The 115,343-nt window shown below is 35.1% G+C and carries 96 protein-coding genes, 1 other RNA gene and 1 pseudogene (1 of these 98 running past the window's edge); 38 read left to right on the top strand and 60 right to left on the bottom strand.

Translation table 11 applies throughout. The annotated features are described in order from the left end of the window. Nucleotides 1-111: 111 nt before the first annotated feature. Nucleotides 112-441: a thioredoxin family protein gene (locus ACFFIT_RS00495; protein ID WP_385875393.1), complete on the bottom strand. Its 330-nt coding sequence runs from the start codon at nucleotides 439-441 to the stop codon at nucleotides 112-114. A gap of 355 nt (nucleotides 442-796) precedes the next feature. Here ACFFIT_RS00495 and ACFFIT_RS13300 point away from each other — a divergent pair. Further along, nucleotides 797-1,827: pseudogene (locus ACFFIT_RS13300) on the top strand (SulP family inorganic anion transporter); the annotation flags it as partial. A gap of 101 nt (nucleotides 1,828-1,928) precedes the next feature. Next, nucleotides 1,929-2,078, top strand: coding sequence for an STAS domain-containing protein (locus ACFFIT_RS00510; RefSeq protein ID WP_385875397.1), 150 nt, complete (start codon nucleotides 1,929-1,931; stop codon nucleotides 2,076-2,078). A gap of 75 nt (nucleotides 2,079-2,153) precedes the next feature. On the opposite strand, the gene phnP is transcribed toward ACFFIT_RS00510, so the two are convergent. The 13 genes from phnP to phnC all read right to left on the bottom strand — a co-directional run bounded on the left by phnP (nucleotide 2,154) and on the right by phnC (nucleotide 13,568). Then, on the bottom strand, nucleotides 2,154-2,909 hold the full coding sequence (gene phnP, locus ACFFIT_RS00515) for a phosphonate metabolism protein PhnP (RefSeq protein WP_385875399.1): 756 nt from the start codon (nucleotides 2,907-2,909) through the stop codon (nucleotides 2,154-2,156). Nucleotides 2,910-2,933: 24 nt separating this feature from the next. Next, entirely contained in the window at nucleotides 2,934-3,545 is a 612-nt protein-coding gene (phnN, locus tag ACFFIT_RS00520; RefSeq protein ID WP_385875400.1) for a ribose 1,5-bisphosphokinase, read from the bottom strand. Then, nucleotides 3,545-4,699: an alpha-D-ribose 1-methylphosphonate 5-triphosphate diphosphatase gene (gene phnM, locus ACFFIT_RS00525; RefSeq protein WP_385875401.1), complete on the bottom strand. Its 1,155-nt coding sequence runs from the start codon at nucleotides 4,697-4,699 to the stop codon at nucleotides 3,545-3,547. Before phnM ends, phnN begins: the two co-directional genes overlap by 1 nt. A 27-nt stretch (nucleotides 4,700-4,726) precedes the next feature. Beyond that, the gene (gene phnL, locus ACFFIT_RS00530) at nucleotides 4,727-5,407 is read right to left on the bottom strand and encodes a phosphonate C-P lyase system protein PhnL (RefSeq protein ID WP_385875403.1); all 681 of its coding nucleotides are present in this window, start codon (nucleotides 5,405-5,407) and stop codon (nucleotides 4,727-4,729) included. Between the two features lie 20 nt (nucleotides 5,408-5,427). Next, nucleotides 5,428-6,198 (bottom strand): phosphonate C-P lyase system protein PhnK, encoded by a 771-nt coding sequence (gene phnK / locus ACFFIT_RS00535; protein ID WP_385875660.1) that lies wholly within the window; start codon nucleotides 6,196-6,198, stop codon nucleotides 5,428-5,430. Between the two features lie 117 nt (nucleotides 6,199-6,315). Then, nucleotides 6,316-7,152, bottom strand: a complete 837-nt coding sequence (locus tag ACFFIT_RS00540; protein WP_385875404.1) for an alpha-D-ribose 1-methylphosphonate 5-phosphate C-P-lyase PhnJ — start codon at nucleotides 7,150-7,152, stop codon at nucleotides 6,316-6,318. Beyond that, entirely contained in the window at nucleotides 7,145-8,368 is a 1,224-nt protein-coding gene (locus tag ACFFIT_RS00545; protein ID WP_385875406.1) for a carbon-phosphorus lyase complex subunit, read from the bottom strand. Before ACFFIT_RS00545 ends, ACFFIT_RS00540 begins: the two co-directional genes overlap by 8 nt. Then, nucleotides 8,359-8,985: a phosphonate C-P lyase system protein PhnH gene (gene phnH / locus ACFFIT_RS00550; RefSeq protein ID WP_385875408.1), complete on the bottom strand. Its 627-nt coding sequence runs from the start codon at nucleotides 8,983-8,985 to the stop codon at nucleotides 8,359-8,361. Before phnH ends, ACFFIT_RS00545 begins: the two co-directional genes overlap by 10 nt. Continuing rightward, nucleotides 8,982-9,431, bottom strand: coding sequence for a phosphonate C-P lyase system protein PhnG (gene phnG / locus ACFFIT_RS00555; protein WP_385875410.1), 450 nt, complete (start codon nucleotides 9,429-9,431; stop codon nucleotides 8,982-8,984). The genes phnH and phnG overlap by 4 nt, the downstream gene beginning before the upstream one ends. A 445-nt stretch (nucleotides 9,432-9,876) precedes the next feature. Beyond that, a complete protein-coding gene (phnE, locus tag ACFFIT_RS00560; RefSeq protein ID WP_385875412.1) occupies nucleotides 9,877-10,779 on the bottom strand; it encodes a phosphonate ABC transporter, permease protein PhnE in 903 nt (300 codons plus the stop codon). 28 nt (nucleotides 10,780-10,807) lie between these two features. Then, on the bottom strand, nucleotides 10,808-11,704 hold the full coding sequence (gene phnE / locus ACFFIT_RS00565; RefSeq protein WP_385875414.1) for a phosphonate ABC transporter, permease protein PhnE: 897 nt from the start codon (nucleotides 11,702-11,704) through the stop codon (nucleotides 10,808-10,810). Between the two features lie 73 nt (nucleotides 11,705-11,777). Then, a complete protein-coding gene (gene phnD, locus ACFFIT_RS00570) occupies nucleotides 11,778-12,719 on the bottom strand; it encodes a phosphonate ABC transporter substrate-binding protein (RefSeq protein WP_385875416.1) in 942 nt (313 codons plus the stop codon). Between the two features lie 36 nt (nucleotides 12,720-12,755). Next, on the bottom strand, nucleotides 12,756-13,568 hold the full coding sequence (gene phnC / locus ACFFIT_RS00575) for a phosphonate ABC transporter ATP-binding protein (RefSeq protein ID WP_385875662.1): 813 nt from the start codon (nucleotides 13,566-13,568) through the stop codon (nucleotides 12,756-12,758). 350 nt (nucleotides 13,569-13,918) lie between these two features. Here phnC and ACFFIT_RS00580 point away from each other — a divergent pair, with 350 nt between their 5' ends. Next, entirely contained in the window at nucleotides 13,919-14,236 is a 318-nt protein-coding gene (locus ACFFIT_RS00580; RefSeq protein WP_385875418.1) for a TFIIB-type zinc ribbon-containing protein, read from the top strand. 76 nt (nucleotides 14,237-14,312) lie between these two features. On the opposite strand, the gene ACFFIT_RS00585 is transcribed toward ACFFIT_RS00580, so the two are convergent. Both ACFFIT_RS00585 and ACFFIT_RS00590 read right to left on the bottom strand, forming a co-directional pair. Next, on the bottom strand, nucleotides 14,313-14,744 hold the full coding sequence (locus ACFFIT_RS00585; RefSeq protein WP_385875419.1) for an arsenate reductase family protein: 432 nt from the start codon (nucleotides 14,742-14,744) through the stop codon (nucleotides 14,313-14,315). Nucleotides 14,745-14,861: 117 nt separating this feature from the next. Beyond that, complete coding sequence (locus ACFFIT_RS00590; protein ID WP_385875421.1) at nucleotides 14,862-15,386, bottom strand: arsenic resistance protein; 525 nt, start codon at nucleotides 15,384-15,386, stop codon at nucleotides 14,862-14,864. A gap of 60 nt (nucleotides 15,387-15,446) precedes the next feature. On the opposite strand from ACFFIT_RS00590, the gene ACFFIT_RS00595 reads away from it, so the two are divergent. The 5 genes from ACFFIT_RS00595 to ACFFIT_RS00615 all read left to right on the top strand — a co-directional run bounded on the left by ACFFIT_RS00595 (nucleotide 15,447) and on the right by ACFFIT_RS00615 (nucleotide 20,822). Further along, a complete protein-coding gene (locus ACFFIT_RS00595; protein ID WP_385875423.1) occupies nucleotides 15,447-15,938 on the top strand; it encodes an ISAs1 family transposase in 492 nt (163 codons plus the stop codon). Between the two features lie 1,358 nt (nucleotides 15,939-17,296). Next, on the top strand, nucleotides 17,297-17,551 hold the full coding sequence (locus ACFFIT_RS00600; RefSeq protein ID WP_385875424.1) for a YdgH/BhsA/McbA family protein: 255 nt from the start codon (nucleotides 17,297-17,299) through the stop codon (nucleotides 17,549-17,551). A 278-nt stretch (nucleotides 17,552-17,829) separates the two neighbouring features. Next, complete coding sequence (locus ACFFIT_RS00605) at nucleotides 17,830-18,258, top strand: DoxX family protein (protein ID WP_385875426.1); 429 nt, start codon at nucleotides 17,830-17,832, stop codon at nucleotides 18,256-18,258. 68 nt (nucleotides 18,259-18,326) lie between these two features. Continuing rightward, nucleotides 18,327-19,469 carry a porin gene (locus tag ACFFIT_RS00610; RefSeq protein ID WP_385875428.1) on the top strand — a complete coding sequence of 381 codons (1,143 nt, stop codon included), beginning with the start codon at nucleotides 18,327-18,329 and terminating at the stop codon, nucleotides 19,467-19,469. Between the two features lie 675 nt (nucleotides 19,470-20,144). Beyond that, nucleotides 20,145-20,822: an HAD family hydrolase gene (locus tag ACFFIT_RS00615; RefSeq protein ID WP_385875430.1), complete on the top strand. Its 678-nt coding sequence runs from the start codon at nucleotides 20,145-20,147 to the stop codon at nucleotides 20,820-20,822. 628 nt (nucleotides 20,823-21,450) lie between these two features. On the opposite strand, the gene ACFFIT_RS00620 is transcribed toward ACFFIT_RS00615, so the two are convergent. Next, nucleotides 21,451-22,362, bottom strand: coding sequence for a LysR family transcriptional regulator (locus tag ACFFIT_RS00620; protein ID WP_385875663.1), 912 nt, complete (start codon nucleotides 22,360-22,362; stop codon nucleotides 21,451-21,453). 1,143 nt (nucleotides 22,363-23,505) lie between these two features. Continuing rightward, nucleotides 23,506-25,962, bottom strand: coding sequence for a penicillin-binding protein 1C (gene pbpC, locus ACFFIT_RS00625; RefSeq protein ID WP_385875432.1), 2,457 nt, complete (start codon nucleotides 25,960-25,962; stop codon nucleotides 23,506-23,508). A 377-nt stretch (nucleotides 25,963-26,339) separates the two neighbouring features. Between pbpC and ACFFIT_RS00630 the strand changes: the two genes are divergently transcribed. Next, the gene (locus ACFFIT_RS00630; RefSeq protein ID WP_385875434.1) at nucleotides 26,340-32,522 is read left to right on the top strand and encodes an alpha-2-macroglobulin family protein; all 6,183 of its coding nucleotides are present in this window, start codon (nucleotides 26,340-26,342) and stop codon (nucleotides 32,520-32,522) included. Between the two features lie 251 nt (nucleotides 32,523-32,773). Here the strand turns inward: ACFFIT_RS00630 and ACFFIT_RS00635 are convergent, their stop codons facing one another. The 5 genes from ACFFIT_RS00635 to ACFFIT_RS00655 form a co-directional block, all read right to left on the bottom strand. Continuing rightward, a complete protein-coding gene (locus ACFFIT_RS00635; protein WP_385875435.1) occupies nucleotides 32,774-33,973 on the bottom strand; it encodes an FAD-dependent oxidoreductase in 1,200 nt (399 codons plus the stop codon). 20 nt (nucleotides 33,974-33,993) lie between these two features. Further along, a complete protein-coding gene (locus ACFFIT_RS00640; RefSeq protein WP_385875437.1) occupies nucleotides 33,994-35,685 on the bottom strand; it encodes a hypothetical protein in 1,692 nt (563 codons plus the stop codon). Nucleotides 35,686-35,849: 164 nt separating this feature from the next. Further along, nucleotides 35,850-37,055 carry a 2-octaprenyl-6-methoxyphenyl hydroxylase gene (gene ubiH, locus ACFFIT_RS00645; protein ID WP_385875439.1) on the bottom strand — a complete coding sequence of 402 codons (1,206 nt, stop codon included), beginning with the start codon at nucleotides 37,053-37,055 and terminating at the stop codon, nucleotides 35,850-35,852. 11 nt (nucleotides 37,056-37,066) lie between these two features. Then, the gene (gene pepP, locus ACFFIT_RS00650) at nucleotides 37,067-38,407 is read right to left on the bottom strand and encodes a Xaa-Pro aminopeptidase (RefSeq protein ID WP_385875665.1); all 1,341 of its coding nucleotides are present in this window, start codon (nucleotides 38,405-38,407) and stop codon (nucleotides 37,067-37,069) included. Between the two features lie 289 nt (nucleotides 38,408-38,696). Then, nucleotides 38,697-39,323 (bottom strand): UPF0149 family protein, encoded by a 627-nt coding sequence (locus ACFFIT_RS00655; protein ID WP_385875441.1) that lies wholly within the window; start codon nucleotides 39,321-39,323, stop codon nucleotides 38,697-38,699. 248 nt (nucleotides 39,324-39,571) lie between these two features. On the opposite strand from ACFFIT_RS00655, the gene zapA reads away from it, so the two are divergent. The 3 genes from zapA to ACFFIT_RS00670 all read left to right on the top strand — a co-directional run bounded on the left by zapA (nucleotide 39,572) and on the right by ACFFIT_RS00670 (nucleotide 41,047). Continuing rightward, nucleotides 39,572-39,955 carry a cell division protein ZapA gene (zapA, locus tag ACFFIT_RS00660; protein WP_385875443.1) on the top strand — a complete coding sequence of 128 codons (384 nt, stop codon included), beginning with the start codon at nucleotides 39,572-39,574 and terminating at the stop codon, nucleotides 39,953-39,955. A gap of 166 nt (nucleotides 39,956-40,121) precedes the next feature. Then, nucleotides 40,122-40,300: non-coding RNA, 6S RNA (ssrS, locus tag ACFFIT_RS00665), on the top strand. A 177-nt stretch (nucleotides 40,301-40,477) separates the two neighbouring features. Next, nucleotides 40,478-41,047, top strand: coding sequence for a 5-formyltetrahydrofolate cyclo-ligase (locus tag ACFFIT_RS00670; RefSeq protein WP_385875445.1), 570 nt, complete (start codon nucleotides 40,478-40,480; stop codon nucleotides 41,045-41,047). Between the two features lie 93 nt (nucleotides 41,048-41,140). On the opposite strand, the gene ACFFIT_RS00675 is transcribed toward ACFFIT_RS00670, so the two are convergent. The 3 genes from ACFFIT_RS00675 to pepB are packed head-to-tail and all read right to left on the bottom strand — an operon-like array spanning nucleotide 41,141 to nucleotide 44,884. Further along, on the bottom strand, nucleotides 41,141-42,679 hold the full coding sequence (locus ACFFIT_RS00675; protein WP_385875447.1) for an alanine/glycine:cation symporter family protein: 1,539 nt from the start codon (nucleotides 42,677-42,679) through the stop codon (nucleotides 41,141-41,143). Nucleotides 42,680-42,727: 48 nt separating this feature from the next. Continuing rightward, on the bottom strand, nucleotides 42,728-43,546 hold the full coding sequence (locus ACFFIT_RS00680) for an enhanced serine sensitivity protein SseB C-terminal domain-containing protein (protein ID WP_385875449.1): 819 nt from the start codon (nucleotides 43,544-43,546) through the stop codon (nucleotides 42,728-42,730). A 12-nt stretch (nucleotides 43,547-43,558) separates the two neighbouring features. Beyond that, a complete protein-coding gene (pepB, locus tag ACFFIT_RS00685; RefSeq protein WP_385875451.1) occupies nucleotides 43,559-44,884 on the bottom strand; it encodes an aminopeptidase PepB in 1,326 nt (441 codons plus the stop codon). Between the two features lie 327 nt (nucleotides 44,885-45,211). Between pepB and gyrB the strand changes: the two genes are divergently transcribed. The 9 genes from gyrB to ACFFIT_RS00730 all read left to right on the top strand — a co-directional run bounded on the left by gyrB (nucleotide 45,212) and on the right by ACFFIT_RS00730 (nucleotide 54,689). Then, nucleotides 45,212-47,626, top strand: a complete 2,415-nt coding sequence (gene gyrB / locus ACFFIT_RS00690; RefSeq protein ID WP_385875453.1) for a DNA topoisomerase (ATP-hydrolyzing) subunit B — start codon at nucleotides 45,212-45,214, stop codon at nucleotides 47,624-47,626. Between the two features lie 488 nt (nucleotides 47,627-48,114). After that, nucleotides 48,115-49,113, top strand: a complete 999-nt coding sequence (locus tag ACFFIT_RS00695) for a Bug family tripartite tricarboxylate transporter substrate binding protein (RefSeq protein ID WP_385875455.1) — start codon at nucleotides 48,115-48,117, stop codon at nucleotides 49,111-49,113. A 25-nt stretch (nucleotides 49,114-49,138) separates the two neighbouring features. Then, nucleotides 49,139-49,591 (top strand): tripartite tricarboxylate transporter TctB family protein, encoded by a 453-nt coding sequence (locus ACFFIT_RS00700; protein ID WP_385875457.1) that lies wholly within the window; start codon nucleotides 49,139-49,141, stop codon nucleotides 49,589-49,591. Nucleotides 49,592-49,608: 17 nt separating this feature from the next. Further along, complete coding sequence (locus tag ACFFIT_RS00705; RefSeq protein ID WP_385875459.1) at nucleotides 49,609-51,093, top strand: tripartite tricarboxylate transporter permease; 1,485 nt, start codon at nucleotides 49,609-49,611, stop codon at nucleotides 51,091-51,093. A 136-nt stretch (nucleotides 51,094-51,229) separates the two neighbouring features. Next, nucleotides 51,230-52,009, top strand: a complete 780-nt coding sequence (gene deoR / locus ACFFIT_RS00710; protein WP_385875461.1) for a DNA-binding transcriptional repressor DeoR — start codon at nucleotides 51,230-51,232, stop codon at nucleotides 52,007-52,009. Nucleotides 52,010-52,264: 255 nt separating this feature from the next. Further along, the gene (locus ACFFIT_RS00715; RefSeq protein WP_385875463.1) at nucleotides 52,265-53,488 is read left to right on the top strand and encodes a phosphopentomutase; all 1,224 of its coding nucleotides are present in this window, start codon (nucleotides 52,265-52,267) and stop codon (nucleotides 53,486-53,488) included. Nucleotides 53,489-53,565: 77 nt separating this feature from the next. Beyond that, nucleotides 53,566-54,063, top strand: coding sequence for a PACE efflux transporter (locus tag ACFFIT_RS00720; protein WP_385875465.1), 498 nt, complete (start codon nucleotides 53,566-53,568; stop codon nucleotides 54,061-54,063). Nucleotides 54,064-54,355: 292 nt separating this feature from the next. Further along, the gene (locus tag ACFFIT_RS00725; protein ID WP_385875467.1) at nucleotides 54,356-54,541 is read left to right on the top strand and encodes a DUF4277 domain-containing protein; all 186 of its coding nucleotides are present in this window, start codon (nucleotides 54,356-54,358) and stop codon (nucleotides 54,539-54,541) included. A gap of 7 nt (nucleotides 54,542-54,548) precedes the next feature. Further along, entirely contained in the window at nucleotides 54,549-54,689 is a 141-nt protein-coding gene (locus ACFFIT_RS00730; RefSeq protein WP_385875666.1) for a DUF4277 domain-containing protein, read from the top strand. Between the two features lie 54 nt (nucleotides 54,690-54,743). Here ACFFIT_RS00730 and ACFFIT_RS00735 read toward each other — a convergent pair whose 3' ends face one another. After that, entirely contained in the window at nucleotides 54,744-55,826 is a 1,083-nt protein-coding gene (locus tag ACFFIT_RS00735; RefSeq protein WP_385875468.1) for a hypothetical protein, read from the bottom strand. A 10-nt stretch (nucleotides 55,827-55,836) separates the two neighbouring features. Then, nucleotides 55,837-56,892, bottom strand: a complete 1,056-nt coding sequence (locus ACFFIT_RS00740) for a hypothetical protein (protein ID WP_385875470.1) — start codon at nucleotides 56,890-56,892, stop codon at nucleotides 55,837-55,839. 449 nt (nucleotides 56,893-57,341) lie between these two features. Between ACFFIT_RS00740 and dusB the strand changes: the two genes are divergently transcribed. Both dusB and fis read left to right on the top strand, forming a co-directional pair. Further along, the gene (gene dusB / locus ACFFIT_RS00745) at nucleotides 57,342-58,301 is read left to right on the top strand and encodes a tRNA dihydrouridine synthase DusB (protein WP_385875471.1); all 960 of its coding nucleotides are present in this window, start codon (nucleotides 57,342-57,344) and stop codon (nucleotides 58,299-58,301) included. Nucleotides 58,302-58,323: 22 nt separating this feature from the next. After that, nucleotides 58,324-58,620, top strand: a complete 297-nt coding sequence (fis, locus tag ACFFIT_RS00750) for a DNA-binding transcriptional regulator Fis (RefSeq protein WP_385875473.1) — start codon at nucleotides 58,324-58,326, stop codon at nucleotides 58,618-58,620. A 275-nt stretch (nucleotides 58,621-58,895) separates the two neighbouring features. On the opposite strand, the gene rpoH is transcribed toward fis, so the two are convergent. From rpoH to ftsY, 4 genes are all read right to left on the bottom strand, one after another. Continuing rightward, nucleotides 58,896-59,753, bottom strand: coding sequence for an RNA polymerase sigma factor RpoH (gene rpoH, locus ACFFIT_RS00755; RefSeq protein WP_385875475.1), 858 nt, complete (start codon nucleotides 59,751-59,753; stop codon nucleotides 58,896-58,898). 97 nt (nucleotides 59,754-59,850) lie between these two features. Next, nucleotides 59,851-60,834, bottom strand: a complete 984-nt coding sequence (gene ftsX, locus ACFFIT_RS00760) for a permease-like cell division protein FtsX (protein WP_385875477.1) — start codon at nucleotides 60,832-60,834, stop codon at nucleotides 59,851-59,853. Between the two features lie 38 nt (nucleotides 60,835-60,872). Further along, nucleotides 60,873-61,526 carry a cell division ATP-binding protein FtsE gene (ftsE, locus tag ACFFIT_RS00765; protein WP_385875479.1) on the bottom strand — a complete coding sequence of 218 codons (654 nt, stop codon included), beginning with the start codon at nucleotides 61,524-61,526 and terminating at the stop codon, nucleotides 60,873-60,875. A gap of 57 nt (nucleotides 61,527-61,583) precedes the next feature. Then, nucleotides 61,584-63,212, bottom strand: a complete 1,629-nt coding sequence (ftsY, locus tag ACFFIT_RS00770; protein ID WP_385875481.1) for a signal recognition particle-docking protein FtsY — start codon at nucleotides 63,210-63,212, stop codon at nucleotides 61,584-61,586. A 269-nt stretch (nucleotides 63,213-63,481) separates the two neighbouring features. Between ftsY and rsmD the strand changes: the two genes are divergently transcribed. After that, complete coding sequence (gene rsmD / locus ACFFIT_RS00775; protein ID WP_385875482.1) at nucleotides 63,482-64,078, top strand: 16S rRNA (guanine(966)-N(2))-methyltransferase RsmD; 597 nt, start codon at nucleotides 63,482-63,484, stop codon at nucleotides 64,076-64,078. A gap of 24 nt (nucleotides 64,079-64,102) precedes the next feature. Further along, entirely contained in the window at nucleotides 64,103-64,954 is an 852-nt protein-coding gene (gene rfbD, locus ACFFIT_RS00780) for a dTDP-4-dehydrorhamnose reductase (protein ID WP_385875484.1), read from the top strand. A gap of 97 nt (nucleotides 64,955-65,051) precedes the next feature. Here rfbD and ACFFIT_RS00785 read toward each other — a convergent pair whose 3' ends face one another. Further along, entirely contained in the window at nucleotides 65,052-66,845 is a 1,794-nt protein-coding gene (locus tag ACFFIT_RS00785) for a hypothetical protein (RefSeq protein ID WP_385875485.1), read from the bottom strand. 85 nt (nucleotides 66,846-66,930) lie between these two features. Between ACFFIT_RS00785 and ACFFIT_RS00790 the strand changes: the two genes are divergently transcribed. Next, entirely contained in the window at nucleotides 66,931-67,476 is a 546-nt protein-coding gene (locus ACFFIT_RS00790) for a gamma carbonic anhydrase family protein (RefSeq protein ID WP_385875487.1), read from the top strand. 20 nt (nucleotides 67,477-67,496) lie between these two features. On the opposite strand, the gene aroE is transcribed toward ACFFIT_RS00790, so the two are convergent. Next, on the bottom strand, nucleotides 67,497-68,348 hold the full coding sequence (gene aroE / locus ACFFIT_RS00795; RefSeq protein ID WP_385875489.1) for a shikimate dehydrogenase: 852 nt from the start codon (nucleotides 68,346-68,348) through the stop codon (nucleotides 67,497-67,499). 273 nt (nucleotides 68,349-68,621) lie between these two features. Between aroE and lpxL the strand changes: the two genes are divergently transcribed. Next, entirely contained in the window at nucleotides 68,622-69,611 is a 990-nt protein-coding gene (lpxL, locus tag ACFFIT_RS00800) for an LpxL/LpxP family Kdo(2)-lipid IV(A) lauroyl/palmitoleoyl acyltransferase (protein ID WP_385875490.1), read from the top strand. A 372-nt stretch (nucleotides 69,612-69,983) separates the two neighbouring features. Here the strand turns inward: lpxL and lysS are convergent, their stop codons facing one another. From lysS to ACFFIT_RS00825, 5 genes are all read right to left on the bottom strand, one after another. Beyond that, nucleotides 69,984-71,507 carry a lysine--tRNA ligase gene (gene lysS / locus ACFFIT_RS00805; RefSeq protein ID WP_385875668.1) on the bottom strand — a complete coding sequence of 508 codons (1,524 nt, stop codon included), beginning with the start codon at nucleotides 71,505-71,507 and terminating at the stop codon, nucleotides 69,984-69,986. A gap of 38 nt (nucleotides 71,508-71,545) precedes the next feature. Further along, nucleotides 71,546-72,644, bottom strand: a protein-coding gene (prfB, locus tag ACFFIT_RS00810) for a peptide chain release factor 2 (protein ID WP_385875491.1) whose coding sequence is annotated in 2 segments (ribosomal slippage) — nucleotides 71,546-72,568 and nucleotides 72,570-72,644 — 1,098 coding nt in all. Because the reading frame shifts where the segments join, the coding sequence is not laid out codon by codon here. 242 nt (nucleotides 72,645-72,886) lie between these two features. Further along, the gene (locus ACFFIT_RS00815; protein WP_385875493.1) at nucleotides 72,887-74,557 is read right to left on the bottom strand and encodes a coiled-coil domain-containing protein; all 1,671 of its coding nucleotides are present in this window, start codon (nucleotides 74,555-74,557) and stop codon (nucleotides 72,887-72,889) included. A gap of 73 nt (nucleotides 74,558-74,630) precedes the next feature. Then, nucleotides 74,631-75,113, bottom strand: a complete 483-nt coding sequence (locus ACFFIT_RS00820; protein WP_385875495.1) for a YuaE family lipoprotein — start codon at nucleotides 75,111-75,113, stop codon at nucleotides 74,631-74,633. A 214-nt stretch (nucleotides 75,114-75,327) separates the two neighbouring features. Next, nucleotides 75,328-75,645 (bottom strand): DUF496 family protein, encoded by a 318-nt coding sequence (locus tag ACFFIT_RS00825; protein ID WP_385875496.1) that lies wholly within the window; start codon nucleotides 75,643-75,645, stop codon nucleotides 75,328-75,330. 460 nt (nucleotides 75,646-76,105) lie between these two features. Here ACFFIT_RS00825 and sbcB point away from each other — a divergent pair, with 460 nt between their 5' ends. Then, a complete protein-coding gene (gene sbcB / locus ACFFIT_RS00830) occupies nucleotides 76,106-77,542 on the top strand; it encodes an exodeoxyribonuclease I (protein WP_385875498.1) in 1,437 nt (478 codons plus the stop codon). Between the two features lie 169 nt (nucleotides 77,543-77,711). Here sbcB and ACFFIT_RS00835 read toward each other — a convergent pair whose 3' ends face one another. The 10 genes from ACFFIT_RS00835 to ACFFIT_RS00880 all read right to left on the bottom strand — a co-directional run bounded on the left by ACFFIT_RS00835 (nucleotide 77,712) and on the right by ACFFIT_RS00880 (nucleotide 87,328). Next, nucleotides 77,712-79,991: an NADP-dependent malic enzyme gene (locus tag ACFFIT_RS00835; RefSeq protein WP_385875500.1), complete on the bottom strand. Its 2,280-nt coding sequence runs from the start codon at nucleotides 79,989-79,991 to the stop codon at nucleotides 77,712-77,714. Nucleotides 79,992-80,412: 421 nt separating this feature from the next. Then, the gene (gene serB, locus ACFFIT_RS00840; protein ID WP_385875502.1) at nucleotides 80,413-81,516 is read right to left on the bottom strand and encodes a phosphoserine phosphatase SerB; all 1,104 of its coding nucleotides are present in this window, start codon (nucleotides 81,514-81,516) and stop codon (nucleotides 80,413-80,415) included. A gap of 66 nt (nucleotides 81,517-81,582) precedes the next feature. Beyond that, nucleotides 81,583-82,836: a UDP-N-acetylglucosamine 1-carboxyvinyltransferase gene (gene murA, locus ACFFIT_RS00845; RefSeq protein ID WP_385875504.1), complete on the bottom strand. Its 1,254-nt coding sequence runs from the start codon at nucleotides 82,834-82,836 to the stop codon at nucleotides 81,583-81,585. Between the two features lie 132 nt (nucleotides 82,837-82,968). Then, the gene (locus ACFFIT_RS00850; protein ID WP_385875670.1) at nucleotides 82,969-83,226 is read right to left on the bottom strand and encodes a BolA family protein; all 258 of its coding nucleotides are present in this window, start codon (nucleotides 83,224-83,226) and stop codon (nucleotides 82,969-82,971) included. Nucleotides 83,227-83,254: 28 nt separating this feature from the next. Then, entirely contained in the window at nucleotides 83,255-83,536 is a 282-nt protein-coding gene (locus ACFFIT_RS00855; RefSeq protein ID WP_385875506.1) for an anti-sigma B factor antagonist, read from the bottom strand. A gap of 76 nt (nucleotides 83,537-83,612) precedes the next feature. Next, nucleotides 83,613-84,266, bottom strand: a complete 654-nt coding sequence (mlaC, locus tag ACFFIT_RS00860) for a phospholipid-binding protein MlaC (protein ID WP_385875508.1) — start codon at nucleotides 84,264-84,266, stop codon at nucleotides 83,613-83,615. Nucleotides 84,267-84,341: 75 nt separating this feature from the next. After that, nucleotides 84,342-84,887 carry an outer membrane lipid asymmetry maintenance protein MlaD gene (gene mlaD / locus ACFFIT_RS00865; protein WP_385875510.1) on the bottom strand — a complete coding sequence of 182 codons (546 nt, stop codon included), beginning with the start codon at nucleotides 84,885-84,887 and terminating at the stop codon, nucleotides 84,342-84,344. A gap of 81 nt (nucleotides 84,888-84,968) precedes the next feature. Further along, the gene (gene mlaE, locus ACFFIT_RS00870; RefSeq protein ID WP_385875511.1) at nucleotides 84,969-85,754 is read right to left on the bottom strand and encodes a lipid asymmetry maintenance ABC transporter permease subunit MlaE; all 786 of its coding nucleotides are present in this window, start codon (nucleotides 85,752-85,754) and stop codon (nucleotides 84,969-84,971) included. A 3-nt stretch (nucleotides 85,755-85,757) separates the two neighbouring features. Beyond that, entirely contained in the window at nucleotides 85,758-86,570 is an 813-nt protein-coding gene (gene mlaF / locus ACFFIT_RS00875) for a phospholipid ABC transporter ATP-binding protein MlaF (protein ID WP_385875512.1), read from the bottom strand. A 41-nt stretch (nucleotides 86,571-86,611) separates the two neighbouring features. Next, the gene (locus ACFFIT_RS00880; protein ID WP_385875514.1) at nucleotides 86,612-87,328 is read right to left on the bottom strand and encodes a 6-phosphogluconolactonase; all 717 of its coding nucleotides are present in this window, start codon (nucleotides 87,326-87,328) and stop codon (nucleotides 86,612-86,614) included. 319 nt (nucleotides 87,329-87,647) lie between these two features. Between ACFFIT_RS00880 and ACFFIT_RS00885 the strand changes: the two genes are divergently transcribed. The 9 genes from ACFFIT_RS00885 (at nucleotide 87,648) to ACFFIT_RS00925 (ending at nucleotide 96,128) form a co-directional block, all read left to right on the top strand. Further along, the gene (locus ACFFIT_RS00885) at nucleotides 87,648-88,622 is read left to right on the top strand and encodes a KpsF/GutQ family sugar-phosphate isomerase (RefSeq protein WP_385875515.1); all 975 of its coding nucleotides are present in this window, start codon (nucleotides 87,648-87,650) and stop codon (nucleotides 88,620-88,622) included. A gap of 242 nt (nucleotides 88,623-88,864) precedes the next feature. Beyond that, complete coding sequence (gene kdsC / locus ACFFIT_RS00890; protein WP_385875517.1) at nucleotides 88,865-89,416, top strand: 3-deoxy-manno-octulosonate-8-phosphatase KdsC; 552 nt, start codon at nucleotides 88,865-88,867, stop codon at nucleotides 89,414-89,416. 7 nt (nucleotides 89,417-89,423) lie between these two features. After that, nucleotides 89,424-90,038 (top strand): LPS export ABC transporter periplasmic protein LptC, encoded by a 615-nt coding sequence (lptC, locus tag ACFFIT_RS00895; protein ID WP_385875519.1) that lies wholly within the window; start codon nucleotides 89,424-89,426, stop codon nucleotides 90,036-90,038. 108 nt (nucleotides 90,039-90,146) lie between these two features. Beyond that, entirely contained in the window at nucleotides 90,147-90,680 is a 534-nt protein-coding gene (gene lptA, locus ACFFIT_RS00900; protein ID WP_385875521.1) for a lipopolysaccharide transport periplasmic protein LptA, read from the top strand. Between the two features lie 61 nt (nucleotides 90,681-90,741). Next, the gene (lptB, locus tag ACFFIT_RS00905; RefSeq protein ID WP_385875522.1) at nucleotides 90,742-91,470 is read left to right on the top strand and encodes an LPS export ABC transporter ATP-binding protein; all 729 of its coding nucleotides are present in this window, start codon (nucleotides 90,742-90,744) and stop codon (nucleotides 91,468-91,470) included. Nucleotides 91,471-91,491: 21 nt separating this feature from the next. Further along, on the top strand, nucleotides 91,492-93,066 hold the full coding sequence (rpoN, locus tag ACFFIT_RS00910; protein ID WP_385875523.1) for an RNA polymerase factor sigma-54: 1,575 nt from the start codon (nucleotides 91,492-91,494) through the stop codon (nucleotides 93,064-93,066). A 115-nt stretch (nucleotides 93,067-93,181) separates the two neighbouring features. Then, on the top strand, nucleotides 93,182-93,469 hold the full coding sequence (gene hpf, locus ACFFIT_RS00915) for a ribosome hibernation promoting factor (protein WP_385875525.1): 288 nt from the start codon (nucleotides 93,182-93,184) through the stop codon (nucleotides 93,467-93,469). Between the two features lie 160 nt (nucleotides 93,470-93,629). Further along, entirely contained in the window at nucleotides 93,630-94,481 is an 852-nt protein-coding gene (gene rapZ / locus ACFFIT_RS00920; RefSeq protein ID WP_385875527.1) for an RNase adapter RapZ, read from the top strand. A 99-nt stretch (nucleotides 94,482-94,580) separates the two neighbouring features. After that, nucleotides 94,581-96,128, top strand: a complete 1,548-nt coding sequence (locus tag ACFFIT_RS00925) for a methyl-accepting chemotaxis protein (RefSeq protein ID WP_385875529.1) — start codon at nucleotides 94,581-94,583, stop codon at nucleotides 96,126-96,128. 222 nt (nucleotides 96,129-96,350) lie between these two features. On the opposite strand, the gene xseA is transcribed toward ACFFIT_RS00925, so the two are convergent. The 9 genes from xseA to ACFFIT_RS00970 form a co-directional block, all read right to left on the bottom strand. Further along, nucleotides 96,351-97,970 (bottom strand): exodeoxyribonuclease VII large subunit, encoded by a 1,620-nt coding sequence (gene xseA, locus ACFFIT_RS00930; protein WP_446697441.1) that lies wholly within the window; start codon nucleotides 97,968-97,970, stop codon nucleotides 96,351-96,353. Nucleotides 97,971-97,999: 29 nt separating this feature from the next. Beyond that, nucleotides 98,000-99,178 carry an N-methyl-L-tryptophan oxidase gene (gene solA / locus ACFFIT_RS00935; RefSeq protein WP_385875533.1) on the bottom strand — a complete coding sequence of 393 codons (1,179 nt, stop codon included), beginning with the start codon at nucleotides 99,176-99,178 and terminating at the stop codon, nucleotides 98,000-98,002. After that, a complete protein-coding gene (gene pyrC / locus ACFFIT_RS00940; RefSeq protein ID WP_385875535.1) occupies nucleotides 99,163-100,212 on the bottom strand; it encodes a dihydroorotase in 1,050 nt (349 codons plus the stop codon). Before pyrC ends, solA begins: the two co-directional genes overlap by 16 nt. Nucleotides 100,213-101,471: 1,259 nt before the next feature. Beyond that, nucleotides 101,472-104,402, bottom strand: a complete 2,931-nt coding sequence (gene rne, locus ACFFIT_RS00945; protein WP_385875537.1) for a ribonuclease E — start codon at nucleotides 104,400-104,402, stop codon at nucleotides 101,472-101,474. 500 nt (nucleotides 104,403-104,902) lie between these two features. After that, nucleotides 104,903-105,703, bottom strand: coding sequence for a 16S rRNA (adenine(1518)-N(6)/adenine(1519)-N(6))-dimethyltransferase RsmA (rsmA, locus tag ACFFIT_RS00950; RefSeq protein WP_385875539.1), 801 nt, complete (start codon nucleotides 105,701-105,703; stop codon nucleotides 104,903-104,905). A 53-nt stretch (nucleotides 105,704-105,756) separates the two neighbouring features. Next, nucleotides 105,757-106,767: a 4-hydroxythreonine-4-phosphate dehydrogenase PdxA gene (gene pdxA / locus ACFFIT_RS00955; RefSeq protein WP_385875541.1), complete on the bottom strand. Its 1,011-nt coding sequence runs from the start codon at nucleotides 106,765-106,767 to the stop codon at nucleotides 105,757-105,759. Continuing rightward, nucleotides 106,754-108,064, bottom strand: coding sequence for a peptidylprolyl isomerase SurA (gene surA, locus ACFFIT_RS00960; protein ID WP_385875543.1), 1,311 nt, complete (start codon nucleotides 108,062-108,064; stop codon nucleotides 106,754-106,756). Before surA ends, pdxA begins: the two co-directional genes overlap by 14 nt. Nucleotides 108,065-108,117: 53 nt before the next feature. Further along, entirely contained in the window at nucleotides 108,118-110,418 is a 2,301-nt protein-coding gene (gene lptD / locus ACFFIT_RS00965) for an LPS assembly protein LptD (RefSeq protein ID WP_385875545.1), read from the bottom strand. Nucleotides 110,419-110,632: 214 nt separating this feature from the next. Then, the gene (locus ACFFIT_RS00970; RefSeq protein ID WP_385875547.1) at nucleotides 110,633-112,054 is read right to left on the bottom strand and encodes an APC family permease; all 1,422 of its coding nucleotides are present in this window, start codon (nucleotides 112,052-112,054) and stop codon (nucleotides 110,633-110,635) included. Nucleotides 112,055-112,902: 848 nt separating this feature from the next. Between ACFFIT_RS00970 and ppnN the strand changes: the two genes are divergently transcribed. Further along, a complete protein-coding gene (gene ppnN, locus ACFFIT_RS00975; protein ID WP_385875548.1) occupies nucleotides 112,903-114,273 on the top strand; it encodes a nucleotide 5'-monophosphate nucleosidase PpnN in 1,371 nt (456 codons plus the stop codon). 41 nt (nucleotides 114,274-114,314) lie between these two features. On the opposite strand, the gene ACFFIT_RS00980 is transcribed toward ppnN, so the two are convergent. Together ACFFIT_RS00980 and ACFFIT_RS00985 are read right to left on the bottom strand one after the other, a co-directional pair. Next, nucleotides 114,315-115,037, bottom strand: coding sequence for a Cache 3/Cache 2 fusion domain-containing protein (locus tag ACFFIT_RS00980; protein ID WP_385875549.1), 723 nt, complete (start codon nucleotides 115,035-115,037; stop codon nucleotides 114,315-114,317). Between the two features lie 204 nt (nucleotides 115,038-115,241). Continuing rightward, nucleotides 115,242-115,343, bottom strand: the 3' portion of a protein-coding gene (locus tag ACFFIT_RS00985) for a RidA family protein (RefSeq protein WP_385875550.1). The gene runs 282 nt beyond the window's last position; the window shows 102 of its 384 coding nt (coding positions 283-384); the start codon falls outside the window, past its right edge — the gene reads right to left on this strand; it ends in the stop codon at nucleotides 115,242-115,244.

Consider the following 115,343-nt stretch of genomic DNA (forward strand, 5'->3'; position numbering starts at 1 on the left):
TACGAACAAGGCTGACTGATAATTTTCAGGTGCTAAAACCTGCATCTTGATTTCCATTGAGTATATTATACATTGACCTTAAAAGGGATGTATCTAAATTTTTAATTTTACTTATATATTTTTATCTAAAAAAGTACGTAGTTGTCCTAAATTAATCGGGCCCACATGGGTATCAATAACTTGCCCTTTCTTTAGAATTAATAAGGTGGGGATAGTACGGATATTGAATTTCGTTGGAATCACAGGGTTTTCATCAATATTTACTTTAGCAATAACTATTTTGGATGAATAGTCCTGTGCAATTTCATCTAATAACTTAGCGGTCGTTAAGCAAGGAGAACACCATTGTGCCCAAAAATCTAATAAAATAGTTCTGCTGGTGCCATCTATAAAATTTTCCCCGTCTGCATCTTCTAAATCAAGTATCACATTTTCACTCATAATTTATCCTCCACAATTTCAAGATAATCATTCCAATTTCGTTAACATTACCCTAAAAAAAAACAAATTACTAATTTTAAAGTGTAAAATAAAACAACATAATATTAACCACGCTATATTGTTACTTTTGGTAAACCAATATTTCATATGTTTGCATATATCTTACTTTAACTTGTAGCCAATTGATTTTTTGATCCCTTCCACTTTTCCTTCTAGTTAAAACATCTGATTCAATTCACATTTTATGCTATACTAATTGGTATAAATGTAGTAATTCCACTCTATTCCTTACAAAGAATTACCACAATCAAATAAATATGATGCTTTTAAATATAAAAACTCCTGGCTTTGTAATATTCATGCAGATTTACTTTCTGGATTTGTGGTCGCATTGGCTTTAATCCCTGAATCTATTGCTTTTTCAATCATTGAAGACGTTGATCCTAAGGCTGGGCTATATTCCTCTTTTATCATTCCTATCATCATCGCATTTGCAGGTGGCAGGCCTGCGATGATTTCTGCCGCAACTGGCGCTATGTCACTTGTGATGGTGACTTTAGTTAAAGATCATGGCTTGCAATATCTACTAGCTGCTTCAGTGCTAACGGGTATCATACAAATTCTGATTGGTCTTTTTAAGTTAGGATACTTGATGAGATTTATCTCTCGCTCTGTAGTCACTGGATTTATTAATTCACTTGCTATTTTAATGTTTATTGCCCAGTTAAGTGAATTCAAAGGTGCAGATATAGAGATGTACATTTTGACCGCTTTGGGTTTAGGTATTATTTATTTCCATATTTACCTTTACTTGGAAAATCTATTGTGTCTTCATTCATTTGGATTATTGTTGTTACATTATTAACTCTGCCTTTCAATTGGGATGTTAATACCTAGGAGATAAAGGTAAATTGCCCGATACTTTAGCTGTTTTTCTCATTCCTGATGTACTTTTTAACTTAACTAGAATACAAATAATACTACCCTATTCTCATGCTTTGGCTATAGTAGGATTATTAGAATCATTAATGAGAGCTACCATTTTAGATGACTTGACCAAGGCGAATAGTAATAAAAATAGAGAGAGCATAGGCCAAGGTATGGCTAATGTGGGTACCTCATTCCTAGGAGGCATGGCTGGTTGTGCAATGATAGGTCAATCTATTTTTGAACCAATGGTTAGTGCGTATACCCATGACTGCATTGATTGCTGTCATGATTATGGTCTGTATTTCAGCTTTTTCATGGAAATCCTTATTTGAACTCAAAAAACACCCAATAAATTCCAATATTGTTATGCTAACAACTATGTTAATCGTTGTTTTTACTCATTACTTAGCTCCTGGCGTTTTATGTGGCATTCTTATTTCAGTTTTTTTCGCCCATAAAGTCTCTTCGTTAATTCGCGTGACTCTAACCTATAATGTATCTGAATCTGTATATGAGGCAACTATTTTTGGACTAATTTTTTTACTTCTTCTGAAAAATTGATTCACTTTTTTGATTATTCTTTAAAAAATCAGACACTAGTTTTCTCTCTGCCCCATGCTCATTTTTGGGATATAACTGCTATTTCCGCTTTAGAGAAAGTGATTGAAAAATATAATAATATAAGAACACAAGTGATACTTAAGTGAATGAATAGAATATCTTTAGCACTATGGAACCAAATAAAGGCTCAAGAAAATTAATTTGCATTTAATTTTAATATTCTAAATATTGATGACAAGCCCGTCGTAAGCGGCCATGACGCCTTCTGGAAGATTATGGCTATTGATCCACAAATCTAATTCATGTGATATATGCGTTAAATAGGTCTGCGGCGATTGAATTTCCTTATTAATAGCCAATACTTGCGTCAGTGTATTATGATTTCTTCCTTCAATATCGCTGGGTGGATAGGCGCAATCGATGACTAACGTATGTGGGCGATTATGTTTAAGAAATTCTGAGGTTTTAGGGGGTAAGCCTGACGTATCTGTCAGATAAGCTAACCGCCTTCCTGTTTGAGATGATGTCAATAAATAACCTAGCGTAGGCTTTGAATGATTTAAAGGCAAGGGAGTAATTTGCATGCCTAAGATGTCACTTGTTTCAAAGGCTTTTAATGGTTCTTGAAATGAAAGTAATCCAGGGTGTTTAAATAGATCATCACAGCCGTCTTTATCGTCTGGACCAAACACAGGGATTTTTTCCCCAACCCCCCACCTTATGGAAAACAAGCCTTGTACATGATCCATATGATAATGCGTTAATAAAAAAGCGTCTATCTTATCTTTGCGATAACGTTGGTGTAAATCAGACAACCCTGCATCAATAAAAAGATTCTTTAAATTTTGTGAGACTATAATGCTTGCAGACTTGCGTCTTAATGTATTGATAGCCGAAGCTTTTACACATACATCGCAATGACAGCCGAACACTGGAATTTGAGCTGCCCCTCCTGTTCCCAAAAAAGTAATCTGCATATAAACCTCTGAGTAAAATTATCTTCACATCCCTTCAAAAACGACCCGTTCTCCTTTTGAAGATTGACTAACTAATCTTATTAATGCCATCAATTTATTTACAGAAGATTCAATATTTCCTTCATTATCTATAAAATGAGTATAACTCGGCAATGTTTCAGCATACTGTGCGGCACGGGCTAAACGCTGTGTGATTTGTTCAGCATTTTCTCTTCCTCGTTGTATTAAACGCTCTTTTAACAAGTCTTCAGAAACAGTTAAACACACGGCCATTAATTGTTCTCCTAGTTGCTCTTTTGCAGCTTGCAAATGTGCTCTTGAACCATTAATGATAACGTCATAGCCTTTTGATACCCATTCCTTAACCTCTATCCCTAAACCATAGAAGTGTCCATTAGCATACCAATCTAGCATAAATAGCCCCGCCTCTTTTCGAAATAGAAACTCCTCTTCGCTTAAAGAAATATGGTTCTCACTTTGATGAGATGCATCTCGCGTTATATATCTATGAGCGACTAAGATTGTGTTTTTATAGCCATTCGGTGTTTTTTTATTTATTTTTTGGGTTTTTAACGCATTCAATAAGGTATCCTTCCCAGAACCCGAAGCGCCCATCAGATAAATTATCTTAGCCATTAAAAAACCTTTATTCCATGAGTAAATACTTCTTTAATGAATGCGTGCTTTGAATGATCAATATTATGTGAATGAACATCAAAAATCACCAGATCGGCTCTTTTTCCTACAGCAATTTGTCCTCTATCATATAAATTTAATGCCTTGGCTGGATTAGCTGTAACTAAATTGATGGCTGAGGGCAAGTCATAAGAATTGGCGTTATCCAAATAGACTTCAAAAGCAGCTTGTAGTAAGCTTTGAGGGTAATAATCGGAAGATAAAATATCTAAAGCCCCTTTAGAAGCAAGATGACTTGCGCTTAGATTACCTGAGTGGGAACCACCTCTTATTACGTTTGGAGCCCCCATCAAGGCACTTAAGCCTAATTCTTTTGAATGAAGAGCGGCTTCGAATGTGGTAGGAAATTCTGCAATAGTACACCCAACATCTCTAGACTCATCGACATGGGCGATTGTCGCATCATCATGACTGGCTAAAACAATTCCTAAGTCCTTACATGATTGTGATATTTTGAGTCTATTGATGGCCGAATACTGATCTGCTTTTTCTTTTGAACGCATTTCGTACAGTGCCATTTCTTCATTTGTCATATGATATTTGCCTTGGAAGTACTCTCTATATTTCGCCAAAGAGGTATATTGCCTTTGACCTGGTGAGTGATCCATCAGTGAAACCAAAGAGATATCCTCTTTTTCACTTAAAAATTCAAATAGCGGTAGCGTATGTTCACTAGGTAACTCACAGCGTAAATGAATAAGATGCATTGCTCTTGTAAGATTATGTTCATTCGCATAATTGATTGCATCCAACATTTTAGTTAAATTAGTTAATCTATGCCCGCCATCCCTTTCATCCCCTATAGAGATTGCATCAAACACGGTCGTTATGCCTGAGGCTATCATCAAGGCATCATGACTTTGCATCGCACTGAAACCGGGCCAATCCACGCCTGGTCTTGGCATAAAAAATTTATCCAAATTATCGGTATGTAACTCTATTAAACCCGGAATAATATAAGCATTCCCCACTGATTGAGCGCTCGGAGTATAACTTTTACCTTGCTCTATTGATTTTATGATCCCATTTTCAAACTCTATCGTGCCAAAAATCACTTCATTTTCAAGCACTATATTTGCATCTGTTATTAGCATTATTCAATTCCTATTTATTATTTGAAGTTATTCCATAGAGAATAATCTTGAAGCAACTTTATCTCGAGTCGTCACATCATGGAAGATGCCCACAATCGCTGAGCCTCTTTTTTTAGCTTCTTCGATTAGATCAATCACCACATTGGCATTTTGATTATCGAGTGAAGCGGTAGGTTCATCAAGAAGCAAAATGGGATAGTCTACAGCAAACCCTCTAGCTATATTGACTCTTTGTTGCTCTCCACCCGAAAAGGTAGAGGGGGCTAAGGACCAAAGTCTTTTCGGTACATTGAGTTTATTTAGCAAATAGGCAGCTTTATCTTTGGCAATGTAAGAATCAATTCCTAAATCTAGCAATGGTTGCATAACGATATCTAGTGCACTGACTCTAGGGATGACTCTTAAAAATTGACTGACCCAGCCTATAGTCGTTTTTCTAAGTTCAATGATTTCTCTTGCAGATGCTGTCAGAAGATCTATCTTTCTATCACTTAAATAAATTATAATTTGACCATCATCTGGTTTATAATTTGCATACAAAGAACGGAGTAAAGTTGACTTACCACTTCCTGAATGACCATTTAAAACGACACATTCACCAAAATTAATTGACATAGAGATCCCGGATAATACGGGTATTTTTACACTATTTTGATTGTGCAGCATAAATGTTTTTTCTAGGTTTTTTACCTCAATCGCTAAATTCATAACGTATTCCTGTCTAGTCTTTAATTTTGTAATATCGATGAAACCAATAATTGAGTATAAGGGTGCTTAGGATCATCAAGCACATTATCTGTAAGTCCACTTTCAACAACTCGACCTTGCTGCATAACCATTAACCTATCCGCTAGTAATCTTGCAACGCCTAAATCATGGGTTACAATCACAACTGCGATTTGATGCTGTTTGACCAATTTACGTAATAAGTCAAGCAATTTAGCTTGTACCGAAACGTCTAATCCACCTGTGGGTTCATCCATAAATAAAATTGAGGGCTCCATGACAAGATTTCTTGCAATCTGTAAACGTTGTTGCATTCCGCCAGAAAATGTTATGGGTAAATCATCAATTCTATCGCTTGCGATTTCTACATCAATTAACCAACGTTTAGCTGTTTCTCTGATATTATTGTAATGGCGTTGTCCAATCGCCATCAATCTTTCTCCAATATTTCCGCCCGCTGAAATATAAGGTCTTAAGCCGTCTAGAGGGTGCTGATGCACTATTCCCCAATCAGTTCTGAGTAATCTTCTACGTTCACTTTCTTCTAAATCGTATAAAGATTGTTCTCCAAAGCCATCAGCAAATTTTACCTGGCCATCTGAAGGTTTCAGTCTGCCCGAAAGAGATTTTAATAGTGTCGTTTTTCCAGATCCTGATTCGCCTACAATGCCTAATATTTCGCCACGGTAAAGTTCACAATTAATTTCCATAAATCCTTTATTTTGAGCAAAAAGATGCGTTAGATTTTCAGCCCAAAGTAAGCGATTGGACAAATCTTCTTGCGAGAAATTCTTTATATATGACTCATTTTTTTGAATACTTGATGCTGAAGAGATTACATCATTCATCGCTTTTACCCTTTAATCATTAAAAAATACTATTTATCGAATTTATTCCTGAGTGTGAGTTTGGCAAAAATGTGTATCAGAACATACAAACATTTTGGTTCCCTCATCATCAATCACAACTTCATCTAAGTAGGTGCCTTTTTGACCACAGATAGCACAACATTCGTCCCAGGTCTGAGGTTCAAAAGGATAATCATCAAAATCTAAGCTTTCTACACTGGTATAAGGAGGAACTGCATAGATACGTTTTTCGCGGCCTGCACCAAAAAGTTGTAATGCCGGAGATTGATGCATTTTAGGATTATCAAATTTAGGGATAGGCGATGGTGACATAATATATCTGCCATTTACTTTAACAGGATAATCATATGTTGTTGCGATATAACCAAATTTAGCAATATCTTCATAAAGCTTAACTTGCATAACACCATATTCTTCTAAAGCATGCATTTTCCTAGTTTCAGTTTCCCTTGGCTCTATAAATCTAAGTGGCTCAGGAATGGGTACTTGATAAATTATTGTTTGTCCCGCTTGCAAAGGATGTTCAGGAATTCTATGTCTAGTTTGAATTAAAGTGGCTCTCTTCGTGTCAGTGGTCGTTTCTACATCGGTGACCTTTTCAAAAAAGTGTCTAATAGATACCGCATTCGTCGTATCGTCTGCACCTTGATCTATGACTTTGAGTACATCATCCTGCCCAATAATACTTGCTGTAATCTGAATTCCACCTGTACCCCATCCATAGGGCATTGGCATTTCTCGCCCAGCAAAAGGAACTTGATAACCAGGAATAGTCACTGCTTTTAAAATAGTTCTCCTAATCATTCTTTTCGTTTGCTCATCTAAATAAGCAAAGTTATAACCTTTTATATTAGTCATGTTGAGTTCCTTCTGATGCTTTTTCCTTCTTATTTTTCACTGAATTATTTTTTTCTAACTTATAGTTTTCCTGCAATTGCCTTATCAATGCTAATTCAGCTTGAAAATCTACATAATGAGGGAGTTTAAGATGAGATAAAAATCCAGCTGCATCAACATTATCTGCATGTGCCAGCACAAACTCTTCATCCTGGGCAGGACCTAAAATCTGTTCATCTAATTCACGTGCTTGTAATGCCCTATCAACTACAGACATAGACATAGCTTTTCTTTCGCTATCTCCAAACACTAATCCATACCCTCTAGTGAAATGTGGCAACTCTTCTTTAGGAGTTTTAAAACCTGTTATCATGTCACATTCACTTAACGTCATTTCACCTATACAAATCTCAAAACCTAATTCATCTGGTTCAATATAAATTTCAACTTCTCCGATTTTAATTTCTCCTGCAAAGGGGTGATTTCTCCCATAACCACGCTGGGTAGAATAAGCTAAAGCCAGAAGAAAGCCTTCATCTGCACGAACTAATTGCTGTAACCTAGAAGCTCTATTGCAAGGAAACATAACAGGTTCTCTAGTAATGTCAGTCGGATGTGTTCCATCATCTTTCTCTATTTTGACTAAATCTTCTTTCGCCAGAATTTGGCTAACTCCCATAAAGGAAAAATTTGATGAGTTAAAGTGATCTTCAACAATATCTGTGACTGATATGCTGCTTTTTTTTACTTCCTCAGTTAAACGTAAGGCTGCCTCCTTGAGCGCTTCATCTAGTGGGGTATTTTTCACTTCAGACAGTTCAACTCCCTCTTCAGCGAGTAACGAAAAATCCAGCAAACGATGAGTATAATCATAGGTTGAGCCTAATAATTGACCACCTGGAATATCTTTAAAAATTGCAGAGATCCGTCTTCTAACCTGCATTTTTTCAGTATTAAATGGTTTAGCTACAATCCACCTAGCTAGCGTAGTACGATAGGCCCTTAGAAGAAAAATAGCTTCAACTAAATCACCACTAGATTGTTTGATGGCAAGCGCAGCGAGAGTTTTGTCATAGAGGCTTGCTTCATTCATCACTCTGGAAACAGCTAAGCTCAATTGTTCTTCAATTTGCGTTACGCTGAGCGCTCTGACAGCAAGAGAACCTCTCCTATTTTTTGCTAATAATTGATGAGCGGAAGCAATGGCTCGTTCTCCACCTTTAACGGCTACATACATGGTTTTACCTCCACTTTCGTTGTCCTTGAAAGACCTATAAATGTGTTAGATGTAGTAAAAATAAAATCTAAACCCATTGGGAATTTTGGTCTTCCTTTTATAAGATATTGAACAATACCTGAAGCGAGGGTTAAATTGTCAATAGCGAAGGTTCTTTGATCGGGGATACCAGGGCCCGATAAATTTAGTTCCAATTTGGGAGGACTTTCTGTTCTATTCTCTATTTTTTTACCACTACATTGAATGACAACAGTACAATTATTTTCCGGAGATAAAGCACTGCCCTTCGCTAAGAGAGTCAAAATATCTAATGAGACAGTTTCATCAAACAATACAAAATTGGCTTCACTCACATTATTTACAAAAGGAGATTGGGTATGAAATGCTAAGCTTTTTCTTATTTCTTCATTTAATAAAGCACTGTCTCCACCGATTGGAGTATCGACATCGCAAAGGGATAAAAATAATCCTGTCGTCGTAGGATGTAAGTTTGGCCAATAAAGTCCTTCATAATCATATTCAATGCATAGACCGGGTTCACTTAATGCCTGAAGTACTTTTTTAAATACAACCTGGGCATCTGTTGATAATTGTTTAAAGCCTTTTTGGATTATCATTCATCTTCCCCTCTAACTAACGTGAAAAAGTCTACTCTTGTAGCTTCAGTGGCTTTATTTTTTTCATTCTTTTGGGTTTCTAATAACTTCAATAAAGGAAGAAGAAGCTTTTCTTCTATAGTGATTTGATACTCATTAATTTGCATTAAACCGTCAATTAATGCGCATAATTGTGCTTTTTTCTTATCGCGCCCCATAATATAACTATACCCATAATACTTATTTTCAATCAAAACAACGGCTCGTGTGATTGTCGCATCGCCCACATAAAAGCGATTTCCCGTCCCCCCCATTTTACCTTGCAATTGAACAAGACCAATTTCTGGGGCTCGAAAAAGTTCATAATTGGGTGTTAAATTAAGTGTAGTCCACAAATTATCAATTACTTCAAATGGAGATTTTGCTAAAAGGCCCATTAAAATTTGCCTGTTTTCTTTTTTGGACATATTGACTCCTTAAGTCCATTATCAAATACTCAGTCAGCGATCAATTACTAATTTACATACGTTAGTTTAAAAGCATTAAACATTCTTGTTTTTCTGAACTGAATGTAGATGTATAAAACCAAATAAAGTACGCAGAAATAATACGCACATTCAATGTTTTACTTTGTATAGATTAAAAGAGAAATGTTGCGAGAAAGTGAAAATTAAATGACAATTTATTGGATTTTTTATGACACTTTAGTGACACTTAATACATGTTAAAGCCAAAGTGTATAAAAACTAAGTGGAATTGACTATCTTTCGTTAACCTCATGATAAATAAGTAGAAGTAAAGCTAACTTATACATAAAAGAAGGGTAAAAATGCAAGCACGTCTCTTTCCATCAGGCGATAAAAAGAGACTAAAAACTTAACTACCGATGCACGCTATAATTAATCAAAGAAGTTATACACTTGGCGCTGTAAAAATAGGCACTTCTTCACCTATGATATATTTTCGCCTTAGTATTGATGAAAGCTTGTCTATCAACATCACAACAATCACGAGTATTAATGTAATAAACATCACAATATCCCAATTCCAAAGCCTCATATTTTCAGCATAGACGAGCCCAATACCACCAGCACCAACAAAGCCTAATACAGATGCTGACCGAGTGTTAGATTCTAATTGATACAAAGTCAGTGCAAGAAATGCTGGGAAAGATTGAGTGAAAATTCCAAATCGATGAGTTTGAAGGCTATTTGCTCCTAAAGAAATAAGCCCTTTTGTAGGTCTCTTTTCTACTGCTTCATGCCCTTCAGCATACAATTTTCCGAAAACGCCGATATCTTGGACGATTATCGCAAGACTACCCGCAAGTGGGCCTAATCCAACAGCCCTAACAAAAATGAGCCCCCAAATAGCCATATCTACACCTCGACAAACATCGAAAAAACGTCTAACCAACATCGCTATTAATTTGAAAGCACCTTTATTCATTATATTTCTTGCCGCCATAAATGAAAGAGGTAATGCGATAAACGATGCAGTGAACGTTCCGATGAAAACAATCCCAAAAGTTATAGCTATTTGTTCGAAGATATAGATAACTGGCCAATTTTGCACATCTTTCCAAATAAACATATTAGCAAAGTAACCGAATACTGAGTAACTGCCTTTGATAAACATTTCAAACTCTACGCCGTAAGTAAATAAGAAATATAAATAATACAAAAGCATCAGCAAAACAGATACCATAAAAAAGAAAAGATATTTTTTAGGCCTTTGAAAAATTTTTAGGTGCTCTTTTTCAATCCTATCAATTTCAATGGCTGTTATTTCTTTTGAGAAAAAAAATGCCGTCATAATTTAACCTTTTCGACAATAAATACAATTAAGTTTGCTTAAGTGGTTCGGCTTTGTACTCCAACTGATTTCCTTCAACGACAAGTTGGCGCAATTTACCTGATAGTGAATCGATTAAGGTGACCACTAAAATAATAATCAATAAAGTTATACTCACTTGATCATAACGATCCAACTTTATTGAAAGCATAAGCTCTTGACCTATTCCTCCTGCACCAACTATGCCTAATATAGTAGATTGCCTAAAATTCACTTCAAAACGCATAAATGTATAAGCAATAACTAAAGGTTTGATTTGAGTCCATACACCATATCTTAGTTGGGCTATTCCATTGGCTCCTGTTGCTTGAAGACCCTTAACTGGTTTATCTGAAGTTGTTTCTATCGCTTCATAAAAAAGTTTTGTCAAACTCCCTATCGCATGAATTGTTAATGCTAAAAACCCCGCAAAAGGACCGATACCAAACGCCATAACAAACATAAATGCAAAAGCAACCTCTGGCATTGTCCTCATAAACGCAACCAAAAATCGAATAGGCATTTTTATCCATAGCGGAGTAGGTGTATTTTCAGCAGCTAAAAAAGCAAAAAAAATAGCGATTATGGCAGAAATTAATGTTGCTGCTAAAGCGATATTCAATGTTTCCCAAACCAGAGGGAGTTGAATAGGTAAACGGTATCCCCAATAAGCTAAAGAACCTTCAGTTTTTGTATCAGAAAACAGACTATTCCATGAAAGTTTAGGGATAATATCGATAATGTAATCAAAAAACTTAGGAAGTCCTTCATAAATTTTAACGAGGCTAAATTCAGCAAGATAGCCAGACGTAAAATATAATATTAAAAAAAGAAGAGACCAAATATAAGCCTCTCTTTTTTGTTTAGTCCTGATTTTATGATAGTACTGATTAAATGGCATATTCAAATCCTTAAATAGAGCAGAGTCACTGCCCTACTTTTTTTCATACTCAATATCTATAAGTTAATCAGGATTCAGATTAACCTCTTCCTGAAGCTGCCTGTTTTAATTCAATAATCGGTTTATACTCGTCTATACTGGTCGAATCAATATGCATTTTTCCAGCAACAGCTTTGATAAAGCAAGGATGATCTTCTTTATCTAAGCTTTTAATTGCTTCTACAACTTGTGCTTTAAATTCAGGATCTAATTTATTAGAAACCAGTATAGGTCCATTAGGTATTAGAGGCGATTGCCAAATAATACGGATATCTTTCATCAAATTCGGATAGCCATTTCTAATCATTCTATCAAATGCCCCGGTGTTATAGCCTTTATCGTAATCACCCACCATAGATGACCAGGTTACTGCAGCATCAAATTGCCCATTCAGTACACCGACAATATCTTGTTCATGCCCCCCTGAAAAAGAGACTGCATTAAAATAATTGTTATATTTATCATCAAAATCTCCCCCAAATTGCTTTTTAAATTCATTATCAGGGATCAAAAATCCCGATGTTGAATCTGCTTCAGCAAAACCAATATGTTTACCTTTTAAGTCTGCAAGCGTTTGGTATGGACTCTCAGCTTTTACAATCATAACTGAGTGATATCCACGGGATAAATCTTCGTCATCTACGGTTATTCCTACTATATCTACGGCGTTTGGATCTTTAAGATAGACTGTTGCATAAGATGAGGGAGACATAGATAAAACAACATCAACTGTACCACCCAATAGCCCTTGTATAACACCTGCATAATCAGAAGCATTCCTTAATTTGGTCTCTACATTCAATTTTTTGTCAAAAAAATCTTTCACACACTGATTGTCACCAATTTGCTGCGTCGAATTTTGTCCACCAAGAATACCGAGATTAAGTTCCCTCTTCTCCTCTGCGTGAGCATAGGTACTTAACATGCTACCTATAAGAAAAGAGCCAACTAATTTTATTTTTAAAAGACGATGTTTTTTCATGTTTTATCCTTATGCTAGATTTAAATGTTTTGTTTGCTATTTTATTTCTGTTATTTCATCACCATACAATTGGTGTAAAATGTCTTCAGTTAAGTTATTTGGATGACCATCAAATATCAATTCTCCTTTAGCCAAACCAATCACACGAGTACAATATTGCTTAACGAGTTCAATTGAGTGGAGATTGATAAGTACAGGTATTCCCCCTTGAGCCACTTTACCTAAGGCATCCATTATTCGATGCGTATTTTTAGGATCTAAAGAAGCAACTGGTTCATCTGCAAGTAATAGTGAAGGATTTTGCATAAGAGCTCTACAGATAGCGACTCGCTGCATCTGCCCACCTGAAAGATTTTCTGCCCGCTGTAATGCATGGGGCAGCATATTTAACCATTCAAGTAACCGAATGGCTTTTACTCTATCTTCTTTGGAGAACTGTTTGAAAAAAGATTTAATCGTAGGAGTGTCACTTAAGCGTCCTAACAACACATTGGTTATCACATCTAATCTAGGTACTAGACAGAAATCTTGGAATATAGTTGCGCAAGTAGAACGCCATTGGCGCATTTCTTTTGAATTAAATTCTATGATATTTTTAGTTTTTTCTGCATAATAGATTTCTCCACTTGTGGCATCTATACTGCCATTTAATACATGCAGAAGCGTAGATTTACCCGCACCTGAGCGTCCAATCATCGCAACATACTCACCTGAGTGCAGAGTAAAAGAAATATTCTTTAAGACTGGTTGTTCGCCATTTTTATGGTATGACTTAGTTAACTGCTTAACTTCCAGTATTTTTTTTGCGTTTGCAGCTAATTGATGTGAAGATATTTTTCCCATTAACATAGGGTTTTGATGGGAGTACATTCCATAATTGTCTTGACTGCCATCATTAAATTGTAATGCGTGTTGCATTCTTTACTCCTTAAAACGGTGGGGTGATTAAAATATTAATTAGGACCGCTTGTTTATTTGTTACAATCACATTAAACGCAATTAAAGTGACAAATAAATGAGAATTTTATGAATTTTCTATGACAAACTTCATATCTAAAAACAGTTAAAACTGAAAAACTCCCTTTTTACCTTTTACACTATTTACTTATTTGTATATTTTTAATATCCCGTCTATACTTAATCACCTAAACCCTAAATACATTATTTATATTTTTTATTGATACCTAAAGGAGCTTTATATGCCATTACTTACCTCACCTATTGACGGTTCTCCAATGAAACAAATCAATCGTTTTGGTATTGAATTAGATATTTGCCCTACTAGTGGTGGTGTTTGGTTAGATAAAGGGGAATTGGAAAAATTGATTCAATTCATTCAAGAATCAGCAGAAGAGGATGCTAGACATTTTGCTAGTGCAAAACAAGGTAAAGCAGATTATGACGATAATTATTATCGCCGTGAACCTCAAAGAAAATATAGTGACGATGATTACCGTCGTGGCCATTACAAAAAGAAAAGTGGAATGAGTAGAATTATGGACTTATTTGATTTTTAATCATTAAAGCCCACAAGTTTTTACAATAAGCTCTTTGTGGGATATACTCAAAATAAGAGCTTATTTATTTTGATATTTATTTTTTATTACCATCCTTGTCTATCATTAACTCCCCATCTTCTTTAAAATAAGGTCCCGCGGGCCAAACTTCTAAGATTGAAAGCACTTCTTCACTAGGTCGGCACATTTTAACGCCAAGATTCGTTTTCACAATCGGACGATTAACTAAAATAGGATTCTCTAACATAGCAATTAAAATATCTTCTTCAGTTACTCCTTCTTCTGTTAGCCCTAATTCAACAGCAGGCGTTTTATTTATTCGTAAGGCCATTTTAGCTGTTAAACCTGCTTCTTGGAGTAAAGATTTAAGCTCATCTAAGTTCCATCCCTTAGAGAGATAATCGATAATAGTAACGTCATAACTAGCGTCTTGAAGGACTTTAAGTACATTTCTAGAAGTACCACATTTCGGATTATGATAAATCGTTGCTGTATAGGTTTTGTTCATATCTTCTCCAGTTGATAGTATGATATATAATTTACGCTTACATAAATTTCGCCACTGCTTTAAAAAAATAATAATGAAACATGAATGCGTTAATGGTACTAAAATAATTTGTATAAGTTACGTTTTTTCTTTGGGAAGCCAATGCCAGGTTTTATTGGCAAAAGCAACTAAGGATAACATCCCGGGTACTTTAACTAACACACCAACTACTATCGCTAATGGTGCGCCTGATTTCAGTCCAAACAGTGATATCGCAAGAGCAACAGCTAACTTAAAAAAATTCGACGTACCAATCATGCAGGCTGGGGCAGCAAGCTTATGAGAAAGTTTTATCCTTTTAGCAAAAAAATACGAAATTAAAAAAATACCACAGGTTTGTATTAAAAAAGGTATAACAATTAATACAATCGCAAGTGGATTAATTATTATAGTTCGCGTTTGAAAATCAGAAATCAAAATTACAGTAGCTAGAAGCCTTAATATAGCGAATGGTTTTGTTCTGCGATTAAATTCATGCCATGGCCTCGTATCGTTGAATTTATCTAAATAGTGTCTAGCTAAGATACCAAATACGAGGAGCAATAATACATTAAGAATAACCGAAATCAATAGTGTTTTCCATGGTACCGTAATTTCTGTCATCCCTAATAAAAAACCAAGCAAAGGCGATTACACGATGTGCATAAAGAACAATCATAAAAATTGAAAGAGGAAATCGCGGCTTATTTCCATAAAATCCGTAGAAAAAATCCTAGTATGATAGCCCCAACTCAAACCATAGAAAAAGGACATGGCCGAATAGAAACGAGAACTTGTCATCAATTAAGAGTGAGTGAATGGATAAGCGAATCTCCTAAATGGGCGGGGATCCAGAGTGTGATAGAGATTACCAGGGAACATTTGAATATGAAATCAGAAAAATCAGAAACCGAAACGTTCTATTGCATCAGCTCACGGCATGTTGATATCAAAGAAACGGCTGAATCAATAAGAAATCATTGGGGAGTGGAAAACAAAGCCCATTGGATTCTTGATGTATGTTTTAAGGAAGATGATAGCCGTATCAGAAGTGAAGATGGAGTAGAAAATGTTGCTCTAATTAAACGCTTTTGCCTTAATTTATGCAAGCTCCTTCCTAGAAATGACAGTATGGTTGGTAAAATAAAACAATGTGGCTGGAGCGAAAGATTCTGAACCGAAGTGATTTTTGGTTAATTAGGAAAAAGTATGCGTTTGCCCTGTTTTGTTAATGGGTTCAAACCAAAATAAGCTTAAAAAATAGCTAACCCAATAGCACCATAGAAAATGGTTTTATTAACCAATTAATGAACTATGTCAAAATTAACCCACCAGTTTTTCTGCCCACATATTTTACGACGGAAAAATTTATTTCACCATCACAGGAAAAATCATAAGTCAAATCAAAACAGCCACAATAAGATTGACATGAGCCTACTCTATTGATGCTAAGATTTAAAAGAGGTTCGGATTAAACTGGGCTAAAATAACACTTAGTAGAATCGCTAATGCGACCCATAGCGATAAGAATCTTTCAAAAACACCCATTTTTTACATATGTTAGATAAATCGAATTTACGAACATTACCTACCATGCATTCCACTTCCGAAAAGCACCAAATGCGATTTTTTTCATAAGACGAGAGGCCTAGATTTAAAACTAAAAGTAAAGTTAAAGGAAAAGGAAAACTGAGTCGACATTACCAATAAATCTTAACATTATGATTATACTTGCTTAATTCTTTTATTAAAGTTCAAGAGGAATAACCACAAATTAACCCGGTCAATGCTAAAAATGTGATTTATCGAGCAGAGCAAAGGATCCTAAATCTGATATAGATTCTTTTATAAATTCTGTTCAAACGTTTTAAAACTGATATTATCAATACCAGCGATACCAACATTCTCCTTAACAAGTTGTCAAGCTGTTAATACATCGTTCCAAATAATTTTAAAAGTTTTTGTTCTATTCAATTATTTCTTCCTCTAAGATGAACTATTGACAAAACACTCAATAATTCAATAAGAATTCATTAAATTCAATCCGCTTGATCAAATTTTGATTGTCCCCCAATCCTACGAGTTGATATATAAAGGTTAAAAAATAATTATAAAATTAAAATATAGCAGGAAAAGATGTATTTATAGGCAGAAAAACTTAGATTAAATAGGATAAGGTTCTAAAACAGATCGTTTATCAAACAAATTATTAATAAGAATACTAACTTGATTTTATTTGTGTACAAATAACCATATCCTTAATTGATGGCTTAAAATATAGTCTAGGAAATGTAATTATCACACTATTCCGATTGCGCAGTCAAAATTTTTGATGTTATTAATCAAAAAAGAAGAGTAACACATTTTTAAAAATTAAGTTAATATATTTTCACTTTCGGTAGTTGCTCAAATTTAAAAGCAGGCCTAGAAAGTTTAGGTGTTAAAAAAATAAGATTTTTTAAATAAACTCAAATCTTTTAATTTTTAACAAATCAAAATAATTTAAATCAAACAAAATAAATAATAGGTAAGATATGAAATCTGTAAAATTTATTATCCCAGCAATCCTCACTACTTTATTAACATTTAATGTATTTGCAGCACAAGAAGTTAAAACTGCTAATGGCGAAAAAATTAAAACTGTAAGTGCTACAAGCTATGTAAGTATAGATGATGCTGTTAAACAACTTTCTGATAAAGCAGATAAAGCTGGCGGTACATCCTTTAAAATCATCTCAGTTAATAATCGTGAAAATAGAGTAAGAGCGACTGCTATAGTATATAAATAATATTTATTATAATGTTATAGTGCCATTTAATTGTTATTTTAATTACTAACTTAGGGTATCATTTGAAATTTTAATTCACCATTTGATCTATGGAATACATATTAAAAGGATTTAAAGTTTATTATTTAAAAAATAATTAAATGGTACCAACAAAAAGTAAAATCAATAAAATAAATATAAAATAATAGAATATACTTTATATTTTCATCAATTAAATATCTATTAATGCAAGCCGATTTTATATTTAAACTCGGCTTTGTTATTTTATAAGGTTTAAAATGAGTAATCAAAAAATTAATTCGATATTATTATTAACTGCAAGATTAACATTGTTTATTTTATTTTTTCCCGCTGGGTTGGATAAAATGATACATTTTTCTAGTACTGTTGCCTATATCAACTCAGTTGGTTTACCATTTGCAACGATTGCAGCTATTGGGGCAATAGTAATAGAAATTATTGGTAGTATTTTATTACTATTAGGATATAAGCAACGCTTAGTATTTCCTTTTTTTATTATATTTACTTTACTTGCAACGCTTATTTTTCATAATTTTTGGGCCTTTCCTGTGGAAATGCAAAAAATTCAATCACTATTATTTTTCAAAAATCTAGGTGTAATTGGTGGAATGCTTGCTTTATTTGTTGCATCTAAACAAATAGATTATTTTTCACTTGATTCATTTAAAAGAAAAAAACAACCTTAATTCCTCTAAGAATCTATTTTATCAATAGTACTTTCAAAAATATTATTTCAAATTAATGAGTTATCCTTATGATTAATCGTAAAATTTTATCTATTTCAATTACATTGGCCTCTATTTCAGGAATTGCTAATGCAGCTGAAATCTACAATAAAGAAGGGAATAAGATTGATTTAATTGGTCTTATTGAAGCGGACTATAAAATTCGGGGCAAAGAAAACCCAACTGCTAATGGAGAAGCAAGGGGAAATCATGCTAACCAAGATGGGACTTTTGCACGTTTAGGTTTTAACGCCCAGACACAAATTAATAGTGAATTAACTGGTTATGCTAAATTTGAACGTGAATTTGGCGTGAACGAAAGTTCAAGTGATGGAACTCCACGTTATGCGTATGCAGGCCTAAAATGGGCTGAGTATGGTTCAATTGATTTTGGTCGAAATTATGGAGTAGTCGGCAAAATTAGAGACTTTTCTGATCAAGCAGCTATGTTTGGTGGTTCAGGTTTTGGTGGTGGATCAGATATCTTTTTAACAGATCTTACATCTGGTTTAGCAACCTATACAAACAATAATTTTTTCTCAATGGTTCCTGGGTTTGATATTTATTTGCAGTATCAGGTGAAAGATACAAATGGTGACGTTCTAGAACAAAATGGTGATGGTTTTGCTGTAGCAAGTACTTATCACCATTCACCAACAGGTTTAGGTGCTGGAGCAACCTATGCAAAGAGTGATCGAATTGATGCTCAGATTAATCTAAACGGTAATGAATCAGCTGATGGTAAAAATGCCGAAATTTGGGCTGTTGCAGCTAATTATGATGCAAATCATATTTATTTAGGACTAAGCTGGTCAGAGTCAAATAATATGTTACCTGTGAAGGGAGATATGGGTGTAATTGAAATTGCCAACAAAACTCGTGGACTTGAAGTGGTTGCAAACTATACGTTTGATTTTGGTTTAATGCCAAGTGTTGTTTATAATCAATCTAAGGGGTACAATCTCCATGGTTTTATCGATTCAAATGATGGCCATGGTAAAGCAGTTTTGGTCAAATATATTGCGGTAGGGGCTCAATATGATTTCACCAAAGAAATGGATATGGCAGTAGGATATAAAATTAATCTCTTAGATGCTAATAATGCTTATACGCGCGAAAATTACCTTGCATCAGATGATCAAATTGAAATGCGCTTAACATACGCATTTTAATATTATCAGAGTTAGTATAGAAAAAATGAGTAAAGGGTAGCAATTAGATCCCTTTGTTCATTTTAATGTGCAGAATTGTATTTACTTCCGCCATTATTCAAGTTAATGCTTTAAGTCATTTTTGTGACATTAGCAGTTAAAACCCCACCTTAATCATTTATTTATTATTATTTTTTAAAAATTCCCTGTAATCCCCCCTTTTTAAGGAAATCAATTTCCTTATCTGCATAGTATTCTTTGTACTCTTTTAAGTATTTAATTTTTTAGTATAAAATGTAGGCAACCCGATTGAGTTTTACTAATGAAACAGTAAAACCAACAAAATTTGTTTTATACCATAATTACAATAGGTTTTTAGAACTATTTGAGGGTACATATAAAAATTAAAAATTGGCTGGTATTTAAAAAATATCATTTACTTTTAATCTGATTGTCATCTACTTAATTTAAAGTAATAATCTAAATATATTCGCTGCTAAGTACAGCATTTTTTTGTGGCAGTTTTAAATGATCTATAAAATAAAAGAGTTAGGTATTTGTATTACAAACATATACTATTGTATTGATCATAAGAATTTAGTTATACCGCTAGTAAAAAAATAAATTTTAAATTGATAAAATGAATTCAATTGGCAGTGACGGAAATGATTAGAATTTAGTGTGTTAAGGAAAATAATGAATATTGCATATTTTGATTTAGATGAAACAATTATTGGCGCGGATAGTTCTTCTTTATGGCTAGAATGGGCAGTCCGAAAAAAAATATTAGACCCTGCTTTGCTAGCAAAAGGAAAAGAGATGTTGGCATCTTATTATTCGGGGAAACTTGATATAAATACCTATACAGAATTAAACTTAACTCCAATAGTGGGTTTGACAACAAGTGAGGTCGAAAAACTTGTATCTGAATTTATTACTGATGAAATAACCCACAGATATTATCACCATGCATTGCTTCATCTACAGCAACATCATGAAGATGGAGATAAAATTGTTATTATATCCGCGAGTTCAAAACATATTGTTGAACCTATAGCTCGGAATTTGGGCATTCAAACCAGCTTTGGTGTCAATCCGCAACTTGTTTTAGATGAACAATTAGAGGAACCTGTATATACTGGAAAGATAGAAGGAACACCTGCATTTAGAGAAGGAAAAGTAAAGAACTTACTTGCTTTCCTCAGAGAAGAAAAATTAAAGGGAAGAGTTTATGAAAAGAGTTATGCTTACTCTGACTCTATTAATGACAAGTTTTTACTTGAGTTCGCAGATAAGAGTTTTGTCATCAACCCTAATGAAGAGCTAAAATTATTAGCTAATCAAAAAGGGTGGGTTACTTATTTTTGGCAATAGGGATAAGGTATGCTTACAGTTATCTGTGTACATTTTGAAAAGGGTGACTGTTCTATTTTTAATTACCCTATTGCCTAATTAACAATCCACGAATTAGTTTTATCATTTATCGTCTAAGTTTACTTAATTTATAGATTACTCAAAAGCATTAAACCCGACACTATTGTATTTCTCGCACTAAAAATTTTGTAAAAGTGAGCCTAATAAAAATCTCAATCGCTTATTTAAGTAAATTTATTCTCATTGGAAAGAAAGATAAAGGTTTATGTATTAGCACCCGCAGATTGAATACCACACTCCACTGCTCAAAAAATGATTAATTAAAACGTATTTTTGTAATCTTCATTACAACTTTAATTTAAGTTATTAATATAATGATAAAAAAATAATTAGTTATGACTTTTTGGTTGGTGATTATGAATTTCGATAATGTTGACGTGTATGATTATGGGAACATAGGATTGCCCTATCAATTAGGATAGCTAAAAAATTTTTAATGGCGCCATTAATTGACAACTTTACTAGGGAATTTGCCAACTAATGGTTATTTAAATAATTACGATAATATTTATCTAAATTTTATTCTATCTTTTTGTGGATGCATTTAAAATATCAAGCAGTTCGTGTTTTAGAACGTCAATGGTAACTCTCTAATAAATTTAGGTAATTCGCGTAGCATCCAAGATTTGACTTCTCCCATGCTGTCACGTCTCCAAGCTAGCATCAAATTAATTCTCATTGTATCATTTTTGCCACCAATCATTTTTAATTTGCCTGTATTAATGTCATCTCTAACCATATAATAAGGCATTGTCCCAATACCTAACCCTGCTGAGATAGCTTTGTATCTATCAGTCATTGTACTTACGATAAATGTGGGTTGCTTATCTAGAATATTGACCGATAAAGGGCGGCTATTTTTTGAACTATCTGGAATAACTACTGAATGATATTTCATTCTCGTTTCTATACTAAGTGGCATAGGCTCTTTATGGATAGGATGGTTTGGTGCGGCAACATAAACTAAGTCAAGTACAGAGACCTTTTGCACACTAAATTCTGACAACTCTTGGTCTTCTAATTCTGGTGCTACCACAATATCTGCTTCTCCTAAAATTAATTTTTCCCATGCCCCATTTAGCATTTCACTACTTAATGTTAGTTCTGTATGGCATTTTTGCTGAAGAGTTGCGACAAGTGGAAAAAATAATTGAATATCAACTAAGCCTGAGCAAACTATGCTGAATCTTGATTCCCAACCTTGAGCAAGCTCTTTGGCATCGAATATTAATTGTTCTGCTGCACTCAATAGTTGACGGCCACGTTCAAGTAATATTATTCCAGGTTTGGTTAAACGAGTCTTGCGCCCTGAACGATCAAATATCATCACATCGAGATCTTCTTCCAATTTTTGCATGCTATAACTGATTGCCGATGGCACTCTTGATAGCTCTTTTGCTGCCGCAGCAAAACTGCCTCGTTTCTCTATGGCATCCATAATTCTCAAGGCTTCAAGAGTTAAAGGAAGTTCTTTTGATATAGTCATTAATTCCCCAATTTAAATTATTAGTTTTCAAATTTATATTTATATTTATATTTATATTTATATTTGTACTTGCATTCGAATTTATAGTTATGTTTATTGTTGCATTGCTTCAAAGGATCATACGATATTTAAAGCTATTCATAGTAATAATTTTTTTAATGAATAATTCAATTTAATTGATGCTTATTATTAACGATGGCGTTTGTAAATAGTTGATCTCTGGCTATTTGCGGATAAAATGAAAATCTGAAGAGATTCAAATAACTTTTGTATGCAGCCTCTTTTAAATGCATAATTAATAGGACTTATTATTAATGATATGTCCTTTAATCATATTTTATAGGAAAGCATAAAATTTTTCATTGCTTTATTGATTTAGATGAACTCTCATGCTCAATTTATCTCGCATTTCACTATTCAAAAAACAATCAAATTATGACTTTCCGGATGGTGATTATGGGCATCTAGAATTAGTTTCTGGTTTTATTAAACTGGTTGGGTAAATTGACTATATTAATCATACCATACCTAAAACTAAACCATGCTATGTCAGTTATAGTCAAGCATTTGTAGCGATGTTACTTAATACGTCGGGATTACATTCTTAATTCCTCTATTTAGATCCCGAATACTTTTCACATAAACCTATTGCGTGACCTCTTAAGATAGGAACTTGTCAAGAGAGTTGTTAGTTATTTATAATTTTTACATACTAAGCGACACCGTTTGTTTTTTCCTTTTCAGGCATTTCATTAAGCATCACTTTAGTTATTGGACTTCAATCACGTATACGCCCATTAGACCTTCTATTAGGATGACTTTCTTGAAGTTCATTACCTCTTGTCTTTTCTGTAATTTAGCTGAATTCTTGCCTGCACGCTTATCGGCCGGGGTAAAACATTTATTGCTACTTTGTAAATGCTCATTTTTATACTAATGAGTAAAACCATATCCCCCATTCCTAGTGTTATTAGCCCTATTTTTAAATCTCCTATTATTCAATGATAGTGTACTATAAAATTATTACGAGCTATCATAATTCCTAGCTTAATATTGCAGAAGACAAATCTGTAAAAATATATACTAACTTCACTTAAACATCATACCTGAATTTACAATAAGTTATCCCACAATATTTTATTGCTTTACACTGACAATATTCACTTTAATCCTTCGTGTATCTGCTAATCCAAAATCATCGACTACACGTAATTGAAACGAGCCACTTTTGTTTGGCAACCAATTTAAAGATTGCGTACTCAGTGTACTGCCCAAATAACTTCCATCGACAAACCAATATAGTGTTCTATTTGCAGCATCACTTGTGGCGCTTAATGACAATGCCTGTTCATACTGAGTTTGCGTATTTTTATCAACGTTTAATCGAAATGTATAGGTAATGTTTTTTTGCGGTGATGTAATTTGCGGGGCCATACCTGTCATCAACCCAGCGTCTTTAATAGAACAATCTTTAGTTGTTGGAGGAGGCTTTTTGGCGACGCCTGCTTGCGCAAATGCATTGGCTAAATCAGAAGGCCAAAATTCAAAAACTTCTATTTTAGACGTCTCAGGATCAAAAGGTTCGCAACTGACCTTACCTGTCATCTTGTTTAACACAATTGGTCTATAAATGGTGTCGGCTTTAATGGGAGAAATTCCAGGAATAAACAAGGTTTTACCAACATGCTGACACCATCTAGTTGGCAGTTGACCACTGGTGAGGCAGATATCCACTTTTTTGACACTGCTAGGGACATTTCCCATTGTAGCAGGTAGATCTGGTATTTCTGCGTTTATTGTATCAATAATATTAAAAAAAAGTGGCGCAGCAGCTTCCACACCAATAAAGGCATTATTGCCTTTCCCAGAAAAATTGCCTTCCCAAACGATTAAAACATATGGACCAAAAATTCCTGCTGTCCATGCGTCTCTAAAGCCCCATGATGTTCCTGTCTTCCAATATACAGGAATTTTTGTTGGTGCTTGCGCCAATGTATCTGTGGGTCTTTTATGTTGACCCAGCATATTGAGCGTAATGTAAGTTGATGCTTCAGAGAGAGAATTTTTGTCTATGTTCTTTTCATTTAATGGTAGGCTAGGTGAATTTTCTGCTACTATAGATGAATTGGAATTTTTTGAATTCACTAAAAAATTTAACCTTTTAAATTTTCCCTTATTTGCTAACATTGAATATAATTGTGCAAGTTCTTGCATTGTTATTTCACCACCGCCTAAAACAAGCGCTAATCCATAATGCTTTTCATTTGCTAGGTTCTCCACTCCATTATCTTGAAGAAATTGATAAAGATTGGGATTAACAAGCTTTGATGCAACATTGACTGCTGGGATATTACGACTAAAGTTTAGCGCTTGCGTTGCAGAGATGGGTCCTAAGAATCGCCTATCAAAATTTTCTGGGCTATACGCCCCAAATTGTGTAGGTACATCCTTTAAAATCGTTGCAGGGTGAAGTATACCTTGTTCAAGTGCTAACGCATAAATAAATGGCTTTAGCGTTGAACCAGGAGATCTTTTGGCAAAAGTTCCATTGACTTGACCCTGAATTGATTTATTGAAATAATCCGCTGATCCTACCAATGCACTGACACTCATGTCTCGGTAATCCACTAAAATTGCCGCTGCATTTTCAATTCCTTGAGCTTTATGTCGACGTATATATGCATCAATTTGCCGCTCTAAAGCAATTTGCAATGTCATATCAATCGTCGTCTCAATATACCTTGACTTAATATACTCAGTCGAAACATCACGTTGTTTTTTAAGTATAAGCTGATCGACAAAATGCGGTGCTAAGAAAGGTAAATTTTCTGGTTGTCGTAAATAGAGTGGTAAACTAAATAAATCTTTAACTTGATCCGATTCAGGATGTTCGATTTGCCAACGTGAAAATAATCTATTTCGCGCGTCCAAAAGTTTCTTACCCGCCAAACCAGATTTATCCTGTAATCGTAATGTGGGGGATTGTGGTAACACTGCTAATGTCATCACCTCAGGTATTGTCAAATCATTAGGGCGCTTATTAAAATAAATCAGACTTGCTGCTCCAACACTCTCAATATTGCGACCATAAGGCGCATAATTCAAATAAGCCTCCAAAATATCGCGTTTTGAATAACTTAGCTCGAGTTGTAATGCACGTAAAACTTGGATGGATTTGCCTAAAATACTGCGGGTATTCAGTTGCCAACGCATTCTGGCTAACTGCATAGTAATTGTAGATCCCCCTTGTAAACGCTGTTTTAATATAAAACTTCTTATTGCCCCTCTGAACAAACTATAAGGATTAACACCAATATGCTGATAAAAATAACGATCTTCATGGAGAATAACCGCATCTTGAAGTGATTCTGGAATTTCATCTAAGGGAGTCCACAGTCGATATCGCTCATCCTTGCCTGTTGTTATTCGCATCAATTCCCCCTCTTTATCGACAAAAACGGTAGAGAAATGACTGTCGGTAAAATACGATTTTAAAGGAGGATGTGGCCAGATTCGCCACATCAAAATGACAACAGAAAGAAGTAAAAGTATAGTGCCTAAGTTTACGAGAATCTTTTGAATTTTTTTTCGCATTTTAATCTTTCGTTGCAAACAAGAGGTCATAGGGTAATAAGGAATGGTACGAATGATTATCAAATCTGGGTAGTAAGTAACAGGATTAAGTTTAATAAAAATCTAAGAAATATGGCAAGGAATAGTACTTGATTTTATTCTTGTTATATCTTCTCAATATTAGCATTTATTTTCTATTTTAACTTTCATACTACCTTATGTATTAGTATACTACATAGAATGGATTACAAGTATTACTTTAAGTAAAGTAAATAAATTTCATCAAGCGGATTATCTTAAAGTCAATCACCTAAAAGCATCTTTACTTATTGTGATGACTTGTATTATGAAGCCTAGTATAGTAGATTTTTTGAAAATTAGACCCAATTGAGGTACTTATGGATATTTTGCGTTTGTTGGTAAGATTACCGTTTATTTTAGTTCGTTTTTTACTGACAATCCTAACTCTCAGTTGCAAACTATTCCTTCTTATTTTCAAACCGATATTAGGTCAATTCAAATGGCAAGCACCTGCATGGTATGCGCCATTAAAAAAAGGATTTAACTGCATAGAACAACAAGCAGTAAAGCATACGATTGCTGTTCTTTCGTCTTTGCTACTAATTATTGCTATTATATTTGCTATAAAGTACATCTATGTTTATCAAGAGAATAGACCCAAGCCAATTGCACCTGCAAAAATTGTGACTAAAACAGTCAGCTTTACAATAGATGAACCTGATTATCCAGACTTACTTCACCCTGAAAATAAACAAACACTGAATTTGTTTTTTTCCCAAAGTACCGCACCGATTGAAAAAATAGAGCAAATAGTCAATGAAGGCATCAGTCTTATCCCTGAAATAAAAGGTTCATGGCGCTGGAGTAATGAATCACAATTAACTTTTACCGCCGATGAACAATTTATTCTCGGCAAATCATATACTGTTTCTGTTACTCCAAATAAATTATTTGCCCCGAATGTAGTTTTAGAGTCGTCAAGTAAATCGTCAGTAGAGTTTACCGTACCCCATTTTTATGCTGAAATCAGTGAAGCTTTACTCTCAAACACCCCGGAATCGACACAAAAAAGGCAAGCCTTTTTTACTGTAAAATTTCCTGTACCTGTCGATAAAAAAAGCTTTGAATCCGCTATCAATTTAAGTCAAAAACATTTTATCAATACCACAAAAGATAAAACATCTATCGTACCCTTTACTGTTAAATACGATAAAGATAAAACATCTATCGTACCCTTTACTGTTAAATACGATAAAGATAATTCTAATATTGCCTATATTCAATCTGACATATTGATGTTAGAGGAATATCCAAGTCAACTAAAACTTTCAATCAATAAGTCTGTAAAAGGTAAAACGCATTCGTTATCTTCACCATCAGACTCTATACATACACTAGATATTCCTGATTTATTTGGACTTAATGTTCAATCGGTAGAAACCAATATTGTTGAACAATCAAATAAAGAACAACGCTTACTGATTATTAATTTAAATGATCCGATTGAAGTAAAGTCACTAGAAAAAGCCTTAAAGGTTTGGCTGCTACCTGAACGCACAGATAATCAATCTTGGTCAGAGCAAAATATCAAAGATAGCGATTTAAAGCATTTAATTACAGTGACACCTGTTTTAAATGAAGATGAATTTGATGAAGATGAGAAAAAGAATGATAATGCAATGTCTTCATCGGTTAAATTTTTATTTGATGCACCGGAAAATCGCAGTTTATTCGTGACAATAGATAAGAAAAATATCGTTTCCAATACGGGGTATAAATTAAGAGAATCAATTAATACGGTTGTTTCAGTAAATCCTTTCACTGCCAAATTAAATTTCACCTCTAATGGGGCTATATTACCTCTTAAGGGAAGTAAAACTCTGGATGTCTCCGCCCGTAATCTTAAAGGTATGCAAGTTGAGCTTTACCGTATTCGTCCTAATCAGCTACAGCATATGATATGGCAAAAAGAACCTAACTATTCTTCTTGGAGTAATGATTATGATGTCGCTGAACATTTTAGTGATTACTTCACACAATTTATTCGCTTTGATTCTAGTATTAAAGGAAAAACTCAGCACCACGCGATCGATTTGAGCCACTTTTTGAGTAAAGAAAAACAATTTCCTCGTGGCATATTTTTTATTAAGTTACGAAGTTGGACTGGTGAGACAACGTCTATTCAACCACCATTGGCAAATGGATTTACCGACCAAGATTGGCTTGATTGGAATTGGTATCAAAACAGTAATCAACTAGAAAAAGGCATTGAAAAAGGGGATGTGTTTGATCAACGAATAATAGTGGTCACCGATATTGGTATAGTTACTAAACGTGATATAGATCAAACTTGGCATGTTTTTGCTCAATCAATCAGCCAAAATGCACCTTTAGCGCAGGCAAAAGTTTCCGTTATTGCAAAAAATGGCAGTGAATTACTTAGTGCTCTCTCAGATGAAAATGGACACGTGCATTTTCCTTCTTTAGCAAATTTCACTCAAGAACAAACGCCTAGCTATTTTTTAGTACAGAAAGAAACAGAAGAAGGCACAACTGATTTTTCTTTTCTCCCTGTGTTTTATGGTTATGATCGTATGATCGATTTTTCCCGTTTTGATGTCGGTGGAAACCAACAAGCTCGCGATCCTAAATCTCTTTCAAGCTACTTATTTTCAGATAGAGGCGTATACCGCCCCGGTGATACTTTTCATGTCGGTATCATCACAAGAACAGCAGATTGGAGTAATAGATTAGCTGGAATTCCCCTAATCGCTGTAATTTACGATGCTCGTTACCAAGAAATTAAACGCCAGACGATAGTTTTAAACGACTCAGGTTTTAACGAATTAAGCTATGCCACTGCAAATAATTCTCCTACTGGAGAATGGCGAGTGGAACTGTACCTACCGGGTAAAAATTCTGAACAGTCCTCTAGTCAAAGCAGTGAACAACCTAATAGTTTAAGCGATGCCGTATTACTAGGCGATGTCACTATTAATGTCAAAGAGTTTGAGCCTGACCAATTAAAAGTAAAATTAGCTTTATCGCCCCAAGTAGAAAATGGTGGATGGATAAACCCATCTATTTTAGAAGCTGACGTTAACGTTAGCACGCTATTTAATAGCCCAGCAGAAAACAGAAGAGTGACGGCTCAATTATCGTTAAAACCTGTTTATCCCCACTTTAAACGCTACGATTCGTATCAATTTTATGAAAATACCCCATACCGTGATGGGATTACAGAACAATTAGAAGAAGTAAAAACAGATGATAGAGGCCACGCTAAAATCAAATTGAATATGGAAAGCTATCAATCTGGCACTTATCAGCTCAATTTATTGGTAGAAGCTTTTGAATTAGGCGCTGGCCGTTCAGTTGCAGCTACCGCAAAAACTTTGGTATCGCCTTATGAATATTTGATAGGATTTAAACAATCTGAAGATCTTTCTTTTGTTAATCAGGGTGCCGAGCGCAGCATCAACTTAATCGCTATTGATCCTGCATTAGAAAAAATTACTGTTTCAGATCTTTCTATCGACTTAGTTGAAAGAAAATATCTTTCTGTTTTAACTCAGCAGGCTTCAGGTGCATACCAATATGAATCTAAGCTCAAAGAAACCGTTATCAACTCATCAGAGCTTTCGGTGCTTAGTACAGGGGTTGACTTTAAATTAGATACACAAACTCCTGGCGATTATGTCTTAGTGATTAAGAATCAAGACAAACAGGTACTTAATCGAATTTATTACAGCGTTGCAGGCAATGCCGATGTTTCTAGAGATTTAGATCGGGCTGCAGAGTTAAATGTAAAATTAGACAAAACGGTTTATCAGCCGGGTGACAAAATGGCTATATCGATCAACGCCCCCTATACAGGGAGTGGATTGATTACCATTGAACGTGATAAAGTCTACAGCTGGCATTGGTTTCATACAGATACAACAAATTCTGTTCAAGAAATTACCTTACCCGAAATGGCTAATTTTGAAGGGAATGCCTATGTAACTGTACAATTTGTTCGTGACAGTAACTCCCCTGAGATATTTATGAGTCCTCTAAGTTATGCCACGGTTCCATTTAAGCTTAGCTATGAAGCAAGAACAGCGAAACTTGCTATCAATGCACCGGAACTATTAAAATCGGGTGATACCTTATCGATGACGGTTAAAACAGATATACCACAAAATGTCATTTTATTTGCTGTTGATGAAGGGATCTTGCAAGTTGCACGCTATAAATTAAAAGACCCATTAGAGTATTTTTTCCAAAAAAGAGCACTTGAAGTTCGCAGCGCTCAAATTTTAGACTTGATATTGCCAGAATACACAGAGTTACAACAATTCATTGCGGCAGCTGGAGGAGATGCTTCTGAGGGATTAGATTTACATTTAAATCCCTTTAAACGCAAAAAAGATGAGCCAGTTGTTTTTTGGTCTGGTATTCAATTAATTGATGGAGAAAAAAGCTTTGATTTCCCATTACCAAGCTATTTCAGTGGTAAAGTAAGAATAATGGCTATCAGTGTTTCACCTGATAAAATTGGTCATACTCAAACAGAATCCATCATTCGTGACGATATTATTTTATCTCCGAATGCCCCTACTACAGTGGCACCTAACGATGAATTTGAAGTCAGCGTGAATGTGACCAATAATTTAGATGCCATTAAAACTTCTAAACAAGATTTGCAGATTCGTTTAGAAACAACACAAGAGCTCGAGTTAATTTCCGATGCCACACAAGTGATCTCCTTAGAACCGAATCGCGGGGGTGTTGTGACATTTCGGTTAAAAGCCAATCAACAATTAGGTGGTGCTGAGCTCAATTTCCATGCCGAATATATTAATGCGGATGCCAAAGCTACAACCCAATCACGTACGATCGGTCTTTCTGTACGCCCATTAATGCCACATCGGATAGCAATCCAAATGGGTCGAATGGATGGCTCACAAGAGAAAATCAGCAATTTACGCACGCTGTATCCTAATTTTGCAGAGAATAAAGCCAAAGCCTCTTATTCACCGTTATTGCTTAGTAGTGGATTGGCATCTTACTTAAACGATTATCAACATCAGTGTTCTGAACAAATCATCAGTCGATCTATTCCTCTGACTGTTCAACAAAGTTACCCAGAATTTTTTGCAATCAAGGAATTATCCAAAGTCAATGACGACTTTAATAAGGTAATTTCTATATTACAAAATCGTCAAAATAGCCAAGGTGCGATAGGTTTATGGCAGATAGAACAGAATCCAGACCCATTTATTACTGCACATGCTGTGATGTTTATGCTAGAAGCAAAAGCAGCAAATTTATCTATTCCTGATAGTTTATTAGATAACGCTAATAGATATTTACGAGATTTATCTCAAGATCAAGATCACTATTCTATAGAAGATTTACGATTAAGAGCTTATGCAGCTTATCTCTTAGCCAAACAAGGTGAAGTAGTTACTTCACAAATCGCAGATATAGAATCGAGGATGACTGCCATGTATGGTTCAGATTCTACAGATTTAACTGCACTATATCTTGCAGCAACTTATCAATTATTAAAATTAGATAAGAAAGCTCAACAATTGTTGCAACCCACGCTAAAAACGTTAGCAAAATCATACGATGAGAGTTGGTGGAATAATGACTATTGGGATCCTTTAGTCATTGATGCAAGTAGATTATCGATTATTGGAGAACATTTTCCTAATGAACTTAACAATCTACCTCCACAGGTTTTAGATAATTTACAGCAAATGCTCCGTGAACAAAGATTTACGACGCTATCATCTGCAATGACGATTATTGCACTTGATCGTTATTCAAAAGCAGCAGGCGATGTATTTAGCCAAAGCTCTGGTGTTAGACCACTTAGCATAACGAGTCAATTCATTGATGAAAATAAAACCGTTCAACAAAAAGAAATATCCACCTTAAACGGTATGCTAGTAAGCGCTTTATTCCAGAGCACTAGTGACAGTCAATTTCCAAGCCAAGCAATCATATTCAACAATCCCAATAATTTACCTGCTTGGTATAGTGTACTTCAATCTGGCTATGATTATTCGATGATAAACCAGCCTGTTAGTGATGGTTTAGAGGTAACCCGTCACTATACTAATCTGGAAAATAAACCCATTACTGAGGTTAAGTTAGGCGAAACAATTAACGTTCATGTTAAAATCAGGGCTAATTCATTAGAAGGGCAGACATCAATTGCCTTAGTCGATTTACTGCCAGGAGGATTTGAAGTGGTTCAACAAGTACTGCATCAATCCTCCGATGAAGAAGAGGAAGGTAATTATCAATCTGATTCTGTTCATTTTAGCCAACCTTTAGCAGTCAATGGAAGTTGGCACCCTAATTACACAGATATTCGCGAGGATCGTGTTTTAATTTATGGTGATGTCCACGAAAATGCTGAGGAATTTGTTTATCAAATAAAGGCAACAAACATAGGGAAATATCAAGTACCACCTGCTTACGCTGAAGCGATGTACAATCGACGTATTCAAGCGGTATCCCCAGTCGAGAGCAAATTTATCACGGTAACCCAAGCTGAGTAGTATTAGGGGGAGAATGTTTTGTTGATTCAGCTTTATTGACCATACCAACTGAAATGATACAAAAGTAATAGATAGACTGTTAAAAACGTCTATCTATTTTACAAAAAGGTTTTAAAGATAATGCTTGAAATGAATCTTAGATGATTAAAACTGTCAATCTTTTGAGTGATATTGGTAAGACTACTCCTACCGGTGAGCACTGTATTTTCATTTATGATCTCTTTAATTAAAACGACTTCATTCACTACCCCTTAACTCGAAGCAATTTTCAACTGACTGATATCTTTTAGTCCAAGAGCATGAGCCATTATTTCATGCTTAAGGGTTGGCATTTTATCAACTAATGAAAGGCCTAATGTACGGATCCTCTTTTTAACTGGGTGATTGCCATTAAATAAATCCTGGAAAGCTTGCATAGAAATAAGTAATTTAGCCGCTTGTTTCTTACGGGTACGTTCAAATTGGCCTAGATAATAGTGCATCCCATAATCTTTCCCCTCTTTTTTTAAGCGCACAATTTCATTATAAAGCTCAATACAATCCATTAATCCAAGGTTGATGCCTTGACCTGCGAGGGGGTGAATAGTGTGCGCTGCATCCCCTATAATAGCTAATCTATCTTTTGCAAAATGCTGGGAATAACGTGCAGTCAAAGGAAATACTACCCTTTCACTCAATATTTCACATCGTCCTAAATGATTATCAAAAGCAGCTGTTAGACTTTGATTGAACTTCTCTGAACTCATCTGAGTCAGTTCTTTAATGCGGCTAGGCATATGAGACCATACTATCGTAGATATATTCGGATTTTGTTGAGGTAAAAAAGCCAAAATTGCGTCTTTCGAAAATATTTGCTTGGCTTGAAAAGCGTGTGTTTTTTCAGTTTTAATTTGTGCCATCAATGCATGATGTCGGTAGTCTTTAAAGCTAATTGGTATATTTGCAAATTGTCTGACTTGTGAGCTAGAGCCATCCGCAGCGACAATTAAATTAGCACTGAACATAAGATTTGTTCCGGTAACAAAAACTTCACTCTCACCAAAGGCCACTTGTGACAGTGACGTCTCAGTTTTTAAGTCAATCAGTGGATGTTGTTTTGCCTTATTTAGCAGAGCAGATTGCACGACATGATTTTTTGCGATCATCCCTAAATGGGGTACGCCATGAGTACTTGCATCAAATGATATACTCCCTGAACTGTCTTTTTCCCAAACATACATAGAGTCATAATATGCAGTATTCATTGAGATGATTTCATCCAATATCCCCAAACGTTCAAATAATAGCTCACTGGCAAGATTAAACGCCGATACTCTTAATGAACATGCAAAAATAGACTCTTCCGACTGTTTTTCCAAAACAATGATCTTAAATTGTTTATTAGCTAGCAACAAAGCCAATGAGAGACCGACCATTCCCCCACCAACAATCGCGATATCATATTTTTGCATAGTGTCACCTTGAAAATGATTTAATTAAGAGTTTTCATAAATTTTAATTCCAGATAGACTTGCTTTAATGCACTAAGAGGCTGATTAGGTGTAGCTTTCTTAAGCATAAACTCTCCTATCTGATTAGCTTCATCAACCTTATTTAATTTTAAAAGCGCTTCGGTTTTAATCAGGAAGATAGAAAAAACATCTGTTTTATTAATATCGTTAAATGAAAGAGAAAGTGCATCGATTTGTTCTAGCGTTTTATTCGCATCTTTATTCAGCCGCCAATTAGCTTCTACCCGAAGGTAGTTGGCCAAAGAATTTTGTGAAATATTCTCCAGATTAAATGCGACAGTCTCAATACGCTTTTCAATTTGTTTTTTATTCATCTCTGATTTTTTATTACTGTCTAATAGTGCAAGCGCATCAATAAAATCGAGTAAAGGATAGATAGGCTGAACTAAATATGCTTTTTCCTTAGTTAATTTTTCAATAGGATTTTTTAGTGCAAAAGGAAAATGGCTTAATACACCTGTTGCTATTTCTGGAGCAATTTTTAAAGCATCCTCATAGTCAATAGGATTCATCATTAATTCTTCGTAATAAGCAGATTCCATTTGATACATCCTAATTCTTTTTAACGGATCTGTCTGAGTATTCAGAATTTCAAAAAGTTTAAGTTTAACCTCCATTAAATACATTCCTGTAGGGTATCTTTTTTGATAGGCATTCACTAGCCGCTCAACTTCTTGAATTTTTTTTGCTTTTTGCTCTAATAAAACTTCTGAAATAGACTGTTTATCAGCAGCTGATTTAGCTACATTTTCAGTTTTAGCTTCAACAGATGCCTCACTGCTTGATAATTGATTATCAATACACCATTGTGTATATTCATCCGCTGCTATACGAATAAGCATATATTTTGCGCTTTCAGCAATCCATACATGCTTTGCTTCTATTAATACAGTAAACTGTTCTTTTGCTTTATCTAATTGGTTATTTTTATAGGCGTCTAGCGCAAGTAAATATCCTTTATATTCACCTACCCTTTCATCACCAGACAGTGCTTTAATCTTATTAGTAATAATATCATTGGTTGTTAGTGTGGTTTTATCTGTGTTATCTGTTGCAAAGTGGTAGCTGAAAAGTGCACCGCGCAAGCTAATTAAGAGTTGTTTTTGTAAGTTATCTAGCAAGGTATCTTGTACAACAGTCTGATTAAAACGTTTTAATTCATTTAATGAACTAATCGTCCTTGCAGAAGCCTCTACACCAAATTGCTGAAGTTCTGTTAATATTTTATTATTTATTTTTTCCTGCTCATCTTTGTAATCTGAAGGCAAATAAAATAATGGTGCTGGGATGGAAGGTTTACTTTCAATTTGCTTGCCTTGTTCATCAGTAGATGGGATAGTTTTGCTTATGGATGAATCATTTGAATTCATTTTTTTGCTTGTTAATCTATAGGTTTCAATATCTTCAATTACTAGTTCAGCACCATCAAAAAATTGACCTTGATTCAAGAGATTCATTAATAAAATAAGGTTGGCTTCTTGTGAGTTTGCAGGATGAAAGTAAGGGATAACATCTTTCATATTAACATATGAATCTGTTGATTTAGCTGTTTCAGCAGCTGTCACGCTCAAAGATGTAACTAACGAAAATGCAAAGATAGCATTTCGCCATATTTTATTTTTCATTACGGCCTGAAAACCCTTTTTATTCATTTATAGCCCCCTCCTTTCTTAACTAATGATTTTCAAATTAAAACGCCTAAACGCTACTAGATAGTCTGATTTTATGATCATTTACTTACTTATATTTATAATGACTACTTTTTAATACATATTGCAGAGATTTTTACAACGAAAAAAGCAATAATATTTTTTATCTAAAACCACCCCATTGCTTGATAGGCTATTTTATCTTTTAAGCACTTAGACTTAGAAAGCACCAACAATCCTAAATGCCTAATGATTTTTTTGGTTAAATGGTCATTACTGAACCACCTGACTAACTCATGAGTAAAATAAAGGGTATTTACTCTATCACGTTCCCGTTTATTTAAATAAGAGGACAATACGCTATAAGCACCTATATCGCCATTATTTTCAGACGTTTTTTTGAGCACTTCACACAAATGGGTAATATCTCGCATCCCCAAATTAAAACCCTGACCTGCTATGGGGTGTAAGGTTTGTGCTGCATTCCCGATGGCTACGACTCTATGAGATATCGGTTTTTCTAAAACATGACGTTTCAACTCATAACGGAATCTTTTTCCAATGTGAGTTAAAGACCCTAAATCATCACCAAATCTTTTTTGTAACTCGGCTAAAAAACATTCATCCGAAAGTTGCATTTTGGCATCAATGCTCTCATGAGTTGCACACCAAACTAAGGAGCTTGTTTTATCATTTAAAGGTAACAATGCAATGGGGCCTTCATCAGTCAACATTTCGAATGCCTGGCCTTCATGTCCTCTACTGCTCTGAATATTGGCAATTAAGGCAGATTGCTTATAGTCATTTATCTGTTTTTGAAATTTCAGGTTCTGAACAGATTGCGAATAAGTTCCATCAGCTATTACGAGTAGATCAGCGCACAATTCGTTGTGAGATTCCTTATCTATACTAGTATCTTGAATCATTCTCTTAATTGTCACATAAGCCTCTTTAGGAGTGCGCCTTATTTGATTGACTTCATAACCTGACCAAAGCTTAATATTTGGCTTCAGCTTAATTTCATTGTAAAGAGATTGACCTACATCGAATAAAGGAACTACATACCCTAATGCATCTATTTGATATTCCTCTTTTTTCATCTCTATTTTACTATGCTTTGCTTCTTCAAATACCCAAACTTTATTGATTGGAGTTGCCACTGAAGAAAAGTGTTGCCATAAATTAAGGTGTCTGAGTTTTTGCGCTGTTCCATGAGCAATAGCAATTGAACGCGCGTCAAATCCAGGATGTTCTGCTGAATCAATTAAGGTCGGTTCAACAATTTGAATATCGATCTGCGTTCCAATAGCTTGGGTAAGTGCTAGAGCTAAAGTAGCCCCATTCATTCCAGCACCTATAATAATTACTCGCATGATAAGTCTCTTTATGAGTTAGCTTTATTACGTGAGTTTTGCATGAATAGTTCTATCTCATCAGGATATTTAACGGCTCTTAGCGTCAAATTCTCGTGCCCTTCTTTAGTTATTACAATATCATCTTCAACTCTAATACCAATCCCCCAATACTTAGAGGGTACATTTTTACTATTAGGCTGAATGTAAATACCAGGCTCTACAGTTAAAACCATATTAGGCTCTAATGGTCTATCTTTTGTAACACTACCATAAGCACCAACGTCATGGACATCTAAGCCTAACCAATGGGATAATCCATGCATAAAAAATGGTTTATAGGCTTTATCGCGCTTTAATATCTCTTTATCACCTTGTAAAATGCCTAATTTAATAAACCCTTCTAATAACACATCAATTGCCTTATCCATAGCAAGTTCAATTGTATTACCTGGTTTTAAATGCGCCAGAGCAGTATCAAGCATTCCAATGACAATATTATAAATATCTCTTTGCTCTTGTGTGAACTTTCCATTAACAGGAAAAGTCCGTGTGATATCACCTGCATAATTTTGATATTCAGCTCCTGCATCAATTAACACCAATTCATTGTCTTTTAAAACATTATTATTTTCGGTGTAATGAAGTATACAGCCATTTTCTCCTCCACCAACAATAGAATTATAAGAAGGGTTTCTAGCACCTAACTGAGAAAACTTGTATAAAATCTCACCTTCTAGTTGACTTTCAACCATGCCAACTTTGCATGCTCTCATTGCAGCAAGATGTCCTTCTACAGAAATTTCACAAGCGTAACGAATGACTTTTAATTCATGTTCAGATTTAAATAATCTCATTTCGTCTAAGATTGGACGCCAATCAATAATTTGCGAAGGTGCAGTTAAACCCTGCTTAACACCCGACCTTAATTTATTTAAAGTTTTAAATATTGTATCATCAGCGTATTGGTAAGAATTTTGCGCATAATACAGCGTATCTAGTCCATTTAATAAAGAAGGTAGATGCTTATCAATTTCTTCAATCTTATACGCTCTGTCAATATTCAAAACTTCCTTAACTGAATCTTGACCTAGGCGTTTACCATTCCATATTTCAGCTTCAACATCTCTTTCCCTGTTGAATAAAATACTATGAAAATGTTTATCATCACTTTTAATGACAACAAGTACTGAATCAGGTTCATTAAATCCGGTCAGATACCAAAAATAGCTATCTTGGCGAAATAAAAAATTAGCATCTGCATTTCGCATCAATTCTTTAGCGGAAAAAACGACTAGAGCACTACCTGGTTTCATTTGCTCAGCCAATTTTTTTCTTCTTTCAATGTATTCAATTGTAGGTATAGCGGGCATAGAATTTGTCATAAATTTCACTCATCTTTTTAAGTTTGGATTGTTCATTAAAATTAAGGGGTAGTATTGCAATACAACATTAAATATTACACTAGTAACACAGTAAGATATATCTAACAATTAAGCTCCTCGTTTGCTAAACTAATTAAACATTTTCCCTACGTTCTATTAAAAAGCAAACAACTATTTTCACTAACTTTTTTTAAATCAATACATAAAATCGCCACGTAGATATTGACACTCCTACTTTTTACTCTTTTAAAACTTATATTACTTATTTAATCGAAAATTAATGTAGTGTTTTATTTTCATTTATAATCAGAGACGCAGGATGCGATGTTGAACTATTTTTATTCGTTTGATTGCCTTTGATTTCTTTAGAAGTAGGATTAAATTTATTGTTATAAATTAACACTGAAATCTTGACATATTCCATTACCTTTTCTAAATCTGACGCCAGCTCTTTCTCATCATCATCTAAGTCATAACCTAATTTGGTAATCTCTCTGAAGTCGCTAAATATTTCTTTAATGTCACCATCAAACGTAGCAATATCGACTCGAGTCACACCTAATCCGAGTAGAAAATGGTTTACCCACTCAACTAGTGCATCTAACCTATCAAATACACTGTAAGAATTATCTGGTAAGAGTAATTCAAATGATGAATCTTCAGAAAGCAATCCTTTAATACTATATTCTGATACGCCTATTATGGCTTCTCTAAGTTCGTGAGGAAAAGATTCGCCTTCATTAGTTAACTCATAAAGCAAGGTCATCCGTTTCTCTTCATTTTTTTCTCCAATGATAAGTCCTAAGACTAAACCATGAATTTCAGACACTGTCATAGGGAATTGTAACTGATTAAGTAAGTTAGACAAGTCCTTATAATTAATTAAAGTACGGTCGTGCGACATAGTTATTCCTAAATGCTTTTAAGGTTTCAATTAATTTTCTATATTATACGTTATTTTTTACAAAACGGGGGGAAGTTAACTAGGAAAAACTTGATATTATTTAATAATTAAGTATTTATTAGTTTACATATGAAATGAATATTGACTCCACCTCATCCATCGCATCAAGTGATGATATTTCTTGTATTTTTTGAACAAACTAGCTATTATATCTAACAATTTTATACAAATTTAGAGAGTTTTAATCTATGGCTACTCAACCCGTAAATATTAATGTATTTGGTCGATCGTTTAGAGTTAATTGTCCTGTTGAACAAAAAGAGGCGTTGGAGTTTTCTGCTTTAGATTTAGACAATCGCTTAAGAGAACTCAAAAATAGAACGGGGGTTTCTAATATTGAACAACTCATTTTCATTGCTGCATTGAATGTTTGCCATGAACTTGCAGAAGAAAGAAAGAAAACTTCCGAGTATGCAACTAACATGGAAAATAGAATTAAAGCACTCCAAGAAACAATTGAACGTGCTTTGATGCAGCATGCATCTCTGGATTCAGCTTCCTTTGAAGAAAAAGTCACTCAAGCACCTACTCATGAAACAGTCGATACCCCCCCTTCAACTCAGCTCCTATAAATTACTATAGATATTGGTTTAATCCTTTTATGTGATTTTTTAAATAAGTGCAATCTGACGTAGAATAAAAATCACGCTGCACAACGGCTTATTTTGTGTGAATTGTAGTAAATTTACATTTTTTTTCGTTGAAACTATTGTATTAACGAATTGCAATGTTAAACTAAAGTCACTAAGGTGTTTGTCAGTGGGTGAATCCCCTGAGCCGATAAATAAACTATCCAGAGTGGTGTAAGTATTTTTGGTGAGCATGCTCATTTATGAGAAGCCTAAAGAAAATACTACATAACTCGACCTTGAACTTCGGGTTCAAGGGTTAAACCCACAACGACACCTTGGTACTCAATTTTTTCAATCCGTTTTTCCATCATAAAGCTGAACCTGGTATCTACTTTTAGCTTTACCCAATTAGGTGTACCTAATGTTAGTTGCAGCCAATTTAGCTGTACCCAATGCCTCCTTTAGTTCCAACTTTTCTTTCTCTACTGTTAACCAGTGAATATAAAAAATTGATCAGTAAATATGAAAAAAAATACGCTTAGAAATCACCTTCTGTTGTTAAGAAAAAATATTCCTTATGATACAAGAATAGCATTAACTACATCTGCTAATACCAACCTAATAGAATTTATCCAAACTAAAATTGATGATAACAGTCTAAAAAACATAGCCTTATTCCATAGTTTTAGAGATGAAATAGACACATCTCTAACAATAAACTACTTATTGGAAAAAGAAATCACTGTTTGTTTACCTATCATTCACCCTATTAATCATACACATCTCCTTTTTCAAAGTTTTGATAAAACAACTGAAATGGTAAAAAATAAATTTGGGATCTTAGAACCTAAATTAAACGTCAATCAAATCATTATAAAAGAATCAATTGATTTAATCATTTTACCATTGACAGGATACGATGAGATGGGTAATCGTCTTGGAATGGGAGGTGGTTTTTATGATAGGACATTTGAGCATTATCCATTTAAAGAACGCTTAATCGGATTTGCTTTTAGCATTCAAAAAGTCGGCAGCATTCCAGCAGAGCCTTGGGATTTAAAAATTGCACGTATCATAAGCGACGAGCCATAATATCCACAAACCTGGCTTTAAAAATAAATGCACAAGATAACATAAAGCCTTGTTTTCAGCATGAAATCGAAGCTGAAAACAAGATAAAAGTGATTATTTCCAATAATCGGTTTCTACGCCAAGCTCCTTTTTTGAGTCAAAGGAGAGTCTTTCATTTTTTTCATGTGCAAGATAATGTTTAAGCGCTTTATACACTAATGGAGCACCAATTAAAAGGATAGGAACGTTAAGGTAAACCATCATTAAATTAGTTAAATCTGTAATATTCCATAAATTGCCCAGTTCTAACTTTGCTAAAACTGTTATTGCCCCAAAAGGGACAAATACACAAGCTCCTAAAATTCTTATCATTAGAATAAACTGTTTCTTCCTTGATATATAATTAGCAGAAATTTCAGCAAAAGAGATCATGCCAAGTAAGGTAGTAAAGGCAAAAAGACCATAACAAATTGCAATTAAGGTTTTAACGAAACGTTCAAAACTATCAGGCGTTAATGTTTTAATTGATTCAAGATATAACTCGATACGTTTGTCTTTGATATTATCCCAAAATGTTACATCCAAAGGCTCCCAAAGGTGGGCAAAAATAACGACAAAACCAGTCAATGTACATATAACGATAGTATCTATAAACACCCCAAAACTTTGCACAAATCCTTGTTCACAAGGATGTTTAGTATCAGCTAGAGCAGCTGCCATTGTAATTGTTCCTTGCCCTGCTTCATTAGACATCAGTCCACGTTTCACCCCTTGAGCAATAGCTACCCCAACACTACCTCCAAAAATGGCACTTGGATTAAAAGCCTCTGTAAAAACCACTTTAAAAAAATAAGGTATAAGTGGCAGGTTGATAAGAACTAAGGAAATAGAAATAATAAAAAATAGACCTGCTTTAAAAGGCACTAAAATATTTACGTATCTTATAACTCTTGGCATTCCACCGAAAATTAATAAAGCACTCGATAAAATCAAAATAATTGACACGCCATAACTGAAAAAAGATTGACGTTCAAATTTTTGTCCCGCGACATTCTCTGATATCTGATCTATTGCACTAAATACATTAAACGTTTGTGCAGGAATGTTAAATAAAGCATAGACGATAAAAGCGATTGAAAGAAATACACCAATCCATCTGGCATTACCTAGTAATCGTTTCCCATAGAAAGGTAATCCCCCTACAAATTGATCTTCTTTACGTTCTTTAAAAATTTGCGCCAATACTGCTTCCATAAAAGCAGTTGTCATACCAAAAAAAGCAGCTACCCACATCCAAAAAAGTGCACCAGGGCCTCCAACAGCAATAGCCCCTGTCACTCCGACGATATTACCTGGTCCCACGCGCATTGCGAGTCCTAGCATAAATGCACTTAATGAGCTGACACCATTCTTTGAGGGTTGTTTGCTTAAAATGATGCGAACAGATCGTTTAAAACTCATTAAAGCAATAAAACGCGTTTTAAAGGTAAAAAATATACCTACGGCAAAAAGCACAATAATAGGCATTGCAAGTTCACCTAAAATGGGTATGCTGGCATACCATGTGAACTGAGTAGGAAAAGCCCATATATAATCAGAAAAAATCCTGATCCCATCAAACATTTCATTAACAGCATTAAAAAATTCGTTCATAAGTAGGTCGTTCCAGATAGTTTTTACTTTAATTATTATACGGTAAGGTTAAGATTTTTTATGTAAAGAGATATCCCTTAGGAAACTGCCTGCTCTAAACTCATAAAATGGTTCAACGTTTTGAATCATAAATTGACTGATTGCACAATTTGGTAAGATTTCAGCTATATCAAGAATATCTTCGATTTTAATATACTCAATTAAATCCTCTCCTATTTCTTGAGCTATTGTATCTATAGTATTGCCCTTATTTTTTACAATCAATTCTATCCCCAATAAAAAACCTTTTTCTTCTTCGATCGCCTCACTAGTTAACTTGGATTCAAAACCGATTAAATATGCTTTTTTAATATTGCGCATATTTTTCAGTTTTGTCATCGCATGAGAAAGCAAAGCCTCTGGTTTTTCATCTAATACAAAAAAGCGTGTAGGACCAATCATAGTATTTTTAATAATAGCTGTATTAGTCCCTTGAAGTAAATTTAAAATTTCTTCTTTATAAAATAATTTGCTGACTTGTGATGTGGGATTTAATACCAACGTCTGCTCTAACGTCAAAAGGAACAGTTTTTTAGCTGGTATTTTTATTACTTTTACTTTCAAAGAGTTATTTGCCGCATTATCAATTCCGCTCAAAGCCGATAAAGCCTTTTCTTCGGAAGAAAAAAAGGCAATCGCATCAATTTGATGTTCTAATTGCCAATGATATAGAGATAAATAGTCATTTTCGTCACTTTCACTATCAGTTGCTAGAACAAGCGTGTAGATAACTGAATTTAGGACTTCTTGATGAAATACATTCATTAAAGAGTTATCTTCATGTACTTTCATCATCAACTCGTGCAGTGCATCCTTAGAATTAAGCATTGTGCCTCTTATTTAAGCTGTTTGGTTCAAACTAACAAGAAAATCCGCAAGGGTTCTTATCCCAATACCCGTCGCTCCGGCAGCCCAACCATCGACTGCGGCTTTTCGATAGGTTGCTGAGCAATCTATGTGTAACCAATTCTCTTGATATTCCTCAACAAAATAGGAAAGAAATGCTGCCGCAGTGCTAGCTCCGGCAGTATGGGCTCCGCTGTTAGTATTACTTATTTTTGCGAAACTTGATGGGAAGTGCTCACGATGAAAAGACGCGAGAGGTAAACGCCAGAAAGCTTCGTATTGCGTTTTAGCATGAGACAGAAGATTGTTTACCATCGCATCATCAAAACTAAATGCTGCGTGATAATCATTACTCAATGCAACTTTTGCCGCACCAGTCAAAGTAGCACAATCGATGATATATTTAGGTTTAATTGCAGATGCATCAATTAAACCATCGGCTAGAACCAATCGTCCCTCAGCGTCTGTGTTTAATACTTCAACAGTGACTTCATTTCTATATTTTATGACATCACCCAATTTAAAGGCCTTGCCGCTTACCATATTATCAGCACAACAAATGATAAGTTGCACTCTCTCCTTTAACCCCAAAAGTATAGCTAAAGCTAGAGAGCCTGCTACCATAGCAGCTCCCCCCATATCAGATTTCATTGATTCCATAAATTGGCTCGGTTTTAAGCTATATCCACCGGTATCAAAAGTGATGCCCTTGCCAACTAAACAAGCAGCAGTGGTGGTACTTTCTTCGCGGCTAGGATTAAAATCTATCTTTAAATAGACCGGTTCTCGATAAGATCCCTTGCCTACAGTGTACAAACCCGTGTAACCTTTTTCTAAAAGCGCTTGACCAGAAATTTTTTCGTATGAGATATGATCACCTGCCGTTGCTTCCAATAGTGCAAGGCACTTATTAGCTAATTCATCTGGACCAAGCGTATCGGAAGGTTCATTAATTAGATCTCTCGTCCAACCAGAAATTTTTATTAACGAGGAGAGTTTTTGGCGTGTAGCTTCATCTAAACTGGCAAACGTTATCTCTATTTCATTTTTAGGATTATAATAACCTTGCCAAAAAGAAAAACTCTTTTCCAAGTCCCAATCTTCACCAACCAATTTCGCACTGCGAATTCCTTGTGTTTCAAGTTGCCTTGCCACTTTGCGAATAATGTTTAGCTGTGATAGAAGATCATTTGATTGATTTAAATGAATTAAAGCCACGACCTCATTTTCTAAAGGTGAAAAGCTAAGCTTTGCATCTTTTCCATAACCTAGAAGAGCCGGTTCATATGTTATTTTTATGGTGATAGTTGAAGCGCTCATATGTAATTATCCTATCTATTTTGAATTTGTTTTAACATGACATAATTGTAACTCACTTTGTTTTAGAAATTCTAACACCATACAATCGTTTGGTAAATCGCTCAGTAACTCACAGGCATCCATAACATAAAATATTCCTTAGCCTATATACGCACTAAGAAGAATTTTACGGCAAAAAGCTTATATTTGTGTTATAATTACCTATTAGTTAGAACAAAAATAAAGTATTGATTCATTTGAATATTCGTTAAAATACTGCGGTTTATTACATAACTATCGATACTTTAGCCGTTTAAAATAACGTTGTATACGAAGAGAGAAAATTGAATGTCAAATTATGATTCTTCAAGCATAAAAGTTCTTAAAGGGCTTGATGCTGTTAGAAAACGCCCTGGTATGTATATTGGTGACACAGACGATGGAACAGGCCTACATCACATGGTTTTTGAGATTGTAGATAACTCAATAGATGAAGCACTTGCAGGCCATTGTAGTAATATCCTTGTTACTATTCATTCTGATAACTCTGTTTCTGTCGAAGATGATGGCAGGGGTATGCCTACAGGTATTCATGAAGAAGAAGGAATCTCTGCAGCCGAGGTCATTATGACAGTTCTTCATGCAGGCGGAAAATTTGATGATAACTCATATAAAGTTTCAGGTGGATTACACGGTGTCGGGGTATCTGTTGTAAATGCTCTGTCTCAAAAACTGCAATTAACAATCAAAAGAGAACAACAGGTTCATGAAATGTTTTTTGAACATGGTGTTCCCGTTGCACCACTTAGTGTTATAGGGCAAACAGAACAAAAAGGCACTCGTGTCAGATTCTGGCCTAGCTACGATACCTTTACCAATAATAATCAATTTGAATATGATATTTTAGCTAAAAGATTACGTGAGCTTTCTTTTTTAAATTCTGGTGTCTCTATAAAGCTTTTAGATAAAAGAGATGGCAGAGAAGAACACTTTTTATATGAAGGCGGCATTAGGGCATTTGTTGAACATTTAAGTAAAAATAAAACACCTGTCCATCAAAATGTATTTTATTTTTCTCATGAAAAAGATGATATCGGCGTAGAAGTTGCATTACAGTGGAACGATGGATTTCAAGAAAATATCTATTGTTATACCAATAATATACCACAACGTGATGGGGGCACCCATCTTGCTGGCTTTCGTTCTGCAATGACGAGAACCCTCAATAGCTATATTGAAAATGAGATCACTAAAAACCCTAAAAATAAAATCAGTGCATCAGGCGATGATTCTAGAGAAGGATTAATCGCTGTTATTTCTGTCAAAGTACCCGATCCTAAATTCTCTTCTCAGACAAAAGATAAATTAGTCTCTTCTGAAGTTAAAACAGCAGTAGAAACATTAATGAATGAGAAACTGAATGACTATTTACTAGAACACCCTAATGATGCCAAAATCATAGTCAATAAAATTATTGATGCAGCAAGAGCAAGGGAAGCCGCTCGTAGAGCAAGAGAAATGACTAGACGCAAAGGCGCACTAGATCTCGCTGGACTGCCAGGTAAACTAGCTGACTGCCAAGAAAAAGATCCTGCCCTCTCAGAGTTGTATCTTGTGGAAGGGGACTCAGCGGGTGGCTCAGCCAAACAAGGGCGAAATCGTAAAAATCAAGCTATTTTGCCTTTAAAAGGTAAGATTTTAAACGTTGAAAAAGCACGATTTGATAAGATGCTCTCTTCGCAAGAAGTAGGTACCTTAATAACAGCTCTAGGTTGTGGTATAGGTAGGGATGAATATAACCCTGATAAATTAAGATATCATAGCATCATCATAATGACAGATGCCGATGTTGATGGTTCACATATTCGTACATTATTACTTACCTTTTTCTTCCGCCAAATGCCAGAATTAATTGAGCGTGGTCACGTGTTCATAGCGCAACCGCCACTATACAAAGTCAAACGGGGTAAGCAAGAGCAATATATAAAAGATGATGAAGCCATGGAAGAATATCAAGTCTCCATCGCCCTTGATGGTGCTTATCTATACTATTCACCAGATGCACCCGCATTGTCTGGTGAACCGCTTGAAAAATTAGTTAAAGAATATTATTCCATAGAAAAAATGTTCGATAGAATGGAAAGAAGTTACCCAAGACATTTATTAAACCGTCTTATCTATTCTCCAAAATTAAATGTCTCAGAATTATCGAATGAACCGTTGGTAAAAACTTGGATTGAATCTTTAACTGAAACGCTTAACCAAACAGAAACTCAAGGAAGTACTTACTTTTGTGATGTATCATATAACAAAGAAAGGCAAACCTACGAGCCAAAGATTCGTATTAGAACCCATGGTGTTGATAACGACTACACACTAGACAGTGATTTCTTCCAAAGTACAGAGTATGAAAAACTGAGTCATTATGGAGAATCTGTAAGAGACTTAATTCAAGAGAATGCCTATGTCGTCAGAGGTGAGCGTAAAGCGAATATTGGTAGTTTTAACGAAGCCTTAGATTGGTTAGTTAAAGAATCAAAACGTGGTTTAACAATCCAGCGTTATAAAGGATTAGGAGAAATGAACCCAGAGCAACTTTGGGAAACTACAATGGATCCGACTTCAAGAAGAATGCTTCAAGTTACCATTAAAGATGCAATCGCCGCGGATGAAATATTTACCACACTTATGGGAGATGAAGTTGAACCCCGCAGAATCTTTATAGAAGATAATGCGCTTAAAGCAATGAATGTTGATATTTAATTCTTTCCTCTTAGCCTTATTGATAACTTTTTCAATAAGGCTAAATATGATGAACCCCTCTCTTTGCAAATCAACTGCCAAATTGACTTTTTTCTTCGAGTTCTTCAATTACTTCTTATAATTTATAATATTTAAATGTTACATTTTTATTTAAATGCCAACAACTTTGTATTTTTTTTATAATAGTGTGAATTGTTTCACAGGCTCTTCTTTTTTTTCTTTACTAAAGTTATACTTAAAACTTACAATACTTTAACTTTCACATAAGCTGAAAGTGTTTAGACATTAAACATATGTTGTTCCAAAAGGCACTACGATTTGTAAATGCTATCATATGTACGATCAAAATGAACAGAAATGATATAGCACTTCTTTAATTACCTGCTTATTCTACTATAAACGATTTTAAGGGAACTTAAGCAAGGTTTGTGTGCTCAAAATACAAAGTAATGACCATGTTTTTAAATCAATTTAATTAGGGAGTCATCATGCTGTCAAAAATAAATCCCAGGCTTTATGTTGTTGGATTGGGGATTATCTTACCTATTATTTTAATTATGTTGGGTAAAACTGAAGGTGATGGGCCGCCCAAACCAGAATGTGTTGCTCCAGCTTCTCCAGGCGGAGGTTTTGATCTAACTTGCAAACTAGCGCTTGAAGGATTTGATGAACTTTCTTTGAGTGAAAAATCATTGCGAGTAACTTATAAACCCGGCGGTGTAGGTGCTGTTGCCTATAATGCGATTGTCAGTAATTACCCACGAGATCCTAACCTGATTGTTGCCTTCTCATCAGGCTCACTTTTAAACATTGCCCAAAAAAAATTCGGCAAATTTAATGAGAATGATGTGAGATGGCTTGCGGGAATTGGTGTTGATTATGGGATGGTTGCAGTGAAAGCTGATTCTGATCTTAAAACATTGGAAGATTTAGCGATTGCTTTAAAAAAAGACCCTAAATCCATTTCATTTGGCGCAGGTGGTAGTGTCGGTGGGCAAGACTGGATGCAAGTTGCCTTGATGACTAAATCTATTGGAATCAATCCAAAAGACATGAAATATGTTGCTATGGAGGGTGGAGGTGAAACTATGACGAATTTACTTGGAGGGCATATTGATGTCATGAGCGCAGGTATTGCAGAGGTTTTACCTTATCTAAAAGATAAAAAAGTACGTGTACTTGCAGTCTTTGCTGAAGAAAGATTAAAGGGATCATTTAAAGATGTTCCTACTGCTATAGAGCAAGGTTATGACGTTAGATGGCCGGTGATGCGTGGATTTTATACACCTAAAGATATCAGCGACAAAGAATTTGAGTGGTGGAAAAATAATTTTGATAAATTACTGGCTTCACCAGAATTTGCAGAACTAAGAGAGTCTAGAGATCTTCTTGAATTTAATAAAACCGGTGAAGATCTAGACAAATTTGTTAAAAATCAAGTGAACGAAATGCGACAACTTTCAATCGATTTCGAACTTATCAAATAATGTAAATTTAATTTAAGGAACTTTTATGCGCATCATTGATAGATATGTATACATTATACTTCTTATTGTCGTTACATTATTATTTATTGAAGCATTCAATTTTGTAACTGATATATCTTATGACAGTATAGGAGCCAATACTTTTCCGATACTTATTATGGGTTTGCTAATTGTTACTCTAATTTTATTGATTTTAAAACCTAAAAAATTTTATGATTCTTGGAATTTAGATAAAGAGCAATTCAAAAAAACGGCTTATCTCATTCTTGCACTTTTTGGCTACGCCCTCTTTTTTGTTTCTTTGGGCTTTATTATCAATACCATCATTTTTATTGGTTTAATTTCCATAATATTTGGTGCAAATAAAATCGATGCCTTTTTGGCTTCAACAACAATGGGGCTTTATAGTTTCATAATATTCGACAGAATATTTGGTGTTGTTATGCCACTAGGCCCATTAGCGACAATTATACCGTAATTTAAAGGATCACATTTATGGAAGTGTTAAGTTTCTTAATGGATGGGTTCGCTGTTGCACTCACTCCTCAAAATATTTTTATCGCCTTTATTGGTGCATTCTTAGGTACTATAGTGGGTATGTTACCTGGCCTTGGTCCTATAAATGGTGTTGCATTGCTTCTCCCTTTTGCTTATTCAATTGGTTTGCCTGCTGAAAGTGCATTAATTTTACTTGCTGCTGTGTATCTAGGGTGCGAGTATGGGGGCAGAATTTCAGCTATCCTTATCAATGTCCCTGGAGATGCTGCAGCAATTATGTCAACCTTAGATGGCTATCCTTTGGCTAAAAAAGGCAAAGCGGGTGTTGCATTGTCAATCTCTGCGGTAAGTTCTTTTATTGGTAGTACAATTGCCACGATAGGAATTGTTATTTTTGCTCCTTTGCTAGCAAAATGGGCTATCGCTTTTGGTCCTGCTGAATATTTTGTTTTAATGGTATTTGCTATGTCCTGCTTAAGTGGTCTGGTCTCTGAAAGCCCTCTTAAGACGCTTTTTGCTACACTTATTGGATTAGCTCTTACAATTCCTGGCGTAGATGCTGTAACTGGTGTGTATCGTTATACGTTTGATATGGTCAACCTAAATGAAGGCATTGAGTTTGCGACCATCGTAATAGGTTTTTTTAGTATCAGTGAAGTATTACTGCTTCTTGAACAAACAAAAACTGGCCAACAAGCCGTTGAAAAAACCGGAAAAATGTTTTTCTCATTAAAAGAATTGCTGTTTAGCTTAGGGACCGCTTTTAGAAGTGGGTTTATTGGCTTTTTTATTGGTGTATTACCTGGAGCAGGGGCGACTATTGCTAGTGCGCTGGCTTATACCTCAGCTAAACAAATTGCCGGAAAGAATGGTGAGTTTGGTCAGGGAGATTTAAGGGGTATAGCAGCTCCAGAGGCTGCAAATAATGCTTCTGCCTGTGGTTCATTTATCCCTATGCTGACATTAGGTATTCCAGGTTCGGGGACTACTGCTGTGATGATTGGCGCTCTTGCCCTTTATAAAATCACCCCCGGACCTCAGTTATTCACGGAGAATCCTATCATTGTATGGAGTTTAATAGCGTCTTTATTTGTAGGAAACATAATTCTATTATTCTTGAATCTTCCTCTGGTAGGTTTTTTTGCGAAAATACTTACTGTGCCGAGACATTATTTAATACCTATCATCACTATGGTCAGCTTTGTCGGGGTATTTGCTATTCATAGTACTGTTTTTGAATTAATGTTAGCCTTTGGCTTGGGCGTATTTGGCTATATTCTACGTAAAATGAATATTCCGCTCTCGCCTCTTATTCTGGCCTTTGTCTTAGGTGAATTATTAGAAAATAACCTACGCAAAGCCATGTCAATTTCAGATGGCGATACAAGTATTCTTTGGGGAAGCAATATTACCATTGGGCTATGGATAATGACTGCTTTTATGATCTTACTGGCTATAAGAAAGATTTTTAAAAAGAAATAATGGCCTATTTTAATTTGTAGTAACCAAACTGAGGATATTCTTTTAGGATATCCTTTTTTTGTGCGTGAATAACAACAAATATGTTACAATCAAAACATCTTTTCGTTACGATTCAACTATTTTAATGGAGCCTATTTTGGATATTAGACGCAAATTTAGAATTGATAAGTTAGTCAATGCCCTACAAAATCAAGATAAAATGAAAATAAGTGAAGCGGCTGCCCTTCTTGATGTCTCAGAAATGACTATTAGAAGAGATATTAACTCAGATCAAAAACTCCTAAAGTTACTTGGTGGGTATATTGTTTGCAGTATTTCTTTAAATCAATCCCAAAATAATTTCTATTTTCTCAGTGAGCAAGAAAACAAAAATGTTGCCGCAAAAAGAAATATTGCTAAAAAAGCGGCTACCCTTGTTAATGCAAACGACACTATATTTTTTGACTCTGGTACCACAATTCCTTTTATTATTCATGAAATAGATGATTCTCTTCCATTCACAGCAATATGTTACAGTCTTCACGCTTTTCTTGCATTAAAACAAAAGCCTAATTGTCGAGTAATACTTTGCGGGGGAGATTTTAAATCCAGTTCTCATGTTTTCATACCGACATTGACACATAATGAGATTTCCTCAATATATACTAATAAGGCATTTATTTCAGCTGCAGGGGTGTGCGTGGCTAAAGGAGTGACTACTTGGGTGATTGATGAAGTAAAAGTTAAACAAATGGCAATGGACAACACAGAGTATTCTATACTCGTTGTTGATGATGAAAAATTTGATAAGGTAAGACCAGGTTATTTTGCAAGATTAGATGAATTTGATGCGCTGATTACTAATCTTCTAACATCAACAGACATAAGCCATTATCTTTCACAATCGCATATTCAAGTAGATATTACCAGTAAATAAGGTTGTGTTATATTATTGTGAGAACCCAGTAAAATAACATCAAAACTCGCCATAAATGTTAAAATAAGAACATTTAAAATAAGAATACACAAAAAAATAGTGACTCCTGGCATAGTTTATCATTTATTCACAAGAAATCTGTTTTAATCCAGATAGTGTGTTACAATAATGACAAAAATAAGGTGGTTTTCTCTTTTTATGATATAATTTTAACATCAAAATTAATTTATTATCTTTCCTAGACGAGGTATGCTTATGAAACGTGTCATTATTTTACTTTTAGATTCATTTGGTATTGGTGCAACGCCTGACGCACATTTATTTTCTGATGAAGGCTCAAATACTCTAGGGCATATTGCAGATCATTTTGATCATCTGTTCCTTACAGGAAAACGATCTACTCCACTTAACATTCCAAACCTTAATCAATTAGGACTTGGATTGGCTGCTAAAGAAGCATGTGGCTCCTACCCAAGAGGTTTAAGTTTTATCACATCCCCTATTGGTTCTTATGGCTACGCAAAAGAAATTTCTTCTGGTAAAGATACTCCCTCAGGCCACTGGGAAATTGCGGGTGTCCCTGTTTTATTTGATTGGGGTTATTTTAAAGAACACACAGATAGCTTTCCAAAAGAATTATTAGCTACGATATGCCAAAAAGCTGGACTCAATGGCTATTTAGGTAATTGCCATGCATCAGGCACTACAATACTTGAGGAGCTGGGTGAAGAACATATTAGAACAGGTTACCCAATATTCTATACATCAGCAGATTCTGTATTCCAAATAGCGTGTCATGAAGAACATTTTGGATTAGAAAAACTATATCATTTATGTCAAATAGCAAGAGAAGCGCTCGATGAAGGAAAATACAACATAGGTAGAGTTATTGCTCGTCCATTTATTGGAGAACCTTGCAATTTTTCAAGAACGGGCAATAGAAAAGATCTTGCTGTACTTCCCCCCTCTACAACTGTTCTAGAAAAATTATCGACTGAAAAAACTGGTGAAGTTGTATCCATTGGAAAAATTGCAGATATTTACGCACATGCTGGCATCACAAAAAAAATAAAGGCAAATGGCTTAAATGAATTATTTGATGCCACATTAGAAGAGATGAAAGTTTCAACCAAACCTGATACCCTGATTTTTACTAATTTAGTCGATTTTGACTCTGTTTATGGTCATAGAAGGGATGTTCTTGGTTATGGTGAAGCACTTGAGTGGTTCGATAATAGGCTACCTGAAATTCTTAGCGCACTGAATGAAGACGATTTATTAATCATTACAGCAGATCATGGTTGCGATCCTACTTGGCCTGGAACAGATCATACGCGTGAGCATATTCCTGTTTTACTTTACAGCAAAAGTCTCCCTCCAAAAGCATTAGGTCTTAGTGATACTTTTGCTGATATAGGACAAACAATTTCTACGGTATTTAACCTATCGCCTATGCAACATGGTAAGTCACTATTATAAATCATACAGGGGCCTTGATTTATCCAGCCCCCTAAATGGGCATCAAAATATAATATAAAATCAATTTTGGAGAGTCTATGACAGACAATGCTATAAAAGTTCAGAATGATACCTCACCAGTGTCTGAACTTAAATTTAAAATTCCTGATAAAACAAAGAAAGAACGACTGTTCCATGCAATTATGTTTGAAACCATAGCACTTATTCTTTGTGCTCCTGCACTCGCCTTGATTATGAATAAATCTTTATTCACTTCTGCAAGTTTAACTTTAATGAATGCAGCTTGTGCTATGGTGATGAACATTGTCTTCAACATTATTTTCGATCACTTTGAAAAAAAAATTGGATTCACAAAAAATTTCAAGGTTCGAATGTTACATGCCTGCTTATTTGAAATTAGTTTGTTAAGCTTAATTGTGCCACTAGGAGCTTTGCTACTTAAAATATCTTTGTCGGCTTCTTTTGCCATGAATGTAGGATTAATCTTCTTTTTCTTACCTTATACCTATATCTATAATTTAGCTTTTGACACTTTACGCTATAAATATTACCTGAAAAAATTCCAGACGAATTAATCTTCCTTGATTATACTAGGGCACTCTTAACGTGTAACGTGTAACGTGTAACGTGCTTTAGTATAACTAATAAGGATAACTTAAAAGCGATCTACTCCAAAACTGATTGCTAATAATACATAATTATGGCAGAAGTTAATTAGTTTAATTTAAATGCTGTTTTATAAGTTTTATATCTTACATACCGCTGTTCAAAAATTGATTGATTGGTGTGTTTCTTATCATTATTTAACTTTAAGTTATTGACATAATAACGAAAAAATAATCCATTATGACTTTTTGGATGATGATTATGCATTTCGATAATGTTGACGTATATGATTATGGGCATTTTGAATTGGTTGCTGGTTTTATTAAACAGGTTGGGTTAATTGACTATGCCATGCCTAAAACTGAGCCATGCCATGTAAGTCATGGTCAAGCAGTTGCAACAATGTTGCTTAATGCGCTAGGATTTTATTCTCAGCCCTCTATTTAGTTCCTGAATATTTTTTGATAAACCGATTGATTTACTGATTGCGCCAGGGATCTATAGTGAACACTTGAATGATGATGTCTTAGACCGTACCTTAAATGCTGTATGTAGGTTTATTATTCAGATGAATTTAAAGAGTAAAAGAGTATAACATTTTTATAAACATGGATAACAGATAACTTAGAGAACATCAGTAGACAGTACTTTAAATCGATGGAATAGGCTCAATGACAGCACTTTTGTTATATTTCTCAATCTTATTGCCTATGATATTGTTCGTATTCCTAATTGTCTCAGAATTTTCAGCCTTAATAAGCTGATTCATTTCATTTTTAGGAGACTCAATAAGGTTACCCGCTTGTTCAGAAGAAATTGACTCACCATTAGCTTTTATTTGCTGTAAGAGTTCTAATGACTCGGTGTTGAGTGGCTCCTCTTGAGCTTTTTCATTATTCACCGTTGTTGAAGGATCATTCATAGCATTTGAACTTTCAGAAGAGGTAGCCCCCATACTTTCTAAAATGATACGCATCTCATCATTAGCTGGTGTGGTTAAAGACTCAAATCGATTAGTACTTGAACTAAAAGAGTTCATTTGATTCGGTTGAATTTGCGGGCTTTGCACTGCATTTTGGCGAGCTAATATCATATCGACTGGGTTAGCTCCCTTAGCAGATACCTGAGGAGCTGGGTTTCTTGAATTAATTATCGCTTCAGCGGTCGAAATGGACGTCACAGGTTTAATCGCTTTAATTTCTTCAATTTGAGTATCCGCAATCTGACGCCCCGCTTCTGTGACAATGACTTCATAATTAAACTCGACTTGTCTACCTGCATCACTATGATACAAAGGCTTTCTTTTCACTTCGGCAATCTCTGCCGCGTTTCTAATAACGGGTTCACCTACCACAGGTTTATGTGTAGGGTTCACAAGTTTATTTTTCTGAGTCTGTGGTGTTTCGTTCTCTGTGCCAGACGATCGAGTTGAATCGATTGATTGCGCTAATTCTGCTTGAGAAGGTAATCCAGAATTTAGTGGAACTTGATTTGGAAACCGCTGTTTTAAAATATCATAATGTAGCGCTTGAATTTCAATAATTGTCGCAGCGCGAATTTTACACTCCTCTAACTGATTAGAAGAAAGTTTATTAGGATTATAATAAGGACTTATCGGATCAACATACACACAGAAATCATTGCCGCTTTCATTAGCGCTATGAGCATTTAAAGCAACGAGCAATAAAGCTGATTGCAGAGCGAATTTATGTAATATTTTAAGATTAATCATAATATTATATTTAATTTTGGTTTCTGATTTGTTGCATTCGGATCAGAGGATCCGGCCTTGTTTTTCCATCAATGATCGGCTTTGGTAACATGGCATCTTCATTTTGACTCAAAGGCTTATTTGTTTCACTTTGCTTTAATTCACTTTTATCTAGCTCAGAGGCAAAATTCGGTAGTGAAGTATAGTCTGTTGATAATCCATTATTTTTTGGATTAGTGGGGTTGTCTGCCACTTTGTTACTGTTTTTAGTATCGCCAGGATTTACCACTGCTTTTGTGACTGAATTACTGGTCGTAATTGTTTGGTAGTCAGTCTTTGAGTCTAGTACTTCTGATGATTTACTCAGTGATTGAATATTTCTATCTTGTGTTGAATTTGAAATTTCTTCTTTAGCGCTATTTGGTGCGTCAATATTATTTGATACTGAAGATGTTAGATTTCTATTGTCTCTAATTTCCTCACCAGGTTGTAAGCTTCTAGGCGCGTTTAAAAGTGCTTGCTTCTCTTCAGAATTAATTAATGTACCTACTTTACTAGCAATGCCTTCTGCTTGCCTTCTATCAAATTCACGTTGAGCACTTTGAGATAAAAAATGTTGTTGAACCGAATCAGGCCTACCTGCAGGGCTATTATTTGAGCTTGGTTTTCTTACAATGACATTACGTTGAGTCGCGTTATTGGTTTGACTCGTTGATGTAGATTTTTTGGAGTCAGGTAGCTTTGCCAGTGCATTTTCAATAATAGCTTTATTCTCAATAACTAAATCATTATTACTAGTTAATGCTATCACCTCATCTCGTTGCCTATGAATTTGAACTTGCATAGTCTGAACTTGAAGTATTTTTTCAGCTCTATCCCTACAAATTTTAAGTTCAGCAGTCGTAAGTGCGTTAGGATTATAATCAGGGCTTGAGGGATCTACTTTAATACAAAAATTTTCATCACTTGTCTTAGGTGGCATACTACATCCGACAAGAGCAAGAGTCATTGCAACAGCAACAGTCTTAAAAATAACTGAAAAAGCTTGTTCAGATTTCAATCGATGTAAATATGACAAACTGCTCATTAGACACTGTCCTTTTAGCTATTGTAATTTTCTAAAAATTTCCCTTGGCTTATTATAGCATAGCTCGCCGAGTAAATTTTTCTGATTTTTTTATTCAATCTTACAATCGACACTTTAATACAAATCTTTAATATTTATTAATTTATTATTATATGTTTTTAATAGAAGTCTGCTTTATCCTATCCAATTGACCTAATTATCAATTTTCAAGTAACAATTTCTTACATAATTATATGTTTGAATATTTTGTTTTTACTAATCTTTTATTGTTTTAGTGTATTTTTTTGGACACAATCTTATTCGCAACTTTATGTTCTTTAATGATATATTTAAAAACAAGCATTTTTTGAGTTTTTTTTTATTTTTTAATGCTTTTTAGTACTTTCATAATTCATAAAAAATGCGTACTATACGCGCCCTGTTCAGATAAAACGGTTAATTTTCATTCAATGCAAATCGGTCACATTACGTTAAAAAATCAACTTATTTCAGCACCTATGGCAGGTGTCTCAGATAAGCCCTTTAGGGAACTCTGTATTCAGTTTGGGGCTGCATTAGCTGTTTCTGAAATGCTATCTTCAAATCCTGAAGTATGGCGGACACCAAAATCTAAACATAGATTAATTCACGATGATTTTGGAATAAGATCAGTTCAGATTGCTGGCGCCTGCCCTAATGAGATGGCTATTGCAGCGCAAGTCAATCGTTCTCTTGGCGCTGAGATTATTGATATTAATATGGGCTGTCCTGCTAAAAAAGTGAATAAAAAACTTGCTGGTTCTGCTTTATTACAGTACCCACGTTTAGTCGAAAACATATTAAGTTCAGTTGTTAAGGCAGTGGATATTCCTGTGACACTCAAAATTAGAACAGGATGGGATCCATTGAATAAAAATTGTGTTGAGATTGCAAAAATCGCTGAAAATGCCGGTATACAAGCAATCGCTGTACATGGAAGGACTAAAACTTGCCTTTTTAATGGAAATGCTGAATATGACAGCATTAAGCGTGTTAAAGAGGCTGTTAGTATCCCTGTTATCGCTAATGGGGATATTAATTCTGCACAAAAAGCTAAAGAAGTTTTAGCTTTTACTGGAGCTGATGCCATTATGATTGGTCGGGCAGCTCAAGGAAAACCATGGTTATTCCAAGAAATTCTTCATTACTTGGAAACAGGGGAGCAATTAGCGCCTAAGACATTATCTGACATTAAACCTATTGTTTTTTCACATATAAAGAAGATTCATCAGTTTTATGGTGAAGAAAAAGGGTTTAGGATAGCCAGGAAGCATGTGGCTTGGTATCTTGCAGATTACTCTCCTGATGACCTGTTTAGACGTTCTTTTAATACTTTAGATTCTGCGCAAGCTCAACTAGAAGCATTAGAAGTTTTTTTTGAAAACCATTAATATAATAAGAGTTACTACAAATATGTTCGAACAACCCACTAATAATAATGTACTTACTGTCCCTACTTTAAACTCACAAGATCAAGTGACTCAAAAGCCACTTAGAGATTCTGTGAAAATAGCAGTTAAAAATTACCTGGCTCAACTTAATGGACAAGATGTTGAAGATGTATATGAATTAGTCTTATCTGAGGTTGAACGTCCTCTTTTAGATATGGTTATGCAGTACACTCGTGGTAATCAAACGAGAGCTGCTAACATGATGGGGATCAATCGTGGGACATTAAGAAAAAAATTAAAAAAATATGGTATGAATTAAAAAATAGTCATTTGTCAATTTATCATTCGTATATCTTCATAAATCTACAAGATTAGGGTTATGGTGGTAAGTTAACAAAATGAGCTATTTTAATGTTGCCGATTAAATAATTTTTGCTCTACATTTCTTGTTTAACTGTGTTTATTTTTTATTTCGAATAAGCGCAATTAAACAAAGTAGCAAAATTTATAGAAATATTTCTTCTAAAACCAGGCATAAAAAAAGCCAATAATTGTTTCATCATTGGCTTTTTTATGTCTGGTTATTTTTTTAAATTAATATTCAATAATAGCCGTCTTGAGTTTGTTCATCGCATTTTTTTCAAGTTGCCTTACTCGCTCAGCAGAAACACCATATTTATCAGCTAGTTCATGTAAAGTTGATTTATTGTCATCGTCTAACCAACGAGAACGGATAATATCTTGGCTCCTTTCATCTAAAGAAGCCATTGCTTCAATTAATTTATCTGTAGCGGTTTCATCCCAATTATCCTCTTCAATCATAGAAGCAAAATTAGATTGCTTGTCTTCAAGATATAATACGGGTGATTTTATAGAACTCTCACTATTATCATCGTCAGGCGCAATATCAAATGCCATATCAGACGATGCCATACGGGATTCCATTTCAAGAACATCTTTCGTGCTAACACCTAGTTCTTTTGCCACTGTTTCTATTTCATCAGTTGAAAACCAACCCAATCGAGTTTTATTTTTTCTTAAATTAAAAAACAATTTCCTCTGCGACTTAGTGGTAGCAACTTTTACAATACGCCAATTTTTAAGTACATATTCATGAATTTCAGCTTTAATCCAATGAACCGCAAAAGAGATGAGCCTCACACCAATCTCAGGATTAAAACGTTTTACAGCTTTCATGAGGCCTACGTTACCTTCTTGGATAATGTCTGCTTGTGGCAATCCATATCCTGTATAATTTCTTGCAATATGTGCTACAAATTTAAGATGGGATAATACTAAAGTTTTTGCAGCGTCTAAATCTTGATCATAATACCACCGCTCGGCTAATATTTTCTCTTCTTCAGCAGAGAGTATAGGATAAGCATTTGCAGTAGTTAAATAAGTATCGCTATTACCTGATGGGATTAATGCGACCTCTGAATTATGAGTCATAAGAATCCTCCTTTTAATTTATTTACTAGTTAATTAACTAATTTCATTATCTATTCTAACCTGTAACGAAAAATTTACAAGCCATTAAGTGTAATTTTTATTCAGGATTGAAATGCCTTAAATGTTTCACTGTCGTCAACCAAGCAGAAAACCAACCACACATCGCACAAACAAGAATAATAATGAGCATTTCATCAAAACGTAATCCTGTCAAATCAAATTCCGTTTCAAATACGCTTGCCACACTTGATACGGATTGACTCAAAAAGAACATTAAAATCTGAGAAAGCAATACTGCTAGAAAGGCGCCAGAAAAGCCAAACAGTAAGCCTGCATATAAAAATGGCCTCATGATAAACCCATCCGTTGCACCAATTAATTTCATTATATTGATTGCGTCTTTTCTCATTGAAATAGTCAATCGAATACTATTACTAATTACCAGTAAAAGTGCTATGACCATAAGCGTACCAACGAGTAGAGAAATACTCCCCACCAAATCAGTTAATGAAGCCAAGCGAGAAAACCAATTATCATCCGCACGAACATCATCAACACCATTAAGCTTACTCATTCTTTCAATCAAAGTTCTAAGTGATTGACCTGCATCAAAATCAACTTGAGGTGTTACTATAGCTACAGCGGGTAACGGATTTTCTTCAAGTAAATCTAACGCTGTACTGAATCCGGAATAATTTTTAAATTCAGCTAAAGTTTCTTCCCTGGTAAGATAAATCACCTCAGACACCCCCTCAAGGGCTTTTAGATCAGTAATTAATTTATTTACAGCCGAATCAGATAAACTTTTGTCTAAATAGACACTGATCTGTGGTGTAGGATACCAAACACTCGCAGCTTCATTTACATTTTTCCAAATCAGATAGCACAGTGTAGGTAAAGAGATAGAAATGGCTATAACACATATAGTCAATATATTTGCAAAAGGCTTACGTTTAAGATCGTCTAAAGCACTGATCCAACCAAAACGAAACTGCTCGAACATACCAGATTCCATTAATGAAATTCGGCTATGTGATCTATTAGGACCATTTTTTACATTTTTCTTTTTAATCGCTTTCATCTTATTTGCTCTTTAATGAAAAAGTACTATATCAAGAGTTACTTGACTAATCTACCTGATTCTATTCTAAAAGATTTGTGATGGGGTTTTGAGATTAGTTGATGATTATGTGTGACAATTAATACAGTGACTCCCACATGATTAAATGTTTCAAAGACTTCCATAACCTTTTTTGCTGTTTCATCATCCAAATTCCCTGTGGGTTCATCTGCAAGAAGAACTTTAGGCTTATGAACAACTGCTCGCGCTATACCCACTCGTTGTTGCTCACCACCAGATAAAGCAAGGGGATAGTATTTGCCTTTATCATACAGCCCGACCTTATCAAGTGCCGCATTTACTCTTTTTTTAATATCTGATTCATTCACACCGGCAATAATTAAAGGAAGTGCTACATTATCAAACACTGTTTTGTCCATTAATAATTGATGATTTTGAAAAATCATTCCTATTTGGCGTCTTAGAAAAGGGATCTCACTAGAAGGTAGTCTTGATATATCAACCCCATCAAAAAACACATTTCCAGCACTTGGTCTTTCAATACCACAAATCAGTTTTAAAAGTGTACTTTTACCTGCGCCTGAGTGACCAGTCAAAAAAGCTATGTCACCTTGAGCTAGGTGAAAATTAATACTTTGCAGTGCAGGGCGACCACCGCGATAAGCTTTGCTGACTTGTAAGAATCTTATCATATTACTTCCTTACTATTAAAACGTATAAGTGATGAAAAGGTCATTAAAACCAGGGGGTTATTTCTCAAAAAGCGCTTCAATGAACTCAGAGGCATCAAAAGGACGTAAATCATCAATCTTTTCCCCAACCCCAATATATCTTACGGGTATTCTAAATTGATCAGCTAAAGAAAAAATTACTCCGCCTTTAGCAGTACCATCTAATTTAGTCAAAGCTAATCCAGTTAATCCTACTGCTTCATTGAATAATTTTGTTTGGCTCACTGCATTTTGCCCAGTGCTTGCATCTAGTGTTAACATAATTTCATGCGGAGCATTTTCATCTTGTTTCTTAAGTACCCTGACTATTTTTTTAAGTTCATCCATCAGATGTGATTTATTTTGCAGTCGACCGGCAGTATCTGCAATAAGTATATCCACTTTACGTGCTTTAGCCGCCTCTAACGCATCAAATATAACGGAAGCAGAATCGGCCCCTGTATGTTGCGCTATCACTGGGATCTGATTTCTTTCCCCCCACACTTGCAGTTGTTCAACTGCCGCTGCTCTGAATGTATCACCTGCAGCAAGCATCACTTTCTTACCTTCTTGCTGAAATTGTTTAGCTAACTTACCAATTGTGGTTGTTTTACCCACACCGTTCACCCCAACCATTAGAATGACAAATGGCGTGTGTTGAGAAATATTTAAAGGTGATTGTACTGCATTTAAAATATCCGACATCTCGGTTTTTAATTTATCATAGAGAAGGTTCGCTTCTTTTAATTCATTTCTGGAAGCATGGAGAGTCAAATTCTTAATAAGTTTAGATGTAGTTTCAACACCTACATCTGCAATAAGAAGCTGTTCTTCTAACGATTCAAAAAGTTCGTCATCAATTTTTTTACCTGAAAATAACGACAAAAAGCCTTCTCCAATATTTTGTTTGGTTTTTACTAGGCTTTCTTTTAAACGGGTAAAAAATCCTTTTTTCTTTTCGAAACTGCTTTCAATTTCCTTTTCTGTATTGTTTTCTGTATTTGTTATTTCTTCCTTATCAACATCAACAGTATTTTCATCAGTTAAAGAATTAGCACTTAACGATGTTGCAAATCCATCATCTAAATGAGTTTTATCTAAACTGTCTAATGATTGTTGTTGATTAAAGTCATCCGAATCAAATTTTTGTTCTTTCTCATAGTCAACTACTTTATCATTATGTTGATTGCTAATTTGTGTTTGGCTCCAAAGAGATTCAACATGCGATGAATCTAATATTGAGTGCTCATTTCCTTCAACTTTAGGTAAAACATCACTCTTTTTTTCTATCCCTTCAATTTTTTCTATTGCTTCTATTTCAACTATTTCAGTTTCAAATTCAATGGCATGGGAATGTTTATTATCCCAATTACCAGATAGGTCATAAGTTGAGTTTTGATCTGCGTTTGTAGGAGTTATTTCGGTTTCGACATTATGTGGGATTGAATTTTTATCCGTAACTTGTTTTTCAAAATCGGCTTTAATTACTTCTTCTGATATTGTCTGGTTTATGTCGTTGGCTGATTGATTGTCTAATTTATTGTTTAATTCATTGTTTAATTCATTGTTTAATTCATTGGTTAATTCATCGGTTATTCCAGCTCTTGTTTCACTTTTCTTTTCTTTTTTTGAAAACCAAGAGAAAAAACCTTTCTTCTTATCAGTCATGACGCTTCTTTCCTATAATATCTTCTTAAAACACCTCTAGATGATGCTACAAGTAAAGAGATGTCTATAAACCATTATTTTTGTTTTTTTCTAAATCTAAAATATTCTATCATTTATCTTAAAATTAAGCTTGTATATCTATACACATATTCAATTTTTTTCTGCTTTTTAACTTCTCATGCTCGTTTTATTTTATGACGATCACTAAACAATCTGCTTATTAGAATGTTATAATTAGTCTATTCATATTTACTAAAGGGTTGTACTCAATGCGTAATACAAAAAAAGAAGTCAGAACTCATTTCCATTCTGGGTTTGTTCGAATAATTGGTGGCAAATGGAAAGGTAGAAAACTTGAGGTAATTGAAAAACCAGGACTTCGTCCCACAGGGGATAGGATGAAAGAAACTCTATTCAATTGGCTAATGCATGATATTATTGGCAGCCATTGTTTAGATCTTTTTGCAGGCAGTGGTTCACTTGGATTTGAATCAGCATCCAGAGGTGCTGCGAGCGTCACATTAATAGAAAAAGATAAAGCAGTCACGGAAATATTAACAAATAACATTAAAAAATTGGCCTGTGACACAATTATTGCTCTTCAAATCGATGCTTTGGAATACATCAAAGTAGCACCTAAAAAAGCATTCGATATAATCTTTTTAGACCCACCTTTTAATCAAGGCTTACTAGGTAGGCTTTTGTTTGATTTATTACAACAAGGATTTCTGGAGAAAAATGGAATCATCTACTTAGAATCAGAATATACATCGATAATAGAAATACCTGATTCGCTAAACCTCATAAAAGAGAAAATAAGCGGTCAAGTCAGATACCAATTACTTCAGTATGATCCGATTGATTAATTCATTACTAAGGAATAATATTTAATGAAGATATTACTTACCGGTGCCAAAGGACAACTTGGCCAATGCATTCAACAAGCCTTTCCCAAACATTGGTCTCTTGTTGCTTATGATTCAAAAGCACTTGATATTACCAATAGAGAACAAGTCTATCACACAATTACAAAAGAGATGCCTGATGTCATCATCAATGCTGCCGCCTACACTGCGGTGGATAATGCTGAAGAGGAAGTAGATAAAGCCTTTGCTATCAACGAAAAAGGTATTTTAAACCTAGCTCAAGTAGCTAAGTTATGTGGAACGAAAATGATTCATATCTCAACGGATTATGTATTTGATGGACTCTATTGCGAAGCGTATACAGAAGAAATGCAAACAAACCCCCAATCGATTTATGGTCAGAGTAAACTCGCAGGCGAACAGAGTTTAATTTCCTCAATAGACAATGCGATTATCATCAGAACCGCTTGGGTTTTTAGTGAATTTGGCCAAAATTTCTTTTTAACTATGCGCCGGCTTTTTAATGAAAGAGATGCATTGAGTATTGTTGGAGATCAAATAGGTAATCCCACTTATGCAGGTGACTTAGCAAGAGCAATAATTGCGTCAATTGAAAAAGAGATTCCAGCAGGTATTTATCATTACTCAGGCAATCAATCTGTTAGCTGGTATGAATTTGCTCAATATATATTAGATAACTGCTCTGATAAGATAAAAACGCGAGTAAAACTTTCTAAAATAACATCTAATGAGTACCCCCAAAAAGCCAAGCGACCGCAATTCAGTAAACTCTCTAATAGCAAATTATCAGCGCTTGGAATAGCGCCTTCTGATTGGAAATTAGCCGTGCAAAAATTAAGCGGTAATATCGTTTAAGAAATTTCCTGCATTAAGCCAAAAACATATACAACATTAGTGTTAAGGAAGCCTTGGATTAATAGCCAACTTCCTTAAGCCAAACAATATCCACTATTTATTTGTCCATGTCTGAATTTAATTTTCTTGTTTTTTCCCATACATTGCTTCTAATTGCCAAAAAGAGAGTGACTAATAAAATAAAAAGCAGATAAAAAAATAAAGCAACATAATAAAGTGCAAAAGAGGTTTCACTTTTTATATTCAATTTTAATTGTGCGCTCCATTTATCTTCAGTTCCTTCTAGCCTGTCCACCTTGGTTACATACGCCTTGATATTAATAGGTAATGGGTGTGCAAAAAAATCAAATCCTTCTTTACTCAATTGATTGCTTTGTTCTAAGGTATCTGGTTCGAAAATAACTTCAAAAAAGGGATTAAAATTAAAAATACTTTGCATATTAGGTAGAAAGATGAGATCACTTGGCAATACGAATTCATTTGAAACGGGCAACGTAGCGTAATGTATATGCAGTGACTCAAAATAGTTATCTTTTTTCGAAGTATCTGATGTGCGATTGTCTGATCCCTCGTTATCTGAAGGTGCAATGGGTATTTGAAGAGTATCACAATACACATTTTGGCTTGTGGCATTACATTGAACTCGACTATTAAATTGCACAATATCAAAAGGTTGGGGAATAAAATTAGCAAGATTAGCCTCATTAAGAACAATTGGATCAGGATTAAGATACCAATTAACTATGTTAAAATAATTATTATTTTTAACCCAAAAAGACTCTTGAGGGTCTAGTGCCGGCCGTATTTGATACAAAGTCAACAGTGTTAATAAGAACAAACAAAGGTTGAATACCATCTGTAGGCGTGTTATTTTTTTTTTCTCTCTTTTTTGATCGTCTCCTTGAGATAATTCATGAATTCTTATTACTTCGCGACTATGCTTTAATACCTCAAAGGTATAAACCGTATTCAAGCGAGTTTGATCTTCTAAATTGGTAAGATTAAATAATAAATTTAAAGGACCTGCAAAAGAAACTTTAGGATGAACTCTTAGCATACCTCGAATCGTTATCACCTGCTCATCTGTAAATTTTCCCAAGGGGATCTCATTTATTCTTACAAGCAAGAGTATAAAAGCAAAAGCACTCAACACTACGGCAAAAACACTTTCAGAACGCATCATCAATATACAGAACAAAGCAGTTATCGCCCAAGAACCCCATCTTGGTTTATAAAAAGGCAAATTTAACTGCTTTAACTCTGATGATGTCAAATCCCGATAATTTAAAATATGCCACTTCGGCGCTTTGGCTAACTCTTCTCTTTTAAATAATTTGACAGGCGCTGCGTACTCACTCGCTAATCGATGGGGTATGTCCCCTAATTGCTCCTCTTCAATAAATAAATCAATCTCTTGTTGTCTTTTTTCAATTTCACTTAAAGGGAATTTTAATGAATTTAAATTCGCAATATCGATGCCATTAACCTGGATGATAAATGCTTTTTGATTAAATAATATGAATTGGAAATGATTTTCTTCACTATATTGGACTTTGACTAAATAATCTTCGTGAGGGTGAGATCTTACAATAAAAGTAGACGGATTGAGATAATCAAATGTTTTAGCAACAATTAAGGCTGGCATAGTTTCGAAGATATAATTATTGGCTGAAACACTGTTAGTCTGCACTCTTTTATTGCCTTCACTATCATAATTTAGAGGACCAGAAAAAAAAGATCCCACGCCCTCATAAACAGTAAAATCGATTTCTACTATTTCCTGGTTTATACCATCTAATTGTATAAATAGTGCATGGATAGCAGATTTTAATTCCTCATCCAAGATTTTTTTCGTGAGGTGTATCTCAGGATATTCAATTATATTTATCATGTTATTATCGTTTCTATTATTTATGGTATGCTAATCAAACGAGCCGTTCATTTAATCTTTTGCTTATTTTACTTAGGAGATCACTATGCCAAACGATCCACTTAGATCCTATAAAACCTTTTATCCAAAACTGACTGAAACAACGTATGTAGATCCCTCAGCTGTTGTCATAGGTGATGTTACCCTCGCGGAAGATGTCAGTATTTGGCCTTTAGTGGTGATCAGAGGGGATGTAAACTCTATTGATATAGGGCAGCGAACAAACATCCAAGATGGCAGTGTCTTACATGTCACACACCGTTCATTAGATGCCCCTGAAGGTAATCCCTTAATCATCAAAGATAACGTAACAATTGGCCATAAGGTTATTTTACATGGTTGTACAATTGAAAGTCACGTACTGATTGGAATGGGGACCATTATTTTAGATGGTGCTGTAATTGAATCAGAGGTAATAGTCGGTGCAGGCTCTCTTGTTACCAGCAATAAACGACTTGAAAGTGGCTTTTTATATATGGGGCAACCAGTGAAAAAAATCAGGCCACTAACACAGGACGAAATAAAGCACTTAAGCTACTCTGCTGATAATTATGTCAAATGGAAAAACGATTATTTAATTTCCAAAAAATAATCGCTATCTATTATGATTGGCTACAATACATTTTTGACTTGCGCAAGCACTTGTTTGGCATCCGGCATAACGCCATGCCAGGCTTTAAAGGCTAAGGCAGCTTGATAAACTAACATCCCAAGACCATCAGCTAGATGATTGCATCCCTTGTCACGATAATACGCTAAAAATGCCGTATCTGTTTTTGCATAAAACATATCATAAAAAGCAGTTTGTGAATTAAAAACATTACCTGGTAATTTGAGAACTTCACTTGATAAACTAGAAGCAGTTGCATTAATGATAATATCAAATGCACTTTGTTCTGCAGTTAAATCTTCCAGTGAAAGCACGTTTAACTCTCCAAAGTCAGATTGATAATAAGTCGATCCCTTGAAGCGTTCAACCATTTCTATTGCTTTTTGATATGTTCGGTTGAAAATACTTACCTTGGTATTATACTCTAAAAGAGGTAAGATTGTTCCTTTAGCTGCTCCCCCTGCCCCCAACAAAAGGATTCTGCTCCCCTCAGCGATCCATTTTTTTTCATTTAAATCGCATAAAAGGCCATACCCATCGGTATTATCACCTAAAAGTTTTCCCTCTTTTGTTTTTATGATAGTGTTTACAGCCCCTGCCGCTAGTGCACTGTTTGTATGATCATCTACTAATCTAAATGCCTGCTCTTTAAATGGTACAGTGACATTAGCTCCTTTACCTGCTTGCTTAAAAAAATTAAGTGTAAAGTCATCAAAATGTTCTAATGGCACTAATGCTTTATCATAAACATGTTCAATTCCTGTTTGCTTGGCAAATAACGAATGAATCAAAGGTGATTTTGAATGTTCAATTGGGTTACCTAATACTAGAAAAAAAGGGGGGGTTTGTGGCATGAGCTCGTTCTCCTAAAATAAATATCTTTTAAATCATTACATTAAAAATATAGCTGTATACGTTAACATAAAAAAAAAGTATACTACACAGTTATGAGTAAGGATAATATTATTCTTATTCTCTTTTTTTCTTTGGATATGTATTGACAAGGAATGGTAGCGCATTGACTGACTCTAAATTTTTTCATCCATTAGGGCAGTCCTTATCTCGTAGTTGCTAGCTCCTAGAATATTTTGCGCTGCATGCTGGTCATACCAAAAAGGTTGTAATTTATGTCACAAAACACTCATAAATCAAACGAAAGTTCTAAATACGCACAAGACGTATACCCTAAGCTAAAGCTCTCTTTTTTCCACCCTAAATACTGGGGACTTTGGCTGATGATAAGTTTTTGGTACTTATTGCTTCTTTTACCTTATCCTATTTTATATCGGATAGGTAAAGCTTTGGGCCGCTTCTTATTTAGATTACGAAAAAAAATAAAAACTATCGATAGGCGTTTAAAAATAGCTGAACGCAATCTCGTGTTATGTTTCCCTGATTGGGATGAAAAAAAACGTGGTGAGCTTATATTAGCTAATTGTGAGTCAGTTGGTCTGGCAGTTATAGAAACAGGCATGGCTTGGTTTTGGCCTGATTGGCGGATCAATAAATGGTGTAAAGTCACGGGTATAGAACATATCAAAAATATTTTGAATAAACCCCAGGGTGTTCTCTTTGTTGGCATACATTTTTTAAATCTTGAATTAGGTGGCCGTATTATTGGTTTACAAACCCCAGGCATTGGAATTTATAGGCCAAATGATAATCCTGTATGGAATTGGCTACAGATCAAAGGAAGAATGCGTTCAAATAAATTCATGATCGATAGAAAAGACCTAAAGCAAATGATAAGAAGTCTTGATGAAGCAGAAATTATTTGGTATGGACCAGATCATGATTATGGTAAAAGAAATAGCATATTTGTACCATTTTTTAAAGTGCCTAAAGCTGCTACTACCGTTGGCACCTATATTTTACTCAAAAAAAGTGGTGCTGCAGTAATTCCTTTTACCCCTAAAAGGTTAGCAAACGCAAAGGGGTATGAAGTCATCGTAAGCCCTCCTGTCATCGACTATCCACTAGATGACGAATACATTGCAGCGACTAAAATGAACCAACTAGTAGAAGAGCAAATATTGTTAGCTCCTGATCAATATATGTGGCTTCACAGAAGATTTAAAACCCGCCCAGAAGGTGAAGCAAACCTATATGACGAATAAATAAAATTCAATTTGACTTAAGCTTATTTTTACTGTGCTAAAGAAAGCTTAAGTCCAAGAATAAATTAGCTTCTTTAATGATTTAATCGAAAAATCTTCTCCGACTAAAAAACACTAATAAATTAATGTCAAACAGGTGAGTGTGAACTAACTCTATCTGCGTTATTATTTTAAGATCAGAAAATGAATACTTTGCTCATTTTATCCAATGAAGCAAACAGGGTTCAGATAAGATAAGCAAAGGTAATACCAGCGATTAAATATTCATTATCTGTAAACACGACTGGTAGATAATCATCGACTTTAGCTAAAGTAATTATTTAACTAAAGTCGTGAACTAAAGATATTTGTAACTAATTGGTTTAAATGAACCTATTTATGACTTGGTCTCATGGCTGGAAATAATATAACATCTCTAATCGTATGGCTGTTAGTAAATAGCATCACAGTTCTATCGATACCAATACCTAAACCCGCAGTAGGAGGTAAACCATGCTCTAAGGCAACGATATAATCTTCATCATAGAACATAGCCTCTTCATCACCTGCATCTTTAGCTTGCGCTTGCTCTTTGAAACGCGCTGCTTGATCTTCTGCATCATTTAATTCAGAAAATCCATTACCGATCTCCCTTCCGCCGATGAAGAATTCAAATCTATCAGTAATAAATGGATCTTCATCATTACGTCTAGCTAATGGAGAAACTTCTGCCGGGTACTGCGTAATAAAGGTGGGTTGAATAAGTTGGCTTTCAGCAACTTCCTCAAAAATTTCAGTCACAATACGCCCTAGCCCCCAATTTTTTTCAAGCTTAATATGTAGTTTTTTCGCAATATCAGTGGCTTTTTCTAATGAGTCTAAATCACTTATTTTGATTTCTGGTTGATAATGACAAATTGCTTCTTTCATAGTGAATTTTTGGAATGGCTTGCCAAAATCTAGGGTGACATCGCCATATTGAACCACAGTAGATCCTAGTATGTCTTGCGATAAAGTTTTAAATAATGTCTCTGTTAGTTCAATCAAATCACGATAATCAGCATAGGCCATATAAAGCTCAATCATCGTAAACTCAGTGTTATGACGAGGAGATAATCCTTCATTTCTAAAGTTACGGTTTATCTCATAAACACGTTCAAATCCTCCAACGACTAAACGTTTAAGATATAATTCCGGCGCAATACGAAGATACATATCCATATCAAGGGCATTGTAGTGCGTAATAAAAGGTTTAGCCGCTGCTCCACCTGGAATTGAGTGCATCATAGGGGTTTCAACTTCCATAAAAGCCCTTTCATCCATGAATCTTCTGATCCCTGATATCACTTTAGATCTTATCATAAAGGTTTCACGGGACTTCTCATTTGAAATTAGATCTAAATAACGTTGACGATAGCGTGTTTCTTGAGACGCTAAACCGTGAAATTTACTTGGTAGTGGTCTTAATGATTTAGTCAAAAGTTTTATGCTATCACAACGAATAGACAATTCACCAGTTTTGGTCTTGAATAATACTCCTGTCGCAGCAACAATATCTCCTAAATCCCATTTTTTAAAATGGTTATCATAAAAGCCTTCAGCTAAACTTGCTGTAGCAACATAAAGTTGAATTCTGCCCGTACCATCTTGTAGAGTGACAAATGATGCTTTTCCCATCACTCTTTGCATCATCATTCGACCTGCAACACTTACTTTTATGGGAGTGGCTTCTAATGTTTCTTTATCTAACTCACCATAGGCAGTGTGTAATTCCAATGATTTATGTTCAGGTCTAAAATCATTCGGAAACGCTATACCCTGCTCTCTAATTTGAGCTAATTTTTCTCGTCGAACTTGCAATTCACCCTGTAAATCTATTTCTTCATTCACACTCATTTCTTCCTGAGCATTTAACATATCAGACATAATCATATCCTTCGTTGTGTGTTTTTTAATTATAAGCCGGCCTTTAAACTGGCTTCCATAAATCGATTTAAATCGCCATCAAGGACCGCTTGGGTATTCCTAGTTTCTACGCCTGTTCTTAAATCTTTAATTCGTGAGTCATCTAAGACATAAGAACGAATTTGACTCCCCCAGCCTATGTCAGATTTGTTATCTTCCATTTGCTGTTTGTCCTCATTTTTCTTCATCATTTCAAATTCGTAAAGCTTAGCTCTCAATTGTCGCATCGCTTGATCTTTATTTTTATGTTGCGATCTATCATTTTGACATTGAACAACTATATTCGTAGGAAGATGCGTTATTCTGACCGCAGACTCAGTTTTATTAACATGTTGACCACCCGCCCCAGAAGCTCTATATACGTCAATCCTTAAATCTGCAGGATTAATGTCTATTTCGATGTCATCATCTATTTCTGGATAAACAAATGCAGAGGCAAATGAAGTATGGCGTCTACCGCCGGAATCAAAAGGACTTTTTCTCACTAAACGATGTACACCTGTTTCAGTACGTAACCAACCAAAGGCATATTCTCCAGTGACTTTGATGGTAGCAGATTTTAATCCAGCCACATCACCATCAGACACTTCAATCAATTCAGTGTTAAAACCATTTGCCTCAGACCAGCGAAGATACATGCGAAGCAACATTTCAGTCCAATCTTGCGCTTCCGTTCCTCCTGATCCTGCCTGTAAGTCAACATAACAATCACATGGATCGTTCGGATTGGAGAACATTCGCCTAAATTCTAGTTGCTCAATTATTGTAATTAAGCGGTTTAAATCATTAACGACTTCATTTATCGTTTCTTGATCTTGTTCCTCAACGGCTAATAAAAGTAGATCTTCTACATCCGTAGCACCTTGTACCAATTGCTCTAAGCTGTGGACAATATTTTCAAGCGAAGCTCTTTCCTTTCCAAGCGCTTGTGCTCTTTGGGGATCATTCCATACATCAGCAGATTCGAGTTCAAGCACAACTTCTTCGAGTTGCTCTTTTTTCAAATCAAAGTCAAAGATACCCCCGTAGAGTCATTGTTCTTTCTTTCAGGTCTTGGATTTGCAACTTAATTGGATTAATTTCAAACATCAACTTCAACCTTTTTAACTTATTTTAGGATTTAAATAATTACGTATACTAAACGAATAATTATAGACTGAATTTGAAGCTTTGTAAAAGGCGAAGCACGACTTAATCCATCTCTTAATGGAAGTTAATGCAATTAGGGGGGGAATAAAGAGAAGAAAATTATAATCATTAAAATGATCAGTTACTTGAGATTTTAAAAAGCCCACAAGAGTAAGATTTTATAGCCCAAATCTTAATTCTTCTTAAAGTTTTTGCACACCAGCCTCTGTACTAAGAATGGCTTTTTTATTTTTACTTTCTGGAAGGCTCTCAATACTTTGATTTAATTGTTGATTAAGTGAGATGGACTTATTCTCATCTTGAGTGTTTTCTTTTTTAGACGTCTCTTTTGTTTCTATTTTTTCATTTTCTAAGTTAGTAATCTGTTTTTCTAATTGCGCCTTAGATTGTTGTTCTGCTTTAATTTTTGCCTGTAATACGGCGAGTTCTGACTGTAATGTATTTACCTGTTGCTGATTAAAAAGAGCAATCGAACGCTGTTGCTCTTCTGAAGCGCTTAATGCATCTATTTGCTGCTGTAAATTTAAAATTCTAGTATTAGCTGCATTAGTGTTACCAACTCCTGCCGCTCTAGCCCAACGATTAGCTTCTTGCTCAGACCGTCTTGCATTAACCAATCTTTGTTGAAGATCTGTAAGCTGTAACTGAAAATTTTGGTTATTTTTTAAATTCTCTGCGGTAAGTTTCTCTAGTTGTTCTTGCAATTGAATGCTGTTTTGCTCTGCGAGTAATAACTGCTGCTGCAATTTTTGGCGCATCAACTCTGCTTGTTGCGCTCTATTTTGTAATTCAAGCAGCAGTCGTGATTGATTTTGTGATTCGTTATTTTGCTTGCGCTCAGCTTCGTTTAATTTATTTTGCAGCGTTTTATTTGTATTTGTCAGTGTTTCAATTAAAGATTCAGAACGAAGTTTTTCTTCTTGATAAGCTTTTTTTAGCACTGTATTTTGTTGTGTTAAAGCATCTATCTCTGCTTTTAATGGAGTTTGTGCACTGGCTAATTCATTAGATAAATCGTTAGTCATACTTTCATTTCGTGCTTGAATAATTTGTAATTGTTCAAGTTCACGCTGGCTTTTGACTAGTAAATTACTTTTTTCACTAAGCTCTTCTTCAAGTGAGCCTTGTCTTTCCTGAGAGATTTTTCTCTCTTTATCAAGTGTTTGATTCAATTCCTTAATTTGACTAATTAATTTTTGATCGCCTTCTTTAGGTAGTTCATTGAGCAATTTAATTTTTGATTCAAAAGAGGTTATTTCTTCATTCGCAGAAGCCAATTCATTCTCTAAGCGCCTCAGTTGCTCTGCATTCTGCTTGACATTCTCTTCGGAGAATTTTTCAACTAGATTATTAGCAATATGTGATAAACCTAAACGAGTAGATGAAGGCACGGTAGGTACAGTCTGTTTTAATTTTGTATTTTCTGTTTGCAATAATTCAAGTGCATTTTCTAGCGTTTCAATCTTTTGTTTTAAGGCTTTTATTTCACTGCTACTTACCTGTGTAGATCCTGAATTTGGAACATTAGTGTTTGTCTGTTGATTTCGCGGTTTTTTACTTGGAGTGGAGGGCGCGGGCACATTGCCTTGGGGAGTTGTATTTTCAATAATGTTATCTTCTGCAAACAGAGATACTCCTGGCACAGGCTTAAAATCTAATGTTTTTAAAATTTTGAATATCTCATCCATAGAGTTTGGCGTATTAAAAACTTGCGTAGGCAAATTCAAATTAACAGGGCCTTCTACTATGGGTCTTAGAGCAAGTGCATCTGCGTTTTTTTCTGCTGAGTTTGAAAAAAAAGAAATAGCGACAAGCACTATAGAAAAGGAATATTTGAGGTAATTACGAGTCATACCCCCCAGGACAATGTAAAAAACTAATTTAATTCTTAGAAAAATTAACATCATCATGGGGAAGTAACGGTCATTATAAAGCTTCAAGTCTTTCAAGTAATGTTCTGGTAAGTTCAGTTCTTACGCTATTACATGTTCTTGAAATTTTGAATTGGTATGCTGAATCCACCATTGATACTGTATCTGTGTTTAGGTTTTCTCTAAGTTCCATATAACTTTTGGCTTGTGTAAGCACACGATTTAGATCACCACTTTTTGCCTCGTAGCGTTTTTGGTGTACACGCTTTAGGGCTTCTAGTTCCCTAAGACAAGTTTGTAATACACCACCACCGGCTAAAGAGCTATTAGTTTGTGGGGTAGCTTGTTGTACAATTGGCTGTACGACTGGTTGGCCGTTACGCTCTACCATTTCATCGACTTGGCCTGCCTCTTGATACTCAGTTGTCGTTGCAACAGCTTGGCAACCAGACAAAGATATCACAGCAAAAAAAGCAACAAAAAGGCGCTTGATTGATTTGCTGACTTCAAAGAATATATGAGTTTTCTGTCTTTTCATGTTTATTTATTTTGTAGGCTAACACTAGTATTAGGGCGCACAAGTTTCAAATTAATTAAATTGTTTGTTGTCGCCAAGATTAAACCATAAAAATGATTAATGTTTTGTATCATTAGCAAAAATATTTCTACATTATAGCGTGCCTTTCGTCTACTGACAAAGGTTAATGCAAAAAAAAAAGGTTTTAATTCACTAAAGAATAAAAAAAGAACAATTATCCTTCTTTTTTATTTTTTTTCATTTCTTGAGATATTTCACGTCTTTCTGAAGAGAGTTCAGCCGTTTTGATGATATATCCATCAATTCGATCTTCATAGTCACTCTTCATCATAGCTATAATCGCTTTAATTTCATCAACTGTCATATTCGGCTTGATATATTCATTAAGATTATCTAGCAATAGGACTCTTTTTTGGTTATCACGAATCTTTTTTTCTAAATCGGTAATTTCGCGTTTTAATTTGTTTTTTCTACGAACAAGTCCAACGAACTCAATCACATCATGAAATGTATGGTTTTTAAGGCTATCCATTATTACTCCTTATATACTACTGTTCGCTTTAACTATCATTATTATCAACTAAACTGTTTAGATGAATTTGTTTTTTAAATTCAATTAAGATTATTTCATTGAATTTAAAATATTTTCTTAGTTGCCGAAATTTCAATATAACTAATCGTTCGCTAGTTTAACATAGTTAAATCAGTTAATCATCTCAAAAATGGCTTTCAAAATGTGATTTATCTCAAGTTGATTCATTTCAATAACTACAACTTAATTAACTAAGAACAGCACTCGACTCAGACAAGATTTTTACCTTGTAATCTCTTGATTTATTCGGGCAAACATTTTTTCAAATAAAAGTATTTTGGATAAATACTTATTTTTATCCAAATGCAGGATATAATATTTACTATTGTAACGATAAATAGAGAAAAAATCTTTTTTTATTCCAGATTATTACTAATTTAACGCAAGAGAATCACCTAACATGACTACTGCTACACCAGCAAGTTTTTATATATATGACTTTGAGACTTTTGGAACACACCCCGCATTAGATAGACCATCTCAGTTTGCAGGGATCAGAGTAGATCATCATCTTAATCCTATAGAAGAGCCCCTTGTTATTTACTGCAAGCAAGCAGATGACTATCTACCAAATCCTGAAGCCGTTCTGATCACTGGTATAACCCCACAACTTTGTAATCAAAAAGGGGTAAGTGAAGCAGAATTTTCGCGTTTAATTCATGAAGCTTTCAGTAAGCCGAACACCTGTATACTTGGGTACAACACAATAAAATTTGATGACGAAGTGACTAGACACCTTTTTTATCGCAACTTTATCGACCCTTACGCGCATCACTGGCAAAATGGCAATTCTAGGTGGGACATGGTTGATGTTGTTAGAGCAACTTACGCACTTAGACCTGACGGCATCAATTGGCCTTTAAATGATGAAGGTTTTGTTAATTTCAAATTAGAAGCATTAACTCAAGCGAATGGTATAGTACATGAATCGGCGCATGATGCAATGAGCGATGTGTTTGCAACCCTTGAAATCATGCGTCTTATTATGGCTAAGCAGCCGAGAATATTTCAGTATTTATTTACCCATCGTGATAAGCAGAAGTTAATTTCACTTCTTGATTTTGTTGATCCTACACCTTTAGTACATATTTCAAGCATGTATGGCGCTGCACGAAGTAATATGAGTATTATTTTACCCATCTGTTGGCACCCTTCGAACAAAAATACATTTATTGCTTATGATTTAACTTTATCACCTACACCACTATTTTCATGTGATCCCCAAAAGATTAGAGAACACCTTTTTACACCAAAATCTAAAAGAGATGCTAATTATACTCCTGTAGGATTAATGACCATCGCTTTAAATAAATGCCCTATTTTGGCGCCTATTAAAACTTTATTACCTGACACCATTTTGCACCTTAATTTGAATTTTGACGTAATAGATGCCCACATAGCATTATTAAAATCTCATTCAGAGTTTAGGCATATTGCGAGCGAAGTATTTAATCAAGAAGTATCTTTTAACAGTGACACTATATCAAATGATGTAGATAATCAGCTCTATTCGGGTTTCTTTTCTCAAGCAGACAAACATTTATTTGAACAAATTAGATCAACAATACCTAAAAATTTATCTTTGATTGATATTAAAAACGATGATAAGCGTATTGAGCAACTCTTTTTTAGATATAAAGCGAAAAACTTTCCGTTTACTTTAAATATAGATGAGCAAGATCGTTGGCTTGCACATCGTAAGGATAAATTAACGCCTCAGGCACTTGAAAAATACGTGGCTCAGTTAGAAAATTTAGTGGAATTGAATCAAGAAAATCCCAAAAATTTAATGTTACTCAAACGACTATTTGATTATTTACAGGCGATTGCTCAATAAAAAACTAACTCTCGTATATATTTTAAGCAATTAAGAGTGTTAAAAGAGGCAAGTGAGTAAATTTGTTAGGATTTATCAGTTCTTTTGCTACAATAGCACGTCGTTCTTTCTGTCCATGTAGCGTGAAGGAAGGGACGAACCGGCTAGATATCTAGCCGGTCATTTACTCTTAGAAAGGTGTATGTTGTGCTTCAGCCGCAGCGAGAGCCACCATATTCACAATTCTTCTAACAGAAGATATCGCAGTTAACACATGTACCGGTTTACTTATCCCCATCAAGACAGGTCCCACAGTGACACCTTCTGTAGTACTCACTCTTAATAAGTTATAACCAATCCTTGCTGATTCCATATTAGGCATGATCAATAGGTTAGCCGCACCTTTTAGAGAACTGTCCGGCATAATTGTGTTTCTAATTGATTCATCTAATGCTGCATCCGCATGCATTTCACCATCGATTTCAAGATCTGGTCTTTCACTTCTCACTAATTGTAAAACATCACGCATTTTTTGAGCTGAATCATCATTACCCGTTCCAAAATTTGAGTGTGATATAAGCGCAATTTTGGGTTCTATACCAAATTGTTTTATTGCTTCCGCGGCCATAATAGTAATTTGTGCAAGAGATTCTGCTGTAGTGGATTGATTCACATAAGTATCTGCAATGAAGGTATTACCTGTTGGTAAGTTCAAAGCATTCATTGCTCCAGCTACATTTACGCCTTCTCTAAATCCTAATACTTCTTCAATCACATCATAATGCTCTTCATAGCTGCCTATTGTTCCGCAAATCATTGCATCTGCTTCATTACGTTTTACCATCAAAGCTGCAATTAAAGTAGGATTTCCAATCACACTTCGCTGTGCTTTTTCTTGCGAGATCCCTTTGCGTTTCATCATTTGATGATAATCTGTCCAATAATCTTTAAAACGGGGATCTGATTCATTATTAACTACCTCAAAATCAATCCCAGGTTTAATATGTAATCCTAATTTTTCTATTCGCATTTGAATCACATTAGGGCGGCCAATTAAAATTGGCTTAGCCAGTTTATGAGTCACAATCTCTTGAGTAGCATGTAATACACGTTCCTCTTCGCCTTCAGCAAGTACTACTTTTTTCAAATTTTGCTTTGCTTTGTTGAAAATAGGACGCATAAAGAGCGTAGTTTTATAGACAAATTCAGTTAAATGCTCTATGTAGCTATCCATATCCTCAATAGGACGTTTAGCGACGCCAGATTCCATAGCGGCTTTGGCGACGGCTGGAGCAATTTTTATGATAAGACGCGGATCAAAAGGTTTAGGAATTAGGTACTCTGGTCCAAATGATAAACTTTCGTCAGCATAAGTAGAAGCCACTTGTGAGCTTTGTTCAGCATGGGCCAATTCGGCTATGGCTTCAACACACGCCAATTTCATCTCTTCATTAATGGTTGATGCGCCTACGTCTAGTGCACCTCTAAATATGAATGGGAAGCAAAGCACATTATTAACTTGGTTAGGATAATCAGAACGTCCAGTGCAAACAATCGCATCAGGTCTTGCAGCTTTTGCGGCAGGTGGTAAAATTTCTGGTTCGGGGTTAGCTAGTGCCAAAATTAAAGGGGAATTGGCCATACTCTTTACCATCTCTGGTGTTAACAATCCTGGACCAGAACAACCTAAAAAGATATCGGCTCCTTCTATAGCATCAGCAAGTGTTCTATTACCGTTATCTTTTATCGCATAAGCTTTTTTCGTGGCATCCATTTTTTCATCACGCCCTTCAAATATCACCCCTTTTGAGTCGCATACGACGATATGCGATTTAGGTAATCCCAAGCTTTGTAGTAAATTCAAACAAGCGATAGAGGCTGCTCCCGCACCTGAGGCAACCAGTTTCACCTCATTAATCGATTTTTGAACTAGCTTCAAACCATTAATAATTGCAGCTGCGCTGATTATTGCCGTACCGTGCTGATCGTCATGAAAAACGGGAATACTCATTCTTTCCCTAAGTTTTTCTTCGATATAAAAGCATTCTGGTGCTTTAATGTCTTCAAGATTAATTCCACCAAAAGTAGGCTCTAAGGCAGCAATGATATCAATTAATTTATCAGCATCTTTTTCATCTACTTCTATATCAAATACATCGATTCCTGAGAATTTTTTAAATAAAACCCCTTTGCCTTCCATTACAGGTTTGCCTGCTAATGCCCCGATATTTCCAAGCCCAAGGACTGCTGTACCATTCGAAATTACACCGACCAAATTTCCTTTAGCGGTGTATTTGTAGGCAGCTAAAGGATCTTCAACAATCTCAAGGCAAGGTGCTGCGACGCCTGGCGAATAGGCTAATGCGAGATCTCTTTGAGTTGCTAATGCTTTAGTGGGTTCTACACTAATTTTCCCTGGTTTAGGAAATTGATGAAAATCTAATGCACTTTGTTTGATATTGTCTTCCATGGGTTCCTCTTGTTTTGGGTATTAACCTAGTTGGGAATAAAGATTTTAACATCTCATTTTAACTACATAAAATGTAGATTATATTTTTAAATCGACCACTTTAAAAAGTTTTTGTTTGTCTTCAAAAAATCAGTTTTTTTAGACGAAAACGGTCTATGCGCTTTAGTAATTTTATATTTTATCACATTAAAAAAACTAACACCTGTGACTTACGAGAAAATAAGTTATATTTTAATTTCCTCAGCTTACTACTAATAAGATAAAGCAAGTTGATCACTTACCATTTTAGCAGGCGGCTGAATTAAAATATACTCAATGGAAATCGAGATGCAGGTTTTGTATTACTGACCGACCACTCAATGGGTATCGGAATAATATCTGGATCTGCAACTTAAAGTAACTTCAGTATATAATACCTATTTTACCTAGCCCATTGCGTTACAAGAGATAAAATAATATAGAGTACCCTTAAATCGTTATGATTAATACGATATGCACTTGCCGCCTGGACACTGGGTTTTGCATGATATGCAACCCCTAATGCAGCGGTTTTTAGCATAGGTAGATCATTTGCTCCATCGCCTATAGCCACTGTTTGAGATTTGGAGAATCCTAATTTCTCACTTAATGAAGTTAAAATTAGCGCTTTGAATTTCGCATCAACAATATCGCCCTTAACTTGGCCAGTCAAAAGCCCATCTTTAATTTCTAATTGATTAGCATAAGTTTCAAAGAGTCCTAATTTGTCTTTTAAAAAATCAGAAAAATAGGTAAATCCTCCAGAAGCAATGACTACTTTCCACTGTTTTTCTGTTAACAAAGTAACTAGCTTTTCCAATCCTGGCATTAAAGGTAAGCTATTTCTTACCTGGGAGAGTATCGTTTCACTCGCTCCTTCTAACTTGGCGACTCGAGCTCTCAGACTTTCACTGAAGTCTAACTCACCTTGCATCGCCCTTTCTGTAACTTCACTGACTGCTCGACCAACACCGTATAATTTGGCTATCTCATCAATACATTCGATTTCTATCGCAGTAGAATCCATATCCATAACTAATAAGCCAGGTTTCTCGAGTGATGGCAATCCGATTTTATTTTCATTTAACAAATAATCTATGAAGTACTGTTGGCTGAGCTCAGACAATACATTCTTAAATGCTTCCAAAAAAACTGATGATACTTTTAATGTAACAATGTTTAAACCTAACTCAATGCTCATGTTTGAGATATATAATTTACCCTCTTCAGTGGTTTCACTAGTTAGAATTTTTGTGAAAGCACTGAGGATACCAAAAAAATCACTCTGCTTAAGTTCATTGAAAATGATAGCAAAGGTTACATCAGTCTGATTACATTCCAGAGAAGATATACCTTCTTGGACTAAATGATACATTTTCTCTGACGAATTGTTAGCTACATTCAATTCTACTCGTAAGACTTTTGAAGCGTCCCAATTTATTGGTAAAACTAGCACATCGCTATTTGTTTTTATCTCAATACTGTTTAATCCATTAGAATTATTCACTTGTCACCTCTAAAGCTTTTAATTAGTTCAGCTTCCAATTAGCATACATGTACCGACGTCAAATGGTTAATTTATACGTTCTATTTTTGCACCTAAACGGCGTAATTTCTCTTCAATTGCTTCATAACCTCTATCTATATGATAAATTCTATCAACAATTGTTTCTCCTTTTGCGATACAGCCTGCTATTACTAAACTGGCTGATGCTCTTAAATCCGTGGCCATCACTTCTGCACCACTTAATTTTTCAACACCATGAGATATAACTGTATTTCCTTCTATTTCAGCTCTAGCACCCATTCTGATTAACTCAGGCACATGCATAAAACGATTTTCGAATATGGTTTCAGTAATTACAGATGTACCTTGTGCTACCATATTGAGCAAGGTAAATTGTGCTTGCATATCGGTTGGAAAACCAGGATGAGGAGTTGTTCTTATATTTACCGCTTTGGGGCGTTTATTTCTCATATCCAGAGTAATCCAATCATCCCCGATTTCTATCTGTGCACCTGCTTCTTTCAGTTTAGCTATGACCGCATCTAACAAATCAGCCCGTGTATTTTTACAGGTTATCCTTCCACCAGATACAGCGGCTGCGACCAGAAATGTACCCGTTTCGATTCTATCAGGTACGACGGAGTAGGTTCCACCTCCTAATGTTTCCACCCCCTCAATAACAACTTGATCGGTTCCTGCCCCCGTTATTTTGGCTCCAAGAACATTTAAAAAATTTGCTGTATCAATTATTTCCGGTTCTCTTGCCGCATTTTCAATGACTGTTTTTCCTTTAGCCAAGGTGGCCGCACTCATGATAGTTAAGGTTGCACCTACACTGACTTTTTCCATCACAATCAGCGCACCTTTTAATCGACCATTAACAGATGCTTTAACATACCCATCTTCTAAAACAATTGTAGCACCTAACTGCTCCAATCCTGAAATATGCAAATCAACAGGTCTTGCCCCAATAGCGCATCCACCAGGTAAAGATACTTGCCCTTTTCCAAATCTAGCAACTAAGGGACCTAATGCCCATATTGATGCTCTCATAGTTTTAACTAAATCATAAGGCGCACAGTATTCGTTAATTTGACTTGCATCAAGTGTAATATCTTCATCTCTATCATATTGAACACCAAGCCTAGCTAATAGTTTAAGCGTCGTATCAATATCTTTAAGATAAGGAACATTTTTTAATTTAACAGGCTCAGTTGCTAAGATTGTTGAAAATAGGATAGGTAATGCTGCATTTTTTGCACCAGAAATATCCACATCCCCAGTTAAAGGACCATTACCGATAATTTTAAATTTTTCCATAAAGTTGTTATGCCTTGCATGATTGTTATACAGAACTCGAAAAGGCTTTGATAAAATCAAAGCCTTTTCGATACATTTTGTATTTTAGAAATTTATTGATAGAATTATTTGTTTAAAATTTGTCTTTAGTGTTTACATACCCATTAGCTTTCTTTCTCTTTGCCATAATTCAGGTGTGTATATTTTAAAGTTTACCGCATGAACGGTATTATCTGCAATAAATGGGAGGAGTGGTTGATAAAGGTATTGTTGCTGTTTTACTCTCGATGTAATTTCATTAAATATTTCACCTACAGCAATAACATTAAAATGGTTTCCATCCCCTGTTACGTGCACTTCTTGGAGATTTAACTCTTTTTTTAAAATTGCAGCTATCTCTTCATTATTCATCATTTATTTACCTGTTAGTTGATGTTGGTTAAAGCGGTAATCTATATGCTTGTATCAAAGATTGTAATTTCTCATTAATGCCTATTAACTTTTTTTTGTCCGTTTTATTCATTAAGCATAATTGAGTCAATAGGGCAAGGCCGGAGGAGTCAACATGGGTTACCGAAGTTACATCAATAAGATTAACTCCCGAGAAACTTTTTTTTTCTGTATACAGAGACATAAGAGTTTCTCTCGTTAATTGTCCAACCACAACCAATCTATTTTGCTCAACATGAAAAGTCAATTGAGCATAATAACTTTTATCCATAGTGTTATTTCCAAGAGTACACAAGTTTTGTAGAATAGAACGTTGTTCACTAGTGCTATTATCGTTTAGTACCCTATTATTGCCCCAAAGTGACTTTTAAATTAGCATCTCTTTGTAATTGTTCAGTTAAACCACTTACACCTTTTTCTTTGATTAATCCAGACCATTCAGATTGTTTAGTAGAGACCATACTAATCCCTTCAGCGGTCATATCATACGCTTGCCATTCACCAGATTTACTATTTTTACGCCAAGCAAAATCTAAACGAATAGGTGGTCTACCATTATTATTGTTAATAGTGACGCGTATAGAGGTAGTTTCTTTATCAGCATAAGGTTGTTCCTTTGCTATATCAATAGTTTGATCAGTGTAAGAAGCTAGCGCTTGGGCATAGACTTGAACAAGATAATTTTCAAATGCCTTAAAAAATGCCTCTTTCTCTTGCTCACTAGCAGATTGATAATAGCGCCCTAATACGAGTGCTCCTGCATATTTCACATGGATATAGGGGAGTAATTCTTCTCTTACAATATTTTTTAATTGTTCTGGATTTTGCTTAATTTGCGTTTGTTCATTTTTCATTCTATCAAAAACCTTAGCTGCAACTTCATTCATCAATGCATACGGATTTGTTGCGTCTACAGCGTTAGCATTAAATGTACTAAGTGTAAAAAGTACAAATAGTGCATATTTCATTTTAGCCAGCTTTAACATTAACTTTTTTAACATAATTCATTTCCTCATTCATTAGGGGCATGGTGACTTGTGGTTTAACTTGTTTTAATTAACTCATCAGAGTAAAAATCAGTCTAAACTATTAGGAATAGGTTCATTTAACTCACTAGATTTTTCATCGGCCGTAGGTTCAGACTTCCCTTCGCCTTTAAGGCTGTATACAATTTGTCCTATGATGTCCTCAAGTACAATAGCAGATTTTGTATCTTCAATCCATTTTCCATCCGTTAAATAATAGGTATCAAATAAATCTGGATCATGAATGCCGAGGTTTAAGGCAAGGAACTGTTCTCCTAATAAACCTGCGCTTCTTACTGCAAGAGAACTACTGTTAGGTATTTTATTGTATTGACTCTCAATTTCCATTGTTACTAAAGGGATCAATAATTTATCATCAAGCGCGATATCAGTGATACGACCTATAACTACCCCACCTATTTTTATAGGGGATTTAACTTTTAAACTGCCAATATTATCAAAATGTGCATAAAGTTTATAAGCGCCTTGATGTTTAAAATTCTTAACATCTGCCACATTGAATAAAAGAAACATCAATGACAGGAAACCTAACAAAATAAATAGACCGACAAATACTTCTAATTTAATTTTTTTCATTCATTTACCTAATTTGATTAAACAACACACTACCTAAACCCGATATAGTAAGATCTGGGGCTTTTTTGAACTGCATATACATCAACCAAACATCAAAGCCGTCAAAATGAAATCTAATCCGAGAATAGCTAAGGATGCATGAACTACTGTTTTGGTTGTCGCTTGGCTTATTCCAGAAGAGGTTGGTACAGAATAATAGCCATTATAAAGTGCAATCCACATGACAACAAATGCAAAAACAATACTTTTTATCAGCGCATTAACAATATCGTATCTGACTTCTACAACGTCATTCATAGCAGCCCAAAAAAATCCAGAATCGATACCTTTCCACGTGACGCCAACAAGTGCACCACCCATTATACCTATGCAAGAGAAAATGAGTGCCAAAAGGGGCATACTTAGAATACCAGCCCAAAACCTTGGAGCAACCACTCTTCTTAAAGGATCAACCGCCATCATTTCTAAACTAGATAATTGTTCTGTTGCTTTCATCAATCCTATCTCTGCAGTAATAGCAGAACCCGCTCTTCCAGCGAATAATAAGGCAGTAACCACGGGTCCTAATTCACGTAGCAAAGATAAAGAAACCATCATTCCTAAACTATTTTCAGCACCATAGGTAGTTAAAACTAAGTACCCTTGTAATCCAAGCACCATACCGATGAAAAGACCTGAAACGATGCAGATTAATAATGATTGGACTCCGACCACATAGATTTGCTTTACAACGAGGGGAAATTGCTTTTTAAATTCAGGTTTTCCAATTAAAGCATGAAATAGCATCAAACCCGCAGTTCCTAAATTTTGTATAAATTTAATCGTACGGTACCCTAAAAGGCCTAATATATTTGATAGTGTTTTCATTATCTAAAGTCTAACATTAATAAAAGCATCTTCGTAAGGAGATGCAGGGTAATTGAAAGGAACGGGCCCATCAGCTAAACCATCGAGAAATTGTCTCACTTGAGGATCATTTTCATTTTTTAATTCATGTGGGGTACCTTCAGCTATTACTCGCTTATCTGCGATTATATAAGCATAATCAGCAATACTTAAAACTTCTGGCACATCATGAGAAACGACTATACAAGTGATACCTAATGCGGTATTAATTTTTTTGATGAGTTCAACTAATACCCCCATAGTAATAGGATCTTGTCCAACAAAAGGTTCATCAAACATGATGAGGTCGGGATCTAACGCCATTGCTCTGGCTAATGCAGCGCGTCTTGCCATTCCCCCTGACAATTGAGAGGGCATCAATTCACTTGCTCCCCTCAATCCTACTGCTTCTAGTTTCATTAATACGATGGCATCAATGATGTCTTTGGGAAGATTTGTATGTTCTCTTAATGCGAAAGCTACATTCTCAAATACGGTTAATTCAGAAAACAATGCCCCCGATTGAAAAAGCATCCCCATCCTTTTTCTTAGGTTAACAAGTTCAGAACGCCTAAGTTCGTTGATGTTAATACCATCAAAAGAAATAACCCCGGATTTTGGTTTAAGTTGGCCCCCAATCAATCGTAGTAAAGTCGTTTTTCCGATACCTGATGGTCCCATAATTGCAGTAATCTTACCTAACTGAATGTCTATATTTAAGTTGTTAAATATAGCTTTACCATCCGTGGCATAGCTCAAGTCAGTAATCTGAATTAAGCATTCTTTACTTTTTAACATTTAGCGTATCCTTGCACTTTGCATAATTGATTGCCTACACATTAACCATGAATACCTTTTGCTGCCCCAGCATCTAGCATGAGGTGACAGTTCTGATGTAAATGTAAGATAGATGCAGGTAAAGATTCACTTAAAGGCGCTTTCATTAAATAAAGCACAGCATTTGCTTTCTGATCGCCTACCGCCACTAAAATAATAGTTTTAGCTTTTTTTATCGTTTTCATACCGATAGTAAAAACAGAATCAGGGACCACTAAGTCTTTACCGATTCTCTCTTGTAATGCATTGACTATATTGGGATTACTTTTATCGACCTTGACCTCTCTTGACTCACTTTCAAATGAAGAGCCAGGAAGATTAGCGGCAATGTGGCCGTCTGATTCCATAGAAAGAAGGGCTATATCTAAGCCGCCGGCTTTGGCAATAGTATCATCGATTTCTTTGATATTCGCGTTAGAAAGCGGATGAATTCTATTCATCGGTATTTGTGCAGGAATAAAAAATCTGTCCCGTAATCTTGCGTAAGTGAGCATAGAAACATCTCCGGCATTTACCGGTATCTCATCTGCAACAAAATAATTCACTTGCGCATATTGTGGTTGTTTTAGTTTTGTCACCATATGCTCATATACTTGCATAGGCATAGTACCCGCACTGATAAGCACATTGACAACTGTTTCTTCTGGAATTTTACTTAAAAGTAATTTAGCCACTTCAAGGGATAACGCATCTCTATCGGAAAAAAATTTACTGTGCATTAGGTTACCTTCTCAATTAAATTAGGGGGTTACTATTCTTATAAGTTTCATTAATTATATTATACCTTTTTCTGATGATTCTTTGAAGATACTCGGCAAAACAAATAAAAAGTTTATTCCCCTCATATCTAACTTAAAAAGTTAACTTATTCAAATTGATTTTTCCTGTATTGATTGAGTCACGAAAGTGAATGCTTTTAATATTGGCCCAATTTGTTATAGAATGCGCAAATTGAAATTTAATTATCAAAAGAATATTATCAAAATTAAAAGGCGTTAATTTAGTGTCTGTATAAAAATCGCTACTGAGGTATTGCACATGAGAAATGAAAATGATTTCAAAGCCAGCGCGCTAAGAACACTTAAAATTGAAATTGAGGCCATAGAAGGGTTATTTCAATACATTGATGAGCATTTCCAGCAAGCCTGTGAACTTATATACCAGACAGAAGGAAAAGTAGTCTTAATGGGCATGGGAAAATCTGGTCATATTGCAAAAAAACTTGCCGCAACATTTGCAAGTACCGGTACACCAGCTTTTTTTGTTCACCCTGCAGAAGCAAGTCACGGTGATTTAGGGATGATTTCTAAGCAAGATATCTTAATTCTTATCTCTAATTCAGGGGAAAGCCCTGAGATTATCGCCCTATTGCATACATTAAAACGTTTAAAAACGCCTATCATTGCGATGACTAACTCAAAAGAGAGTACTCTTGCAAAAATTGCTGATGTCCATGTCTGTATTAAAGTCGACAAGGAAGCCTGCCCTCTTGGCCTTGCCCCAAGTGCTAGTACCACAGCTACTTTAGTTATGGGCGATGCTATGGCAATCAGTTTATTAGAAGCTCGTGGATTTGACGCGAATGATTTTGCTCTTTCTCATCCTGGTGGTGCGCTCGGTAAAAGATTGCTGCTTAGAGTAAAAGATATTATGCATTCTGGTGATGAAATGCCTCTCATTCAAAAAGAAGCCAGCTTAAAAGAAAGTTTGCTGGTCATGACAGAAAAAAAACTGGGTATTGTAGTCATTGTTGATCATACTAATTCTAGGGTGCTTGGCGTATTTACAGATGGGGATTTAAGGCGTATTTTTAACTCAAGTATCAATATCAGTGAAGCTACCATCGATGAAGTGATGAGTAATGGATGCATCAGTATCCAGAAGAATGCCTTAGCCGTAGATGCACTTAATTTAATGCAAGATAAAAAAATTACTTCAGTAGTAGTTAAAGATAAAGAAGTACTTGCTGGTGTATTACATATGCATGATCTACTTAAAGCAGGTGTTGTCTAGCTTTTTGAATACACCTCATTCGAAAGTAAGTTAATTACAAAATATGGGCTTACAGCATAGCGACATAAATTGTCTGTATTGTCTTTTGGCTTACTGGCCCCTAAAGCCTACAATAGTAAAAGATGGCTTTACAGTGTTAAACCTATAATTTTCGCTGTTTTTTATAAGTCATGTTACAATTCGATCTTGATGATCGCAACTCAAGAATGAGTCCTTCATTCTATAACTTTATGAGCAAAAAAATGTCGTATATGAAAATTTTTGATTTATTAGATTTACAGTTAATTGAAAAAGTAAAAAAAATTAAACTGCTTATTTGTGATGTAGATGGTGTTTTAACTGATGGTCTTATTTATATGGGGAATGCTGGTGAAGAGTTAAAAGCTTTTCATGTGAGAGATGGATTTGGAATCCATGCAATTCATCAATTAGGTATACTGACCGCCTTAATCACAGGCAGAGAGTCTAAAATTGTTGAAGAGAGAGCGAAGACTTTAAAAATTGACTTTGTTTTTCAAGGCCAATCTGACAAATCTATCGCATTTGATCATTTATGTAAGCAAACACAACTAAAGCCAGACCAAATCGCCTATATTGGTGACGATCTTATCGACTTACCTGTAATGAATAGAGTGGGTTTATCCGTTGCAGTAGCTGATGCTCACCCCTTAGTCTCTCAATCTGTTGATTATATTACCTCTCTTCACGGAGGAAAAGGTGCAGTTCGCGAAGTCTGTGATTTATTATTATACGCACATAATCAACTTTCTGTTGCAAAAGGATTATCGGTGTAATATAACGATGAATAGATCACTGAAAAATAAATTTAGTTTGGACAAAAACACTTTTTTTATTTTACTTTTATTGCTGGTTGCTTTGATTTTGATCGGCACATTAGTAAGCGATGAATATGCTACAACTGACGCTGACAACATAGACACAAAAGAACAACGATATGTTGCTTTAAATACCAGAACATTGACTTATGGTCTCGACGGTAAGATTGTCCATGAATTAAAAGCTGCAAATATCGAAAACTTCCCTGTATCTGGAGAAAGTTTCATTACAGCACCTGAGTTATTTGTTTTTAATCAAGAGGGGGCTGCTGAGTGGGTGCTTACGTCGAAAACAGCCACTATTGATAAAAATAGAGTGTTAACATTAATCGATGATGTTGAAGTCGAAGGAATTTTAGAACAGAGTATTTTAAAGTCCATTAAAACGAGTAAAGCATCAATTAATTTAAATAGCCAAGACATAACAACCGATAAAAAAGTGACTATTATAGGTCAAGGTTTTCAATCTGAAGGGATTGGTTTAACTGGAAACATAAAAAATCAAACAGCTAAATTATTAAAAGAGGTCATTAGTATCTATGATCCTAGATTGCTTAAAGAATCAAAAAATAACGAGTGATAACTGAAAATTTCTATCCAATCAGTTCATCTAATTAGGATAAAGGCGGTATTTTGTAGCGCCCTTAATGTAACCAAATATGACTGCTTAAACGACCAAAATAATCTCATGAAAAATAATTTCCTTAAAAGATATACTTTTATCAATTTAATCAAAAAAACTGCTTGCTTATCACTCATTATTTTGTCATCTACCACACTATCGGTAACGGCGAAAACGGGAGATACCGATGAACCTATGCATATCACCTCAGATGATCAATCACTAGATATGACAAATAGCGTGGCAACTTTTACTAATAATGTAGTAATTACTCAAGGGACTATTAAAATTACTGCAGATAAAGTGGTTGTCACTACCCCGGGTGGCGATCAGGAAAAGGCCATCATTGATGCTTATGGATCCCCGCTCACTTTTTATCAATTGCAAGACGATGGTTTACCCATTGAAGGTAATGCAAACCATATGCGCTATGAATTAGCCTCAGAGAAAATTACGCTAAATGGAAATGCTTATATTTCACAAGTAGATAGTCACGTTAAAGGAGAAAATATTATTTACTTAGTGAAAGAACAACGATTAGAAGCCAAAGGAAAAAAAGTCACAACTGTGTTAAATCCAAAGCAGGCTGAAAAAAAATAGAGGGATAATTTAACACCCTATTCAAAGTGAATTACTTTATTTGAAGTCTATAGGATATTTAATGAAATCAAAACTTATTGCTGAAAATCTAGCGAAAACGTATAAAAATAGACAAGTTGTGAGAGACGTGAGTTTGACAGTTAATTCTGGAGAAATTGTAGGCTTACTTGGCCCTAATGGCGCGGGTAAAACTACCACATTTTATATGGTTGTTGGTATCGTACAAAGTGAATCTGGGCGTATTCTTATTGATGATAAAGACATTACATTACTCCCTTTACATGAAAGAGCTCGTTTAGGTATTGGTTATTTACCTCAAGAAAAGTCTATTTTTAGAGGATTAACCGTTTTGGATAACTTGTTGGCCATATTAGAATTAAGAAAAGATTTGGATGCCAGCACCCGTCGAAAAAGAGCAGAAGAACTTTTAGAAGAGTTCAATGTTGGACATCTAAGAAATAGCTTAGCTCCTGCTTTATCAGGGGGTGAACGTAGGCGAGTAGAAATTGCAAGAGCTCTTGCTGCCAACCCTCAGTTTATTTTACTAGATGAACCTTTTGCAGGAGTTGACCCTATTTCTATTGGTGACATAAAAAACATCATCGTACATTTAAAAGAAAGAGGGCTTGGGGTATTGATAACAGATCATAATGTAAGAGAAACACTCGATGTATGTGAAAGAGCTTACATAGTGAGTCAAGGACAGTTAATTGCTAAAGGTATGCCAGCTGATATATTAGAGAATGAAGAGGTCAAGCGTGTTTATCTTGGGGAAGACTTTAAGCTCTAACAACTGATATATGATAACGCCATGATAAAAACAACACTTCAACTGAGGACAAGCCAAAATTTTCAACTCACGCCTCAGTTACAACAATCACTCAAATTTCTGCAACTTTCTTCGTTAGAACTTGAAGAAACGCTTAATCAGATGGTGAGTGAAAATCCCTTCCTCACTACTGAGGAATTGATAAATGATGAATTCACCCAGAACACATCTTCATTAGAAAATTTAACTCAAAGTAACAATAACATCCCCCCTGAAGACATCTACTCTAATGATGCTGAGATACTTGATGAACCTCGCTTTGAATCTGATGATATGAAGACATTATATGACTCCTTCAACAATACAATTCAACAAGAACTAGCGACTGATAGTCAATGGGAAGATTACTATCAAGGAGATGATTCTTTAAAAGACTATACAGAAATAAAAAACAATCGATTAAATGAAGAGGACTCTGATTTCTTAGATTATCACAACAGCCACATGACTCTTTATGACAATTTAGCAGAACAAATCGAATTAAGCCTTTTTTCAGAAAAAGAAAAAATCATTGCTTATCATATAATTGATGCTTTAGATGAAGAGGGATATCTTAGCCTTTCAAAAGATGAATTAATATTAGGACTCGAAACTGAGGATAAATATTATTCTTTTATTGAGGATTTTAACAGTGTACTTTTGCGTATTCAGAGATTTGATCCCATAGGATTAGCAACATGGTCTTTAAAAGAACGGCTATTAGTTCAACTAAGTACCAAAACAGATTGTTCGATAAAAACAAATGCCCATATATTACTTTCAAAATATAGTACTCAATTAGAAAAAAGGCAATTTACAGAAATAATAAAACTATCTAAATTAACCGATAGTGAAGTAAAAGACGCACTGAAATATCTTGCCTCATTAGACCCCTTCCCCGCTCAAAAATTTGCTAATCAACAACAAACAATATCAGCACCAGACATAATAGTCAAAAAAAGGAATCAACACATAGATATAAGTATCAATAATCAGATCCTGCCTAAAATAGTGCTTGATAAACAATATGTAAAAATGTTACAAAGTAGTAAGAAATCATCTATTGATCACGAAAATAAAACAGAAAATCCGTTACAATACTTACGACAAGCCTATGAGGAGGCAAAAAACATTCTCATAAGTATTGAGAATAGGCATAAAACATTGTTGCTGATTGCTAATCAAATAGTGGTTTTTCAAATCGATTTTTTTGAAAAAATGGATGGGCAGTTAAAACCAATGACATTAAAAGATATCGCTTCTGATGTTGATATGTCAGAATCTACTGTATCTAGAGCTTGTCAAAATAAAACATTGGTTTGTGATAAAGGGCTTTTTGAACTAAAATATTTTTTCCAAAGCCACGTTAAAAATGAAGACGGTGAAAATGTTTCTGCAGAAAAAATTAAAACGCTCATTAAACTTTGGATTGAGGAAGAAAATAAAGCAAAGCCTTTAAGTGACAGTAAGATTGAATCTTTATTAAACAGTGAAGGGTTAGTAGTGGCGAGAAGAACAGTGGCTAAATACAGAGAACAATTAGGCTTTTCACCTTCTCACTTACGTAAAATGATTTAAATAAATGCACAATTGTAGCATATCACATTATAATAATTATAAATTGATGTTCACCTAGAGAAGATTGTTTTAAGAAACCAGTATATTTATCTCAACCACAAAAAAGGAGTTTTATATGCAAATATCAATCGTTGGTCATCATATTGAAATTACCCAAGCAATTAATGAATTTGTTGAGTCAAAATTTCCAAAATTGACTCAATACTTTGATCGTATTAATAAAGCCCAAGTTGTACTTCATATCGAAGGAGTGAATCGAATTGCGGAAACAACTCTTTTTGTTAATGGAGGAGAAATACATGCAAAAGCTGAGCATGATTCAGATATGTATGCTGCGATGGACATTTTACTTGACAAACTTGCAAGACAACTTACTAAACATAAAGAAAAAATGAGAAATTAGTCGTTTCAAAAACTTTACCTATACTATGCTAGTATAGGTAAAGGCAGTTTACTTCTGGCATGACCACTCATTTCTCCAAATTAATACTCACGTATATAAACATCGTCTATGACTTTTATATAGTTACCTAGATAATTTATAATCAAGAATAAGGCTTTATATGATTTTAATGATTGTCAGTGGTCGTTCTGGTTCAGGTAAATCGGTTGCATTAAGAGCACTTGAAGATATGGGCTTTTACTGTGTTGATAATATACCCGTGAATCTACTTCCCTCACTAGCAGAAGAACTTTCAGGAAAATTTGAAACTGCTGCAGTTAGCATCGATGTTCGTAATATGCCTAAAGATCCTGCTATCTTCGATTCAGTGATTGAAGCATTAAAAGAAAAATGTCATCCACAATTACTTTTCTTAGAAGCTGATAAAAACACGCTTATAAGGAGGTATAGTGATACAAGGCGTTTGCATCCGTTATCTATAGAAAATCTCACACTAGAAAACGCAATCGAAGTTGAAGCAGAACGTCTAGAGCCAATAAAGCAACAAGCTGATCTATTAATAGATACTTCAGAAATGTCGGTGCATGAGCTTGCAGAGATGCTCAGAGCGCGTTTATTGGGGAAAAGAGAAAGAGAACTCACCATCGTTTTTGAATCTTTTGGATTTAAACATGGGTTGCCAATTAATGCCGATTATGTTTTTGATGTTCGGTTTTTACCCAATCCACATTGGGATCCTAAGCTAAGGCCTATGACAGGTCTTGATAAGCCAGTTGCTGCCTTTTTAGCACGTCATACTGAAGTGCACAATTTTATTTATCAAACTCGTAGTTACCTAGAGCAGTGGTTACCTATGCTGGAAACCAATAATAGAAGTTATCTGACTATTGCGGTGGGCTGTACAGGTGGTAAGCATCGTTCTGTTTATGTTGCAGAACAACTTTCTGAATATTTTAAATCTAGAGGGAAAAACGTTCAGTCTCGCCATAGAACATTAGAAAAGAAAAAATAACATTGGATAAAATATAAATATAAATATAAATATAAATATAAATATAAATATAAATATAAATATAAATATAAATATAAATATAAGGAAATTTTAATTGTCATGAGAAATAATCAACCTGTCACTCAAAAGGAGTTCGAGTTAGGCTCAAACACAACACTGACTTCAACTACAGATATTGATAGTCGTATTACCTTTGCAAATGAAGCATTTAAGCATGTGAGTGGATTTGACTACAATGAATTTTTAGGCCAACCACACAACCTAGTCCGTCATCCGGATATGCCTCAAGAAGCATTTTTTGACATGTGGAAAACCCTAAAACGCGGAGAGCCCTGGAGTGCAGTCGTTAAAAACAGAAGAAAAAATGGCGATCATTATTGGGTTGTAGCAAATGCGATGCCTGTCATCAAAGATGATAAGCACATAGGCTATATGTCTATTAGAACTAAACCAACAAGCGCTCAAGTACAAGAAGCAGAAAAAGTCTATGCGCAGATGAGAGAAAATAGATCGCCTTTTAAATTACATAAAGGTTTAGTTTTAAGAAAAGGTTTTTTATCTTTTTTGAATTTGAATAAAGTATTGTCATTGAGAGCAAGAGCACATTTCCCACTTATTTTACTTTCCTTTCTCGTCCTCCTTACAGGCTGGTTTATTGATATGGATAAGTCAAAATTTATGGCACTGGCTGGAAGTACTATTTTCTTTGATATTCTTGCTTTATTATGGATAGAGCTTCAATTAGTTCGCCCCATGTTACACATAAAAAATCAAGCCTTAGACATCGCAAGTGGTAAACAATATGGTTCGATGAGTATTGACAGAGCGGATGAATTTGGGATGACGTTAAGGAGCATTGGACAAATAGGATTAAAATTTAAATGGGTGATAGGCGATTTAAAAGAAGAAACTATGAGTGTATACGATGCTGGCAACAAAATTGTAGACAAGATGGAAGGCTTAAGCAGACAAATAGAGCTAGCAACTGAAAGTGTCAATTCCACAGCGTCTGCAATGACTCAAATCACCTCAAGTGTCCAAAGTACCTCTGAGGCAGCAAAACAAGCGAGCCAATATGCGAGTGTTGCTAATGCGTCTGCCATTAAAGGGGGGAATGCAATGGCGGATATTATTAAAACCATGCAGGAGATATCTGCCAGTGCAAAAAAAATAGGTGATATCATCACTATCATTGATGGCATAGCCTTCCAAACAAATATTTTAGCACTTAATGCAGCGGTTGAAGCAGCAAGAGCAGGAGAACAAGGGAGAGGATTTGCGGTTGTTGCAGGTGAAGTTAGACAACTTGCGCAAAGAAGTGCCCAAGCGGCCAATGAAATCAAAGGGCTCATCGAAAACAGCAACGTTAAAGTTCAAGCTGGTTCTAATTTAGTAGAAAATGCAGATAAAGAAATTACTGAAATTGTCCAACAAGTTCAACGTGTTCATGCAATGATCGAAGATATCAGTAATGCGACACTTGAACAGACTCAAGGCATCATGCAAATTGACGTGTCTGTTGATAAACTTGACAAAATAATCAATGAAAATGCCCATTTAACCGAAGAAACAATGGATGTCACCAAAGAGCTACAAGAAAAAACACAATCTTTAGTTAATGCAACTAAAGCATTTGATTCAAAATAGGGTAAATGTTTTTAGTTCATTGGATTTACAGTTGACTGTTATCCATGAGCTAATTCTCTTAAGCAAATATTTATGCAATAACCATGGGTGTATTAAAAAACATTAATTTATCTAATAGATGCTTGATAATTAGGCTAGCCTTAAACGAATGGGGCTATTTCACATACTGTGAACAAATAATTACCTACATAAAGAATAAAATTTAGCTCATAGTTTTATACACTATAATGACTTCGTTTTAATCTCTTCAGTTGATAATACTTCTGTCAATATAACCCCATCAGTCACATGCATTTTAATTTTTTGCCCTTTTTTCACCTGCAAATGACTTGAAATGCGTTTTTTATCCTCAGATAACACCACTGAATAACCACGATTTAACGTTTTTAATGGGCTAAGTGCATCTAGGCTACTGCATTTAGTGCTTAATTGATTTTTAGCCTGATTAATTAGAAATTCCATTGTAGTATCTCTTTTTGCTCTCAAAAGATTTAGTCTGTTTTTTTGCATTGATACAACATATCGCATATCAATTTTTAATAAACTTTGGCTTAATAACTGAGCTCTTTTTTTATTATCTGAGAGCTTACCTATAGTGGCAGGATAGAGTTTTTTATCTAATAAATTGATTTTCTGTTGGTGTAGAAGAAGAAAATTTCTTATCGATTGGCTTAACTTATATGACTGCTGTTCTAAAAGCTGATGTGCTCTACTTATTCTAATTGTAGGATCGCAAGCAGCTAGCCTTTCTTTAAGTCGAGATAAACGATTTAGCCCTATCTGGTAAGGATTAAATGCATCTAATTTGGTGTTTAAACTCAGCCATTTTTCCTTCAAACCATTGATTTTTTGATTTCCAAGTTTCTCTAATTGATTTTGGATTTCTGTTAAATGCATTAATTGCCGTGTTATTTTAATTTGCGGATGCTGATACTTTAATCTATGAAAAAGGTGATCAAATGTTTGTTGTTGTTGCGAAAAATAGTAATCAACTGCCATCTGTAAGCGTTGCCTACTTCTCTGAACTAATTGAATAAGCGCCACACTATCACGAGAAACCAATTCTGCTGCAGCTGAGGGAGTTGGTGCTCTAATATCTGCCACAAAATCCGCTATTGTAAAATCCGTTTCATGCCCTACCCCACTGATGATTGGTATTTTACTTGCAAAAATTGCTCTAGCAACTCGCTCCTCATTGAAACACCAAAGATCTTCTAACGAACCACCACCACGAGCCACAATAAGTACATCCACTTCATTACGTAGATTAGCTATTTCTATCATTTGGGCTATTTGTTCGATGGCAGATTGTCCTTGGACCATTGTAGGATAAATCACTACGGGTAATCCGGGATCACGTCGTTTTAGTACATTCAAAATATCTTGAAGAGCAGCACCAGACGATGAAGTAATAACACCAATAGATTTAACACTGACAGGTAGTGCTTTTTTTAATTGAGAGTCAAATAAGCCTTCAGCATGAAGTTTATTTTTTAAAGCCTCAAATTTTTGTTGTAATAACCCTTCGCCCGCGGGCTTTATATTTTCAACAACAAGCTGGTAGTCTCCTCTAGGCTCATAGAGAGTAACATTTGCCCTAACTATAACCAGCATACCATTGGCTGGTGAGAAATTGACCCTTATATTATTTCCTCTAAACATAGCGGCACGAATTTGTGCCGAATCATCTTTCAAAGTAAAATACCAGTGGCCTGAACTTGGGCGAGAAAAATTGGAAATCTCGCCAACCAATAATATGTGTGAAGCATTTGCTTCAAGCATCAATCTAATTTGATGGTTAAGCCTCGATACAGTGAACAAGTTATTTTCAGTTGGTGACATAATCGCTTGATTTGATGGATACATGCCTGTTATCCTTTTTGTTGCTCAGTAAAACGTTTTAATGAAAAGAAACTCAAATCATATGGGATAGGTTCATTTCGCGCAAAAGATGATCCAATCTCACCAAGTACACTTGCGAACTTAAACCCATGCCCACTCAGTCCACTGATCAGCATGATTTTTTTTTGTTCGTCGAGAGTATCAATAATAAAATGCCCATCTGAAGTCATATCATAACTACAGGATTTTCCCATAAGACATCCACCTACGCCTGGCAAAAATCGTTTCAAAAATTTAAGCAAAGCACTTCCATCTGATATTTTACTACCAAAAGGGACTCTATCTTCTCTTGAATGCATTATTTCCCACTCTATATGCTTACCTATTTTTAGCGCGTTATCTACTGCAGGAAATCCGTAGTATGCTTCACCATGCTCATCTTCTATTGTAAATGCAGGAAAATTGTTGAGATAACTAAAGCGGCCGTCTGCTTGATGCCATGCAAAAACACGTCTTATAGGCGTAATAGGTAGGTTTGGAAAGATCTCTCTAACCCAAGTACCAGCAGTAACGATAGCTTTAGACGCAAAAAAATCTCCTTGAGACGTTTTTACTTGAACGCCCGATTCTGATGTTTCGACTGCAAATACTTTACAATTAAAAGCATGTTCAGCTTCTACTTGCTTACTCAGTTCAAGATAACTTTCAATTATATTTTCACAAAATAAAACCCCTGCATTAGGTTCATATACAGCACTGTAATTTTCAGGTAATTGCAATTCAGGCCATATTTTTTTGCAGGTTTTAGCGTCTTTAACTTCCACTTCAAGTGCATATTTATTCGCACTTTTTATCGCTTGGGTGATAAAAAGTGCATTTGATGGTCCCGCATTTAATACCCCACATTGTTCAAATATGGGTATTCCACTTGTATGCTTCACATAGTCTTTGAGTCCTAACCATAACTTTTGTGCTTGCAAGAGCATTGGGACGTATTCGTCGCCTTCACCATAAGCTTGTCTCATGATTCTGGTTTCGCCATGATGACTACCATGCTGATGGGGTGGCATAAATTCATCAACCATCAAAACCTTTAGCCCCGCTTTTGCACTGTAATATCCAGCAGCTGAACCCACTGAACCTGTACCTATGATGATAAGATCATATTCTTTTTTCATATCGCCCAACTCATTTAACTCACTTGCCATGGTAATGTTTCACCAGCCATGAAAGGTACGATTACATGTTCGTTTACCGAAATTTCAGTAGGTTGCAACTCAGGTAATTTAGTCATAGTTATTGTGCCCTCATTTAGGGGCATCTCATAAAAACGAGCTCCATTTTCAGAACAAAATGCTTCTAAGTACTCTAATGCATTCATTTCATCAAATACTTGGGTATAGATGCTCAATGCATTTAAAGAATTAAACGCACCTGCACATCCACATGCACTTTCTTTTAAATGTTTAAAATGAGGAGCCGAGTCTGTACCTAAGAACAGACGTTTATTTCCTGAAGCTATCGCTTGTCGCAGGGCTTTTTGGTGAATATTACGTTTTAGAATAGGTAAACAAAATAAATGCGGTCTTATCCCACCGACTAGCATATCATTTCGATTAAATAAAAGATGCTGAGGAGTAATCGTTGCTGCAGTATAATCATCAGCCGCTAATATAAATTCTGCAGCTTCTTTTGTCGTAATATGTTCAAGTACAATTTTTAATTCTGGGAAATGCTTTCTTAAAGGCAATAGTGTTCTTTCAATAAACACTGCTTCTCTATCAAAAATATCAATTTCTTTGTCAGTGACCTCACCATGAATTAAAAGTGGCATGCCTATTTTTTGCATAGTTTCGAATAGCTCATAAGCCTCTTTGATATCCGCTATCCCATGACTAGAATTTGTCGTTGCATGTGCAGGATATAATTTAGTTGCGGTAATTAAACCACTTCTTTTTCCTTCAATTAATGTGCTTTTATTTAAATCTCTGGACAAATAACAGGTCATTAGTGGCATAAATTCATCTCCCGAAGGAATGGCTGCAATGACTCTATCACGATATGCTTGAGCTGCCTCTAATGTAGTAATTGGTTTAGTCAAATTAGGCATGATTATCGCACGTTTAAAATGTCTTGATGTATACGGGAGAACCGCCTTAAGTATATCCTCATCTCTTAAATGCAGATGCCAGTCATCAGGTTTTCTTAATGTAATAGATTGTGGTGATAATGTTGTTTGCATAGTACTTTACCTTTAATTTAGAAGCCTATTTTCAAATATATTTGACTAGAAAAACACTTAGTTCGATTAAATCGAATAGAATAAAGCATTACCGCCCTTCCCCCTTTCCTTAAACCGTTCGTACGAACCTGGTACAGCTTATTCTTAAAATATCTCACTTTTTGTAAGACGTTCTTTACTTATGCAATGCTCTTAAATCAAATAGTTTGAGTTCTATAAACCATTTATTAGCTATTGCATAATGAGCTTGCGGACTGCAAGCGTTTATCTAGCTGTTCATCTTGATAGATTTAAATGGATCTTTGTACCGAAGCTTTATTATTCATACATGTAACCTACTTGGTTTCCTCCAACTTTTAAGATGGACAGCTTCGAGTCTTCGATTTATCCAATTCATCAAGGTTTAAAATCTGTGTATACTGTCCACTATTTTGACAAACTACCCAAACCCTCTCATTAAAAAGGTTAGCTTTTGTATGGTGAATGTCATTTCTAGGGAGGAGGTTCTCTCTTATTATGATAAGTTTCAAGCCGTGCTCTAGTATTTTTGTGGCGGCTTGCCTGGCATTTCTTCGCTTTTTCTACTTTACTCGAATATGAATATTTCATCAGCATAGCAGACTATTTAGAGTCCTCTTTTCATCATCTATTGAAGAAGGTATCAAGAAATTTATTAGCAATGAGATTTAATATTAAGCCATCTTCCTCCTGCTTGCAAATTTGTTGCAGGATGTTCTTATTACTTACCCTTTTATGTTACTAACTTCTTTTGCCTTGATTTCAATGTCAGTCGATAAATGAGAGCTTATTGCATCCACTAAATCGTACATGCCAAGCCTATCTCCTTTCATTAATGTACTTGAGTTTTATTATTGATTCCTCCCTTCAGAGCGAATTTAACCTTTTGATATCAATTGTCCTCTAAAAGAAGGATTCAGTGCTAGGCTTCTTGAGTATATTGTGCTGACGCCCTGTATATCATCCAATCCTCAAACACATAATAGATCTGACTAAGTATCGGATTTTGCGTTATGTTGCTCGTTTATCCATCTATCAAAGCGACCACCGTTCATTTGCATTATATGCTATATACTGCCTATGACTTCCTTCAGACCCAACCGTTGACCAGTTGCGTCCTTATTAATCGGATTAACTTCCCCTTAGTAAGGGTGTTTCCACTTTCTTTCAAGTGAACGGGTTTGCCAGCTTCGCTAGGCAAACAACAGCAAAACGCCTGCAAAAGCAGGCGTTTTATTGACTTAGTGATATTCGGGTCGAGTCATTGGTGCACTAGATTGTTTCGATGCTATATGGCCTCCAGCTTTTCCTTTGCCTACAAAAACAAAGGCAGGGCGCTCCCAGTCGCTGTAAGGAATAACGCTGGGTACATAAGGAGGAGCGGGAGCTTTTGTAACAGGTGAAGAGGCCTTGTTGATTGATCTTGAATGCAACTTCCTGTTGAAGCTTAATCGATTGCCTTCTTTAGAGATAGCATCGGTCATATCATTTTTTTCAACATTTTTTATGACTGTTTGCACATTATCTACATTAGCTGATATATTGGTATAATCTTTAGTTTCACTTGATACACTTTCGTTTACTGAATGCACAAGAACAATATTGCTGTTTTTGTCCTCTGTCTGTGGTTCAGATAATGTACTTTTCCCTAGAATTGCAACATCCTTTGAACTGCTATTTAAAGAAACTTCCAAATTATCAGTATTTTGAACCGCATTCGCAGGCATGTTTTTTTCTACATCCATATCAATATTTCTATCTTCAGCTTTTTTTGCTGCCAAAGTACGATCTTCATGACTGAACTTCAAATCAACCCCATCATAATTATTAGGTCTATTACCCTGATCAGTTTCATCTGATGGTGAAAATGTAGATAAAAGATCGTAATTTACCCAAACTTTACCTGTTGACATTTCAGGTGAGGCAAATGCACCTTCCATAACCATCGGTGTAGCAGTTAATTGACGATATTTTCTACGTTTTTGTCCATTAGATCGCATTTGACGCATATTACGTCTTGAACGCTTGTTTTTTTCATTATTTTCATTAGAAAATGAAGTTTCATTTAGTTCTTGAATTACTTCACTCTCTAACGTTAATTGATTTTCGATAACCTCTTTTGTTGCTTTTACTCTAACTGAGTCTGTTAACTTGCGACGTTCACGTCTAGGTTTATTAGGTAGATTATCTGACGCAGTTTGTTTGTTTGAGTTATAACTATTTTTATCTGACTTATTTACCCCTTCAAGTTCACTGCGGTTATTCTCTTTTGACGCCGTCTCTTTAGAATTGTCTTTAATCCTTTCCTTGCGAACTGCTGGAGATTGTTCCTGAGCCAGAGCTTCTGAATTTACCTCTTGTGGCTTTGTTACACGTGGATTACGATTTCTTTCGCGACGTGGTCTATTATTTCTTTGCGGCCTTTGTGTACTTTGACGAGCAGCTTCTTTAGTTTCAGGTTTAGCTTCTTCAGATTTAAATAAACCTGTCAAGAATTTAGATAGTCTTGTAAAAAGCCCCTCTTTTACCTTCGCGGCAGTTACTGGTGGAGGAGTATCAGCTTTAATGGTATGCGCCTTCACTGCGGGTTGTTGTGCAACAGGCACTTTTTTGACTGGGACAGATTCTTCAGCATAAGAAAACTTTGATGAGTCATAGCTTTCTGCTAATTGATAACTTAATTGCTCAGCACCATCTCCTCGTTTCATGCGCTGGATGTGGTAGTGTGGTGTTTGCATATTTTCGTTAGGCACAATGATAATTTTTAAACCTTCATGCTCTTTTTCTATTGCCTGAACCGCACTTCTTTTTTCGTTAAGAAGATAAGATGCAATTTGCACCGGTACAATCACCTGTACTTCACTAGTTCTATCTTTTAAAGCTGCTTCTTCTATTAATCTTAAGATAGATAAGGATAATGATTCATTATCTCTTACTCGTCCAGTGCCGCTGCATCGAGGACAAATATGATGACTTGATTCATTTAATGAAGGACTTAGCCTTTGTCTAGACATTTCAAGAAGACCAAATTTAGAAATTCGTGCAAATTGAATTCTTGCCCTGTCAGATTTAACTGCATCTTTTAAACGCATTTCCACATCACGCTGATGCTTTATAGGGGTCATATCAATAAAGTCAATGACAATAAGTCCACCTAAATCTCTTAATCTTAACTGTCTAGCAATTTCATCTGCTGCCTCAAGATTAGTGTGATAAGCTGTTTCTTCAATGTCTCTTCCTCGTGTAGATCTCGCTGAGTTGATATCTATTGCGGTTAATGCTTCTGTGGTATCAATAACGATTGAGCCACCAGAAGGTAAACGTACTTCTCTTTGGTAAGCAGATTCAATTTGAGATTCAATTTGAAAGTGACTAAATAGCGGGGTATCACCAGTATAAAGTTTAATTTTGCTTATAAAATCAGGGCGTCCTAATGTAGCAATATGCAGTTTTGCTTCTTCGAACAGCTCAGGACTATCAATTAAAATTTCCGCGACTTCAGGTCGTAAATAATCCCTAAAAGCACGTACAATAACGCTGCTTTCTTGATGGATTAAAAAAGGAGCTGGTCTGCTAGCCGCTGCTTCCTTTATTGCTTCCCAATGTTTTACTCTAAAAGAGAGATCCCATTGGAGTGCTTCAGGAGATTTACCCATTCCTGCAGTTCGAATTATAAGACCCATTTCATTTGGGATATCTAAAGAAGAAAGTGCAGTTTTTAGTTCAGTTCGTTCTTCGCCTTCAATACGCCTAGAAATACCACCAGCACGAGGATTATTGGGCATCAAAACAAGATAGCTACCGGCCAAACTAATAAAAGTTGTCAGAACCGCATTTTTGTTGCCACGCTCTTCTTTCTCGACTTGAACGATAAGCTCTTGCCCAATTTCTAATACATCCGTAATATTAGGGCGACCTTCACCTTGAAATTTCTTACTAAAATATTCTCTAGAAACTTCTTTAAATGGCAAAAAACCTCTTCGTTCGCAACCATAATCTACCCAAGCGGCATCAAGGCTTGGTTCAAGCTTACTGATTTTGCCTTTGTAGATATTAGATTTTTTTAATTCATGGCTTGTATTCTCTATATCGAGATCGTAAAGTCGTTGGCCATCAACAAGAGCTACACGTAGCTCTTCTTGCTGAGTGGCATTAATTAGCATTCTTTTCATGGTTCTATACTCAATAATTACGTAATTGTTTACGGTTAATGTCTATTGAGCAGAGCATCACAGAGGAGTTTATATGCAGAAATTGAAGAGAATTTAATCTCAACTCTGGCAACCTCCCGGTTGGCATATTTTTATGATTTGCATACTACGAATAGTGAAGGAATTTAATTAACATATTATTTTTCTACACAAGTTATGAGTCGATTATTGCATTTATCTATCTGTGTGACGTATATCATTGTAATGTGTTAGTTTCACTTTCTTAAAATTCTGTGGTGAACTGCTCACCTTTTGTTTCTTTAGCGTCTTATGCCTTTGCTGCGCCTTTAAACTTTTTTTAAAATTTTGCATTATGAAGAAATTATTGATTTGGCGCCAATTGAGCCTAGGTAAAACTTCATTCATAACTCCTTTATACAACAATATGACTTTTTTTTATAGTACTAAATCTACTTTTTTTTTCATTTAGATAAAATTTAATCAAATCATACAAATTGTAACTATTTAGCACTTAACCAGTTGGCTAAATCACAATATTGTTGAACACTTAGATTCTCTGCTCTGAGGGTATTATCAATACCTACCTGTTCTAAGTCATTTAATTCACATAATTCACTTAAGCTGTTTCTGAGAGTCTTACGTCTTTGAGCGAATGCCATAGCGGTAATTCTGGCTAATAGACTAATATCTTTTACATGATATTTGGGTGTTGTATGTGGGATGAGTTTTACTACCGCTGAATCGACTTTAGGTGCAGGTTTAAAAGCGTTTGGTGGCACTTCAAGCACAGGAATCACTTCACAATAATATTGTGCCATAATGGATAAACGTCCATAATTCTTGCTCCCAGGACCGGCGGATAACCGTTCAACAACCTCTTTTTGCAACATAAAAAACATGTCTAAAATTTTATCTGTAAACGTAAAAAGGTGAAACATTAAAGGAGTCGAAATATTATAGGGTAAATTACCAAAAACACGCAGTGGTTTCTGATGCTCACTACTTAAAGCATTAAAATCAAATTTAAGTGCATCTTGCTGATATATAGTCAACTGATCTCTTATAAAAGGATGAGATTGTAATCTCTGCGCTAAATCTCTATCAATCTCAATGACATTTAACTTTTTAATTCGTGAGGCGACGACTTCGGTTAATGCCCCCAAACCTGGCCCTATTTCTAATAATACTTCATCATCTTTTGGATTAATGGCCGCAACAATATTTTCTATCACATTCATATCGACCAAAAAATTTTGCCCGAATCTTTTTCTGGCCGTATGGCCTAGATGTGTTTTATTCATTTTTTACTCTACGTTGTCTAAAGGCAAAAATAATAGCACTTTTCATTCACATGCTAAACTAAACCCTTGATATGTTCGTAAGCCGCTATCATGCTACCAGGATTCGCTGTAAATGTTCCAGCCATATCTAATGCAGTACCATGATCAACAGAAACCCTTAAAAAAGGTAATCCAAACGTGATATTGATAGCCTCACCAAACCCTTGATATTTAAGCACAGGTAAACCTTGATCGTGATACATGGTTAAAATTAAATCAGCATCGTCTAAATATTTAGGTTGAAACATGGTGTCTGCAGGCATAGGACCAATTAAATCATAGCCTTTATCTCTTAACATCTGTAGCACAGGGATAATGGTATCAATTTCTTCCCGACCTAAATGTCCATCTTCGCCCGCATGAGGATTCAATCCACAGACATAAATTTTAGGATGCTTTTTGTGGTATTTGTTTTGTAATTCGCTATGTACAATTTCTAATACTTGCTGCAGACTTTCCTTCGTTATTGTTTCACTTACCTTATTCAAAGGGATATGGGTTGTTGCTAAGCCAACTTTCATAATTTTTGTCGCCAGCACCATAACCACTTTTTCAACATTCGCTATATCAGCTAGGAATTCAGTATGACCAGAAAATAGTACACCCGCTTCATTTATAATTCCCTTATGAACAGGGCCTGTCAAAAGCGCAGAAAACTCCCCTTGCATACACCCTATTGATGCTCTAGTTAATACTTCTAAGACGTAGTGACTATTCAAAGCATTTAGCTCACCCGCAATAACCTCTGCTTTCAAAGGAACATGCAATACGGTTATAATTAAAGTTTTTTTTCTGCTTTCATTACATGAAAGAGAGGCAGTTGAAACAGAACCGTATGTATCAGCACAGTAGTCTTTGATCTCTATCTGAATGTTAGCCTGTTCTGCTCGTTGCTTTAACAGTAATTTATCAATACATACGACAATGCCCTCAGTACCGACTTTTTGTAGTAGCATTAAAACAATATCAGGTCCAATCCCAGCGGGCTCGCCCGCTGAGATGATAATTGGTTTATTCTTTAACATATCCATCTGTAATTTTAATGTATGCCGAAGCTTTTAATTGTCTTTCCCAAATTTGAACTTCTTGAGCTAATTTCTGGTTAAATATAATTTCTCTTGCTCTTTCTTTATAGCCTTCATTCGTTTTATCAGAAGTACGCTTATCAAGTAATTCAATTAAATGCCAGCCAAAGCTAGATTTTATAGGTTCACTTAGCTGATTTTTATTTAAATTAAGTGTGGCATTTGCAAAGTCAGGATCATAATTATTCACATTAGACCAGCCTAATTCACCTCCTTTAGCAGCAGTGCCTGGATCATCAGAAAATTCTTTTGCCGCTTCATTGAAGGTCATTGCACCTGATTTAATTTTTTGAGTAAGTTCAATTAATTTTGCTTTTGCCGCTTCATCATTAAAGACTGGATTTGTTTTTAATAATATATGGCGAGCATTAACCTCGGTAACATTCAATACTTGTTTAGTACTTCTGACATCATTAACTTTAATGATATGATAGCCTATAGGCGAACGTAAAGGCCCAATAATGGCTCCTTTTTTAGGGGTCGCTAGTTTCTCAGAGAAAAATGGTGGCAGCTCTTCTACCTTGCCCCATCCCATTTGACCGCCATCTAATGCTTGAGCATCAGCTGAATAAGTATAAGCAAGTTTTGCGAAATCTCCGCCCCCCTTAATTTGGCTTGTGATTTCTGTTGCTAACTCAAACCCATCACTTTCTTCTAAAGCTGAAGGGTTTTGAGGTAATGCAATTAAGATATGGCTTAAATTAACTTCAAAACGTTCAACATTTTGAGCAGAAATTTGTTTTGCTAATGCTTCGACTTCATTATCAGGAATACGGACTTTTTTACCGAGTTCAATAGATTGTACTTGGCTTAACAGAATATCTTTTTTTACTTGGCTACGGTATTCATTAAAAGAAATACCTTGGCTTTGGAGGTGCCCTTTCATTTCTTCAACAGTTACACCATTTCTAAGGGCAATATCTGCAATAGCGGATTCAATGCTTTGATCGCTTATTTTTATACCTTTATTTTTAGCAATTTGCATTTGCAAATTTTCTGAAATTAAACGGTCTAAAATTTGTTGACGCAATTTATTGTCATCAGGCAGCGTCTGTTTAGATTGACTTGCATTTGATTTAATATTTTCAAGCATTGTTTCAACTTCACTTTGAAGAACAACACTATCATTCACAACAGCTGCAATGCTATTGACTTGAACTGGTGCACTGTAGCTTTGCGATACATACAATTGGCTTATTAATAATGAGCAAACTAACAGACGTTTTATTTTCTTCATAAAGAACCTTTTCTATTTTACATAAAGTTGAAAATCATCATTTCAGTAATTCACTAAAAACCACGACGATAAGGTAGAATACCTTGTTCTAGCATATTTTGAGAACCCAAATCAATGCCTTGACCCAAGCCATTAATTTTTAAAATTAGAGAAACTTTTTCATCATAACGACTACTCTGGTCAAATCCGATAATTTTTCTCTCGTAAGTAACCCCAACTCCCCAGCAACAAGAATTATATTGAATTCCAGCAAATTGTTCCGCAGGTTGATTTTGTTTAGTATCATAATATAATCGGCCAACTAAAGCGACTCGATCCATTAAGGGCCAACTTGCCACTGCTCCGACCTGAGAAATTCCTTCTAAGAATTGTGGTGGGTTATTATTAGCAAATCCATCCAATGTGGCGTTAATATAATCGCCATTAGCGTATCGATAACTCCCTTGAAGGACTCTATCTCTATCTTTTTTGTACTCAACAATTGCATTAGCAAGTGCCAATGAACTTAAACGTGTATCATATTGCAAACCGCCTCTTAATCCCCAAAGATCGTCAATTTTAAACATTGAATCGGCAGCCCAGGTTAAACTACCATCATCATTATTACGGTTTATTGCAGAAGCTTGAGTGTTTTTTTCTGAGCGCTGTGGAGTAAAATGATAGATTTGACCAAGTGAAATATTAAACTTCTCATCTGCTTTATCATCATATACTCTAGAGGTAAACCCTGCAGTTACCATATTACTTGAAGCTATTCTATCGATACCACTATAGATACGATTCCTGAATAAACCTATGGTATCGTTTTGTAATAAAGCAGAGTCTATATTTTGAATACGTGACTGGTCATCAAAAGGGGTATAAAGGTATTGGACTCTGGGTTCTAAGGTTTGAATAAACCGCTCATTAGTACCATATCTACGTTCAAAAACCATTCTTGCATCCGCTTTATATTGAGGTAACACTCTAGAATAAGTACGTTCAAAATTGCCACTATTATTGAATCTGTCATCCTCTTCACGTCTGTAGTACGTACTGTACAAACGAACCTCACTATCTAGACTAGCATAGGAATTGCTTATGGGAAAATTCAGTACAGGCTCAATGTGTGTTCTTTGAATATTAGCTAGTCTAGGATTCTCATTTTTGAATTGGGTAAATTCTGAAAAGATTTTAAAATCTAACAAACCTAAATCTGGCTTAAAATAATTAATATTAAGTCTAGGTTCAGTCACATAAGCAGACGGCGCTGAATCTGAAAAGAGTTGAAAGCGGGTTGTAGATAAAGAAAAATCAAAACTCTCATCAGCATAACCAGCAGAAAGATTTTGAGTGGCATAGCCTGAAGTAGAATTTCCATAAGCAGTATCAAGATCTGTAAAATACTTAATATCACTTACTCTGGTTACATCAGCATTTAAGCGCCAAACTTTATTAATTACACCAGAATGTTGCCAATAAAATAGCCAACGGTCTCTATCAGCCAATTCATCATTCGGTAGATAATCACCTTGCAGTAATCCCTTCCCTGTTACATTCAAATAGCGAAATTCATTTTGTAATTGAAGGCCTCGCGCAGAAATATAATGAGGGGAGATTGTCGCATCATAATTAGGTGCAATATTCCAATAGTAAGGAATCGTTACCTCAAAATCATTAGTTGAACTATATCGATAACTGGGAATAAGAAAACCAGAGCGTCTTCTATCCCCTAAAGGAAATTCTAAATAAGGAGAGTAAAATACAGGAACAGGGCCTAGCCTAACCACTGCATTATATACTTTTGCAACCTCTTCTTCTTTATCATGGATAACAGTAGTACCACTAACACTCCAGCTATTATCACCTTGCAAACATGAAGTAAACGTCCCATTTTTCATCACTGCAAATCGATTATTGTCTCTAACTTCAACTTTCTCAGCATAACCCCTGCCTTGTTTACCTACCATATCGTAGTAGCTTTTTGTAACATCCGTGTCGCGATTTAGCAAATTTGTATGGGCACTTTCGCCTTTTAATTGAACAATCGGGTCAGAATAAAAGACATTACCTGTTGCAGTTGCAGTCCTCTCGGAAACATCAACCGTTTGAGTTAGTCTTAATTTATCTGTTTTTAATGTACTATTACCTTGCTTTAGTACGACATTTCCTACAAACAATGCATCAGTAGGATAATGCCCAACTAGTTCGTCAGAATTGATGTTCACAGGTAATTCATCAATCGCCCCCTCAACAAGATCACCTTCAAATTTAGGTACTCCAATCAGGCATTGTTCAAACAAAGATTGTCCAAAAGCAACAGGGCTAATCATTAAAGAGAGTGTTGATAGTATTAATTTAGAAGAAGGTTTCATTTACGCCACAGAAAAATATAGGATTGTAATAGCACATTAAATTTATCCTCACACTTTAATATAAACAGCGTCACTAATCAATAAATTAGTAATATTCATCCAAAGCATGTCTTTATTTTATGCAGTCATTTAATGGAGTTTAATGTACTGTGCAAAAAAAATGCCTATCAATAAGATAAGCATTTTTTCAATTTTTACAGCTTTATTTGATTAATTAGGCTTCATCATCCAAATGCTCATGTAGTTCAGGCATTTTGCGACTAAAACCAGCCGTAAGAAAGACCATATAAGTAAATCCAATCCCAGCCCATATCAAGCCTAAATACATAGCCCTAGTTTCTAGGCTAAACCAAAGTGAACTTACGGCAATAATTCCTAGTAAAGGTAATAATAAATATTTAATATTATCTTTTAGAGTTTTTGATTGTTTTTCAGCGAAATAGAATTTCGCGATAACAGAAACATTAACAAAGGTAAATGCGACAAGCGCACCAAATGCAATTAATGAGTATCCTAAATCAGCATCAAAATTAACTGCAACAAGACATAGTCCCCCAGCGATTAAAAGATTCCATATTGGTGTTCTGAATTTGGGATGCAAATGACCAAAAACTTTTCTTGGTAGAACACCATCACGACCCATTACATACATAAGACGAGATACCCCAGCTTGAGAAGCCAAACCTGAAGCAACTACCGTTACACTAGAAAAAACTAAGATTACAGATTGTGCTAATGTCCCAGCCACTAATTTAATGATGTCCGGTTGAGTAGAACTTAAATCACTAAAATGCGACGCTAAAGGAATATTTACTCCTAAAGAAGGAATGAGAAGTCCTTGGTATGGAAAAAATATTTCTAACACATAAGAAACAATAATAAAGAGTACACCACCAACAAAGGCAGTTAAAAATATAGCTTTTGGTACCACTTTACGTGCATTGTGAGTTTCCTCGGTAAGAGAACTAATACCATCAAAACCCAAGAAGGAGAAACATAAGATGGTTGCTCCTCCGATAATTAAGAATGGATCAAAGGAGTCAGAGAAAAATGGTTTTGTTGTAAATAGTGCAGCACCTGATTGCTGATGAATATCTGTACCTGCATTGATTTTGTAAATCATTAGTGCAGTAAAGACAACAATAATACCAATTTGGACTAATACGATAATTTTATTAAAGTTAGATACTAATTCTAATCCATAAATATTTGCCGCTGTCATAGCCACAGTAAGCACTATGACAAATACCCAAGCCGGGATGAATGGCATAATTTCATGTAGATAAAGTTTTGCTAATAAAATATTAATCATAGGCATCAGCAGATAATCTAACATAGAAGACCAACCTACCATAAACCCAATATGTGGACTGACTGTTTTTTGAGTATAAGTATAAGCAGAGCCGGCTGATGGAAAACGTTTAACCATTTGTCCATAGCTATAGGCTGTAAATAACATGGCTACAAGTGCAAAAATATATGCTGTTGGTACATGTCCTCTTGAATCGTTTTGGACCAGCCCAAACGTATCAAATACAGTCATAGGTTGTAGATAAGCTAAGCCCATCATGACCATAGCGAAAAGAGTAAGTGTTTTTTTGAGACGAATTGGCTCGTTATGTATATTAGATGACATAAGTGAACATTCCTTTTAAAAGTGTGTAAACAATTGAAATAAAGTAAGTTAGATTGTTTTCATGTGGCTAATAGCCACCACCTGTCTCAGGAAACTTCGCAATTGCTTAACACACGCTTGCGGAGAAAAAAAACGCAATGTGAAATGAGAGTGGTTCTCAATATTAAAAAGAATGGAAAATTGACCTAGGCCAATAAACCGGGATTGCCTTTTTTGTAATAAGACAGAATCAGCTTTGACTGATGATAATTGAAATAAAGTTTCCATTATCTTCCCTAATTTAAAGTCGGCGTTAAAACGCTTTAGATAAAATATTCTCCGGATGTTTTCCGGCCCCTTTTTTATTACATTAATTACAAATTTAACTACAAAGTTTAAAAAAATGAATCAAAAATAGTTCAAATTGACATGCAAACAATAGCATTACTTTAATTTAATAGTAATTTTATTGTTTTAGCAAAAAGAGGCGCATTTTGCCTAACATTGAGAAGACAAGCAAGAGAGTTTTTTAAAAAATAGCTCTTTTTTTAATCAATCAACCCCTCTATCGCTCCTCTGCTTTTTTACACACGTTTTTATTCATTAATTTCATTTAATTTCATATAGATAAAAAACTCTTTCCATAAATCAGTTTTATGTAAAAAAAAGAAAATTTTAAATTGAGTCAATTATTTATCCTGCTTCAGCTTGCTGTTAATTTTTTTAACAAAATGCTACAATTTATGATGAGATCATGATGTAATATCTTAATTATCCGTTGTTAAGTCTTAATGACAGTAATCAGACTATGCGTTTTGAATTAAATCATTAATAAGCTTAGCTCAATTATCACTACAAGGAGTTATCATTTGAATACGCAAATAAGCCCATTAGGTGCTATGGATTTATTATCTCAAATTGAGGTAGATAGACTAAAAGAAACTGCAACAGGTGATTTGTATCGTTTATTCCGAAACTGTTCATTAGCTGTTTTAAATTCAGGGATCTTAACCGATGATAGCCATGCATTACTTGAAAAACACGCAGATTTTGTGATCAATGTATTAAGAAGAGAAAGAGGCGTCAAACTTGAATTAATCAACCCTCCAAGCCATGCTTTCGTTGATGGGCAAATTATACGTTCAATCCAAGCCAATCTGTTTGCTGTTTTAAGAGACATTCTGTTTGTTGGCGAGCAATTGACAGAAAAATATGCAAATTTCGAACAAACTGATCCTGATGCCAGTTGGCAAATTACTAACTTAGTTTTTGCGATTTTAAGAAATGCAAAGACACTGAGATTAGGAGAGGATCCTAATCTTATTGTTTGCTGGGGCGGTCACTCTATCAATGCGCAAGAATATCAATATTCTCGTAATGTAGGACATGAGTTAGGTTTAAGAGGCCTTAATATTTGTACCGGATGCGGCGCTGGTATCATGGAAGGACCAATGAAAGGTGCTGCAGTAGGCCACGCTCAACAACGGAATCATGACAGCCGTTTTCTAGGTATTTCTGAGCCATCAATTATTGCAGCAGAACCACCAAATCCTTTAGTTAATGAACTAATTATTATGCCGGATATTGAAAAACGTTTAGAAGCATTTGTCAGATTAGGACATGGTATTATCATTTTCCCTGGTGGGCCTGGTACTGCTGAAGAATTACTTTATCTGCTAGGTATTTTACTCAATCCTGCTAATAAAGATGCTGAAGTTCCATTGATATTAACAGGTCCTAAAAGTACAGAAGCTTATTTTGCTGCTATGGATGAATTTATTGGTGCGACACTAGGGGATGCAGCGCGTAAACTCTACACGATTATTATTGATGATCCTGAAGAAGTCGCAAGGCGCATGAATAAATCGATGATAAAAGTTAAAGAACATAGGAAGCAAATGGGAGATGCTTATTCTTTCCATTGGGGACTTAAAATTAATCATGAACTCCAGATGCCTTTTGAACCGACTCATGAAAATATGGCTGCTTTAGATTTACATAAAGAGAGGCCTGTAGAGCTTTTAGCTGCAGATTTAAGACGTGCATTTTCGGGTATTGTGGCTGGTAATATAAAAGAGGCTGGTATTAAAGCGATTAAATCTCACGGACCTTATGTATTATCAGGCGATCAAGATATTATGACTCGTATGGATAAATTACTCAGAAGTTTTGTAGAACAAAATAGGATGAAACTGCCAGGAGGTACTCCTTATGAACCGTGCTATGAAATTCATCTTTAATAGATAAGTATTGTTTAGTCACTGACATGCATATTGCAAACTCAGTGACTAAATCTCCCTAAATCCTCTAAAGAATAAGCAGGGACCTGATTTTTTTCAAATAAATCGACACCGACAAAAATAGCGCCAATCACCTCTTTTTTGTCATCATAAATAGGGAAATATTTGGCAATTAACTGTTTTCCATAGAGCATCACAGGGCAGAAATAACTTTCTCCTTGAATTAATTTTTGATAGGCAAATTGATTATGCCTTAATTTTTTTCCCAACTGCAATTCTCCTTCCTCATCCCTAACAGAAGTGGCTATGCTAATAAAATCATCCCCGTTTTTTACAAAAAAAGCACTATAGGCACCCGTTTCGTTATAAAATCTTTCTGGAATTGTTTTATCAATACTGATTTTCTTTTTACTGTTTAATAGCATAGGTGTGAGTTCACCATTAACATCGACAAGTTCGCTATAATCTATCGAAAACTCATCTTCCTCAAGTTCACTTAACTCATCAAAGAATAATTTTAATCTATCATCTAAAATATCATCAGTATGTGTGACAAACTCCATGAGTTGTATAGCGGAAACTCTAAAGTAAACCGTATTATCATTTTGCTTGTGTGTCATTTTAGGCGTAATAGGTATGAAATCAAAGAAGACAATAGTCGTCAGAATCACACCTAGTAGGAAAACTGAAATAGAGGTCAAAAAATAGGTATTTCGTCTAATGATAGAAACGAGTGTGAATTTAATGCGCATAAAGATAGACATTTAACACATCCTTGTATTAACTGAGTCACATAAAAGAGATTCTTTATTTTTTAATTTTGTATTTCTTTGATTATCGCATTGAGTTACTTTGAAATGACTTGAGCTACTCTCTTAACATACAAAACCAAAAAGCAGGCATTCTATGATAAGTAAAAAGCCATCTTTTACACCTGACCTTAATACCTGCTCAACATCATATTGTATTTATTCTGCCACTGCAATTGCTTCAATTTCGATCAATACATCTTTCGGTAATCTAGCCACTTCAACACAAGATCTTGCTGGAAATTTAGCATTGTTATCAAG

The sequence above is a fragment of the Thorsellia kenyensis genome, from assembly GCF_042432445.1.
Classification (GTDB): domain Bacteria; phylum Pseudomonadota; class Gammaproteobacteria; order Enterobacterales; family Thorselliaceae; genus Thorsellia; species Thorsellia kenyensis.

Coding starts and splice junctions, on each gene's coding strand:
- ACFFIT_RS00495 (WP_385875393.1), bottom strand. CDS start 441: ATGAGTGAAAATGTGATACTTGATTTAGAAGATGCAGACGGGGAAAAT.
- phnP (WP_385875399.1), bottom strand. CDS start 2,909: ATGCAGATTACTTTTTTGGGAACAGGAGGGGCAGCTCAAATTCCAGTG.
- phnN (WP_385875400.1), bottom strand. CDS start 3,545: ATGGCTAAGATAATTTATCTGATGGGCGCTTCGGGTTCTGGGAAGGAT.
- phnM (WP_385875401.1), bottom strand. CDS start 4,699: ATGCTAATAACAGATGCAAATATAGTGCTTGAAAATGAAGTGATTTTT.
- phnL (WP_385875403.1), bottom strand. CDS start 5,407: ATGAATTTAGCGATTGAGGTAAAAAACCTAGAAAAAACATTTATGCTG.
- ACFFIT_RS00540 (WP_385875404.1), bottom strand. CDS start 7,152: ATGACTAATATAAAAGGTTATAACTTTGCTTATTTAGATGAGCAAACG.
- ACFFIT_RS00545 (WP_385875406.1), bottom strand. CDS start 8,368: ATGTATGTAGCCGTTAAAGGTGGAGAACGAGCCATTGCTTCCGCTCAT.
- phnH (WP_385875408.1), bottom strand. CDS start 8,985: ATGATAATCCAAAAAGGCTTTAAACAATTATCAACAGATGCCCAGGTT.
- phnG (WP_385875410.1), bottom strand. CDS start 9,431: ATGTCCAAAAAAGAAAACAGGCAAATTTTAATGGGCCTTTTAGCAAAA.
- phnE (WP_385875412.1), bottom strand. CDS start 10,779: ATGACGGCATTTTTTTTCTCAAAAGAAATAACAGCCATTGAAATTGAT.
- phnD (WP_385875416.1), bottom strand. CDS start 12,719: ATGAAAAAACATCGTCTTTTAAAAATAAAATTAGTTGGCTCTTTTCTT.
- phnC (WP_385875662.1), bottom strand. CDS start 13,568: ATGTTAATGGGAAAAATATCTTCACATCAATTAGCTGCAAACGCAAAA.
- ACFFIT_RS00580 (WP_385875418.1), top strand. CDS start 13,919: ATGCCATTACTTACCTCACCTATTGACGGTTCTCCAATGAAACAAATC.
- ACFFIT_RS00585 (WP_385875419.1), bottom strand. CDS start 14,744: ATGAACAAAACCTATACAGCAACGATTTATCATAATCCGAAATGTGGT.
- ACFFIT_RS00590 (WP_385875421.1), bottom strand. CDS start 15,386: ATGACAGAAATTACGGTACCATGGAAAACACTATTGATTTCGGTTATT.
- ACFFIT_RS00600 (WP_385875424.1), top strand. CDS start 17,297: ATGAAATCTGTAAAATTTATTATCCCAGCAATCCTCACTACTTTATTA.
- ACFFIT_RS00605 (WP_385875426.1), top strand. CDS start 17,830: ATGAGTAATCAAAAAATTAATTCGATATTATTATTAACTGCAAGATTA.
- ACFFIT_RS00610 (WP_385875428.1), top strand. CDS start 18,327: ATGATTAATCGTAAAATTTTATCTATTTCAATTACATTGGCCTCTATT.
- ACFFIT_RS00615 (WP_385875430.1), top strand. CDS start 20,145: ATGAATATTGCATATTTTGATTTAGATGAAACAATTATTGGCGCGGAT.
- pbpC (WP_385875432.1), bottom strand. CDS start 25,962: ATGCGAAAAAAAATTCAAAAGATTCTCGTAAACTTAGGCACTATACTT.
- ACFFIT_RS00630 (WP_385875434.1), top strand. CDS start 26,340: ATGGATATTTTGCGTTTGTTGGTAAGATTACCGTTTATTTTAGTTCGT.
- ACFFIT_RS00635 (WP_385875435.1), bottom strand. CDS start 33,973: ATGCAAAAATATGATATCGCGATTGTTGGTGGGGGAATGGTCGGTCTC.
- ACFFIT_RS00640 (WP_385875437.1), bottom strand. CDS start 35,685: ATGAATAAAAAGGGTTTTCAGGCCGTAATGAAAAATAAAATATGGCGA.
- ubiH (WP_385875439.1), bottom strand. CDS start 37,055: ATGCGAGTAATTATTATAGGTGCTGGAATGAATGGGGCTACTTTAGCT.
- pepP (WP_385875665.1), bottom strand. CDS start 38,407: ATGCCCGCTATACCTACAATTGAATACATTGAAAGAAGAAAAAAATTG.
- ACFFIT_RS00655 (WP_385875441.1), bottom strand. CDS start 39,323: ATGTCGCACGACCGTACTTTAATTAATTATAAGGACTTGTCTAACTTA.
- zapA (WP_385875443.1), top strand. CDS start 39,572: ATGGCTACTCAACCCGTAAATATTAATGTATTTGGTCGATCGTTTAGA.
- ACFFIT_RS00670 (WP_385875445.1), top strand. CDS start 40,478: ATGAAAAAAAATACGCTTAGAAATCACCTTCTGTTGTTAAGAAAAAAT.
- ACFFIT_RS00675 (WP_385875447.1), bottom strand. CDS start 42,679: ATGAACGAATTTTTTAATGCTGTTAATGAAATGTTTGATGGGATCAGG.
- ACFFIT_RS00680 (WP_385875449.1), bottom strand. CDS start 43,546: ATGCTTAATTCTAAGGATGCACTGCACGAGTTGATGATGAAAGTACAT.
- pepB (WP_385875451.1), bottom strand. CDS start 44,884: ATGAGCGCTTCAACTATCACCATAAAAATAACATATGAACCGGCTCTT.
- gyrB (WP_385875453.1), top strand. CDS start 45,212: ATGTCAAATTATGATTCTTCAAGCATAAAAGTTCTTAAAGGGCTTGAT.
- ACFFIT_RS00695 (WP_385875455.1), top strand. CDS start 48,115: ATGCTGTCAAAAATAAATCCCAGGCTTTATGTTGTTGGATTGGGGATT.
- ACFFIT_RS00700 (WP_385875457.1), top strand. CDS start 49,139: ATGCGCATCATTGATAGATATGTATACATTATACTTCTTATTGTCGTT.
- ACFFIT_RS00705 (WP_385875459.1), top strand. CDS start 49,609: ATGGAAGTGTTAAGTTTCTTAATGGATGGGTTCGCTGTTGCACTCACT.
- ACFFIT_RS00715 (WP_385875463.1), top strand. CDS start 52,265: ATGAAACGTGTCATTATTTTACTTTTAGATTCATTTGGTATTGGTGCA.
- ACFFIT_RS00720 (WP_385875465.1), top strand. CDS start 53,566: ATGACAGACAATGCTATAAAAGTTCAGAATGATACCTCACCAGTGTCT.
- ACFFIT_RS00725 (WP_385875467.1), top strand. CDS start 54,356: ATGCATTTCGATAATGTTGACGTATATGATTATGGGCATTTTGAATTG.
- ACFFIT_RS00735 (WP_385875468.1), bottom strand. CDS start 55,826: ATGATTAATCTTAAAATATTACATAAATTCGCTCTGCAATCAGCTTTA.
- ACFFIT_RS00740 (WP_385875470.1), bottom strand. CDS start 56,892: ATGAGCAGTTTGTCATATTTACATCGATTGAAATCTGAACAAGCTTTT.
- dusB (WP_385875471.1), top strand. CDS start 57,342: ATGCAAATCGGTCACATTACGTTAAAAAATCAACTTATTTCAGCACCT.
- fis (WP_385875473.1), top strand. CDS start 58,324: ATGTTCGAACAACCCACTAATAATAATGTACTTACTGTCCCTACTTTA.
- rpoH (WP_385875475.1), bottom strand. CDS start 59,753: ATGACTCATAATTCAGAGGTCGCATTAATCCCATCAGGTAATAGCGAT.
- ftsX (WP_385875477.1), bottom strand. CDS start 60,834: ATGAAAGCGATTAAAAAGAAAAATGTAAAAAATGGTCCTAATAGATCA.
- ftsE (WP_385875479.1), bottom strand. CDS start 61,526: ATGATAAGATTCTTACAAGTCAGCAAAGCTTATCGCGGTGGTCGCCCT.
- ftsY (WP_385875481.1), bottom strand. CDS start 63,212: ATGACTGATAAGAAGAAAGGTTTTTTCTCTTGGTTTTCAAAAAAAGAA.
- rsmD (WP_385875482.1), top strand. CDS start 63,482: ATGCGTAATACAAAAAAAGAAGTCAGAACTCATTTCCATTCTGGGTTT.
- rfbD (WP_385875484.1), top strand. CDS start 64,103: ATGAAGATATTACTTACCGGTGCCAAAGGACAACTTGGCCAATGCATT.
- ACFFIT_RS00785 (WP_385875485.1), bottom strand. CDS start 66,845: ATGATAAATATAATTGAATATCCTGAGATACACCTCACGAAAAAAATC.
- ACFFIT_RS00790 (WP_385875487.1), top strand. CDS start 66,931: ATGCCAAACGATCCACTTAGATCCTATAAAACCTTTTATCCAAAACTG.
- aroE (WP_385875489.1), bottom strand. CDS start 68,348: ATGCCACAAACCCCCCCTTTTTTTCTAGTATTAGGTAACCCAATTGAA.
- lpxL (WP_385875490.1), top strand. CDS start 68,622: ATGTCACAAAACACTCATAAATCAAACGAAAGTTCTAAATACGCACAA.
- lysS (WP_385875668.1), bottom strand. CDS start 71,507: ATGTTAAATGCTCAGGAAGAAATGAGTGTGAATGAAGAAATAGATTTA.
- ACFFIT_RS00815 (WP_385875493.1), bottom strand. CDS start 74,557: ATGACTCGTAATTACCTCAAATATTCCTTTTCTATAGTGCTTGTCGCT.
- ACFFIT_RS00820 (WP_385875495.1), bottom strand. CDS start 75,113: ATGAAAAGACAGAAAACTCATATATTCTTTGAAGTCAGCAAATCAATC.
- ACFFIT_RS00825 (WP_385875496.1), bottom strand. CDS start 75,645: ATGGATAGCCTTAAAAACCATACATTTCATGATGTGATTGAGTTCGTT.
- sbcB (WP_385875498.1), top strand. CDS start 76,106: ATGACTACTGCTACACCAGCAAGTTTTTATATATATGACTTTGAGACT.
- ACFFIT_RS00835 (WP_385875500.1), bottom strand. CDS start 79,991: ATGGAAGACAATATCAAACAAAGTGCATTAGATTTTCATCAATTTCCT.
- murA (WP_385875504.1), bottom strand. CDS start 82,836: ATGGAAAAATTTAAAATTATCGGTAATGGTCCTTTAACTGGGGATGTG.
- ACFFIT_RS00850 (WP_385875670.1), bottom strand. CDS start 83,226: ATGAATAATGAAGAGATAGCTGCAATTTTAAAAAAAGAGTTAAATCTC.
- ACFFIT_RS00855 (WP_385875506.1), bottom strand. CDS start 83,536: ATGGATAAAAGTTATTATGCTCAATTGACTTTTCATGTTGAGCAAAAT.
- mlaC (WP_385875508.1), bottom strand. CDS start 84,266: ATGTTAAAAAAGTTAATGTTAAAGCTGGCTAAAATGAAATATGCACTA.
- mlaD (WP_385875510.1), bottom strand. CDS start 84,887: ATGAAAAAAATTAAATTAGAAGTATTTGTCGGTCTATTTATTTTGTTA.
- mlaE (WP_385875511.1), bottom strand. CDS start 85,754: ATGAAAACACTATCAAATATATTAGGCCTTTTAGGGTACCGTACGATT.
- mlaF (WP_385875512.1), bottom strand. CDS start 86,570: ATGTTAAAAAGTAAAGAATGCTTAATTCAGATTACTGACTTGAGCTAT.
- ACFFIT_RS00880 (WP_385875514.1), bottom strand. CDS start 87,328: ATGCACAGTAAATTTTTTTCCGATAGAGATGCGTTATCCCTTGAAGTG.
- ACFFIT_RS00885 (WP_385875515.1), top strand. CDS start 87,648: ATGAGAAATGAAAATGATTTCAAAGCCAGCGCGCTAAGAACACTTAAA.
- kdsC (WP_385875517.1), top strand. CDS start 88,865: ATGTCGTATATGAAAATTTTTGATTTATTAGATTTACAGTTAATTGAA.
- lptC (WP_385875519.1), top strand. CDS start 89,424: ATGAATAGATCACTGAAAAATAAATTTAGTTTGGACAAAAACACTTTT.
- lptA (WP_385875521.1), top strand. CDS start 90,147: ATGAAAAATAATTTCCTTAAAAGATATACTTTTATCAATTTAATCAAA.
- lptB (WP_385875522.1), top strand. CDS start 90,742: ATGAAATCAAAACTTATTGCTGAAAATCTAGCGAAAACGTATAAAAAT.
- rpoN (WP_385875523.1), top strand. CDS start 91,492: ATGATAAAAACAACACTTCAACTGAGGACAAGCCAAAATTTTCAACTC.
- hpf (WP_385875525.1), top strand. CDS start 93,182: ATGCAAATATCAATCGTTGGTCATCATATTGAAATTACCCAAGCAATT.
- rapZ (WP_385875527.1), top strand. CDS start 93,630: ATGATTTTAATGATTGTCAGTGGTCGTTCTGGTTCAGGTAAATCGGTT.
- ACFFIT_RS00925 (WP_385875529.1), top strand. CDS start 94,581: ATGAGAAATAATCAACCTGTCACTCAAAAGGAGTTCGAGTTAGGCTCA.
- xseA (WP_446697441.1), bottom strand. CDS start 97,970: ATGTCACCAACTGAAAATAACTTGTTCACTGTATCGAGGCTTAACCAT.
- solA (WP_385875533.1), bottom strand. CDS start 99,178: ATGGCAAGTGAGTTAAATGAGTTGGGCGATATGAAAAAAGAATATGAT.
- pyrC (WP_385875535.1), bottom strand. CDS start 100,212: ATGCAAACAACATTATCACCACAATCTATTACATTAAGAAAACCTGAT.
- rne (WP_385875537.1), bottom strand. CDS start 104,402: ATGAAAAGAATGCTAATTAATGCCACTCAGCAAGAAGAGCTACGTGTA.
- rsmA (WP_385875539.1), bottom strand. CDS start 105,703: ATGAATAAAACACATCTAGGCCATACGGCCAGAAAAAGATTCGGGCAA.
- pdxA (WP_385875541.1), bottom strand. CDS start 106,767: ATGTTAAAGAATAAACCAATTATCATCTCAGCGGGCGAGCCCGCTGGG.
- surA (WP_385875543.1), bottom strand. CDS start 108,064: ATGAAGAAAATAAAACGTCTGTTAGTTTGCTCATTATTAATAAGCCAA.
- lptD (WP_385875545.1), bottom strand. CDS start 110,418: ATGAAACCTTCTTCTAAATTAATACTATCAACACTCTCTTTAATGATT.
- ACFFIT_RS00970 (WP_385875547.1), bottom strand. CDS start 112,054: ATGTCATCTAATATACATAACGAGCCAATTCGTCTCAAAAAAACACTT.
- ACFFIT_RS00980 (WP_385875549.1), bottom strand. CDS start 115,037: ATGTCTATCTTTATGCGCATTAAATTCACACTCGTTTCTATCATTAGA.